The sequence below is a fragment of the Paenibacillus elgii NBRC 100335 genome (assembly GCF_004000865.1).
Classification (GTDB): Bacteria; Bacillota; Bacilli; order Paenibacillales; family NBRC-103111; genus Paenibacillus_G; species Paenibacillus_G elgii.
This window is the reverse complement of the sequence record NZ_BIMB01000003.1, coordinates 57,672-173,014: the sequence shown is the minus strand read 5'-3', so window position 1 is coordinate 173,014 and position 115,343 is coordinate 57,672. Positions and strand designations below refer to the sequence as shown.

Annotated in this window: 94 protein-coding genes and 1 pseudogene (2 of these 95 cut by a window edge); 28 read left to right on the top strand and 67 right to left on the bottom strand. The window is 47.8% G+C overall.

The features are described from left to right. The 11 genes from PEL01S_RS03620 to PEL01S_RS34340 form a co-directional block, all read left to right on the top strand. On the top strand, positions 1-1,088 hold the 3' portion of the coding sequence (locus PEL01S_RS03620; RefSeq protein ID WP_127459307.1) for an acyl-CoA dehydrogenase. It extends 52 nt beyond the left edge of the window; 1,088 of the gene's 1,140 nt are visible here — the last part of the coding sequence; its start codon lies beyond the left edge, outside the window; it ends in the stop codon at positions 1,086-1,088. A gap of 14 nt (positions 1,089-1,102) precedes the next feature. Further along, a complete protein-coding gene (locus tag PEL01S_RS03615) occupies positions 1,103-2,443 on the top strand; it encodes an acetyl-CoA carboxylase biotin carboxylase subunit (RefSeq protein WP_127459306.1) in 1,341 nt (446 codons plus the stop codon). 17 nt (positions 2,444-2,460) lie between these two features. Continuing rightward, a complete protein-coding gene (locus tag PEL01S_RS03610; RefSeq protein ID WP_063183536.1) occupies positions 2,461-2,673 on the top strand; it encodes an acetyl-CoA carboxylase biotin carboxyl carrier protein subunit in 213 nt (70 codons plus the stop codon). Between the two features lie 23 nt (positions 2,674-2,696). After that, positions 2,697-3,605 (top strand): hydroxymethylglutaryl-CoA lyase, encoded by a 909-nt coding sequence (locus tag PEL01S_RS03605; RefSeq protein ID WP_127459305.1) that lies wholly within the window; start codon positions 2,697-2,699, stop codon positions 3,603-3,605. Positions 3,606-3,642: 37 nt separating this feature from the next. Then, positions 3,643-4,425: an enoyl-CoA hydratase gene (locus PEL01S_RS03600; protein WP_127459304.1), complete on the top strand. Its 783-nt coding sequence runs from the start codon at positions 3,643-3,645 to the stop codon at positions 4,423-4,425. Between the two features lie 34 nt (positions 4,426-4,459). Further along, positions 4,460-5,998: an acyl-CoA carboxylase subunit beta gene (locus tag PEL01S_RS03595; RefSeq protein ID WP_127459303.1), complete on the top strand. Its 1,539-nt coding sequence runs from the start codon at positions 4,460-4,462 to the stop codon at positions 5,996-5,998. A 146-nt stretch (positions 5,999-6,144) separates the two neighbouring features. Further along, positions 6,145-7,038: a LysR family transcriptional regulator gene (locus PEL01S_RS03590; RefSeq protein WP_127459302.1), complete on the top strand. Its 894-nt coding sequence runs from the start codon at positions 6,145-6,147 to the stop codon at positions 7,036-7,038. A 78-nt stretch (positions 7,039-7,116) separates the two neighbouring features. Continuing rightward, positions 7,117-8,037, top strand: coding sequence for a sulfite oxidase (locus tag PEL01S_RS03585; RefSeq protein ID WP_239551076.1), 921 nt, complete (start codon positions 7,117-7,119; stop codon positions 8,035-8,037). Positions 8,038-8,321: 284 nt separating this feature from the next. Further along, positions 8,322-9,761, top strand: coding sequence for a flavin monoamine oxidase family protein (locus PEL01S_RS03580; RefSeq protein ID WP_127459351.1), 1,440 nt, complete (start codon positions 8,322-8,324; stop codon positions 9,759-9,761). A gap of 169 nt (positions 9,762-9,930) precedes the next feature. Continuing rightward, positions 9,931-10,503, top strand: coding sequence for a TetR/AcrR family transcriptional regulator (locus PEL01S_RS03575; RefSeq protein WP_127459301.1), 573 nt, complete (start codon positions 9,931-9,933; stop codon positions 10,501-10,503). Between the two features lie 101 nt (positions 10,504-10,604). Further along, positions 10,605-10,766 (top strand): hypothetical protein, encoded by a 162-nt coding sequence (locus tag PEL01S_RS34340; RefSeq protein WP_163767572.1) that lies wholly within the window; start codon positions 10,605-10,607, stop codon positions 10,764-10,766. A gap of 562 nt (positions 10,767-11,328) precedes the next feature. On the opposite strand, the gene PEL01S_RS03570 is transcribed toward PEL01S_RS34340, so the two are convergent. Continuing rightward, entirely contained in the window at positions 11,329-11,619 is a 291-nt protein-coding gene (locus PEL01S_RS03570) for a hypothetical protein (protein WP_127459300.1), read from the bottom strand. 177 nt (positions 11,620-11,796) lie between these two features. Then, complete coding sequence (locus tag PEL01S_RS03565) at positions 11,797-12,390, bottom strand: hypothetical protein (RefSeq protein WP_063183550.1); 594 nt, start codon at positions 12,388-12,390, stop codon at positions 11,797-11,799. Positions 12,391-12,760: 370 nt separating this feature from the next. Here PEL01S_RS03565 and PEL01S_RS35085 point away from each other — a divergent pair, with 370 nt between their 5' ends. The 3 genes from PEL01S_RS35085 (at position 12,761) to PEL01S_RS35075 (ending at position 14,442) form a co-directional block, all read left to right on the top strand. Next, positions 12,761-12,952 (top strand): NAD(P)H-binding protein, encoded by a 192-nt coding sequence (locus PEL01S_RS35085; RefSeq protein ID WP_239551079.1) that lies wholly within the window; start codon positions 12,761-12,763, stop codon positions 12,950-12,952. Positions 12,953-13,028: 76 nt separating this feature from the next. Further along, positions 13,029-13,280 carry a Rossmann-fold NAD(P)-binding domain-containing protein gene (locus PEL01S_RS35080; RefSeq protein WP_255320065.1) on the top strand — a complete coding sequence of 84 codons (252 nt, stop codon included), beginning with the start codon at positions 13,029-13,031 and terminating at the stop codon, positions 13,278-13,280. 532 nt (positions 13,281-13,812) lie between these two features. After that, positions 13,813-14,442, top strand: a complete 630-nt coding sequence (locus PEL01S_RS35075) for a MarR family transcriptional regulator (RefSeq protein ID WP_239551081.1) — start codon at positions 13,813-13,815, stop codon at positions 14,440-14,442. Between the two features lie 289 nt (positions 14,443-14,731). Here the strand turns inward: PEL01S_RS35075 and PEL01S_RS03545 are convergent, their stop codons facing one another. From PEL01S_RS03545 to PEL01S_RS03495, 11 genes are all read right to left on the bottom strand, one after another. Further along, entirely contained in the window at positions 14,732-15,748 is a 1,017-nt protein-coding gene (locus PEL01S_RS03545; RefSeq protein ID WP_127459298.1) for an aldose 1-epimerase, read from the bottom strand. Positions 15,749-15,784: 36 nt separating this feature from the next. Continuing rightward, a complete protein-coding gene (locus PEL01S_RS03540; RefSeq protein ID WP_127459297.1) occupies positions 15,785-17,566 on the bottom strand; it encodes a glycoside hydrolase family 2 protein in 1,782 nt (593 codons plus the stop codon). 91 nt (positions 17,567-17,657) lie between these two features. Next, entirely contained in the window at positions 17,658-19,301 is a 1,644-nt protein-coding gene (locus PEL01S_RS03535; protein WP_127459296.1) for a 3-keto-alpha-glucoside-1,2-lyase-like domain-containing protein, read from the bottom strand. Between the two features lie 147 nt (positions 19,302-19,448). After that, the gene (locus PEL01S_RS03530) at positions 19,449-20,264 is read right to left on the bottom strand and encodes a carbohydrate ABC transporter permease (RefSeq protein WP_127459295.1); all 816 of its coding nucleotides are present in this window, start codon (positions 20,262-20,264) and stop codon (positions 19,449-19,451) included. Then, positions 20,261-21,145: a carbohydrate ABC transporter permease gene (locus tag PEL01S_RS03525; RefSeq protein ID WP_127459294.1), complete on the bottom strand. Its 885-nt coding sequence runs from the start codon at positions 21,143-21,145 to the stop codon at positions 20,261-20,263. The genes PEL01S_RS03530 and PEL01S_RS03525 overlap by 4 nt, the downstream gene beginning before the upstream one ends. A gap of 112 nt (positions 21,146-21,257) precedes the next feature. Beyond that, a complete protein-coding gene (locus PEL01S_RS03520; protein ID WP_127459293.1) occupies positions 21,258-22,601 on the bottom strand; it encodes an ABC transporter substrate-binding protein in 1,344 nt (447 codons plus the stop codon). A gap of 162 nt (positions 22,602-22,763) precedes the next feature. Then, positions 22,764-24,368: a response regulator transcription factor gene (locus tag PEL01S_RS03515; RefSeq protein WP_127459292.1), complete on the bottom strand. Its 1,605-nt coding sequence runs from the start codon at positions 24,366-24,368 to the stop codon at positions 22,764-22,766. 10 nt (positions 24,369-24,378) lie between these two features. Then, entirely contained in the window at positions 24,379-26,262 is a 1,884-nt protein-coding gene (locus PEL01S_RS03510) for a cache domain-containing sensor histidine kinase (RefSeq protein ID WP_163767588.1), read from the bottom strand. A 19-nt stretch (positions 26,263-26,281) separates the two neighbouring features. Continuing rightward, a complete protein-coding gene (locus PEL01S_RS03505; protein ID WP_163767591.1) occupies positions 26,282-27,670 on the bottom strand; it encodes an ABC transporter substrate-binding protein in 1,389 nt (462 codons plus the stop codon). 588 nt (positions 27,671-28,258) lie between these two features. Then, entirely contained in the window at positions 28,259-29,329 is a 1,071-nt protein-coding gene (locus PEL01S_RS03500) for a sensor histidine kinase (RefSeq protein WP_127459289.1), read from the bottom strand. A 3-nt stretch (positions 29,330-29,332) separates the two neighbouring features. Beyond that, positions 29,333-30,043: a response regulator transcription factor gene (locus PEL01S_RS03495; protein ID WP_063915710.1), complete on the bottom strand. Its 711-nt coding sequence runs from the start codon at positions 30,041-30,043 to the stop codon at positions 29,333-29,335. Positions 30,044-30,185: 142 nt separating this feature from the next. Between PEL01S_RS03495 and PEL01S_RS03490 the strand changes: the two genes are divergently transcribed. Continuing rightward, positions 30,186-31,598 carry a stalk domain-containing protein gene (locus PEL01S_RS03490; RefSeq protein WP_127459288.1) on the top strand — a complete coding sequence of 471 codons (1,413 nt, stop codon included), beginning with the start codon at positions 30,186-30,188 and terminating at the stop codon, positions 31,596-31,598. Between the two features lie 71 nt (positions 31,599-31,669). Here the strand turns inward: PEL01S_RS03490 and PEL01S_RS03485 are convergent, their stop codons facing one another. The 6 genes from PEL01S_RS03485 to PEL01S_RS03460 form a co-directional block, all read right to left on the bottom strand. Beyond that, on the bottom strand, positions 31,670-31,900 hold the full coding sequence (locus tag PEL01S_RS03485) for a DDE-type integrase/transposase/recombinase (RefSeq protein WP_163767594.1): 231 nt from the start codon (positions 31,898-31,900) through the stop codon (positions 31,670-31,672). A gap of 351 nt (positions 31,901-32,251) precedes the next feature. Further along, positions 32,252-37,024 (bottom strand): non-ribosomal peptide synthetase, encoded by a 4,773-nt coding sequence (locus PEL01S_RS03480; protein WP_127459286.1) that lies wholly within the window; start codon positions 37,022-37,024, stop codon positions 32,252-32,254. Positions 37,025-37,030: 6 nt separating this feature from the next. Then, positions 37,031-39,790, bottom strand: a complete 2,760-nt coding sequence (locus PEL01S_RS03475; RefSeq protein ID WP_127459285.1) for a type I polyketide synthase — start codon at positions 39,788-39,790, stop codon at positions 37,031-37,033. 30 nt (positions 39,791-39,820) lie between these two features. Continuing rightward, entirely contained in the window at positions 39,821-46,249 is a 6,429-nt protein-coding gene (locus PEL01S_RS03470) for a non-ribosomal peptide synthetase (protein WP_127459284.1), read from the bottom strand. A gap of 586 nt (positions 46,250-46,835) precedes the next feature. After that, a complete protein-coding gene (locus PEL01S_RS03465) occupies positions 46,836-48,116 on the bottom strand; it encodes an ATP-grasp domain-containing protein (RefSeq protein WP_127459283.1) in 1,281 nt (426 codons plus the stop codon). Between the two features lie 14 nt (positions 48,117-48,130). Beyond that, complete coding sequence (locus tag PEL01S_RS03460; RefSeq protein WP_127459282.1) at positions 48,131-49,366, bottom strand: MFS transporter; 1,236 nt, start codon at positions 49,364-49,366, stop codon at positions 48,131-48,133. A gap of 483 nt (positions 49,367-49,849) precedes the next feature. On the opposite strand from PEL01S_RS03460, the gene PEL01S_RS03455 reads away from it, so the two are divergent. Then, positions 49,850-50,548 carry a DUF4386 domain-containing protein gene (locus PEL01S_RS03455; RefSeq protein ID WP_127459281.1) on the top strand — a complete coding sequence of 233 codons (699 nt, stop codon included), beginning with the start codon at positions 49,850-49,852 and terminating at the stop codon, positions 50,546-50,548. Between the two features lie 232 nt (positions 50,549-50,780). Here the strand turns inward: PEL01S_RS03455 and PEL01S_RS03450 are convergent, their stop codons facing one another. From PEL01S_RS03450 to PEL01S_RS03395, 12 genes are all read right to left on the bottom strand, one after another. Then, positions 50,781-52,040, bottom strand: coding sequence for a Gfo/Idh/MocA family protein (locus tag PEL01S_RS03450; RefSeq protein ID WP_164824237.1), 1,260 nt, complete (start codon positions 52,038-52,040; stop codon positions 50,781-50,783). 31 nt (positions 52,041-52,071) lie between these two features. After that, entirely contained in the window at positions 52,072-52,962 is an 891-nt protein-coding gene (locus PEL01S_RS03445; RefSeq protein ID WP_174806894.1) for a carbohydrate ABC transporter permease, read from the bottom strand. A 12-nt stretch (positions 52,963-52,974) separates the two neighbouring features. Beyond that, the gene (locus PEL01S_RS03440) at positions 52,975-53,865 is read right to left on the bottom strand and encodes an ABC transporter permease (RefSeq protein WP_036692347.1); all 891 of its coding nucleotides are present in this window, start codon (positions 53,863-53,865) and stop codon (positions 52,975-52,977) included. An 82-nt stretch (positions 53,866-53,947) separates the two neighbouring features. Next, on the bottom strand, positions 53,948-55,681 hold the full coding sequence (locus tag PEL01S_RS03435) for an extracellular solute-binding protein (RefSeq protein ID WP_127459279.1): 1,734 nt from the start codon (positions 55,679-55,681) through the stop codon (positions 53,948-53,950). 124 nt (positions 55,682-55,805) lie between these two features. After that, positions 55,806-57,143 carry a response regulator transcription factor gene (locus tag PEL01S_RS03430; RefSeq protein WP_127459278.1) on the bottom strand — a complete coding sequence of 446 codons (1,338 nt, stop codon included), beginning with the start codon at positions 57,141-57,143 and terminating at the stop codon, positions 55,806-55,808. Positions 57,144-57,155: 12 nt separating this feature from the next. Further along, a complete protein-coding gene (locus PEL01S_RS03425) occupies positions 57,156-58,895 on the bottom strand; it encodes a sensor histidine kinase (RefSeq protein WP_127459277.1) in 1,740 nt (579 codons plus the stop codon). A gap of 126 nt (positions 58,896-59,021) precedes the next feature. Beyond that, positions 59,022-61,103 carry a right-handed parallel beta-helix repeat-containing protein gene (locus PEL01S_RS03420; RefSeq protein ID WP_174806893.1) on the bottom strand — a complete coding sequence of 694 codons (2,082 nt, stop codon included), beginning with the start codon at positions 61,101-61,103 and terminating at the stop codon, positions 59,022-59,024. Positions 61,104-61,192: 89 nt separating this feature from the next. Beyond that, complete coding sequence (locus tag PEL01S_RS03415) at positions 61,193-62,275, bottom strand: peptidyl-prolyl cis-trans isomerase (protein WP_127459349.1); 1,083 nt, start codon at positions 62,273-62,275, stop codon at positions 61,193-61,195. A gap of 300 nt (positions 62,276-62,575) precedes the next feature. Continuing rightward, positions 62,576-64,132 carry a tetratricopeptide repeat protein gene (locus PEL01S_RS03410; RefSeq protein ID WP_127459276.1) on the bottom strand — a complete coding sequence of 519 codons (1,557 nt, stop codon included), beginning with the start codon at positions 64,130-64,132 and terminating at the stop codon, positions 62,576-62,578. A gap of 38 nt (positions 64,133-64,170) precedes the next feature. Then, a complete protein-coding gene (locus tag PEL01S_RS03405; RefSeq protein WP_108533483.1) occupies positions 64,171-64,527 on the bottom strand; it encodes a nucleotide excision repair endonuclease in 357 nt (118 codons plus the stop codon). Between the two features lie 69 nt (positions 64,528-64,596). Further along, the gene (locus tag PEL01S_RS03400; RefSeq protein WP_127459275.1) at positions 64,597-65,898 is read right to left on the bottom strand and encodes a DEAD/DEAH box helicase; all 1,302 of its coding nucleotides are present in this window, start codon (positions 65,896-65,898) and stop codon (positions 64,597-64,599) included. Positions 65,899-66,217: 319 nt separating this feature from the next. Next, positions 66,218-66,661 (bottom strand): cell wall hydrolase, encoded by a 444-nt coding sequence (locus tag PEL01S_RS03395; RefSeq protein ID WP_063183593.1) that lies wholly within the window; start codon positions 66,659-66,661, stop codon positions 66,218-66,220. Positions 66,662-66,887: 226 nt separating this feature from the next. On the opposite strand from PEL01S_RS03395, the gene PEL01S_RS03390 reads away from it, so the two are divergent. After that, complete coding sequence (locus tag PEL01S_RS03390) at positions 66,888-67,331, top strand: SRPBCC family protein (RefSeq protein WP_127459274.1); 444 nt, start codon at positions 66,888-66,890, stop codon at positions 67,329-67,331. Between the two features lie 127 nt (positions 67,332-67,458). On the opposite strand, the gene PEL01S_RS03385 is transcribed toward PEL01S_RS03390, so the two are convergent. The 8 genes from PEL01S_RS03385 to PEL01S_RS03350 all read right to left on the bottom strand — a co-directional run bounded on the left by PEL01S_RS03385 (position 67,459) and on the right by PEL01S_RS03350 (position 75,198). Beyond that, positions 67,459-68,163: an ABC transporter ATP-binding protein gene (locus tag PEL01S_RS03385; RefSeq protein WP_127459273.1), complete on the bottom strand. Its 705-nt coding sequence runs from the start codon at positions 68,161-68,163 to the stop codon at positions 67,459-67,461. Further along, positions 68,141-68,944, bottom strand: a complete 804-nt coding sequence (locus PEL01S_RS03380) for an ABC transporter ATP-binding protein (protein WP_127459272.1) — start codon at positions 68,942-68,944, stop codon at positions 68,141-68,143. Before PEL01S_RS03380 ends, PEL01S_RS03385 begins: the two co-directional genes overlap by 23 nt. Beyond that, on the bottom strand, positions 68,934-69,884 hold the full coding sequence (locus PEL01S_RS03375; RefSeq protein ID WP_063183601.1) for a branched-chain amino acid ABC transporter permease: 951 nt from the start codon (positions 69,882-69,884) through the stop codon (positions 68,934-68,936). The genes PEL01S_RS03380 and PEL01S_RS03375 overlap by 11 nt, the downstream gene beginning before the upstream one ends. Positions 69,885-69,897: 13 nt before the next feature. Further along, on the bottom strand, positions 69,898-70,773 hold the full coding sequence (locus PEL01S_RS03370) for a branched-chain amino acid ABC transporter permease (protein WP_127459348.1): 876 nt from the start codon (positions 70,771-70,773) through the stop codon (positions 69,898-69,900). A gap of 92 nt (positions 70,774-70,865) precedes the next feature. Continuing rightward, positions 70,866-72,026 carry an ABC transporter substrate-binding protein gene (locus PEL01S_RS03365; protein WP_108533471.1) on the bottom strand — a complete coding sequence of 387 codons (1,161 nt, stop codon included), beginning with the start codon at positions 72,024-72,026 and terminating at the stop codon, positions 70,866-70,868. Positions 72,027-72,270: 244 nt separating this feature from the next. After that, a complete protein-coding gene (locus PEL01S_RS03360; protein ID WP_127459270.1) occupies positions 72,271-73,227 on the bottom strand; it encodes a 3'-5' exoribonuclease YhaM family protein in 957 nt (318 codons plus the stop codon). 108 nt (positions 73,228-73,335) lie between these two features. Further along, positions 73,336-74,568 carry an MFS transporter gene (locus PEL01S_RS03355; protein ID WP_127459269.1) on the bottom strand — a complete coding sequence of 411 codons (1,233 nt, stop codon included), beginning with the start codon at positions 74,566-74,568 and terminating at the stop codon, positions 73,336-73,338. 156 nt (positions 74,569-74,724) lie between these two features. Further along, complete coding sequence (locus PEL01S_RS03350) at positions 74,725-75,198, bottom strand: MarR family transcriptional regulator (protein ID WP_127459268.1); 474 nt, start codon at positions 75,196-75,198, stop codon at positions 74,725-74,727. Positions 75,199-75,677: 479 nt separating this feature from the next. On the opposite strand from PEL01S_RS03350, the gene PEL01S_RS03345 reads away from it, so the two are divergent. Next, positions 75,678-76,196 (top strand): DUF3231 family protein, encoded by a 519-nt coding sequence (locus PEL01S_RS03345; protein WP_127459267.1) that lies wholly within the window; start codon positions 75,678-75,680, stop codon positions 76,194-76,196. Between the two features lie 160 nt (positions 76,197-76,356). Here PEL01S_RS03345 and PEL01S_RS03340 read toward each other — a convergent pair whose 3' ends face one another. The 4 genes from PEL01S_RS03340 to PEL01S_RS03325 all read right to left on the bottom strand — a co-directional run bounded on the left by PEL01S_RS03340 (position 76,357) and on the right by PEL01S_RS03325 (position 80,310). Beyond that, positions 76,357-77,430, bottom strand: a complete 1,074-nt coding sequence (locus PEL01S_RS03340) for a phosphotransferase enzyme family protein (protein WP_174806892.1) — start codon at positions 77,428-77,430, stop codon at positions 76,357-76,359. Positions 77,431-77,620: 190 nt separating this feature from the next. Then, positions 77,621-78,646: a CBM35 domain-containing protein gene (locus PEL01S_RS03335; protein ID WP_127459266.1), complete on the bottom strand. Its 1,026-nt coding sequence runs from the start codon at positions 78,644-78,646 to the stop codon at positions 77,621-77,623. A gap of 558 nt (positions 78,647-79,204) precedes the next feature. Continuing rightward, the gene (locus PEL01S_RS35640; RefSeq protein WP_371860675.1) at positions 79,205-79,384 is read right to left on the bottom strand and encodes an MFS transporter; all 180 of its coding nucleotides are present in this window, start codon (positions 79,382-79,384) and stop codon (positions 79,205-79,207) included. Between the two features lie 146 nt (positions 79,385-79,530). Further along, the gene (locus PEL01S_RS03325; protein WP_127459264.1) at positions 79,531-80,310 is read right to left on the bottom strand and encodes a TrmB family transcriptional regulator; all 780 of its coding nucleotides are present in this window, start codon (positions 80,308-80,310) and stop codon (positions 79,531-79,533) included. A 102-nt stretch (positions 80,311-80,412) separates the two neighbouring features. On the opposite strand from PEL01S_RS03325, the gene PEL01S_RS03320 reads away from it, so the two are divergent. Next, positions 80,413-80,607: an inositol monophosphatase family protein gene (locus PEL01S_RS03320; RefSeq protein WP_127459263.1), complete on the top strand. Its 195-nt coding sequence runs from the start codon at positions 80,413-80,415 to the stop codon at positions 80,605-80,607. Between the two features lie 219 nt (positions 80,608-80,826). Here the strand turns inward: PEL01S_RS03320 and PEL01S_RS03315 are convergent, their stop codons facing one another. The 3 genes from PEL01S_RS03315 to PEL01S_RS03305 all read right to left on the bottom strand — a co-directional run bounded on the left by PEL01S_RS03315 (position 80,827) and on the right by PEL01S_RS03305 (position 85,875). Then, positions 80,827-81,858, bottom strand: a complete 1,032-nt coding sequence (locus tag PEL01S_RS03315) for a Cfr family 23S rRNA (adenine(2503)-C(8))-methyltransferase (protein ID WP_127459262.1) — start codon at positions 81,856-81,858, stop codon at positions 80,827-80,829. A gap of 689 nt (positions 81,859-82,547) precedes the next feature. Next, on the bottom strand, positions 82,548-85,169 hold the full coding sequence (gene ppsA, locus PEL01S_RS03310) for a phosphoenolpyruvate synthase (protein ID WP_127459261.1): 2,622 nt from the start codon (positions 85,167-85,169) through the stop codon (positions 82,548-82,550). A gap of 217 nt (positions 85,170-85,386) precedes the next feature. After that, positions 85,387-85,875 (bottom strand): DinB family protein, encoded by a 489-nt coding sequence (locus PEL01S_RS03305; protein ID WP_127459260.1) that lies wholly within the window; start codon positions 85,873-85,875, stop codon positions 85,387-85,389. 351 nt (positions 85,876-86,226) lie between these two features. Here PEL01S_RS03305 and pdxR point away from each other — a divergent pair, with 351 nt between their 5' ends. Continuing rightward, positions 86,227-87,657, top strand: coding sequence for a MocR-like pyridoxine biosynthesis transcription factor PdxR (gene pdxR / locus PEL01S_RS03300; RefSeq protein ID WP_127459259.1), 1,431 nt, complete (start codon positions 86,227-86,229; stop codon positions 87,655-87,657). Positions 87,658-87,688: 31 nt separating this feature from the next. Here pdxR and PEL01S_RS03295 read toward each other — a convergent pair whose 3' ends face one another. The 8 genes and pseudogenes from PEL01S_RS03295 to PEL01S_RS03255 form a co-directional block, all read right to left on the bottom strand. Next, entirely contained in the window at positions 87,689-88,906 is a 1,218-nt protein-coding gene (locus PEL01S_RS03295; protein WP_164824236.1) for a benzoate/H(+) symporter BenE family transporter, read from the bottom strand. A gap of 167 nt (positions 88,907-89,073) precedes the next feature. Then, positions 89,074-89,610 (bottom strand): pyridoxamine 5'-phosphate oxidase family protein, encoded by a 537-nt coding sequence (locus tag PEL01S_RS03290; protein ID WP_127459258.1) that lies wholly within the window; start codon positions 89,608-89,610, stop codon positions 89,074-89,076. 339 nt (positions 89,611-89,949) lie between these two features. Then, the gene (locus PEL01S_RS03285; RefSeq protein ID WP_127459257.1) at positions 89,950-90,369 is read right to left on the bottom strand and encodes a GNAT family N-acetyltransferase; all 420 of its coding nucleotides are present in this window, start codon (positions 90,367-90,369) and stop codon (positions 89,950-89,952) included. A 118-nt stretch (positions 90,370-90,487) separates the two neighbouring features. Next, complete coding sequence (locus PEL01S_RS03280; RefSeq protein ID WP_127459256.1) at positions 90,488-91,246, bottom strand: class I SAM-dependent methyltransferase; 759 nt, start codon at positions 91,244-91,246, stop codon at positions 90,488-90,490. A gap of 320 nt (positions 91,247-91,566) precedes the next feature. Further along, positions 91,567-93,822, bottom strand: a complete 2,256-nt coding sequence (locus PEL01S_RS03275; RefSeq protein WP_127459255.1) for an ATP-binding cassette domain-containing protein — start codon at positions 93,820-93,822, stop codon at positions 91,567-91,569. Between the two features lie 233 nt (positions 93,823-94,055). After that, positions 94,056-94,166, bottom strand: a pseudogene (locus PEL01S_RS35070) (SRPBCC family protein); the annotation flags it as partial. A 485-nt stretch (positions 94,167-94,651) separates the two neighbouring features. Next, complete coding sequence (locus PEL01S_RS03260) at positions 94,652-95,086, bottom strand: PaaI family thioesterase (protein ID WP_127459254.1); 435 nt, start codon at positions 95,084-95,086, stop codon at positions 94,652-94,654. Beyond that, positions 95,083-96,024, bottom strand: a complete 942-nt coding sequence (locus PEL01S_RS03255) for a DMT family transporter (protein ID WP_127459253.1) — start codon at positions 96,022-96,024, stop codon at positions 95,083-95,085. The genes PEL01S_RS03260 and PEL01S_RS03255 overlap by 4 nt, the downstream gene beginning before the upstream one ends. A gap of 192 nt (positions 96,025-96,216) precedes the next feature. On the opposite strand from PEL01S_RS03255, the gene PEL01S_RS03250 reads away from it, so the two are divergent. Then, positions 96,217-97,662: an aminotransferase-like domain-containing protein gene (locus PEL01S_RS03250; RefSeq protein WP_127459252.1), complete on the top strand. Its 1,446-nt coding sequence runs from the start codon at positions 96,217-96,219 to the stop codon at positions 97,660-97,662. A gap of 166 nt (positions 97,663-97,828) precedes the next feature. Here PEL01S_RS03250 and PEL01S_RS03245 read toward each other — a convergent pair whose 3' ends face one another. The 3 genes from PEL01S_RS03245 to PEL01S_RS03235 all read right to left on the bottom strand — a co-directional run bounded on the left by PEL01S_RS03245 (position 97,829) and on the right by PEL01S_RS03235 (position 100,792). Further along, a complete protein-coding gene (locus tag PEL01S_RS03245; RefSeq protein ID WP_127459251.1) occupies positions 97,829-99,031 on the bottom strand; it encodes an MFS transporter in 1,203 nt (400 codons plus the stop codon). Then, entirely contained in the window at positions 99,028-99,855 is an 828-nt protein-coding gene (locus PEL01S_RS03240) for a MerR family transcriptional regulator (RefSeq protein WP_127459250.1), read from the bottom strand. The genes PEL01S_RS03245 and PEL01S_RS03240 overlap by 4 nt, the downstream gene beginning before the upstream one ends. Before the next feature lie 295 nt (positions 99,856-100,150). Further along, complete coding sequence (locus PEL01S_RS03235; RefSeq protein ID WP_127459249.1) at positions 100,151-100,792, bottom strand: arginase family protein; 642 nt, start codon at positions 100,790-100,792, stop codon at positions 100,151-100,153. A gap of 114 nt (positions 100,793-100,906) precedes the next feature. On the opposite strand from PEL01S_RS03235, the gene PEL01S_RS03230 reads away from it, so the two are divergent. Continuing rightward, entirely contained in the window at positions 100,907-101,248 is a 342-nt protein-coding gene (locus tag PEL01S_RS03230; RefSeq protein ID WP_127459248.1) for a winged helix-turn-helix transcriptional regulator, read from the top strand. A gap of 91 nt (positions 101,249-101,339) precedes the next feature. On the opposite strand, the gene PEL01S_RS03225 is transcribed toward PEL01S_RS03230, so the two are convergent. Beyond that, complete coding sequence (locus PEL01S_RS03225) at positions 101,340-102,329, bottom strand: quinone oxidoreductase family protein (protein WP_127459247.1); 990 nt, start codon at positions 102,327-102,329, stop codon at positions 101,340-101,342. A 205-nt stretch (positions 102,330-102,534) separates the two neighbouring features. On the opposite strand from PEL01S_RS03225, the gene PEL01S_RS03220 reads away from it, so the two are divergent. Then, complete coding sequence (locus PEL01S_RS03220) at positions 102,535-103,374, top strand: helix-turn-helix transcriptional regulator (RefSeq protein WP_127459246.1); 840 nt, start codon at positions 102,535-102,537, stop codon at positions 103,372-103,374. A gap of 21 nt (positions 103,375-103,395) precedes the next feature. Here PEL01S_RS03220 and PEL01S_RS03215 read toward each other — a convergent pair whose 3' ends face one another. From PEL01S_RS03215 to PEL01S_RS03200, 4 genes are all read right to left on the bottom strand, one after another. Beyond that, a complete protein-coding gene (locus PEL01S_RS03215; RefSeq protein ID WP_127459245.1) occupies positions 103,396-104,898 on the bottom strand; it encodes a thiol-activated cytolysin family protein in 1,503 nt (500 codons plus the stop codon). A gap of 211 nt (positions 104,899-105,109) precedes the next feature. After that, a complete protein-coding gene (locus tag PEL01S_RS03210) occupies positions 105,110-105,271 on the bottom strand; it encodes a FeoB-associated Cys-rich membrane protein (protein WP_063187643.1) in 162 nt (53 codons plus the stop codon). 33 nt (positions 105,272-105,304) lie between these two features. Then, positions 105,305-107,305: a ferrous iron transport protein B gene (feoB, locus tag PEL01S_RS03205; protein WP_127459244.1), complete on the bottom strand. Its 2,001-nt coding sequence runs from the start codon at positions 107,303-107,305 to the stop codon at positions 105,305-105,307. Continuing rightward, positions 107,302-107,529, bottom strand: coding sequence for a FeoA family protein (locus PEL01S_RS03200; protein WP_010501988.1), 228 nt, complete (start codon positions 107,527-107,529; stop codon positions 107,302-107,304). The genes feoB and PEL01S_RS03200 overlap by 4 nt, the downstream gene beginning before the upstream one ends. Positions 107,530-107,936: 407 nt before the next feature. On the opposite strand from PEL01S_RS03200, the gene PEL01S_RS03195 reads away from it, so the two are divergent. Then, a complete protein-coding gene (locus tag PEL01S_RS03195) occupies positions 107,937-108,440 on the top strand; it encodes a C40 family peptidase (RefSeq protein ID WP_127459243.1) in 504 nt (167 codons plus the stop codon). A gap of 226 nt (positions 108,441-108,666) precedes the next feature. Continuing rightward, positions 108,667-108,978 carry a hypothetical protein gene (locus PEL01S_RS03190; protein WP_127459242.1) on the top strand — a complete coding sequence of 104 codons (312 nt, stop codon included), beginning with the start codon at positions 108,667-108,669 and terminating at the stop codon, positions 108,976-108,978. 28 nt (positions 108,979-109,006) lie between these two features. Here the strand turns inward: PEL01S_RS03190 and PEL01S_RS03185 are convergent, their stop codons facing one another. Beyond that, positions 109,007-110,362, bottom strand: a complete 1,356-nt coding sequence (locus PEL01S_RS03185; protein WP_127459241.1) for an NRAMP family divalent metal transporter — start codon at positions 110,360-110,362, stop codon at positions 109,007-109,009. Between the two features lie 266 nt (positions 110,363-110,628). Between PEL01S_RS03185 and PEL01S_RS03180 the strand changes: the two genes are divergently transcribed. The 3 genes from PEL01S_RS03180 to PEL01S_RS03170 all read left to right on the top strand — a co-directional run bounded on the left by PEL01S_RS03180 (position 110,629) and on the right by PEL01S_RS03170 (position 112,836). Further along, the gene (locus PEL01S_RS03180; protein WP_082867232.1) at positions 110,629-110,811 is read left to right on the top strand and encodes a DUF3973 domain-containing protein; all 183 of its coding nucleotides are present in this window, start codon (positions 110,629-110,631) and stop codon (positions 110,809-110,811) included. 281 nt (positions 110,812-111,092) lie between these two features. After that, positions 111,093-111,734, top strand: a complete 642-nt coding sequence (locus tag PEL01S_RS03175; RefSeq protein ID WP_239551063.1) for a L,D-transpeptidase family protein — start codon at positions 111,093-111,095, stop codon at positions 111,732-111,734. 79 nt (positions 111,735-111,813) lie between these two features. After that, complete coding sequence (locus PEL01S_RS03170) at positions 111,814-112,836, top strand: FUSC family protein (RefSeq protein WP_127459239.1); 1,023 nt, start codon at positions 111,814-111,816, stop codon at positions 112,834-112,836. On the opposite strand, the gene PEL01S_RS03165 is transcribed toward PEL01S_RS03170, so the two are convergent. The 4 genes in view from PEL01S_RS03165 to PEL01S_RS03150 are tightly spaced (at most 40 nt apart) and all read right to left on the bottom strand, a layout consistent with a single transcriptional unit that may run on beyond the window. Continuing rightward, positions 112,803-113,423: a nucleotidyltransferase family protein gene (locus tag PEL01S_RS03165; RefSeq protein WP_127459238.1), complete on the bottom strand. Its 621-nt coding sequence runs from the start codon at positions 113,421-113,423 to the stop codon at positions 112,803-112,805. The genes PEL01S_RS03170 and PEL01S_RS03165 overlap by 34 nt on opposite strands. Next, positions 113,410-114,453: an XdhC family protein gene (locus PEL01S_RS03160; RefSeq protein ID WP_127459237.1), complete on the bottom strand. Its 1,044-nt coding sequence runs from the start codon at positions 114,451-114,453 to the stop codon at positions 113,410-113,412. The genes PEL01S_RS03165 and PEL01S_RS03160 overlap by 14 nt, the downstream gene beginning before the upstream one ends. Before the next feature lie 40 nt (positions 114,454-114,493). Continuing rightward, positions 114,494-114,967 (bottom strand): (2Fe-2S)-binding protein, encoded by a 474-nt coding sequence (locus PEL01S_RS03155; protein WP_127459236.1) that lies wholly within the window; start codon positions 114,965-114,967, stop codon positions 114,494-114,496. 3 nt (positions 114,968-114,970) lie between these two features. Next, on the bottom strand, positions 114,971-115,343 hold the final stretch of the coding sequence (locus PEL01S_RS03150) for an FAD binding domain-containing protein (RefSeq protein WP_127459235.1). The gene runs 461 nt beyond the window's last position; only the last 373 of its 834 coding nucleotides appear in the window; the start codon falls outside the window, past its right edge; its stop codon occupies positions 114,971-114,973.

Here is a 115,343-nt window from a genome sequence, read left to right as displayed (position 1 = left end):
ATTTTGCGGAAGGCGAGGTGGCTCCGGGTGCAGATGAACGAGATCGTACAAAGCAATTTCCGGAGGTTGTTTTCGATAAATTATCGAAGCTGGGCGTCATGGGTCTGCCTTTTCCCGAACAATACGGCGGCGGGGGAGCGGATACCATAAGCTTTGCTATCGCAGTAGAAGAATTAAGCCGGGTATGCGCCTCCACAGGTATCACCTATTCCGCCCATATTTCGTTAGGCGGGGCGCCCATCCATTTATTCGGAACGCACGAGCAAAAGGAAAAATACTTAACCCCCCTTTGTACAGGAGAATACTTGGGCGCGTTTGGATTGACGGAACCGAACGCAGGTTCGGATGCAGGCGGAACCCAAACGACCGCGAAGCGGCATGAGGATCAGTGGATCATTTCCGGTTCGAAATGCTTTATAACCAATGCAAGCTATGCCAAAAACTTGGCGCTCACGGCCGTAACGGATCGTTCCAAAGGGACGGACGGAATCAGCGCGTTTATCGTGCCTACAGATGCGCCAGGCTTTACGGTCACCAACAATTACGAAAAAATGGGGCTTCACGCCTCGAATACAACGGAGCTGGTGTTGGACAATGTAGCCGTCCCCGAAGAAAATCTCTTGGGGAAAGAAGGAAACGGATTCAAGCAATTTTTGGCGACGCTGGACGGAGGGCGAATCGGGATCGGGGCCATGGCGGTCGGGATCGCCCAAGGGGCGTATGAAAAGTCGCTCCAATATGCCAAAGTAAGAAAACAATTTGGCCAGAGCTTATCCACCTTTCAAGCCATCCAGTTTAAACTGGCTGACATGGCCATGAATATTGAAGTTGCGCGCAACATGGTGTATAAAGCGGCATGGCTGAAGGATCAAGGCAGAGGCTTCAAGAAAGAAGCGGCGATGGCAAAACTATTCGCTTCGGAAATGTGCATGAAGGTGTGCGATCAAGCCGTTCAGATCCATGGCGGGTATGGGTACATGAAGGAATATCAGGTGGAGCGGTTTTTCCGGGACGCCAAGCTTCTGGAGATCGGGGAAGGCACCTCGGAAATCCAACGAATGGTCATTGCGCGCCAGATCGGCTGTTAAAGGGGATGGATTGTATGTTCAAGAAGATTCTAATCGCTAACCGGGGGGAAATTGCCTCCCGGGTGATCCGTACTTGCAAATCGCTGGGTATTGCCACCGCGTGCATCTACTCGGAAGCAGATAAGGAAGCCCCTCATGTCAAGATGGCGGATGAGGCCTACGGGGTAGGAGGTCCCAAAGTAGCGGAAAGCTACTTGAATATCGACAAAATTATGGAAATCGCTCGTTTTTCCAAAGCGGACGCGATTCATCCCGGCTATGGCCTGCTCTCGGAAAATGCCGAATTTGCCCGACGCTGCGAGGAAGCCGGCATCGTGTTCATCGGTCCGTCGGCGGAGGTCATCTCCCGTATGGGCAGTAAAATTGAAGCCCGTAATATCATGGAAAAGGCGGGGGTGCCTGTCGTCCCCGGCATCTCCTATCCGTTAGCGGATGCGGAAGAAGCGGCGCGGGCCGCCGATCGTATCGGCTATCCGGTCATGCTCAAGGCTTCAGCCGGCGGCGGCGGGATCGGCATGCAGATCGTAAGCAGCGAAGCGGAAATTCACAAAGCATTCGAAGGGAACCGGAAACGCGCCTCCGATTTCTTCGGAGACGGGGCCATGTATATCGAGAAGGTTGTGGAAAATCCCCGGCACATCGAAATTCAGATATTGGCCGATTCCTATGGGAATACCGTTTACTTATGGGAACGGGAATGCTCCATTCAACGCCGCCATCAAAAAGTCGTGGAGGAAGCCCCTTCTACCTATTTGGATGAACTCACACGCGGCAAAATGGGAGAAGCGGCGGTAAGGGCGGCTAAATCCATCGGATACCGGAATGCGGGAACCATCGAGTTTTTGGTGGACGAGAACAAAAATTTCTATTTCCTTGAAATGAATACTCGTCTACAGGTTGAGCATACGATTACAGAAGAGATTACCGGCTTGGACTTGGTTGCAGAGCAGCTGCGAATTGCGGCCGGACATTCCTTAAATTTCGGTCAATCCGATGTAAAGCGCGACGGTCACGCGATCGAAGTGCGGATTTATGCGGAAGATCCGAAGACGTTCTTCCCGTCCCCGGGAACGATTACGGAGTTTGCCATACCCGAGGGACCGGGAATCCGCCATGAACTCGCTGTACATGAAGGCTCCGTGGTTACGCCTTTCTATGATCCGATGATTGCCAAGCTTGTTGTCACAGGGAAGGATCGCGACGAGGCGATGGACCGGCTTCAAGCGGCGTTAGCCCATTATCACGTTCAGGGAATCAAAACAAATATCCCGATGCTGCAAGAAGTTATCGCGCATCCCGCATTCCGTTCAGGCGATACGACAACAGGTTTTGTCGCTAAGTATTTACGCTCGTAAAACAGGAGGTGATTCAGGTGAGCAAAATCGTGTCATTTATGGCGGGGAATGTGTATAAAGTATTGGTCAAGCCCGGGGATCAAGTCGAAGCGGGACAAGATGTAGCCATTTTGGAATCGATGAAAATGGAGATTCCGGTCACGATCAGTTCCGGCGGGACGGTAAAAGAAGTAAAAGTGAGCGAAGGCGACTTTGTGGATGAAGGGGATTTATTGATCGAGCTGGATTAAAACGTATGCTGGGGGTCGGGGAGATGAACTGGCCGGCGAGTGTAACGATCAAAGAGGTAGGCCCGCGGGATGGATTGCAGAATGAGAAGGTCTTTGTTTCCACAGAGGATAAAATAGCCTGGATTAACCAATTGTCCGGCACCGGAATGAAGTCTATTGAAATCACTTCGTTTGTGAATCCGAAGTGGATTCCGGCGCTGGCAGATGCGGCTGAAGTTGCGAAAGGAATCGAACGGGTGCCTGGCATCGTTTATACGGCTCTCGTTCCGAATCGTCAAGGCTTGGAGCGGGCGTTGGAAGCCGATGTGGATGAAGCGGCCGTCTTCATGTCTGCCAGCGAAACCCATAATCACAAGAACATAAATAAGTCGATGGACGCTACTTTTCCTGTCTTAAGGGAAGTGGTGCAGGAAGCTCTTTCCGCAGGGAAATCAGTCCGCGGTTATGTGTCCACCGTCTTCGGTTGTCCCTATGAAGGTCCGGTCTCCATCGATGAGGTGATCCGGGTATCGGAAGCTTTGTTCGACATGGGGATAGGCGAGTTATCACTCGGGGATACGATCGGCATTGCCAATCCCAAGCAGGTGCAAGATGTATTGGATATTCTCTTAAAGCGTTTCGATGCCCGGAAACTGGCCCTGCACTTTCACGATACGCGCGGGGCGGCGTTGGCTAATATTTTGGTGTCTATGGACATGGGGATCACGACGTTCGATGCGTCCGTCGGCGGTTTGGGCGGATGCCCGTATGCGCCCGGGGCGTCGGGTAATGTGGCTTCGGAGGATTTGCTTTATATGCTGGATACGATGGGGATTCAAACGGGGGTCAATCCGGAAAAGCTGCTCGCTGCAGCCCGTTTTATACAGGACAAGATCGGAAGAGCTTTACCAAGCCGTAATCTTCAGGTCGGCAGCTCGGACGAAAACGGATAAGCGGGTTCAGGGCTCGGTTCAGGGAAGGAGGGGGACTATGGAAAAAACTGTATTGTCCACCAGCATCGGAAACGGAATTGTGCTCATTACTTTAAACCGGCCGGAAGCGGCCAACGCGCTATCGATCAAGATGCTGGAAGAGTTGCGGGATGCGGTTGTGGCATGCAAATTTGACCGGTCTGTTCGCTGTATCGTCGTCACAGGGGCTGGAGAGAAAGCCTTTTGCGCAGGCGCCGATTTAAAAGAGCGCGCGGGCATGGACATGAACCAGGTGCGCAGGACGGTAGCTTTGATTCGCGAGTGCATCAATGCTCTAGAAGCGCTGCCCCAGCCGGTCATTGCCGCCGTGAACGGAGCCGCTTTAGGCGGGGGAGCGGAATTGGTGCTGGCATGTGACCTTCGGATCGCCTCCGAGACGGCAACCTTCGCCCTTACGGAGACGTCGCTTGGGATTATTCCCGGCGCAGGCGGAACGCAGCGGCTGCCGAGGCTGATCGGGAAAGGGCGCGCTAAAGAGCTCATTTTCACCGCAAGAAAAATCGATGCCGAAGAGGCAAGGGGCATGGGGCTGGTAGAGCATGTAACGCCGCCTGAATCCCTGCTCGATAAAGCGCTGGAAATCGCGGGCCGCATTGCTCGAAATGCTCCCGTCGCTGTGGCGCAGGCCAAGTTCGCCATCGATAAGGGATTTGACGCGGATCTGAGCACCGGGCTTGCGATTGAGCACAATGCCTATGAAGTCACGATTCCGACAAAGGATCGCCTGGAAGGACTGGAGGCATTCAAAAATAAGCGTTCCCCCATATTTAAGGGCGAGTAACAAGCAACTTGGGGATAAGGAGGAGGAATAGGAGATGTCTATGGACATAAAGCCGGAGGAGCTGCAGGAACGTATTTCACGGGTCCTCCAAGGGGGAGCGCAGTCTTATCATCAAAAGAATGCGGCGCAAGGAAAACAATTTGTCCGCGACCGTTTGAAGCTATTGTTTGATCCGGACTTCGAGCTGGAGGACGCATTATTTGCCAATTGCGCGGCGGAAGACCTTCCGGCGGATGGCGTGGTTACGGCGATTGGCAGGATTAACGGGAAAATCGTGTGTGCGATGGCCAACGATTCCACGGTCAAAGCCGGTTCTTGGGGATCGCGTACGGTAGAGAAGATCATTCGCATCCAAGAGACAGCCGACAAAATGAGAGTGCCGTTGATTTACCTCGTCGATTCAGCGGGCGCCCGCATTACGGATCAGGTTGAGATGTTCCCCGGTCGGCGCGGGGCCGGCCGTATTTTTTACAATCAGGTCAAATTATCGGGGAAAATTCCCCAAATCTGTCTGCTCTTCGGTCCTTCGGCTGCAGGCGGGGCCTACATTCCGGCATTTTGCGATATCGTGATTATGGTGGACGGAAATGCATCCATGTATCTCGGTTCCCCGAGGATGGCGGAGATGGTTATCGGAGAAAAGGTTACGTTAGAAGAAATGGGCGGCGCGCGCATGCATTGCTCGGTATCCGGCTGCGGCGATGTGCTGGCCCAAAATGAAGAAGAAGCCATTGCACTGGCGCGGCGATATCTGTCCTATTTTCCCGCTAATTTTTCCGAAAAACCGCCGGTTATGGAAGCAAAGGCACCGCAAGCCTTTGAGAAATCGTTGGAGGAGCTCATCCCGTCCAACCAGAATGCCCCGTTTAATATGTATGAGCTGATTGACCGGATTATTGACGAGGGGTCATTCTTTGAGATCAAGAAGCTGTTTGCCGGCGAACTGATTACGGGATTGGCCCGAATGAACGGAAAACCGGTTGGGATCGTTGCCAATCAACCGCGAATTAAAGGTGGCGTGCTGTTTCACGATTCGGCGGATAAGGCAGCCCGATTCATTACCCTTTGCGATGCGTTTCATATCCCGCTTCTGTTTCTCGCCGACGTCCCCGGTTTTATGATCGGCACGAAGGTGGAGCGGGCAGGAATTATCCGCCATGGCGCGAAAATGATTTCTGCCATGTCCGAAGCGAGCGTCCCTAAAATCTCGGTGATCGTCCGTAAAGCCTACGGAGCGGGCCTCTATGCAATGGCCGGTCCTGCGTTTGAACCGGATTGCTGTCTTGCCTTGCCTACGGCGCAAATTGCGGTGATGGGACCGGAAGCTGCGGTCAACGCCGTGTATGCCAATAAAATTGCTCAACTGCCTGAAAACGAGCGAGCCTCCTTTATCGAACAAAAGCGGGAGGAATATAAGCAGGATATCGATATTTACCGGCTAGCCTCCGAAATGATCATTGACGGGATTATTCCGGCCAATTCGCTGCGCGACGAGTTAGTGAACCGATTCGAGGCTTATTCATCCAAGGTTCTCGTCTTCTCCGAGCGTAAGCACCCAGTATATCCGGTTTAATTCGCCGGCATTTCCGAACAGTACCAAGCGTTTCGAAGCGCTTCGGTGCTGTTTTTTGCGTGCACGGCATATCATAATCTTGTACCGGAGAAGGAATGGTTTGGAGACCGCTTTGCCTAGAGGGGAAGGAGGCAGACCCGGGTCGGATGGATATTAGACAGCTTCACTATTTTGCAGAGGTGGCCAAGCATAAAAATTTTACAAAAGCTTCGCAGGTTCTGTTTGTTTCTCAGCCATCCATCAGCAAGATGATCAAAAGTCTGGAAGACGAGTTGGGCGTTACTTTGCTTGACCGTTCCGAGAGGGAGGTTGTACTCACGGATACAGGAAAGCTGGTTCATGAGAAAGCTTTGAACATTTTACAGCTGCTGGAGGAGCTAACTTCTTCGGTTCATGAGCTGGTTCAAGTGCAAAGAGGAAGCGTGAAAATGGGAATCATGCCTACCATCAGCGCGTTGTTGTTCCCGAACATCATTGCCGGATTCAAGGAAAGATATCCCGGAATTGAGATTCAAATGATAGAATACAGTGCGAAACAGGTAGAACTGCAGATGGAGCAAGGAAATATCGATTTTGGAGTCACGGTGCTGCCGGTGAACACGCGGCGGTATGAAACCGTTTCCTTGTTAGCTGAAGAGCTGGTTGTCATTGTAAGCCGTCAGCACTGGCTTGCCGGAAGAACATCTGTTCGTTTAGCCGAATTGAAGAATGAACCGTTTATTCTGTTCACCAAGGAATTCGCCCTTCATGACGTGGTTTGGCAAGCGTGCCTGCAGGCCGGATTCGAACCCGAGGTGGCTCATATGACCTCCCTATGGGATTTTTGCTGCGAGATGGTGGCGTCTCAATTAGGAATTTCATTGATCCCCCGATCAATGGCGAGCCGTTTGCATCATCTTGCCGTTCATCCCGTTTCGATTTCCCATCCGCAGATGGCTTGGGAGCTGGCGCTTATTTATCCCCGGGATAAATACCTTTCTTATGCATCCCGGGAGTTTATTGCCTATATCCAGGCCAATCCGCCGAATCAGCCGGGATGATGGGCAGTGGCTGTAAGCGGGGTGGCCTTATCATCATTTTTACGGTACCTTCATATACATTGGTTTGGGGTGGTACCATTGCATTCACCTATCCTAAAGCCTTATCCGATTACTCGAAGTCTGATTCCGGAAATTCAGGAACATCCGATCCATTTTGTTTCTGCGGCGATTACGCCGGAAGCCTGCTTTTATTTAAGGAATCATTTTGCTTATCCTCGTATTACCGGGCAATCGTTTGTGCTTTCTGTAGGTGGTGAAGTACAAAAACCTCGAACCTTCCAATATGAAGAACTGCTCCGTATGCCGTCTAAAGAATTGACCGTGCCTTTGGAGTGTGCAGGAAATAACAGAGGACTTTTTCGGCCGAAAGTATTTGGCGAACAATGGGGAGCTGGAGCCATTAGCCAAGGTGTATGGAGAGGAGTCGCGTTAAGAGACCTGCTCCGCTTGACCGGATTGCAAGCGTCCGCAAAGGAAGTCGTATTTGAAGGACACGATTCCGGGAGACGCCCCGACCTGGAAGGAGAGTTCGTATTTGCAAGAAGCCTTCCTTTGGGAAAAGCAATGCATCCGGATACGTTAATTGCTTATGCGTTAAATGGGGAACCGATACCATACAAGCACGGATATCCGTTTCGGTTAATTGTACCCCAATGGTACGCCATGGCTTCCGTCAAATGGCTCCGAAGCATTATCGTCATCCGCAATCATTTTAACGGCCCTTTTCAGGACATCGATTATATGTATTATCCGGAAAAAGACAGCGATACAAGGAAAACCCCCGTGACAACCATCCAGGTGAATTCCATCATTCAGCAACCGTTAAATCGCAGTGTGCTAGACAAAGGGATGCATCAAATTTACGGATTGGCCTGGACAGGAACAGGTTGGATTAAACATGTTGAGATCTCGACGGACGGAGGGGAGAATTGGAGACCCGCCGTTGTTCAACCTGCGTCGCAAAATGCGTACAGCTGGACATTTTGGAACTATACCTGACTCGCGGATCAAAAGGGAGAATATACGATGATGTCGAGAGCGACGGATTCATTCGGATTCGTTCAACCGGCAGCAGCCAAATGGAATCGAAAAGGATACGGATATAACGCTTATATTCCGTCGTACATGTCAAGGTAGAGTAAGAATTGAGCGTCGGGGCCATGCGAAAGCTGTTGCGACAGCGCGGGGAGGACCGCGTTAGCGTGCGCGGAGCGGGAAACGACAGTGTTGGAGGTGCTTCAAACATATCATCCACAATCCCAACTTCACTTTCTCCGAACGAAATGATCGAAATTATCAGGCACGGGCTCCGAAAAACCAGAGTCCCGAAAAACATCGTCGTCGTAGGTGCAGGCTTGGCAGGGCTTGTCGCAGCTTCTCTGCTGAAGGATGCGGGGCATAACGTCAAAATCATAGAGGCGGACAGCCGGGTCGGAGGACGTGTCTACACCTTGCGGGCCCCGTTTACGAATGGATTGTATTTGAACGCAGGAGCCATGCGCATCCCCGAATCTCATTATTTAGTCATGGAGTATATTCGGAAATTCAATCTGCCGCTTGAACCGTTTATTAACGAAACGCCAAATGACATTATCTATGTGAACGGGATTAAAACAAAGCTGTCCAGTTATCTTCATCGGCCGGATGTCCTCCAATACCCGGTCGCCCCTCAAGAAAGGGGAAAAACCGCTCAACAATTGCTCGAAATGGCGGTACAGCCCATCTTTGATTTTATCAATCAAGATCCGGCTCACCATTGGCCTTCGACCGTTAAGAATCTCGATCGCTATTCGCTGTACGCTTTTTTAAAATATGGTCCTCATTCCTTCGGAGTCGGACTATCCGAAGGGGCCATCGAGATGATCGGAGTACTTCTCGGTATGGAAGGATTGATGGAGCGATCTTTTTTGGAAACTTTGCGATTTTTTATGCCATTACTACGGCAACGCTTTTATGAGATTGTGGGAGGCAACGATCTGCTGCCGCGGGCCTTTCTTCCCAAATTGCATGAAGACATTATGTTTCAGCGGAGAATGACCAGGCTTGTTCAACATTCGGCCGGAGTGACAATCGAAGGGGTTGATGAAAAATCATCGGATCGATATTCTATATCAGGTGACATTGCGATAGTGTCCATTCCGTTTACCGTGTTGAAACTCGTCGAAGTAGAACCCCGGCATTCTTTCTCGCACCAGAAATGGAAAGCAATTCGGGAGCTGAACTATTCGAGCGCTACTAAAATCGGGCTGGAATTCAAAAGCAGGTTCTGGGAAAGATCCGGCCAATATGGGGGCAGAACGATAACGGACCTGCCGATCCGATTCGCCTATTATCCGAGCCATGGAATCGGCAAACCGGGGCCGGCTATCCTTTTGGCAAGCTATACCATGGGAAACGATGTTATGCCGTGGGACGGTCAATCGAACGAAGAGCGCATTCGGTATGCCTTAATGAACCTTAAAGCGATCCATGGGGATGTCGTTTATCGAGAATTTGTGAGAGGATTCTCCTATAGTTGGGCCCAAAACCCGTATTCTTGCGGAGATTGGACGATGTTCAGTCCGGGCCAACAAACGGCGCTGCACCCGTTTATCGCAACCCCTGAAGGACGTGTTCATTTCGCCGGGGAACATACAAGCCTTACTCACGGATGGATACAAGGGGCGATAGAATCTGGCATTCGGGTTGCTGTTCAAGTAAGCAACTTGCCAAGAACCCAGTAGAAACGATAGAGACGACTACAGTTGATACGGTATCGAATAATTGTTTACATAATAAATATTATGTAATCTAAAATGTTAATTTTGCTGAAGCTTGACAAAAAAATACAACAACTATGATCTAATATGAATGAATAAAAATAAAATTCATTCAGAAGAGGTTCGTTACCAAATGGATAAAAAAAAGCTCATCTATGATTGCGGTCGGGAATTGTTCCATTCCAAAGGATTCAAAGACACGAATATCTCAGACATTGCGAAAATGGCGGGAATAGCGGTGGGTACTTTTTATAATTACTATTCCTCAAAAGAGAAATTGTTCTTTGAGACCTATATGAAAGAAAACGAGAAGTTTAAAAAGCATATTATCGAATCCCTTGACATGAATCAAGATCCCGTTGCGCTTGTGAGACAAATCGTGGAGCAGAACATCAGTGCTATGACCTCAAATAAAATACTGAAGGAATGGTATAACCGGGATCTTTTCCGGGAACTGGAACACTATTATGAAGAAGTCAAGGGGGATGATGATTCCATCCGCAGCTTATACGCTGGATTATTTAAAAAATGGAAAGCTGAGGGAGCCATCCGGCAGGATATCGATGATGAGCTTTTGTCCGCCTTTTTTGACTCGCTCGCCTATATCGATTCACACAAGGAAGAAATCGGGGTACAATATTTTCCGCAGTTGATACAGTATATGGCGGAGTTTATCATGAAAGGCTTAACGGATTTCAAAAAATAGGATGCATACTCGCAGTCTTTTTTGCTCTGATACGAATGAATTTTAAATTATTCATTCATATGCTTGCAAGGAAAAAACAATATTACAATGGAGGTTCAAACATGAAACGAACAGGGGAAATCGTGTTAAACATTATTGGAACCGTATCGAGTCTCATCATGATTGGGGTCGGCTTAGTTTTCTTATACCGCAAAGATGATGAAGCTTATTTGAACTATTTGCATGCCAATTGGAGTAAAAGCGAAGTAGCTGCTTCACTTTGAAGCCATGAAAAAGTATGCGAGGTCGAGCTGCAAGTTAAAAATTTCCGGATTGTTTGTCACAGCACCAATACGGGCGCTGGATTTTCCAATATACAAATCGATCATGAAGGAAAGCAAATAGTCGGAAACAAGCACTGGAGATAAAATTATAAAAATAGTACTTGTATACATAATAAATATTATGTAATCTTGAGAACTGATCTAAACATTATAGACATATTCACAAAACCCGTATTTTGTACATATGTCTATAAATTAATGAAACCCCTTGTGTGGCAATCACTTTTGAGGATTGTTGTTGTTGACCTCGTTTACCTTATTCCACTGTTGATCGATCAGGAATAAATTCTATATTTTTTTCCCGGCTATATTACGCGAGATACGCCCAGGATCTAACCACTTCGCAGAACCATAGACATTTGACAATTGGAGCTTGTTACCAGAAACAGTGTCCGCCTCTCCTAGATTCGTGCCGTTGATCAGACTTTTCTTGAGACCAGATGATTCCCTTCAGGAATATTTAGATCCACGGTTTTGGAAACAATTCCATCCGGCCCTGAAATCAATCATTACTTTGAATATTGGCATTTTTAGCCTCTTTAAACCATTCATAATATGCGCTTTTCGGATTGCTCATATCAACAACGATTATTTGCGTAATTTCAGCCTTCAAGTTCCCGCCTATTTCCACTGGCATCGGAAGGATTTTCGGCTGAGCGTTGAAAACCGTGCCCAGTTGTTCTCCTTCATTGACCTTCTGATCCGTTCGATAACGGTAACTGCGCTCCCCTTTTGCATGTCCCTGTATGAGCCCCTTCCTGGTGGCATTATACAAGAACGACCGGTCATCCATGCTGACTTCCGACTTTTGTAACTCTATATTGGTTGCGCGAACAATCACACGGGACATTTCTTGCCGTGTGATCGGCTCATCAAAATGCCTAACCATTCATTCATTTTTTAATTGATCCATGCTGAAGCGTCTTTTGCTGATCAGGATTGAGCTGCCGGGTCTCAACGAGGCGTGTCTTTAGCTGGTTGTTCGCTCCCAAAAAGGGGCCAAATTGACCGATATAACCTCAATGACTTCTTCAAACATCGTTTCCACTGAGCGATCTTGAGGGTTCCGGCTCCACTGCAAAGCCGATCCGAATATGCTCCAACTGATAACGAGTGCCATAGCTTCCAATTTTTCTTGTGAAAAGCCCTTTGTATCCACTTCATTTATCCGTTTAAGCAGGAATCGATGAAGATCCTGATGCATGGCATTTTCAAACATCGCTTCAAACTGCTTGTCTCCCGGCGTACTACATTGTTGAAACCGCAAAAGAAAATCGAATATGGTTTGAATAAGGATTCGCAAATTGTCCGCATTGCATTTTGTTTCTTCCGGCAGTCTATCCCTTATAGTCATTTGGAACTTTTCCGTCATCCAATATTCAAGAAAATCATATTTATCCTGAAAATGTGCATAAAACGTTGTTCGATTTATGGTTGCTTGATTCGTGATATCGTGCACAGAAATGGAATAGACGTTTCTCTTTTTCTCAACCAAATCGTTAAAAGCCTGCACGAACAATTGACGGGTTCTTTTAACACGCGGATCCTCGGGATTTACCGACATTTTACCCCCCTCTTTCTCTTGAACTCAAATAACAGACAAAAAGACAAAAATGTTGGGAACACAACAAAAACAGCTTTTTGCAGGTTGTTTGCACAACTCAATCCTTTTATCTTTTACTTAGGAGGTTGGTGCTAGACCGTTGTTCAAAAGTTACTGAAAATCCATTGCACACCTCCGCGTTGTTTTTTAAAATCTTGCTCGCGTACCTGGAAACATACGCTTCGCAGATTTTAAAATAAACGACTGGATCTGTTTGTGTCTGATTCCGCGATTTTTTTGAACATGCACTTATATGAATATGATTGCACAAAGAAAATCGTATGACAAGAAAATCTCTATCTGATTTGCAAACGAAAGGATGAGTGCAGAAATGATTGTTGTTACAGGAGCGAATGGAAAATTAGGTCGGAAGGTCGTAGAGGAACTTCTCAAGCGTGTTCCTGCCGGGGATATTGGTGTAAGTGTCCGTGATGAGAACACGGCACAGGATCTAAAAGAACGCGGAGTTCGTGTTCGGCAAGGAAATTTCGATGATTCCGAAAGTCTTCTGCACGTTGGCTGAAGCCACAGCGGTAATCCTGACAGAGCAGAGATATGACGGTATAACTCCTCACCTTACGGCTTCCGAGGCGATTGACATGGATAGAATCGCATCGATTGCTTCCAAGGTTTTGGAGCGACCGATTCGGCGGATTGTCGTGTCGGATGATGAATATCGGGACCACTTGATGTCCAGAGGACTGCCGGAAGCGATGGTCGGCATGCTTACGGGTATGTTTCAGGCAAGTCGACAGGGAGATTTCTCGCAAACTAATCCCGTTTTGGAAAACCTGATTGGCAGATCCTCAGTGAGTTTTACGGATTTTTTAAAAGACTCGATTTCTCAATAACACTTTAACACTGACTGTTTTGGAACATCGGAAGAATGGTGTCCTCTATGGATGACCTGATCCGTTCTTGACAGAAAGCGAAAAAAGTTATGAAAACCTGGCTACTATAGTAGGGACAATGAACAATAAACAGCCCTCAACTTGATGACAAGGTGGGGGCATTCCCATGATACGTATGATCAAAGATGCGTGATATTTAGCATTGGTGAAGTTGATGCGGAGTTCGAGTATCGATCGTTTCCCCCGAGCTCCAGCACCGCTACGATCCGTTCCTGCGGGCGAATCCCAAATGGCTTACACCGTTCCCGATCATAAATCCATTCGGGTATCATGCGGCGCACGTGCCAAGGTTGGGATTTGGCCAGCAATTGAAAATTCTGGATCAAACAGCATACCGCTGCGTAATCCTCTGCCTGCTTGTGGAGATCATTTTCTTCCTTTGCCACGACCAGAAGGAATGCCAGCGAAATATCCCCATATGAAGTTCCAAGTTTACTGACCGTTTCATTTCTAGTCACATAAATAAAGCGCCATGGTTCTCGTAATCCGTCGTTCGGCGCCCAGACTGCCTCATTCAGAATATCCAAAACGCTTTGCGAAGAAACCCGAAGACTATCCGAATGCGGCCGATCGTCCCCATCGATTGAGACCCATTTCTTTTCAGCAGGCGTTCTTTTCCGCCAACCTCTTGGCATTTTTTCAAAATACCCTATCTGCAATATCCCTGCATATCTCCACAACCGAACTTGAAGAGTTTGCTGATTTTGCGCGGATGCAAGGACTTACTTCATTTCCGAACAATTTGACAGACATACACATTATTGATTGCATTGGCAAAAACGAACCAATAAATAACACGTCTACTGCAGCAAAAATGAATTTGTCTAAGGCGAGTGTTACGAATATCAGCAATAAACTGCATAAGGAAGGCTTCATTAAGCGAAGCCAGATGAACGATAATAAAAAGGAAGTATATTTTAGCCTTTCGTCCAAAGGCAGGCAAGTCTTCGAAGTGCACACTATGATGCATGAAATAATAGAACGCAGATTTTTCGATGGATTGAACTCTTTTTCGGAATCGGAACTGCAGGCGTCGCTGAAGTTTTTCCAAACGATAATCAATCAAAATGAAAACATCGTTAATGGAGATCGAAAAACATGACGAGGACTACAACTCAAAACAGAAACGTCACACGTTTCTGTATTAGGTGCAGTTCCACTCCTGCATATCAGGGGGGCCTATGGTGTCCAGTGTAAACTAAAAATAATGAAACAGCGGCCAGGTGGTGTCAGCTTCGCTGGTACTAGCCCATATAAGACAACTCGTTCAGGAGTTCATCTGCAGACTTTTGAAGATGTATTAGACTGAACCCGATAAAGCGACTATGTGTGTTAGCTGAGGAAAGGGACAAAAAATCCCCACTCTGATTGTAGCGGGGGGATAGCGAAGATTATTCATGCGGTTTAGCAGGAATACAGTACAAAAGACTCGTTTCTTGCCACAATTCTCCTGGAGCCAGAGCGAATAAGCCGATTTCCTCGGATGGCAGTTTTATATTCGGCGCGTTAACCAGGTTGACCTGAGGCTCCGGGCAAAAAAATCCGGGCTTCGCGTTGTTGTTCCAAATCATCCATTGCTTGTAGGAAGCGCCTGCATCGTACACTAAGGAAACCTGCTCGCGAAGATCGGTCAGGACAGCGCGATTCCTGCCATTTTGCGATTCCGCCGTATAATGATTGTCCATTGACTCAAAGAACGGATATGCTCCCTCTCCCTTCATCGCCTCTTCCTGCTCCGTCAGCATTTGGTGCTTTCCTGTCGGGAGCATCCTTTCGTTTAACTCCCACCGCTGCCCCAGCGTTATTTGGAACAAGTAATTCTCCGGACGGCTGGTCTTGCAAAACGGAGCGTTAAGCGAAGTATGGAAGGCCAACAGGCATGGCATCGGCTGGTTCCCGTCATTGCGAATATAAACCTGCTGCTGAAGCCCTTTCTCGCTTAATGTATATTCCAGCCAAAAAATAAACGTATGAGGGAAATAGCGGAACATCTCTCTGGAGCTATCGAAGCTTAGCTTCAGGCGGACATAGGAAGCCTCGGCTCCTTTGTTCCCATGCGATTCGACTTCCCAGGGAATGTTGTATAGAAAACCGTGAAGATGATTGCCCGTATGTTTCTCATTGACAGGCAATGTATAGATTCGGCCGTTCCATGGAAAGCGTCCATCCTCGTACCTATTCGGAGGAAACAGAACCGGAATGCCGTGGATGATAGGTCTTGCCTTAAATGCTTCCATCTCATCCATTTCAGGTTCATGCAGAAAGCGGTATTCCCGTTCTCTGTCGCGAAACGCAATTAAGTTCCCCCCGACCCGCGGCAATATAGCGCACTCATAAGCTCCCGAGTAGAGCCAGATTGCATCTTCGCCATGAAAATGTCCTTGTTTTGCGAATGCCTCTTCCTTCATTTTTCACCTTGCTTTCCATAAGCTAGCGCCACCTGTTTATTTTGTCCAGGCATTACCTTCGACAATGGCCCGTATCTGCTCAAGCGGTACCTTCGGTACACGGTCATAAGTCAGCAGTCCGTTAATTTCCTGCTCCACATCAGTCAGCTGCGTATAGCAAAAGCCTTGTAGTACGGGAGAATGAAGTGCAGGACGAACTACCGCAGTCAGTCGCTTGAGAAAATCTTCTTCGTCTGTCGCACCTGAATACCCCCACCCTTCCCAATCGCTTTTGCGGAAGGAGATGCCTCCGAACTCAGACAGAAGGATAGGTTCGTCTGCATAGCTCATGCCGCCGACATGAATCCTGCGATTTGCTGGCATGGACTGAGCGGCGCTTCGAATTGTGCTGTATCGTTCGGTCAGCACCTCCTCGCGCCACTCGTAATCATGAATGGTGCATAAATCCGATTTCATATGCTCCCAGCCATCATTCGAAATGACAGGGCGATGCTCGTCAATAGATTTGGTCAAGTAATACATTGCCTGCGCATGATGCTGCTGACGGCGATCGATAAGAATATTAGGCACTCCCCAGCTCTCATTCAACGGTACCCAAGCTACGATGCATGGGTGGTTATAGTCCCTTACGACAGCTTCCTGCCATTCTTGCGCAAACCTCTGAGCATACTCCACAGAATAGTCATAGGCATTCGCCATCTCCCCCCATACCAGGAGCCCGAGTTTGTCACACCAATACAAAAACCTCGGATCTTCCACTTTCTGATGCTTTCTTGATCCGTTGAACCCCATCGCTTTCGTCAGCTCCACGTCTTGGCGAAGCGCTTCATCGGTTGGAGCCGTTAAAATACCGTCAGGGAAATACCCTTGGTCAAGCACCATTTTCATGACGATAGGCCGGTTATTCAGGCATATCTTCCCATGCTCAATCGATATTTTACGCATACCGAAATAGCTTTTGACCCGGTCGGTCTCCACGCCGTCGACTAAAACAATAAATTCCACATCATACAGATTCGGGGTTTCCGGACTCCACAGCCTGCCCATTCCATGGTCATGAAAATCGTTCAACCCGATTGAACGGCTCTCGAGGTCATGGTTAATCTGGAACATCTCTGTCGTCACATGTTCGCCTCCAAAGGTAATCACAGCTTTAACACTGACTTCGTTCCTATCTTTTCTGCCTTTAATGCCGATGCGAAGCTGAATCTCATCCCGGTCGATATCCGGCGTTAGCCAGAGCCGATCCAGATGCGTCGTCGCTACCGCTTCCATCCAGACGGTTTGCCAAATGCCTGTCGTTCGCGTGTACCAGATCATTCGGGATTCATCCTCCCAAAATTGCTTGCCTCTTGGCAAACGCTTATCTCGGGAGAAATCCTCCGCTTTGACGACAATACAATTCTCATCCTCCTGAAGCAAGTCGGTAATATCTCCGCCGAAAGGAACATGGCCGCCTTCATGCGTCATTGCAAGCTGTCCGTTGACCCAAACCGATGCACGATAGTCGACCGCTCCGAAATGGAGTAGCACTCTTTTATCCGAGAAAGAGTGTGGAAGTGTAACCTTCTTACGATACCAGACTGTGTCATGAACCGAAGTATCACTAATACAGCTTAATGTGCTTTGGAAGCAAAAAGGCACGGTTATCCTATGGCTAAACACGGTTTCCTCCGAACCGTTGCCAGGTATATACCACTTCTCCCGATCACCGGACCCGGAATCATCGAAAGCAAACTCCCAAGTTCCGTTCAAATTTACCCATTCCTCTCTTACGAATTGCGGGCGCGGATATTCCGGTCTAGGCTGCTGCTGCATAAGTATAATCTCCTCTTTTCCTCTATGTGTTAGAAACTGACGGGAAGCGAACCGAAGCCAATAACGCTCCGGTTCGCATGTCCCCTATCCGTTAATTTAACTTGATATTGTCAAAGCTGACGCTGTTACCAAAACCGCCGCGAACGCCAATCGTCCCGTATGTAAAGCTGGAATCGGCAGCTGTCACCTTCGGCGTCGTCATGTCTCCGACGTAAAATTTCAGATTTCCGTTGTTCACGACAACTTTGACATGATACCAAGTATTTACTGCAATTGGTACATTAGCTTGACCCAACTGCGTATAGCTGTTATTGAACTTCCCCAGCCATACGATACCGCCCGAGTCGATCCCGACGCCGTAACCCTTGAAGTTGTCGGCGCCTGTCGATGGATTCGAAACGTTGAAGATCAGGCTTCCTTGTCCGGCATTGTTCAGCTTGATATCCCCTTCCAGCGTATAAACGGCTTTCGAAGGCCATGGGGTTAAGACCGACTTGTCTGCGTTTGCCGAGGTTACATTATAATTACCGCCCGAGACGCTCCATGTACCACCATAACGAGTCCATCCGTTGTCATTGCTGCTGAAATCATTCAAGTAACTGCCCGTTAACGCGCCGAACCTCACCTGTATGTTGTGTCCGCCCACACTGCGATTCACCGAATTGATCAATGCGATCTCATTCGTTCCGGTCTGGTAAAGCGATGCCCACAAGCTGTTGCCGAACGCAGGCGTATCGTTCGTATACCACGTCGCGCCGAAATCGTTGCTGAGCGAGACGGTATTCGAGTTGGAAGTGAGGACCAGCCTGCCGTCGGCGAGAGATAATATATAGGGCCCTCCCAACTGGTTCGGAATTTGCGTCCCGATGCCGCTGGCCCATGTCTTGCCGTCGCTGGATTTCTTATAAAAGATGTTGCAGTCCTGCGTGCCGCACACCTCATACACGACGATGTACTGACCGTTTGCCATTTTCGTCCATACCGGCATACCCGGCCTGGCGGCCGAATTGTTCGGATCCCATGCCACATAAATCTCATTTCCCCAGTTGGCTCCGCCGTTGGTTGAAATCTTCTGGGAAATAAGTTGGCTGTAGGACGGATTTTCCGTCACATGCTTCTCGTTAGCATACATGACCGCCAGGGAGCCGTCGCTCAGGAAATAAAAGTGCGGCTCATACACGCCTTTATCCGGATTGCCAAGACGGCCGGGGGGGCCGTTATTTTCATCAATCGTGCTCAAATACGACCAGTTGCTTCCTCCATTCGTGCTTTTATATACACGAAGTTGGTAGGATTCCTGCCAACGCACGGAACGCATGGCCAAGAGCAGATCTCCATTCGGGAGCTGGATCATTTGTCCGTTGTCCAGATCGCGGCCATCCTCCCATAGGGTAGCGGACAAAGTCCACGTACGGCAGTTATCCGTGCTTCTGAATACTTGCAAGCGCGTCCCGCCCCACGATACCTTGGTGTAGCCGTTATTGTCGTAGATGGCTGCGACGGCCAGCCAATCCCCGTTGGCAAGCTTCAGCATACGGGGATATTCCGAGCCAAAGGTACCGGGAGATATCCCCCTTGCGTCTTTGCCTGCGTCCGTAAAGGTATTGATATTGGTCACTATAGCCGGGTTTGCGTCCCAAACGATCGGTCCATTTGCCGCAAATGCCGGTAAAGCGCCACAGACAAGCGCCAATAGCATTAGCAAGGTAACCGCGGTTAACCATTTCTTTTTCATGAATGACCAGCCTCCTCGTTTCATCCTCATTCCAGACTCTGACCTAGCGGATCTGCACGTATGCGCTGAAAACAACACCAAGTGGTTTCAATGCTAATGATCGGTTGGCACCACCTCCTTGACAGGATTAGCTCAAGAACAATCCTATTAGCTCTTCATCCCAGTCAATGCCACTCCCTTGACAATATGCTTTTGCAGCAGCAGGAACAGAATCAACACGGGAATCGTTGCGAGAGAGTTCGCCGTCATCGGTGTCGTGTAATCCACCGCGTATGAGCTTTGGAACATCGGAATGCCTACCGGCAGAGTCATGTTCTCCGGCTCGGAGAGGGACAGGAACGGCCAGAAAAAGTTGTTCCACGCCCCCAGGAAGGAAAAGATTCCGACTGCGGTGAGGGATGGAACGGCCATAGGCAGATAAATATGCCACCATATCCGTAAGTACCCGCAGCCATCCAGACGCGCCGCCTCGGAAAATTCCTTATGGATGCCGTCGAAAAACTGCTTCAAAATAATGACCCCCAGGGGCGCCGCCACTGTAGGCAGCACAATGGAAGTGAGCGTGTTAATGAGATGCAGGCTGTCCATCAGCAAGTACATGGGCACAATCATTGCCTCGGTCGGTATCAATAATCCCATGACGATAAGCCAATACAACGTTGTTCTGCCGCGAAAGGGAATCTGCGACAACACGTACGCCGCCAACGAGTGCGTAAGCAGGATAAGCAGTGTGGACATGCCGGAGGTGACGAAGCTGTTCCAGGTCCACCGGAATATCGGAGCCTGCTCGTTCACCTTTGCATAATTGTCCAAGGTATACGGCGGTTTGAACCATTCGATAATGGACAGCAGATCCGTCCCTTCCGGTTTAAAAGAAGTCACGAGCATCCACGCCACAGGCAGCACCCAGACCAAAGCCAGAACGGACAGGAGCAGCCAGGCTATAAAGCGAAGCGCTCTCATGAAGTGCCACCTACCTTCTCTTTTTCATTCATCAACCGGAATTGTAGTATGACGATAAACAGTGTCACGATCATCAGCACGTAGCTCATGGCCGAAGCGAGACCCATATTTTGCTGGCGGAAGCCCGTTTCGTAAATATACTGCACGACCGTTCTCGTAGCATTGCCGGGTCCGCCCTTGGTCATCAGCCATACTTGACCGAATATTTTGAAGGAGGCGATGACCTGAAGCATGGTCACGAGCACCGTTACACGGCGAAGCATCGGGATCGTCACATACCATAGCTGCTGCTTCCGATCCGCTCCGTCCAGACTGGCCGCCTCGTACAGATCTTTCGGAATTTCCTGAAGACCCGCTAGAAACAGGATCATATTAAATCCGACGGTCCACCACGCCGTAGCTGTCAGAATGGAATACCAGGCATAGCCCGGGTCCGTCAGCCAAAAGATTTCATCTTCCATCCCCAAGAAATACAATCCCGCATTAATAAGGCCTGTATAGGGCTGGAACATAATACTCCACACGGCGGTGACTACGGCAATAGATAACAGGTTAGGCAAAAAATAAACCGTCTGAAACAACCAGGAGCCTCTCAGCTTGAGATTCACAAGCAGTGCCAGCAGCAATCCGAGTATGACCAGCGTAGGCGTCGAAATGATAACGAAGTAAAACGTATGCCATAACGAAGCCCAGAAGTCGCTGTCCATGAGCAGGTCCTTGTAGTTGTCCAATGCAACAAACAGCTTGTCGCCTGTGAACGACCAATTGTACAGACTAACGAACAGCCCCAACCCGAGCGGCAGCAGCATAAATAACACATAGAACAACAGGAACGGCAGGAGCAGCGCGTAGGCTGCCGTATGCAAGCGCCATCGGCTCATAATTCCCTACCCCTTTCATGATGAGAAAACCATCTATCGATGTCCATTTTAGCAAACGTAAACATTACTATCGGTGAGGAAAACGGAGGGCGGCGCCCTCCTTCTCTTCCGCTTATTTCGACAGTACTTTATTAGCTGCCGCTTCGGCTTTGGTCAGCACGTCATCCGGATTCAACTTGCCGCTGCTTGCAAATTCATTGAGCACTTTCGTAATTTCATCGCCAACCGGTCCGATTTTCGGCGATTTGGTGAAGAAGCGTACATTGTTCGCCGTGGTGGAAGCATAGTCAGAACGATATTGCTGCTTCTTAAATTCATCGGTAAGAAGTACATCCTTCTTCGCCGGGATATGCCCCGCCTGAGACCACATGGCGCCGTTCGTTGACAACCAATCGGCAAAGGTAACCGCCGCATTCTGTTTCTTCGCATCCGGATTTTTGGCTTTAGGCAGTATGATCGTGTGGGAATCTCCCCAAACCGCAGGCTTATCCAGAATCGTTGGAACCGGCATAACGCCGAAATCCAGATCCTTTACTTTTTCCAGTGCTCCTGTTGCCCAAACGCCCATTACGCCCGTAGCAGCCTTGCCTTGCTCGAATAGCTTCTGGAAATTGTCCGGAGTCAAATTGCCAGGCAGCACTTTGTCTTTGTGAATCATGCGATCCAGTACATTGAGCGCTTTCTTGCCTTGCTCGTTGTTGAAGCCTGCCTTACTGCCGTCGCTTGAGAACAGACTCTCTCCATCCGCTTGCTTATACAGCGTCCACCAGAGCCAGTAAATATCGCTGCCTTGTGCTGTTGGAAGGGTGAGCGGAATCGTTTTTCCGCCGGACTTCTCTTTAACGGCGTTAAGAAACTTCATAAAACCTTCCGTGCCAGGCTCCAGCTTCGGTTTGCCGTCCTCCCCCAGTAACCCATAATCATTGAGCAGCTTCTTATTGTAGAAATACGCCTGCGCGTGTGTATCCAGCGGTATCGCATAATGCTTTCCTTCAAATTCCGTACCGGACAAAATATTTTCATTAAAGCTGCCCCAGTTCACGTTAGCCTGCTTGGCGATGTCCTCAAGCTGCGTTACCGCTTGATTGCCGACCAGCTCGGGCAGACGGGAAGCATGGGATACAGCCACATCTGGCCCGCTTCCGCTGGAGATGGCCGCGCTCAGCTTCGTGTAATACTCTCCCCACTCCAAGCGAACCGACTTGACGCTAATGGAATCTTTATGCGCTTCGTTAAACTTTTTGACCATCGCATCCATAAAATCGCCGTCTCCGCCGCCGAATAAATTCCAGTAGGTGATCTCGACCGCTTTGCCTCCGGCTGCGCTTGGACTATCCACTCCCGAACCCGTTTTTCCCGCTGCATCCTTGGTTGTGCCTGTTCCGGCCGTGCTGCATGCTGCCAAGGATAAGGACAGAATCGTGCTTACGGCCGCTGTAGCCCACTTCTTCTTCATCTACAGTTCCCCCTCAAAGTTGCTGTATTTCCATCTCAACTTCAGTCTAGCACCTTCAATCGGGTCACATAATGGGATAACCTTGCATATCAGGGTGGACTTTCTTGCACAAAAAAACCGCCCGAATAGGATCGAGAGGTTTTCGTTCATATCGTAAATTCATCAGTGGTTCGTTCTAAACTCCGCCGGCGTACAGCCCGTTTGTTTTTTGAACATACGAAAAAAGTATTTGACATCGGAATACCCTGACAAGCCGGCAATCTCCTTTACGGTAAGCTGACTTGTTTTCAGTAATTCCTTGGCTTTCTCCATACGTAAGCGGATAATATACCGTTGGAGATTTTCCTTGTATTCTGATTTAAACAGACGGCAAATTTGATAAGGACTCATATAATACTTTTTGGCCAAGTCACCTAGGGTCAGCTCTTCGGAGGTAATGTTGGCGGTAACGTACTCCTTAAGCATCCGTATGGCCTCTTTAGGTCCTGTAATGCTGAACTTCTTAGCCATATCGATGTGGTACAGCATCGTTCCGAGCAGCCGCGACTCCATCTCATCAAGCGATTCCAGCCGGATCAGCGTACTCATATCCTCATACTGCGAAAGTCGCTGCCCGGCCTCCGGCCGATTCGCGGCCAGCGACTGTTCCGTCATCCGAAGCAGGCTTGCAAGAAGCCGGTACAACTCGCCGCGGGGCACAGTTCGCTCGGCGCGAAGCGTGCGGAACAGGCCGCGGATCGAATCTTCGACGCGTGCCGTGTGGAGCTGTGCAAGATCCAGTTTGAGCCGCTCGACGAACGGCTTTGCACAAGCCGGCTCAGCGCGCAGCGTATCAGTTCGATACGCCTCCACCTTGAAGCCGTCACGCAAGTCCAGCTGGTGCAGCGCCAAGAGCGCTCTATGGAATGACTGGCTAATCTGTGCTGTAGCTGTGACTACACCGCCCAAACCCACGTTTACGACCATTTTGCGGAAGCCGCCGATGACTTTCACGAGTTCTTTGCACTGACGGTTGAACTGTTCCGGATGCGTCCCTTCATCCTCACGTTCATAGCCTCGAATGAGTATAAACTCGCTTGGCATGTCCAGTTTACGGAACAGCAGCGTATCTTTACACATAATTTCAGAGCCGATATTGTCGATCGTGAACCAGACAGACTCCTCATCTCCGGCGTAATGGTCTCTTTTGGCCTGAGTATAATTCTCCACCCTCAGGACGGCCGCTTGGTACGCCGCGTAGCTAAACCAGGGCGCCAGTTCCTCAAACTTCCGCGCATGCAATATATCGTCGTTCCCGAGGACAAATTCGTTAAGAAGCCCGGTGAACAGAAGCTTGCGGCTGCGGTGCAGCGTATAGCGCTGCTCGATTTCCAGACGCTTACGCTCTTCTTCTTCCTGGTGCTCAGCGACAAGCTTGACAGCTATGGAAGCGATCTCCTCCTCGTGAATGGGCTTAATCAAATAGTCGCATAATCCAAGCAGCAGGGCTTGGCGTGTATAAGCATAATCGTCATAACCGCTGACAAGGACAATTTTAGTCTCAGGCAGCTCTTGCAAGATGCGCTCGGCCATTTGAAGGCCGTCCATCCCAGGCATGCGCACGTCGGTAAAAATGATATGAGGCTTGAGCGCAAGCGCAGCTTGTAATCCTTCGTCTCCGTCTTCCGCCTCACCGGCAATGGTGAGACCGTAAGCTTCCCAGTCCAGGGCGGTGCGCAGGCCGGCTCTTATATAATGCTCATCCTCAACGAGCAGTACTTTGTACATGCTTACCCTCCTAAGCAGTCGGTGTAAATAAGGCTTGCGGGGCTTCAGGATGGAGTGGAACGGCAAGCATGACCGTCGTTCCTTCTCCCGGTCTGCTATTTATTTCAAAACGGTGACGCTCCCGGTAATACAGCCGGAGCCGGTCCACGACATTCCAAAGACCAATTCCTTTCCCGCCGTAATCGTATATTTCGAGCTCCTGCTTCATCCGATTTTTCAGTTCCCGAAGCTTTTCTTCCGTCATCCCTAAACCATCATCATCGATTCGCAAAAAGAGCAGTTCATACGCTTCCCATGCTTTGATATGCACCGTCCCGCTTCCCTTCTTCATTTCAATACCGTGCCGAATGGCGTTCTCCACAATCGGCTGCAGGATGAACTTAAGCAGCTTGGCCTCGTACAAGCGGTCGGGTATGCTCAGCTCCAAGCTGATTTTGGAGCCGAACCGCACCTTCAGAATGCTCATATAATTTTCAATATTCTCCAGCTCGGCCCGAAGCGTGACAAAGTCTTGATCACCCTTGATACTATAGCGGAACATCGAGGATAGGGCACGGGTCATTTGGCTGATTTCCTGAATTTGTTTCATTCTGGCGATACTGTTGATGGTTTCAAGTGTATTGTATAAGAAATGGGGATTGATCTGCGCCTTCAAGGCCTGGATCTGGACTTCTTTATTCATCAGCTTCGTACGGTACAACTCATGGATCAGATGATTCAGCCGATCGACCATCCGCTTGAACATCGCGCCGAGCTTCATGACCTCGTCTTTGCCCGAGCTGTCCACGCGGATATGGAAGTCGCCCTTTTCCACCTGCCGGAAAGACCCCATAAGCCCGTGGATTGCGTTCGAAATGCTCGAAGAAACGGTCAGAGCAATATACACTGCGAATAGTAAAAAGACGATAAGAATCGCTATGGTAAATTGTAAAATCAGGTTGGTTTTCTTCATAAGCACGGCATAGGGAACCATGCTGACAATCGCCCAACGGTTCGAATTCAGCTTGGTATACGACACAAGAAACTTGCTGCCGCCGCTTTCATAATCAAAAAAACTACGGGTTCCTTCCGAACCGGTCTCGCCTGATGAAGAACGAAAAATCATTTCCCGAAGCTTATCATCCTCCGCCCTGCCGCCCAGCAGTTGCTCATTGCGGTTATAGATATAGGTGCCGCTGTCATCAAAGATAAAAGCATCGCCGTTCTCAAGAAACTCTTGTTCCTCAAACAGTCTCGCGAGCGCCTGCGGCTTGATCGCAATGGCAATGATACCCAGATCATGGCCGCTCCACCGGTCCTTCAGCAGGGTGGAATACGTAATGACCTTCTCCGAGGTCCGGAACACCCCGGCGACTTCATTATCATGCGGAGCCAGCCATAGCGGCTTCCCAGCCTCGTTCAACGTCTTGGAAAATACCTGCGTCGATTGGTATCGGCCCGGTACCATCCGGTTTCCGACGAACATCCGATACCGGCCATCGATGTGCATAACGGTGATGCCATCAATGTCATATTTGCTGACCATATGAGACGATAGAAGCCGATCCAGCTTATCGTCTACGGCAAAGCGCTCCAGCTCGCTTGCAGAGCCGACGTTTTTGAACTCATTTTGAATGACGTCTGATTTCATAATCGTATTGGCTATTTGATCGTAATCGGCCAGCAGCTGTTCCGCGTTCATCTGCATTTGTTTCGTAAGCTGCACCGAGTAGTAGCCGACCTTCTCCTTGGCGTCGGCATAGGAATACCAAAAGGAGAATAAGGCTACGATGACGAGAGGAACCACAGAAACGAGCAGGAACGAGCTCAGCAGCCGATGCTTGATTTGAAATTTTCGATAAAATGCTTCTTGGGCGGACATGAATTGTTCCCAAACGAGCCGCAGCCGCTTCACTTCAGAGCTCCTCCTTCGCCTATTCATATAACCCGGCTTCACGGACGACTTGTTCAAATTGCTCTGCCATTTGCTCAACGGCTTGCTCCGGACTGGCCTTATGCCGGATAACCGATTGCACGGCGGCCTCCTGCACTGTATTCAGCTTGGAAATCACGAACGGGACGTCGGGGTCAGCCGATACCTTTACTCTCGATAACGATTCGGCTAACACCGGATATATGGGATTAGCTGAAGTCACCTGCGGCCTGCGGTAATTCGAGCTGCGTGTCGGATCGTTTCCTGAGGAGATCTTCAACAGTTCCACATCTTTACCGGTTACGTATTCGGCAAATTTATATGCCAGTTCAGAGCTCTCCTGGCGGAGCGGGTTATTCGCAACCGCCATCGTCCATGCCCCCATGGTCGGCGATTTAACGCCTCCTGCACCGGGAACGACAGCGTAACCAATCTTCCCCTGCACCCGGGAACCGGCTGCCTCAGCCGCCTTGCTTAAGCCCGGCCACTGCTCCATCATGGCCACATCCCCTTCAATGAACCGACGGTTCGCTTCTATCCAGCCGTAATCGGTGTAATCGGGAGGGACGTATTTTTCCAGCTCAACGTAAGTCTTCATTGCCTGAACGCCTGCATCATTATGGAATCCCGGCTTGAAATCCTTATCCACATCCTTGCCGCCGTATGCCCCAAGTCGGTTGGTGAACGTCCAGCGCGACCAATCGGCTTTCCCCATCATGTTAAAGCCATAGAGAACCGGCGATTGAGGATTATATGCCCGGGTGAAGAAACGGGCCGTCTCATAAAGCTCGTCGATCGTGTCCGGCACCTTCAACGGCTTCCCGGTTTGGTTCTGAAACAGCTCACGGTTACGGATATCTTCGAACAAATCTTTACGGTAAAATAAGATCTGTGCATCCGGCTTAAATGGAAGCGCATACAGTTTGCCTTTGTAATAGCCGTAATGATCCAGCAAACTTGGGATGAAATCGTCCAAATCCAAATTCGGACTGACGACTGACTTATCTTGGATGAACGGGGACAGCTCTTTTAAATAACCGCTCTGAGCATAACTGTGTGCGAAAGCTCCCGGAACCAGTACGACATCGAATCGATGCTGCTGGGACAAATCCTTTTCCATTTCGTCAATGAAGGTTTCATCGGGCAGTGCTGTCAGAACCACTTTGGCCCCGGAGAACTCTTCAAAATATGGAATGGCGGCTTCCAGCCCATTGCGCAGCTCCTCAACCTTCGTGCCAACCTGGAGCACTTGCCCTGCATACTGCTTCTTCAGTGTGCCCCCGCCGTCCAAATCTTTAAGCTCTACGCCGAAAACCTGTACTGTCCTATTCTCCTTTTCGTCATGCTTAACAGGCTCTGAATATTCTGCAGCCAGGCTCTTATCCGGCAATCTTGGGCTTGCGCCGCTAACCGACTCCGCGTCTGAACGACCGCAAGCGGATAGTATGGTAAGCATGAGAAGAAGTGACGGGCCAAGGAAAATGTGTTTCCTGTTTAGCCATCTATTCATTTGCAACTGCAATTGCCGCATTACGAGCCGGCTCTCCTTGTATCAGTCTTGGCTTGCGATATCTTTGAGGACTCCATATACAGAAACCCTTCGGATCGCCGCTTCTTTAACTATACAACAATATCATTTTATTTTGCTATAAGTTCTAGTCTCGCTATGTTTTTGTCCTCGGACCTTTTTCTTTATTACTCGCTTACCCCCATTCTTCTTCATTAAAACCTGAGGTACCAGGAGTCAGATTATTTTATAAAAAGCTTCATCACCTTAATATTCTTTGGGGATTTGAGGATTTTGGGATCGCAACAATCCCCCCTTTGTAGATGCCAACGGAGCCGTCGACTTTTTGTGATAACGGGCGATTCCTGATTTCTTATAAGAGTGCCCCCCTTGATGAAACGGGATTTTCACGTTCTGGGGATATTGACGAATGAGTTCGCTGTCGACAAGCAGCCTTTCACGAGCTGCCGTTTATCCGGGAGTTTGTCCGAGCGGCAGTTCCGCATGTATCGTCACGGAACCATTCCCGCTCGTTGCCCAAACGCGTCCGCCTGCCCGTTCCACGATGTCGCGCACGATCGTAAGCCCAATGCCCGCACCACCGTACGCGCGCGAGCGTGAAGGATCAACCCGGTAAAATCGTTCGAACAAAAGCGGCAGATGCTCGGGAGCAATCTCCGCTCCAGTATTCGTAACCTCCACGCGGAGCATTTTAGCGTTCGCTTGCATCGATAAACGAACCGAATGACCATTCGGCGTATAGCGCATCGCGTTGTCGAACAGATTCTCAAATACGCGTACGGCGTGAACTTTGTCGATCATGACGCAGACCGGGGCCGACGGTACATCCTCTTGAAAAACAATTGCTTTTTCCTCCCATTTCGGCATATACCTTGAAGCGGCTTCTTGGGCAACGGACCGGAGATCGACCGGATTTGAGGGAATGGCCGCTTTCAAATCGCTCTCCGCCACAGCCAGACGGTGAATGTCCTCCACCAGAAAAACGAGCCGCTCCACCTCGTGGTAACATTTATCAAGCGTTTCGGGCTTTGCGGAGAGGACGCCGTCTTTCATCGCTTCCATATAGCCGCGTACCGTGGATAGCGGATTTCTGAGCTCGTGGGCTACGTCCGCCACAAGGCTTCGCCGGAGCTGTTCGATCCTCTCGAGCTGTTTGCCCATTTGGTTGAATGAACGAGCCAAATCGCCGATTTCGTCGTTCGATCGAATCTCTGCCCGCACGGTATAATCCCCGCTCGCGACTCGCTCAGTCAGCTTCCGCATCCCGGACAAGGGGCGGACGATCGAACGGGTGAACAGCCAGTTAATCCCAATGGAGAAGGGAACGATGACTAGACTGGTATATAGAAAATAACGCTCCGTAGCCGATCGGAACATGAGGAAATTTTGGTACACCATCAAGCGGTTTTCTTCTATCAGTTGAAGCGTGTACTGACTAAATCCGATGCTGATTCCGGCTGCCAGCAAAATTAAGACTAGCGCGTTAAGCGCCAGGAGCTTGTAAATGAGTTTGATTTTCACCGTTTACCCTTCCTTTAACCGGTAGCCGATGCTCCGGACGGTTTCAATGAGATCGAATCCGGGATCGGTATCACGGATCTTTTGCCGGATATTGCCGATATGCACATCCACGATGCGGTCGACAACATCTTTATCGCCCAGCGGATACAGCACGTTCAGCAAATGCTCGCGGGTACAGACTTTTCCTTGCATTTTGAGCAAGGTGATGACGATTTGCGCTTCCTGGTACGTGAATTGCAGGGGCGCTTTCTTCCAATAAAACCGATGGCTTTCGGAATCGTATGACAAATTCGCGTTATTGTTCAAAATGAGCCCCGAAGCTTTCTGCTCCGACGTACGCATCCGGCGTAGAATTGCCTGCATCCGGGCGACGAGTTCTCTCGGGCTGAACGGTTTGCACAAGTAATCGTCGGCTCCGCGTTCGAAGCCCCGGATTTTGTCCTCTTCCTCGATTTTGGCCGTAAGCATGACTATAGGCGCGCTGCTGATTTTGCGTATTTCCCAGCATGCCGTAGTGCCGTCCATGAAAGGCATCATAATATCCAGAATGATGAAAGATGGAGCCTCAGTTTTCACCAGTTCAACAGCTCGCTGCCCGTCGCTCGCGGCAAGCACTCGGCAGTTCAGTGCCCCAAAGTATTCCTGCAAAAACGAGACCAGCGAAGCATCATCGTCCGCAATCAGAATAGGACCTTCAAGCTGCAGCTTGTCCATCGGAACGTTCACCTCCACGGCTATCATTTTATCATACATGATGCTTTCGTGTTCTTTATATGATCTTTACAATTCTCCGTTACATTGGTCAAGAGCCCCGTCTTACGTTGGCTAAAAACTTTTTCAGAGAGGCGATGAGTGAATGATGGTAAACAAAATGATAAAACCTGTACTTTTTGCCGGAATGGTACTTTCCGCTATTCAACCGGCGATCATTTTTGCTGCTGATCACAATCCGGCTTCGATCCCGGCTGCGGGAAACAACACCGCTGCGGCAATCCACCCCTTTGACGGCGAGATTACCAATAACTCGTTGGCCGTAAGTCCCGACGAGCAAACTGCGGTTGTCTCGGATAGTCGTCAGCCATGGATTCGAGTCTATGATCTTGCCAAAGGAACTTTGCGTAAGGAAATCAGCGGCTTTGTCACACCAAGAAACATTATTTTCATTAACGGCGGTTCGCAGTTTGTCGTTTCGGATAGCACACTGGGCACCCTGCGATTTTACAACACGGAAGACCTGGCATTGAAGGATGAAGTTGCAGTAGGTCAAGGCGCATTTGGAACTGCTGTCACCGCGGACGGAAATACCATGTATGTCAACAATCAAGCCAAAAGTACAGTAACGGTTGTAGATCTCGGGCAGCATAAGACGACCGCTGTCATTCCGGGATTCTCCCAACCTCGTCAAGGGATAAAAGTATCTCCCGACGGTCGTTCTGTGTTTGTTACTAACTTCAAGGGAGACAAGGTATCGGTTGTGGATGTCAAAACCAATGCCATCGTCCATGAGATCTCCGGATTCTCGATGATTCGAGCGATTTCAATATCCGCCGATGGCTCTACCATGTATGCGGCAAACAGCGGGCGTAATAGTATTGCCATCGTGGACATCTCGCAAGGCAAAATCATTGGCGAGGTAAAGGTTGGGCGCGATCCTTACGGCGCATCCCTTTCTCCTGATGGAAAGGTCCTTTTTGCCAGCAACAAGTTGGATAATACCATTAATATAATCAGCACCTCCGACAACAGCATCATCGGGACCATTAAAGGATTTTCAGAGCCCCGGCAAGCGATCAGCTTCAGCAAGGATGGAAACTTTGCTTATGTCCTTAATCGCGATCTCTCCGTTTCTCGGGTGGATGTGAAGGCCGGTATGATTCTCGATACTATAAGCGATAAAGATGATACTTATTATAATGTCAAGGTCAATGTTAAAGGCAATCCGATTCAAAGTGAAGAGTCTCCTTATTATAAATCCAAAGCCGACATCATTTATGTTTCTGTACGTTTCGTTTCAGAGGCTTTGGGTGCAACCGTGGAATGGAACAATGATCTTCAAACCACTCAAATCAACTACAACGGCAAAATCAATTCAGTTAACGTAGGAGGTAAAACCGCATTGGCAGGCGATCAACAGATCCAACTCGATGGTCCGGTTGAAAAAAGCGGGGAACGCACCTTTGTTCCGTTAAGCTTTATTTCGAAAGTCATGGGAGCCAGCGTAAAGTGGGATAATCCAAGCAGAACAGTAAATATTACGCCGGTTAAGTAATGATATAAAACGAAGCGGTTGTGGTGCAAAAATAATAAAACGATTGTCATAATTGTAGTTTGTAAGAAAATTTATGCCCGTTCAACATCAGAAAGAACAGGTGATATTTCAACCTGTTCTTTCCGGAGCATATGAAAAGCTTCAATTCCCATTATTGTTTTCTCGGCTGTACGTAATGATTTAAACCCCATCATCGCATTCGTTATTTTTTTGATGAATTGATGAACCTGTTCCACAATGTTAATGAATTCTCCCCACAGCAAGCTGCGGGGTATCTTATCTTCCCTATTCGCTTCGCTCACTCTCCGAATCTCTGAATTCTTTATTGAAGAAAGCCTTAACAGGAGTTCCTGTTATAGAGCTAGAGTATAAAAGCATCTTTGTATTTAGATACCGTACTCGAAGAGGCTGATATGGCGACATAACGGCGAATCCGGGTTGGTACTCGAGTATCTCCTTTTCAGCTCACAGAGCTCTCTGTGAAAAAACGCTCTATTTACTTTTCTCCATGTAGAGGCCTGCACGGCCCTACCATTCCGTGAGGCTATATTCGATTTTGGCGGCATCTACTGGTACACATATCTACTTTTAAGTAGAATAACACCTCGTTCATGCTGATCTTATAAAGTCGGTCTGAAAAGATCAAGAGCTCCCTAAAGCCACATGCTAACAGGCTGATTCGGGTTTGCGAGGATGTCACGGAATACTTCTTTAAGGTCACACAGCATCTGGCTTACGGATTCATCGCTGAAGCATTCTTTTAGATAGGTCATGTATACTTGATAGCCTGTTGAATCAACACATACATCTATCCGCAGCGGAGTACCCGAGTTGAAGATTGCTAGAGCTTTGTGGTATTCATTTTCGATTGGAAGACTGGTCACCCATTCCACGCCGCTAGTCGTCTCGAAGAAGGAATGCAGATTCTGGAAAATCATATAGGAATCGAATAAGGGCTCTCCATTCGTAAAACTAATCCACTCTCGGATGCTCTTAAGTGGCGTATAATCCCATTGGGCTAGCAGAAGCTGCTTCTCCTGAACCCTTCCAAGGAGCTCGAGCACACTCTCCCCTTCTTCTAGCTGAACCCGTAGAGGCAGCGTATTTATCGCAGGCCCAACCATTTCTTCCGCTCCTTCATACTCCGCCCGCCTACCTGAGGACATGACGCCGAACAGAACATCGCACTCACCAGTATAACGGGCGAGCAGCAGCGTCCATGCCAGTTGGAACAGCACATTTGCTGTCACCCGGTACTGCCCCGCAAACTCCTGCACAGCCTGCGGCCGATCTAGTTCGATAAGGATCGTCTGTTTCGCAAAACCTGCTTCCCGCGGCTCATGATTGCGTGGCGCACACCGCTTGAGCGGCGTCGCGCGACTGAATCCGGCGAGGTCTGTCACCCAATACTCTTTGGCCTTTTGCAAATCTCTACTGCGCAGCCAAGCCGCATATTTTCCGTAATTCTGAACAGGCGGCAGTTCATAGGGAGTTCCTTTTAACAAATGGTAATAGCACTTTAATACATGGATCAGTACGATAAAATGGCTCCAACCATCCATCAAAAGGTAGGAACAGCTCATGACAAACTGATGATCGTTGTTCCCGATTGTTGCGAACATAACTTCATAAGTGGTGGGTCGCCGTATATAAGCAATGTTGCTGGAAATCAGCTGATGTTCCTGATAGTTCTTCAGCGCTTGCTGCTGTCGTTCGGACTCCCAGTCACGCCAATCGAAGAAACGGATTGGAATTTCGACATGCCTCCGTTGTAGCTGGACGGGCTCCTTCAGTCCAAGGTCGGCAATAGCCGTTTTGGTAATCGCGAAATGATTGCCGACAATCTGCCAAGCCTGCGACATGAGCTCGGGCTCGAGCACATCCTTAAACCGCATAACCATGTTAACGAAAAATTGCGCCGGTCCCGGACTCTGATGCAGGGTATCCAACATGTATTCCTGCAGCGGCGTAAGCGGGTAGACATCTTCGATTTCATCCGGATGTACGCCGGGAACCAAAGCTATATCATTACGATTCAGATGTGCCAATGGAAAATCGTAACGCACCATATCGCATTCATAACCAGACTCAGCTCTTTCCTGGTCGGAATCTTGGCTCACGGTTACAATCTGGCTAAGCTCGGCAATAGTTTGATGCTGGAATACATGTTTTGGGGTGAGCTCAATCCCGGCTGATTTGGCTCTTGAGATGAGCAGCATTGTCTTGATGGAATCACCGCCGATTTCAAAGTAATTGTGGTGAATGCTTACCCTGTCTAAGACTAGCAGTTCGGCCCAGATCCGGCACAGCGTCTTCTCAATTTCATTGCGGGGTTCGCCAAAATCTGCATCTGCATACTGAAACAGATCTGGCTTGGGCAGTGCACGGCGGTCAATCTTGCCGTTTGGAGTTAAGGGCAAACGGTCGATCATGACGAATGCGGAAGGGATCATGTAGTCAGGCATCAGCTCCTTTAACCGCAGCCGCAGGATCGCAAAGTCTGGCTGATGTCCCGAGTTTGCAATCAGATACGCAATGATACGCTTATCCCCCGGCATCTCCTCACGGATAACGACCGCAGCTTCTTTAATGCCGTTCTGCGCCAGTAGATTGGCTTGAATTTCGCTCAGTTCAATTCGAAAGCCGCGAATTTTCACCTGATCATCTTTTCTTCCGAGAAATTGGATGTTTCCATCGGGTAAGTAGCGGGCGATATCCCCGCTGCGATAGAGCAGCGATCCTGTCTCCGAATCAAAAGGATTCGGCACGAATTTCTCTCTTGTCAGCTCTTCCCGGTACAGATACCCGTTCCCCACGCCAAGGCCGCCAATCATCATTTCTCCGGGTACACCGATGGGAACCGGATTCCTATGAGAATCCAGAATAAAGATTCGTGCATTGGCAATAGGCCTGCCAATATGCGGTTTAGCTCCATCGCGGTCCGGTTCGATAATCCGACAAGTCGAAGCAATCGTACATTCGGTTGGTCCGTATAGATCAAAGACTTTGAAAGGAAGATCATGAGGCAGCTTTACATTCCATTTGTCGCCGCCTGTGAACAATCGTCGAAGCGGAGCTGCTGCAGGCCAACGAACGGAAACAAGCTGCTCAGCCAAAGGTGTCGGGAGAAAGGCAAACGTGATTCCCTTCTCAAGCATCCAATCCCGGAGCTGCTCGGGATCCATACGGCACTCCTCAGGCGGGATCATAAGCGAAGCTCCCGAGACCAGAGCACCGAAGATTTCAGCTACAGAGAGGTCGAAACCAATGGAGGCGGAAAAGCAGACCCGATCGGCAGGAGACAATGCTGTTTCTACCCGATACCACCGCATGAAATTCACGATGGCTTTATGCGGTATTAACGTTCCTTTCGGCTTCCCCGTGGTCCCGGACGTGTATATCACATAGGCGATCGATGCTTCGGAAGCTTCGGAAGCTTCCGAAGCGCTAGGTGATGGCCATTCGGTGAATGTAGGGCCCAATCCGGGCTCATCTTCTAAACATGCCGTCACATCAAAAGGAATGACTCTCATATCCATCGAAGCAAAGCGATCCATTAGGTTTTTCCGGGTCAGCAGCAAGGATGCCTGTGAGTCGGCCGCTATAAACGAGAGCCTCTCATCGGGCATTGCCGGGTCCAACGGCAAATAAGTTCCTCCAGCCAACAGCACCGCGAGCTGGGAAATAACCAGCTCGGCGGAACGATTCAAACAAACTGCCGTCACGTTGCTCGGCTGCAATCCCATGCCGCGCAGCCGGACAGCCAGTCGCTCTGCCTGCCGGATCAGCTCGCCATATGTAAGGGTACGACCGTTATGGTCCACAACGGCGGGCTGTTCGGGCCGCGCTGCAGCTTGCCCGGCAACCATCCTCTCCAGCCTAACGTCCGCTAAGTTAGTCTCCATCCATGCCTGGGCAGCCTCTGTTCGGGCCCAGACGTTTAACAGCAGTCCCCTCTCCTCACCGGATAGAATCGGGAGCGCATGCAAAGGAGCGTCCGGGGCGTCCGCAATGCTTGTTAGCAGTCGCACGAAGTGAGCAGCCATTCGTTGGATTGTTGCTTCTTCGAAAAGATCAAGATTAAATTCAAGAGAACCCTGCCACGCTTCTGCAACCTCCGCCATTTCAAGCGTAAGATCAAATTTGGAGGAATCGTTCTCAACCACCAAGGGTTCGGCGGAAAGACCTGGCAATGCAAGGGGGACTGAAGGTGTGTTTTGCATGGTGAACATCACCTGAAACAGAGGCGCATAGCTAAGACTGCGCTGAACGGCCAATTCGTCAACCAGCAGTTCAAAGGGAACATCCTGATGGACATATGCGGATAGCGCGCTTTCCTTAACCTGTCGCAGCAGATTCCTGAACGACAGCTCCGGGGTCACCTGCGAGCGGATCACGAGAGTATTGACAAAAAAACCGATTAAGGGCTCGAGCTCCTTGAGATTCCTACCGGAAATCGTCGTTCCGACACAGATATCCTCCTCCCCGCAGTAGCGATGCAGCAGGGTCTGAAACGCCGCCATCAGCAGCATAAACGAAGTCGACCGTTCCTCCCCGGCGAAACGACGAAGGCGGTTGACTAGCGACTTCTCAACCAAAAAGCGCACCTTCCTGCCTTTGAATTGCTGCTCGGGAGGACGCGGAAAGTCCGTCGAAAGCGGCAGCAGCGCTGGAGCTCCGTCCAGCTTGTCTTTCCAGAACCTGATTCCTTGCTGGAAGCCTTCTTCCTGATGCCGCTGTCGCTGCCATCGGGCATAATCGGCATACTGCATCCTTAAAGGGGGCAGCACCTTCTCTTCCCCTTTGGAGAAGGCATGATAGAATTCCAGCAGCTCACGTCCGAACCGGTGATGGGACCATCCATCTGTAATCAAATGATGAAAGGCAAGAAGCAGCAGATGCTCCTCTTCAGTGAAAATCAATAAGGAAAATCGCAGCAGTGGCCCCTGCTCCAGATGAAACGGTCGATTCAAACGACGAATGCTCTTCTGTACTGCCTCCTCTCGTTCCCCTGGCTGCAGTTCCCGAAAGTCTTCCTCTTCCAAGGGGATTGAAAAAGTATCCAGCACCTGCTGGTATGCCTCGCCACCTTCATTCCCGAATACTGTACGCAGTATTTCATGACGCCCCACGATGGCATGCAGGCTTCTCTCCAATGCTTCCTTATGGAGCATCCCGTCAAGCTTTACGCCATAAATCAGATGATATGCGGAAGATTGGGGTTCAAGTGTTGACAAAAACCAGAGCCGCTGCTGAGAAAAGGATAAAGGACTTCTCGTCTGTCTTTGATGAGACTCGGTCTTTGTAATCCCTGCAGTGCCAGATGAAGCAGCGACATGATTACCTTTGAGCAGCTTGTCCAGCTGAGCTTTTTTCTCCTCGGATAATAGGGATTTGCGGACTTCCAATTGATTTCGGTTTCCCATCGCGCTTTACTCCTTTTCCGCTTCTTGTTCCAGCAGATCAAGAATGGATAATTCAATGAAATCGGCCAGTTCATAGATGGTTTGCGCTTCAAACAGTTGTCTTACATTCAGGAGAAAAGGATAAGTATTCTGAATTCGTGAAATGATCCGGGTCATCGAAAGTGAATCGGCCCCTAGCTCGTAGAAAGGAACATCGATAGCGATGTCTTCCTCAGGCAGACCAAGCACCTCTGAATGAAATTGGATCAGCATTTTCAACAGATCCGCTCTAGGGTTATTTTCCGCCTCGCTGTCAGCAAAGATTTGTGATGTAAATTGTTGTTGCGCTTGGCTCAGGGGAGCATGATCTTTCAGGAGGTCTTTCCTTTGGGCCTGGGAAAGGAAGTTGAAATACTGGCGTTCAAATGGATACGTCGGCAGCAGCATCCTCTGCCTTTTCTCAAGCTGATAACGTGCCTGCCAATCCAGATCCGCACCGTCTGTCCACAATGCAGCCAGGGCGGTCGTCCAAGTATGACAATCATAACAGCTTATAACCCTGGGGCTCTCTGTACGATCAACGCTGGCCGGTGATCCGAAACCGATTACGCGAAAAGTTGGATGATGCAATGCTTCATTAACCTTAATACTGCTCATGCGGCTTACTGAATTGTTAGCTGACATTCTGGCGTACAGCAGCGATTGAGACTGCGCCAATTGGCTTGTTCGTCCCGTAACTTCAAGAGATAAATGCGGCTCTTCTCCGGGCATGTTGCTTGTCAAGGTTCCATGAGAATAGGAAGATTTGGTTTCACCCCGTTCGGCTTGTTGCAACACCAGGCAGATTGCTTCTTCCAAGGAACAAAGTTCCGCCAAGCATGCTGCAGCATATTCGCCTTCCTCTTCTCCGCCGATCAGATCGGGCTGCACCCCCATTTGTTGAAGGGTCATCCCCAAACTGTAGGAGGCTGCCAAAGATACGATTGCCCATGTCCGACTGGTATATGCTGACGGCCGTCCGCTCAGTTTGACATGTGCGGGGGTTGATAAAATTTCCTTTAACGCCAAGCCACTGACTCTCTCAGCGATGGTTAGCGTCGCATTCATGTGTTGTCGGTAGACCGGCTCAGTTCGATAAAGCTCATACAGACCTTCCGCATGGAGCTCCCGCCAAGGCAGAAATAGCCATGCAGTTGTACGCAACTCTCTAGAAGCTTTTCCCTGATCTTCCACAGTCGGTTGGCTCAGAAGGCGCACCGCTTCCGCGCCATTCCGGCAGACGATTGCGCAACGCAGAGGATGACCCTTGCGGCCTACCTGCAAGGTGTATGCAATCTCTTCCAAGTCTCCAGGCCCCGGAAGACGTAATATTAGATGCTCTGTAAGCCGCTCTGATGCTGCTCGTAAGGAGTTCTCCGTTACTGCGGATACGAGCAGGACATGCCATGGACGGACGGATGGGTCGCTGCTCAGGGTAGGCGCTTCCTCTAGGATGACGTGTGCGTTGGTCGCACCGATGCCGAAGGAACTGACCCCTGCCCTCCTCGGATGCCCATCGTCCGGCCAGTCGGTCAGTTGTGTATGGACATAAAAAGGGCTATTTGCAAAGCTTATCTGCGGGTTTGGCTTGAGATGGTTCAGTGAAGGCGGCAACTGCTTATAGTACAGCGCCAACACCGTCTTGATCAGACCGGCTACCCCGGCGGCGCAATCGAGATGCCCCAGGTTGCTCTTGACCGAGCCGATGGCACAATACCCGCTGCGTTCGGTCCACTGCCTGTAAGCGCGCGTTAATCCGGTGATTTCGATGGGATCGCCTATTGGAGTTGCCGTACCGTGCGCTTCTACGTATGAAATGGTATCAGGATGTACCCCTGACAAAGCCAATGCATCCGCGATCACCTCCGCCTGACCTTCTGGACTCGGCGCGGTGAAGCCTGCCTTCAATCGGCCGTCGTTGTTGGCTGCCGAACCGCGAATGACTGCAAAAATATGATCTCCGTCCGCAGTTGCCTGCTCCAGCCGTTTCAGCGCTACAATACCAACGCCGTTGCCAGGTACGGTTCCCCTCGCCTCGCTGTCGAAAGCACGGCAGAAGCCGTCCGGCGATAAGATCATGCCTTCTTGATAACGATAACCGGTGACATTTGGGAAAGAAACTGTGCTGCCGCCCGCTAGCGCCATGTCGCACTCCCCGCTGAGCAGCGACTGACACGCCAGATGAATGGCGACAAGTGAAGTAGAACATGCGGTCTGCACGGTAACAGCAGGGCCTTTTAAATTCAGCTTGTAAGCTGTCCTGCTCGTTATAAAGTCTTTATCACACCCAAGGATGAGGGATTCCGCATCCAGAGTAAGCGCGTTTGGCTGATGAGCGATCCGGTTCAGCAGATACGTGCTAATGGAGCAACCTCCGAAAACTCCGATTCGCCCCTTAAACAGATCCGGAACCCAACCTGCGGATTCCAGCGCTTCATACGAGCATTCCAGAAACAAGCGCTGCTGCGGGTCCGTCCATTCCGCTTCGCGGGGCGTCATGCCAAAGAAAGAGGCATCGAACATTTCCGGATCGTCGAGCATCCCCTTGGCCTTCACGTAGAGAGGATCCTTCAGCCGCTCCTCTGCTATCCCGTTCTTGCTTAACTCCTCATCCGTGAAAAACCGAATACCGTGTTTGCCTTCACATAGTAAACTCCAGTAGCTTTCCAGATCGGACGCTCCCGGAAACCTTCCGGACATACCGATGATTGCCACTCCATGCTCCGGCAAGATATCATTATTTGTCATCTTCTATTCTCCTTCAATCAGGCTGTTGGCCTATCGTTCCGTACTCTTTCGGGCCTGTCGTTGTTTGCGCATCAGCGCTTTGCGTTCATCCGCCCGATCTTCCGCAGCTGACACCCGGTCATCGGGGGAAGTCGACCCTGACAGTCGCTTGGCCAAAGCGGCAATCGTTGGGTACATAAAAAAGTCTGTTAAAGACAGATCCGCATGGCTCTCCCTCCGGATCTTCTCAACAAGTTGCGCCGCATGCAGCGAATGGCCACCAAGCTCAAAGAAGTTGTCATGACGGCCAACTTCATTCAGCCCCAGCACATCCTTCCAGAGTCTAAATAAAATGCGCTCGGTTTCACTTCGAGGCACTTTGTCGATCGTGGTTTGAGCAATCGGGGCTGTCGGCGTTGGCAGCGCCCTTTTATCCACCTTGCCATTCGGCGTCATCGGAAGACGATCCAATCTTATAAAATACGAGGGGATCATATAGGCCGGGAGCTGCTGTCCCACATATTCCCTTAATTCTGCCGGCGGGAGATTCGATGCAGATTCGTAATATGCGGCCAAATAAACTCCTTGGCCCGACTTATCCACACCATCGGTCACGACAGCGGCGGAGATCAAAGGATGGCCGCCCAGTACCGCTGAAATCTCACCCGGCTCCACCCGATATCCACGGATTTTGAACTGGTCGTCAAGACGACCCAGATATTCGATGGATCCATCAGCCAGATACCGGGCACGGTCTCCTGTACGATACATTCTTGAGGTTGGCAAGCTATGTGAAGCATCATCTGCCGGTTCTGCAATAAACCTTTGCTCAGTTAACGTCTGACGATTCATGTACCCGCGAGCCACACCTTTACCGGCAATAAAAAGCTCACCCGGCACACCGATCGGCTGCAGTTGGCCTTCCGTATTGAGAATATATACTCGGGTGTTTAGAATCGGGCTGCCGATCGTAATGCGAGCATCTGTCGTGATCTCCTTCACTGTAGACCAGACAGTCGTCTCCGTAGGTCCGTATACATTGAAAAGACGAGCCGGCGTTACCTCTCTTAGTTGTTTCAGCAGCGGTTCGTCGAGCGCCTCCCCTCCGATAAGCACGCACCTCATGGCCGCGAGCGCTTCAGCCATTCGATTGCTGCCAAGCAGCATCCGAAGTCGGGATGGGGTTCCCTGCAGCAGCTCAACCCCCTTTCTCAGACAGAGCTCTGCCAGACGCCCTGTGTCGAGCTGTTCATCTCTTGTGGCAAGAACAACCTTGCTGCCGAGCATCAGCGGAAGCAACGTTTCCAACACAAAAATATCGAAGGAAGCCGTGGTTAATGACAGTACGCTGTTGAGCTCGGCAAGCGGTATCTCCTTCGTCATACCTTGAAGCAGATTGTACACAGACCGGTGCTCGATCATAGCCCCTTTCGGTTTGCCGGTGGAGCCCGAAGTATATATTACATAGGCCAGATCTTGGGGCAGAACCTTCGTTTCTCCTGATTGTGTTCCATAATCGGCGGAATCTATCTGATCTTTCATGTCTTCTTGATCAAGAAGAACGACCTCCATACCTTGAAGTCCTTTCTCCCCATATGCGTATGCGGACTGGGTTACCACGTGACGGCAACGGCTGTCGTCCAGCATCATGCGAATGCGTGCCTTAGGATAATCGGGATCGAGAGGAAGATAAGCTGCCCCCGCCTTATTTACAGCAAGAAGGCCTGCAATCAATCCAATGGAGCGGTCGGCGAGCAGTGCGACAACATCTTCCCGCTGCACACCCTTGGCTCGCAGCCTGGCTGCCAACCGGTCTGCAATGCGGTTCAATTCTCGATAGGTGACCCGCTCCCCCCCGCATTCAATGGCTGTCCTGTCAGGTGTCCGTTCGGCCTGCAGCTCAATAAGTCCGTGAATTGTTTGGATCTCATCGGTCGGGATATGCTCGTCAGCTTTCAGGAACAGCCTGCCCACCTGCTGCCTATCCGCCTCGCTCAACAAATGAAATCGGCGTAATTCAAAACCTGGTTTGCTAACGATTTGATTCAACAATTCGATATAAAAGCCCGCCCACCGTTCAGCTGTTTCGTGAGTGATGAGAGCGGAAGCATATTCCAGATGACATGAAAGTGTGTCCTCTTGCTCCATGACCGTCAGGGTCAAATCAAACTTGGCTGTTGGAAATTCGAAAAGATAGGGAGCCAGATGCGCATCCCCTAAGGCAAGCTTTGGGGTTTCCATATTATGGAGATTGAACATAGCGTCAAACAGCGGGTTTCGACTTATATCCCTTGGCGGCGACACCTTTTCTACCAGCTCTTCGAATGGATAGTCTTGATGCTCCAATGCGCCGAGTACGCACTGTTTTACTTGTCTGAGGTATCCGACAAAGGATTGGCTGCTTGCAGGCTGCAAATGAAGTGGCAGCGTATTAATAAACATGCCAACCATCCGTTGTACATCTGCGTGCCGGCGTCCGGCTACGGGCGTGCCAACCATCACTTCATCTTGCCCGCTCAGTTTGGCTAGCAACAAGCCGTAAGCTGCCAGCAGCAACGTAAACAGCGTGGTTTCCGTGAGCCTGGACAGACGTTTCACTTCCTGTGTCAACCGGCTGTCCATTGCAAAATGCACACGTCCCCCGGTAAAATCGCGAAGTAAAGGCCGCGGACGGTCGAGCGGCAGATCCAACAGCGGCACCGGGGTACGGAACTGCTCCAACCAGAATGCTTCCTGCTCCCTGTATACCGCAGACCGCATAAACTGCTGTTGCCATACTGCATAATCCTTATATTGCAGATGAAGCGGTTCGAGCTGCTCCCCTTTGTAGAGTTGGGACAGTTCGTGCATCAGCACCCCAAGCGACGTACCATCAGTGATCGCATGATGCATGTCGAACAACAATAGATACCGCTCGTTTCCTAGACGTATCAGCATGGTGCGAAGCAACGGCGCCTCTCTTAAATCAAAAGGTCTGATAAAAGAGCGAATGATGTCTCGGATGTCATCTTCGCCCTCTCCCTCCAGATTGCAGCAAGCAAGAGCAAAATTAACCTCGCTTTCGATGAGCTGCACCGGCCCCTCATTCGATAAAGCGAAACGGGTTCGAAGCGGCTCATGCCGGGCAATCAACCGTATCAATGCTTCTTGGAGCCTCTCTGGGGAAAGCGCTCCTTTTACCTCCAATACGGCAGGCATGTTATAGCTTAACTCGGCTCCCTGGAATTGCTGAAGCAGATGCAATCGTTTCTGCCCCGAGGTCAAAGGATAGACACTCAGCTGAGCTGCGGGAACTAGAGCCTCATATTGCTTCCTGCCAGAGGACAACACGAGTGCGGCCAGTTTCTCAATCGTTTTCAGACGGAACAGCTCAGCGAGTGAAATTTCAACGTGGAAAAGCTTATGTATCCGGGAAAGCAGCGTAATTGCTTTGAGAGAATGGCCGCCAAGTTCAAAGAAATTGTCCCGGATTCCGAGTTTTGTCATTCCCAGAATTTCCATCCACAACTCAACAAGCTGGGACTCCGTCTGATTGCGGGGCATGACATAAGCCTGTTGTAGTCCTGATAATTTGTCCGGCTGCGGCAGAGCCTCGCGGTCAACCTTGCCGTTAGGAGTAAGCGGCAGATCCTCCAACTGCATAAAGAATGACGGTACCATGTAGTTGGGAAGCTTCGCCTCCAGATAACTTTTTGCTTCTCCTACTTCCAAAGTTCTTTTGGATGTGTAATAAACGCATAAAGTCCGTTCGCCTGTTCCGTCATCCAGACCAACTGTAACTGCCTGAATAATATCAGGATGATTGACGAGAGCACCATCGATCTCTCCTAGTTCAATGCGAAAGCCACGAATTTTGACCTGATGGTCCTTTCGGCCGAAGAATTCAATCGTTCCATCGTGCTGCCAGCTGCCAAGATCGCCAGTCTTGTATAGCCGCCTACCTTGTTCCGGCACGAACGGATCATCAGTGAACGCCGACGCCGTCCGTTCCGGATCATTCAGGTAGCCGCGGCCTACGCCCACGCCGGATACCCAAATCTCCCCTTTTACCCCAATTGGGCACAACTGACCTGCTTCATCCACAATATAAATATGTAAACCGGATAGCGGACGGCCGATTGGGACGGTCTCCTGCGGTGGCGCTTCACGCAAAATATTCAGAGTTATATCATCCGATGCTTCTGTGGGCCCGTAGGCGTTTACCGCCGGAATATCAGGATAGAGTGCAAACCATCGTTTTAAGGTATCCCGTTTCAACGCTTCCCCGGTTGGAATCAGATAGGACAGATCGGGCAGAGGACGATGGCGGTTCTCCAGCGATTCGAGCAGCACGGAGAGATAAGAAGGGACTAGCTCCAAGATCGTGACTTTGTCGGTAATTAACCGCTCCAGAAATTCTTCAGGCTTCTGGAGCAGGCTGCTACTGTAAATTATCGTTCGACCGCCGGCACATAAGCCTGCAAACATTTGCCATACCGACACATCAAAGCACTGTGAAGCATTCTGCGCTACCGTACTGCAATCGGATAGCCTCAGCTCTTCGGCCATCGCCATGATGTGATTCATCATCCCCTTATGCTCCAGCAATGCTCCCTTCGGCCGTCCTGTTGAGCCCGATGTAAAAATAATGTAGGCTAGAGAATCTAAAGGGGCCGTATCCTTTAAGTTCTCAGTTGAGCAGGAAGCCATCTGGTCATCCAGCTCTTCGAGAACGAGCAGTTCAATGTTGTTCTGAAGATGTTCGGAACTTCTGATCTTCCCGATCTGTTCTTCACTGATGAGCAGCAGCTTCATCTTTGAATCATGGATAATCCCGAGTGAACGCTCGGCAGGAGCTTCGGGGTCAAGCGGTATGTAAGCCCCTCCCGCCTTCCATACAGCCAAGATGGAGGCTATCAGAGAAATGGAACGGTTCATCCAGATCCCGACCTTGTCCTCCGGTTTAAGTCCTTGCTTTAATAGCAACCTGGCCAGTCGGTTAGCCCAATCATTCAATTCCCCATAGCTCCATTGCTCGCCTTCATGGATCACGGCGCTCCGATCCGGACCGTGTGCCGCCAGATCTTCAAAACACTGGACCACGCTCTTGAGTGGAGGTTCTGCCTTACCTTTCCCGATGAATTCCTCCAGAATCAACCGTCTTTCTCCAGCCGGGAGCATATCCAGTCGATTTATCGGAAGTTCCGGCTGAAGCAAGGCGTTTTTTAAAAGGCTCATCATCCGGTCGTGGAAGAAACCCATTTCCTCTCTCGTAAATCGGGTTGCACAATATTGATATTGAACCTGTATTTCCTCTGTAGACAGATAGTCATATACAAATAGGGTAAGCTCATTTGCTTGATGCCATGAGGCTCCCGGTTCAAAATGGTATTTGACTTCGGCTGAAGGATTATGCCAATCTATGGGGAGGTAGTTCATGAAAACTTCAAGTGGTTGATCGGAGATGCCGAACTCCTCCCGGAGCATGGGAACCAAGAGATTATAAGGATATTTTTGATGACGAAACGTCTCATTCTGCCGTCGCTTTACCGACTGAATAAAGGTGCGAAAGGTTTCGGAGCCACCTACTCGCATGCGGAAAGGCATTGTACTGACTAGCATTCCGGCCATCGCCTTTGTTTCACGGGTGGTTCGATTGCTCGAATGTGTACCTAGCAGCACTTCCTTCTCTCCCGTCATGCGTAAAAAAAAGAGACATAAAACAGCCATGAAGAGGACAGCAGGGGACACTTCCTCTTCCTTTGAGAAACGGTAAATCGACTGGCGAAGTTGCGGTTCAAGGGAAAGAGTAAGAATGCCGCCTTCTAGATTAGAGTTCGTAGCTCCCTGAGGTTTTAAGCGGCTTACGGGGGGAATCGTTTTAAACTGCTCCTGCCAGTAAAGGCGGTCTCGCTCGAATCGAGTGCTTTCCAAATAGGCGGATTCATTACGAAGTTGCTCCAGGAACGAAGGGGCGGGGTCCAGATTAGGGATGTTATAACCTAGAGACTGTGTGTACATATGATTGATCTCTTGCCCGATCATTATGAGGGACATGCCGTCGACAATCAGGTGATGAGCGCTGATCAATATACGTGCCTCATCCTCCGCAACGCGAAGGAGAGCAAAGCGGATTAACCAAGGGCTCCTTAGTGGTATCTGCTGCTCCCGCTGGCGAATCTCTTCTTTCCAGACTTCATCTTCCAAGCCTATGAAATCATGAATTGCAACAGGAATCGGCTCTGCGGCAAAAATGCCTAGGGTAGGCTCCTCATCTCCTGCGGTGGGCAAAATTCTGATACGCAGTGCATCATGCCGGTCCACCACGCCTTGAATTGCTTCGGCCAATTTACTCTGGTCGATCAGTCCGCGAAAGACAAGGCAGACTGTTAACAAATGAAGCGTCGTATCAGCATGCATAACCTCTCCATACCATATCCGCTTCTGGGCATGCGTCATAGCAAATACGTGCTCAGCCTTGTTCTGTTCCACTGCTAACATGTACCCTATCATCCCCTTAATATATAATTCAATGACAAGAATACCAGCAAATATCTTTATTCTACCAATATAAGGAACTTTTTGCAAGAATTACTCTTAAATTAATGAAACATGTCGAAACCCCTGAATATGGATTTAAAATTTTCCCAGAACTTCCACAAACGCTCAATTGACACTTTCATTCCTTCCCTACTGAGCCTCGATATAAAAAACCACCAAACGACGTTAGTCGGCTGGTGGTTGAAGCACTTATGAAAACGTTCATACGAGACATAACGTCAGGAAACAGTCAGAACCGCCTTACCCGCTATTTGACGGTTCAAAAGACTCTGAATCACCTTCGCAATTTCGGTCTATTGTTTTACGGATATGTTCACCAGAAATATGATACAGACTGCTGATCTCAGGCACCTTCATTTTCTGGGCAGAGGCAATTTAATGAGGGTACTTTTGTGTCGTTGTACACACCTCCTTGACAAGAAATTGTTCCGATAAATAAATAACAAGAATCTTTCCGGCCCGAGTCTCAAAAATAACAAATTATTAGGATTTTTTCTCGGCTGGAAACTTTTCTTGAACCTTCCTTCTACTTTCCTTTATCAACTCCGCTCTGAATTTTTTTAAAAGAAGGTTTCCATTCTGACAGATCCTGATAAACAAACGTTATATTGTCACATATTTTATTCGCAACTTCGTACATATGTTTTATATCATTAGCCGTAAATAATATATATCCTTTGCGCCCCGTACCGTCTACAATAGTTGGTATGGTGTCGCCCTCTTTTACTAATAGATCAATGAATACGACCTCGGATATGTTAGCTAACCCTTTATACTTGATTTCTTTTAAGCAACCTGGTTTTGGAATCAAGCTTAAAGACATAGCTTGACATTTTGAAGGTACACATCTAAATTCATCTATAGTCTTAGTAGCTAACGCATCATAATAGTATCCAAATTGAGATATGCCGGTTGTTAGTTCTACCATTTTCCAAATATTACCCCCTCCTATCCTGACTTGAGACTCTATGATTATTGGCTTATTTTGTTTGTCTATCTTTACCTCTGTATGAGTAATGCCGTCTTCCAGTTGGATGTCGTCCAAAAATAGCATTACTTTCTCAATGATTAATTTTTTTTGAGATTCATCTATAGGTGCCGGCATCATAGTATAGTTTATTATAAACGTATCTTCTTTAAATATTTCAGCTGATATAGCCAGTATAGAATGTTTTTTGTTATAAGAAACGGCTTCGACCGTATAAACTACGTAACCTTCAACGTACTCTTCCACTAAAATAGGTAGTTGAATACCGTTACTTTTAATAAATACCTCTACGTCATCTCCCCTGTCTAGCTTAGATACTCCTTTACCACCTGCGCCAATCGGGGGTTTTATTATAATACTATCTTTTTTGTTCAAAAATTCATCAATGTCTTTAATGTTGTTGCAAACGATCGAATCTATCGAAAAGTCTTTGCCTGCTAGAATTTCACGCATCATGTCTTTATTGCGGGTTATCATATTAGCGTTGTAAGAAAATCCTTTAACATTAAAAATCCTTGCAATTATGCAAGCCGTATCTAAGGCTGCTTCGTTGAAAGATACAACCACATCAAACGGTTTCTCTTTGTACAATTCTTCAGCATAGTATACACACACGGGGATGTTTGTTGTGTCTATTTCTTTTTTAAAGAAACACTTTTCCAAGATCGTTGCATCGAAATAGATGTGTTTAGTGTAAGACCCTATATACGAAACAGTATACCCCCTGTCTAAAGCATCTTGTATAGGCTTTGTCCATCCCCCTATAAATAAAACGTGTGGTGTAGTTTCTATGTCAGTTTCTTTTAATACCTTATACATCATCATCATCTCCTCTAAATTGAACTCGTATATTCAATGTTGGTTCCTTTTAATATGCCTCGCCTTATCAACATTAGTAAACACAATGTTGTTCCGAAGCCCCCTATAAATAACGTAGTTTGAAGCCCAAATATAGAAACTAAAAATGCACTAGCAAAACTTCCTAATGCCCAAGCTCCCCAATTAAGCGTACGCTGTACAGCGTTTACCCTGCCTAGCATGTGACTTGGTGAGGCAAGTTGTCGTATGGTTGCAGCGTAAGGGGCAAATACACCTTCTCCCATACCATGTATGATACTTACAGCCACTATACCGTAAACGGTTCCCATATATCCCATTATGGGTATAAAGGACAGACCCATAACTGATACAGTAGCGCTATAAATAAGCATTTTTGTATTATTAATTTGTTGACTTTTTTTTACGAGTATCGTATTGCCTATTAAAAATCCCACCGCTGCCGAACCTACAACAAAGCCTATTTCAAGTTCAGATAGACCCATTACCTTATAAAGGAATATGACTAAAATGCTATTTAGTATGTATTTAAAAAAACCGTAAACAGCGCCACAGCTAACAATTGGTTCCAATACAGGGTGGTTTTTAAAATATATCAAACCTTCATATATGTTTTTATATATGGATTTTATATTTACGTTTTTTAAAGAGCCCTCTGTATGCGGTTTAAACCTTGAAATAAATAGCACACACACAAAACAAACAAAATATGTTACTGCATCAATAGTGAATGAGCCTGTTAATCCAACTAGAGTAATAACGATTCCTGCTAGCATAGGACCAATTACTATAGCAAGAGACTCCGAAATGGCTAGCCCCGCGTTTCCTTTTTTTAAGTTGTCTTTATCTGGTAATATTTCCGGTAAGAAAGAAGGAATTGCAATGTTGTAAAACGTGGTAAATATTCCATTTAAAAGCATGAGAAACACCAATAAAGGGAACGTTATTTTATTTGTTACAGCCAGTAGGAATACTGATAAAAATAAAACGCCTTGACATATACTACAAATGAGCAAAACCTTTTTTCTATGAAGGATGTCTATCAAAGCACCGGCTACTAATCCGAAAATTAGGTAGGGTATGAATATAATCCCACGAAGCAAGGCAGCATTCGCCTCACTTGTTTTTAGCACCTCTAATGCAAAAAGAGGCAAAGCTACTACTGTAAACTGGGTACCTAACAAACTTATAGACTGTCCTAGCCAAAGCTTGTAAAAATTAAAATTTTTCATAATACTCCTCCATTAATTCATATTTATAAATTACAAGATGGAAGACAAAAGATCTTTGTTGTTTTTACTACGTGTACGATAGCCCGCCATCTCCCATCAGTAAACATGTAATCACCTCCACGGAAAACTAGTATAATTCAAAATTCATCATTTGTACGGATTTGGGAATATAAGAGCAAGATTACAAAATCAAATAAAAGTAGTTTAATGATAAAAATATATTAGAGTTATGTATGGCAAGACAGGAGGAATTTCATGACAAAGCATACTGCCCTACGATGTCCACTCCGGTAATCGGGTACTTCGGAATAAAGACCGTTTCGTACCAGAGCCGCCCTTTTGCTTTTACGAGCGAATAGCGCGGACCAGTTCAGCCGTTTTCAGGCGATGGCGATAGAGGCCTAACCATACTAAAGTATCTGTTTTATCTTACCTTTTCCTGTCATATTATTATAAAAGGTAGGTATTATAGGGAGGTTAAATATGTTGAGGAAGAGTGCAAATTCAGGTAGAAGGTCTGCAGTAATTACTGGGGTGTTATTAATAACCGGGTTGGTTACAGGTATATTTAGTGTTGTTCCTGTTATAGATGGAGCAGACTACCTTGTCAAGGCTTCTACAAATGAAAATCAGGTACTTGTAGGAGCGTTTTTCCAGTTGTTAATGGTTGTTGCATATGTTGGTATTCCGATTTTGATGTATCCGATTTTAAGTAAGCATAATAACGGTTTAGCTCTTGGATCTGTTGCTTTCGGCATCATTGCGGGTGTGTTCATTATTTTTGGTGTAATCATTCTTCTGTTGCTATTGACATTAAGCCACGAATTTGCAAAAGTTGGAACTCTGAATGTATCGTATTTTCAGACCCTGGGTGGATTGTTACGGGAAGGACGTGATTTGGTGAACCATGTGGCAACGACACTGGCATTTGTTTTGGCTATGCTCTTGTTTAACTGCATATTTTACCAAATAAAATTAGTTCCACGTTGGTTGTCAGCTTTGGGTCTTATTGGGTCTATATTGTCCATATTGGCAAGCTTATTATTTATGATTCGCTTCATCGGTCTGGATGCAACCTACATGATGTTGAACATTCTGATAGCCTTTCAACAATTGGTTTTGGCTATATGGCTAATCATTAAAGGATTCAACCGGGCGGAACAGGATTCTGTATCCAATTAAGATCACAATAAGTCGGTGGCTCAAGTCATCCTGCGTTGGCATTCAAACCCCCGAAGAATAAAAGAAAATAGTGAGAGAATACGGACTATTCTGTTACCTCGTCATCATGTGTTTGCGGGTGGTGTCAGCTATGCTGGTATTACCCCGATTGCTTTTACTTAAAGTAAGAAAAAACGCTAAGCCGGTTACATTCGAAGGCTTAGCGTATATTTTCGTTAAAAATAGAAATCGATTATAACAAGCGCTCAACAAAATCCTGCATACGAACCACACTCTGTTCCACTCGGGCTTGTTCCGCCGCGAACGCCATCATATGGCTTTGCACGGAGCGATGCGCTGATGTCAGCCCTTTGCTGCCGCCGCCTTCGCGCAAGAGCCGGAGGAAATCCCGGACCAAGCCGTAATCTCCGCCGCCGTGTCCGATATGTCCGCCCGCATCGGCCAAATCGATTCGTTCCACTTTGTCGCTGCCGAAGCGGAGAATTTCGATCTCGTTCTTCTCCATCGTGCCGCGAATCTCGCCCGTCGTTCCCATCAGCTTGATCGTCCGGCTAATTTCCTTCGTAAAGGCACTCATATGGAATGCTGCAATAACGCCGTTCGCGAATGTCATATTCACCACTTGATGATCGACGACATCGTTATCGCAATGGTAGACGCATCGGCCATACGGTCCTTCCTGCAGCGCCTTGATTCGACCTTCATAGCTCCAATCATCGCTGATCGCCGAAGTTGGCCAGTCCGTATTTTCGGTCAAATACTGTTTCGGCGCGTAGTAAAGGCATTCTTCTGCGACGGGGCAGCCGTCCAGGCAGCGAAGGGGCGCTCCCTCCGGCGCTTGTGCAGAAGTAAAGTGGGACAAGGAGCCGAATGACGAAATGCTTACACAATCCGATCCGGCCAGCCAGAGCAGGATATCAAGGTCATGGCAGGACTTCGCCAAGATCATCGGGCTCGATTCGTCCTTCCTGCGCCAGTTGCCCCGAACGAAGCTGTGGGCTTGATGCCAGTATCCGACGTTCTCATTGTGCGTGATCGACATCAATTGGCCAATGGCCCCTCCTTCCAGCAATTCCTTGATCGTAGCGAAGAAATTCGTAAACCTCAGAACATGGCATATCGAGAACACACGGTCAAGCTGCGCAGCTCGCGCTCCCATCGCCACGCATTCCTTCGCATCGGGGGACATCGGCTTCTCCAGCAGCACATGATACCCCGCATCCAGCGCTTTCATCGTCGGTTCAAAATGCTGCTGATCCTGAGTGCAGATGAAGACCGCATCCGCCATCTTTGGCTGTGCAAAGAGTTCATCCCAATGGGTAAAGCACTTGTCGTCAGGAAGCCCATGTCTCGCTTGGCAATGCTCTCTCCGCTCCCTGTTCGGCTCTGCTACGGCGACGATTTGCATCTCATCCGGATACTGCTTCGCATATTCCAAATAATTCACGCCCCGAAGTCCCGCCCCAACCAAGGCCACGGTTACTTGCTTCATCATGATTTCCATCTCCCTGTATGCTGATCGTTCATTCCTTCACGCTGCCTACGGTCATCCCTTTGACAAAATATTTCTGCAGGAACGGATAGACGAGCATAATCGGCAGCGCCCCCATGAATATCTGCGCGGTCCGAAGCGTTTTCTCGCTTAAATTCTCCAAAGCCTTCAACTGGTCAAGCGACATGGAACTCATCTGTGAGTTGATAGCCGTTATGAGCGTAGACAAGTACGTTTGCAGCGGATAATGTTCGGGTGAATTCATATACAAGATGCCGTCGAACCAGACATTCCAGTGACCGATAACCGTGAACAAACCGATTGTCGCGATCGACGGAAGCGATACGGGTAAATAGACTTGCCAAAGGACCCGCCAATGACCCGCCCCATCGATGGTGGCCGCCTCGTCCAACTCTTTGGGGATGGCCCGGAAAAAGTTGAGCATGAGCACCATGTTCCACACATTCAATGCGCCGGGCAAGATCAACGCCCAGATCGTATCGATTAACCCGGTATTTTTCACAATCATGTAGGTTGGAATCAAGCCGCCGCTGAAGAACATGGTAACCGCAAAAAACCAAACATAGACCGTTCTGTACTTGAACTTGTCATTAGACTTGGCTAAAGGGAATGCTGTAATAAAGACAAGAAACATATTGACGGCTGTGCCGAGAACGACCCGCTCCAGGGAAACCCGCAAGGAGCGCAGAAACTCTACCTTTTCCCCCAGATAAATATAAGCATCCAGGTTGAAGCCGACAGGCCACAGCTTCACTTCGCCGGCCATTGCGGCTGTATTGGAGCTAAGCGAGATGGCGAGCAAATGAACAAATGGAATAATGGCCAGTACGGTAATCAAGGTCAAAAAGATTGTGTTAAACAACACAAACAGCTGTCGGCTTGCCGATGATTTATGGATCACGTCACTCCCTCCTTAGAAGATTCGATAATTGTTATATTTGTACGCAGCATAGTAGGCGATAGAGACCAGACCCAGGGAAATGACGGACTTAAATAGACCGACTGCCGCAGCGGGGCCGAATTGCTGACTGAACAAGCCGAGCCGGTAGACGAACGTGTCGATAATGTCCGCGCCTTCATACACCGTCGGATTGTACATGATCAGGATTTGCTCAAAGCCTGCGTTGAGAATATTCCCCAGACTCAGGACGCCCAGCAAAATCAGCATCGGCAGCATACCAGGCAAAGTGATATGCAGCATCTGCTTCCATCGGCCCGCGCCGTCCACTTCCGCAGCTTCATACAAAGTGCCGTTAATTCCCGTGATTGCGGCCAACATCACGATCATATTGTAGCCCATGCTTTTCCAGACATCCGAACCGATGATGATGCCACGGAACCAGCCGTTATCCAGCATAAACATGATTTCCTTAAGACCCAAAAAGGATAATAAGCTATTTACCGGTCCATTCAATGAGAAAATTTCAATCACAATCCCTCCAAGAACCGTCCACGACAAGAAGAATGGCAGGAAAATGGTCGATTGCACAAGCCGCGAGAACCATCGCTTCGTCACCTCATTGAGCAATAAAGCGAGAATAAGCGGGACAAGCAGGAACAGCGCGATTTTGAAGATAGAGATCAGGATCGTGTTCCAGAAGACTTGTTTGAAATCCGGCAAATGAAACACATATGTAAAATTGTCCCAACCCACCCACTCCGATTTAAAAAAGCCTGACAGCGGCTCAAAATTTTGAAAAGCCATGACGAGTCCGGCCATTGGACCATACGAATAAATAAGTGTCAGAATCACTCCCGGAATCAGCATGATATGCAGCGGATACTCTTTGCGAAAAGTTCTCATGCTTGGACGGACCTCCTTACACATGGGTAGACAAAACGAGAGGAGCCGCTGGCTCCCGCTCCCCTCGTCACGATACGTTCATTTATTTCACAGCTTGCTCGTTGTACCATGCATTCACTTCTTCAGTCATTTTATCGCCGCCAAGCGTTTTCCAGCTCGTTACGAATTTATCGAAATCGTCAACGGGTGCCCCAAGAATGATTTTGTTAAAAGACTCCAGCATCAGCTTATCAAGCTGACCGCCTTTCTCAACCATGGTAGGGGTCGGTGTTCCGTAGAATTCATTCATCACAAACTGGCCCTTCTCACGAATCTTGCGCGTCAGGCCCCAGCCGCCATCTTCCGCCGCACGACTAAAGTACAGTCCCCAGTTCACGCCCCGCGACGCCGTCTGGGTATCATTCGCCTGCAAATCCAATGTCGCTTTCAGTACATCCTGTATTGTTTTATAATCCGGACTATTCACCGTAATTTTTGTTTGTTTGGCCGCCAGCGCTTTGTTTACTTCCGTGTAAATGGTTTCAATTTGAGCCGGATTTGATATTCTTGGCGCGAACCAATTGTAGACATACCCATTCTCCGGTTTATTCTTATTCATATATTGGGGCTTGCCCATTTCCAAATAGAAATTCAACATTTTCACGATCGCTTCGGGGTTCTTCAATTTTTTGTTGACGGCGTAGACTTTCTCGCTGCGCAGTTTTGGAACAATGGATTTCCCTGGCTGTCCATCCAGCGTAGGAATTTGAACGGCGATCCAATTCGCTTTCGGGTCTTTATCCACACTGAGATTGAGCGGCCAGTTTGGATACCACCATTCCCCATAGGAGATCCCTACTTTACCGGCCGTGATGTCCTCTACCACTTTATTCTCGTCTTTGAGCGCAAACTCTTTGTCCAGAATACCGTTCTTATACCAGGATTGGAGCTTCGCCAGCGCAGGCTTCATCTCAGGCTGAATCAACCCGGGAACAAGCTTGCCGTTGCTGTCTTTAATCCATGCGTTAATATTGTCTCCTACCGAAGGATAAGCGCCATAGGCATTGAAGAACCCGCGCAAATCAAATCCCCAGAAGAAAGGCTTCTTCTCCAGCGCGATGCCGTAGGTATCCTTCTTCCCGTTCCGATCCGGATCGTCATTCACAAAAGCAGTCGCAACCTTTTCCAGTTCATCAATCGTCTTCGGCACTTGAAGGTTCAAGGTATCGAGCCAATCTTTCCGAATCCACAGCAACTGTGTGCCAAGCGCCGGGTCCGTAAAATCTGGAATGGCCATCAGCTTGCCGTCTCTGGTTACCGTTTTCATCGCAAACCCGCCAACGGACTCCATATATTTCTTCAGATCCGGCGAGGCGTATTTATCATAGGCTGCGGTTAAATCCGCCAGCATATCTTGCTTCCGAAGCTTCTCATAATCCTTCGGACTAAGCTCCATAATGTCCGGTAAATCTCCCGATGCCAACGCAAGCGAGAACTTTTGTTCATATTGATCTTTCGGCACCGTCCATTTATATTTCACATCGATATTCAACATATCCTTGAGGTCTTTGAGATAAGCGTTCTGATCAGGCGTAATCCCCTTCGTGGTTCTAGGGTCTTCGGGCGTGCTGAATCCAAGCACTTCCGTAACAACGACAGGCTCCGCATACTTGCCAAGCGGTTCTGGCGCCGCAGTGTCGGCAGAACCTCCGGATGCCACAGGAGTCGCAGAACTCGCTGACTTGTCTCCCCCTTGGCTAGAGCACGCCGACACCATCGATACGCTGGCAGCAAGCAGCAAAATCATTCTCGTTTTTCTAAATTGATCATGCTTCATATTGGAAACGTTCCCCCTAGTAAAAAGTACTGGCCATGCGGGTCGCTTTGCCTATTTATATTGTAAGCCCGGCCAGAAACCGTTTACAATTTCGAATCCTTTACATTGCCTTCACTTTATTGACCTATTGCAGGTTACGGTATTCCTGCGGAGATTTTCCGGTCATCTTTTTAAAGAAGGTAGCGAAGTAAGACGGAGAGTCGAACCCTACGCGAAGCGCAATTTCATTTAGCTTCAAATGGGGATCTGACATCATCGCAATCGCGGATTCGAGCTTAAAGGATTTTATATATTCAATCAGGTTGTGCCCTGAAATTTGCTTATAGTAACGAGACAAGTAGGAAGGGTTAAGATGCACTTCCTCTGCGATCGCCGTCAGCGACAAGTCTCCCGCGAGATGCTCTTCAATATAACGATGAATCTGATCCAGGAGTCCCTTTTTGAAAGCATCCTGCTGAATCCCTGCCAGCTTAATCTGTATACTCGATTTATCCGTTGTACGCTCGTAATCAACAATGACCATTCTCTGACCAAGCTGAACTCTTCGACGGATCAGAGAGCGGATCATTTCTACTTGCTCCCGGGTCTGGCCCCAGCGATTCATCATATTCCCCGAAATGCCAAATGACATCGATACGTCCAGTATCTCTTCGCATTCATTCTGAACCCGTTCCAGCACCCCTCGCAAATAGGCCACAACACGGTGCCCGTTCTCTGCAGCATCCGCTTCATCCCTTAGCCGGTCTACTAATTCGACATTCGGTTGCAGGAACCATACGATAAGGTGTCCGTCATAGAAGGTGTATTCGCATCCGATCGAAGGGGGTAGCAGCTTGCCAAATATCGAGCCTGCCGCCTCCAGCAGCTTCATCGTGATCCCTTCCTGCTGATCGGCATGTCCAATGAGAATAAAGGAGGGACGGTCCAATGCAATGGCAAAATCCAAATCCGCATAGCGCTCTTCTCTCAGTAAAGCAGGTAATTCTTCACCTCGCAGCACCGATTCCAGCAGTTCTTTCTTCAACAAGGATTCAACGATCCGCAGGTGCAATTGCGCCTTTTCCTGTTGAAGCCGATTCCGGTGCTCTTCCTCCAGTTTGACAATGGCCTTTCTTACCGCTTCGAAGATCGGTTCGACCCCTTCGCTCTTCAAGATATAACTATCGACATTCTTGCGAATGGCTTCATACACGTAGTTAAACTCACTATATCCGGTTAAGAAAATCATCCGGCACGAAGGCCAGTAATAGGCGATCTCATCGACTAGCTGCAATCCATTCTTCTTCGGCATCCGAATATCGCTCACGAGAATGTCCAACTTCGTTCGCTGCGCAATCTCGAGCGCCTCATCCGCAGAATACGCCTTGCAGATATCCAATTCAAATTGTTGGCGGTCCTGTAAAAGCTGAACCAGTCCGTTCGCGATCACCGGCTCGTCATCTACAATTAACAATCGATACATGGCAACAGACCCTCACTTTCGTTCATTTTGGGTTCGGATCATCAGTTCGGCACACAATCCGCCAAGTTGGCTGCGAGTGACGAAAAGCCCGCTGCCCGCCCCATACTTCAACTGCAATCGATTATTCACATTTATGAGTCCCGTCTTCTCTTGTTGTCCGGATTCATTACGCAACTGCTCTTGCAAACTTTGCAGCGTCTCGTCTGTCAGGAGGCGGCCGTTATCTTCGACCTTAATCCGTACGACCCCTTCCTGATAATCGGCCGTCATAGACAGAATGCCGTTCATCATGCCGTCTTCGAAGGCATGTTCGAAAACATTTTCAACAATCGGCTGTATGATCAATCGCGGCACCGTAACCGTCTTCGCATAATCCGGTATCTCCTCATGTTCGTATCCGATTCGATTCGAGAAGCGGATGCACTGAATTTCACAATAATCCAAGGCATGCTGATACTCTTTGTACAAGGGCATCTCGTCGGACCCATTCCTCGTTATATATTGATAATAACTGCCAAGCTTTTGCGATAGCTCCGCAGCTCCGTCTGAATCTCCCACCTTGCACATCATATAAATGTTAAAAAAGCTGTTATATAGAAAATGAGGATTGATCTGTGATTGCAGTTGTTTCAATTCCGATTGCTGAATCGCAATCTTGTGCTCATAATTCTCCTCAATCGAACGCTTCAAACGGAACGCCATGCGATTAAAGCTGTGAAATAAATAATGAAACTCGTCCCTCGTCTTCGACTCGATGACGAGATTCAGATTATCGGTCTCCATCATCTTGAACGCCTTGGTGAGCTTGGACAAAGGTCTGTGGATCATAAAATTAAGCGAGTAAGAATAGAGCAGCAACACCACGATTGCAATTACGAATAATGCGTAGAACCAAAAGCTGTACTGCCTAAGCGGGCGCGTAATTTCGTTATGATCCACATACATGACCAGCGACAGATTCAAAGAACCGACCGGACACGTCATTACAAAATAACTGGCTCCAGCGATATCGATAACCCTGGAAGGATTTGCATTCCCCTTATTTCCTTCCTCCAGTTGTGCAAGCAAGGGAATGATGATGTTCTGATCCTTCGCCGTCGATAACACATGGCCGAGTGTTTTGCTCCCCAGAAATACTTCCGATTCTTGATAGAGCGTGGTAATCTGGCGAAGGGCCTCCCGCAAGCGAGACGTAGAAATCTCGATGTAAGAGATGATCCCCGAGTTATTCTCGCTCTCAATAAAGAAGAGTCGGTCATCTTTTTGATAGAAAGACGGTTTCGGCGTTAGCCCGGCTAATGGGACAATGACTTCTGATTCATCATTCGGTGTGTCCGAGATACCGCCTATACTTGAGATGGTCTTGCCAATTTCTTTGACATAAACGCCGGCATCGACGATGAGTTCACTCGAGTATTGAATCGCGGACAACCGGTCTTTCGTCTGATTAATTAATTCAAACAAAGCATACTCATCGAGTGTGCTCCCTTGAAAGCTAAGCTTCTGAAGATCCTTATCATTGACAAATTGCAGTTGCTGGCTCCGAATAAAATATAATTCCTTATCGAGCTGATTGGCATAAAAAGAAGCTCCGGCTACAGCCGAATCCGTGATCGTCTTCTTCGTGAAGGACATCTCTTTGTAATTCACCCAAATGTTCATCGCAACGAGTGGAATCATGAATGCAATGAAGACAACTACAACCTTCTGATATACAAACCAACCCTTCGTTCCTGTTGCCAGAAGTTTCATGATGGTTTCGGCCCGCTTTCTTATCCATATAATCGCATTCATCGTTTACAACAATTTATCATCCCCGAATCTTTTGTTCAATGTTGGAAAAGCCGGCCATCCACAGGATGATCGGCTTCTTTTTCTTTACCTGTACAGTTCCAACTCGTTAATCGCGAAATTGCCCCATTTCAAATTTGCCCCATTAATCTTCAAACGGAACTGCTTCGCCGTGGTAGAGTCAAAATTAAGGGTCTGTGTCTCATTCGTCGTATCGCTATACGCCCATGTCCATTGAATACCTGTCTTCACCGGCACCCAAGCCGTCCCGTTATAAGCTTCAAGATCGAACTTCGTAACGCCTTGCCCCGTTCCAAACCTGGTTACCACTTTCAGCTTGCTCGCTGTTACCGATCTGGAACCAAAATCAAGCGTAATATAATTCGGGAATGTCACGCCTTTATCCACACTCGACCAAGCTTTGTCATAGGAGCTATCCGTCAGGCTTTTAATCGAGCTGTTGGACAAAGTGGCGATGGATGCACTCACAGTTGCAAGCGGCGCCAAATTTCCCGGTGCCGGCTTCGGTTGTTCCGGCATTGGGGTAATGGGCGCGGGTGTGAATACAATTGGCGTTTTGCCCGTAGCCGGCGGTACCGTTCCTTGATACTCGTAGGCGCCGATATCCGGGTCTCCGTTATATAAGGCATTACCGAAATAGTCCCTTCCACCGTTGTCCGCCAGAGGAACGCCTGCCCCAATAAGCGGCGAGTTGGGCCGGAGCTTGTAGCCGTCCAACGTATTCATACCGACGCCGCCACTGCCCGGATTCATGAATTTCGGTTCCGCAGTTATGCGATGCGCATCCGAGTTCACTAACGTTTTGCCGCCGTAATACGCATTCGAGTCAAACGTTTGCCCAGTCAGATTCCATCCCCGATCTCCCACGCTATAGTAGACGTTGTTGTAATTCTTAATATTTTTCGGTGCGCCTGAAGATTTCGTGAAATAATCGCTCATCACGGGATTACCCGATGCCGCTCCGACGTACACCGTGTTGTTATAATTATAGACCGTATCAATAGAACCGCTGTACCGGAACAAGTGATTCTTGTCGTTCTGACTGATATTGTAGCGAACGATCGTATTCGTCGTATAATACGTATCATTGACGAATAACATAAAGCCGCCTGCATTGTCATGACTGTAATTATACTGAACCAGGGAGCCTATGTTTCCCGCATCCACATCAAACCCCTCGCCATCCATTTCCCCGTTGTGGCTTCCAAAAGATTCATTGTATTGAACCACGTTATTATCCGCATAGGCCCACCAGATCGAAGCATTTGTTGCCAAAAACGTGGCTTCTTGAACCGTATTTCGCTCGACAATCGCGCCATCCGTCACATTCCATGCAATCCCGCCCGTCGCAGGCCGAACAATCGTATTATTCGAGATTTTCAAATTCGTCGTTGGCGTCCAAGACCCGTAAGGCTTAGGAACCCACTCCCAAAGATCGCCCATGCCATACCGAATCGTACAGTTTGAACCGATATAAATCCCATATGCATCCACATCCGTTAATGTATTGCCATCGATCAGCACATCATTAAACGCACTTGGCACATAGGAGCCCACAGAATCGAAAATGATCCCGCCGGCCCGGGTCGTATACACCCCATCCACATCATGAATATTCAAATTTTTAATGTAAATGTGATTTAAGATGCCGCTCTCTTCATTCAAAATATAGACGCCACGCCGCTCACCCCGGGCCCCTTTCCAGTCCCTGGAGAAAGGCAGTGTAGAAGGATTAGTAACCTCCAAGTTGTTGATTTCCCAGTACTCCTGATTTTTCAAAAAGACCGTCTGCAGCTCGCTCGTAACTCCCGCAATGAGCGGTTTATTCCCCGTCCCGTATTGGTCGATAACAATGGGACTCCCGTTCACCCCCGAACCTTTTGGCCATAACTGTCCTTGCCAAGCTCCTCCTGCCTTGAATAAAATCTTGTCGCCCGGGGCAAACGTCGTCGCGTTCACTTTCGTTAATGTCTTCCAAGCTGTCCCGGCGCTTGTTCCATTCGAAGCGTCATTCCCATTTACGTTATCTACGTAATAGGTTGCTCCCCCTGCAGCCTTGGCGTCCCGAGGAACGGTTATTGCCAGACTAAGAAGCATAGCGGCCGCAATCGCCAAACAAATGGCGCGTTGCACAGTTCTTCTGTACATCAATGATCATCCCTTCGCCTTTCATTATGTATGCAACGCCTCAACAGCAAGCCATTAAAGCGGTTACAACAAATTGAAGCGCTTCAAAATTACATTTGAAAGGACTGATATAGCTTGTCGTGCCGCACAACTTGCGCTGAGGCCGTTATCTCACGAATCCTTGTCTCATATTCACCGTTGACATAATCCTGAAGCACTTGATCCTTCACCTGCTCATAGGCCAGATAAGCCGAGTCAGGCTCTACCCTCTCGATGCATTTTAAGAGATGGAGACTGCCGTTATCTTCAATAATCTGACTAATCTCTTGAACAGAGAGCTTGGCTGCAGCCTGGGCTACCGGGCTTCTGGCGTTCCGTCGTTCGTCGCCCAGATCAATGTTCAATTCCAATTCCGTACCTGGTGCAGCATAGGCCGCGGCAACGTCTTTAAATGACGCACCAGATAACAGCCTGGCATGCGCCTCTTCCAATAGCCTTTTTACTTTCTGTTCGAGTGCGGGATCGATTTGACGATTAGAGTCCAGGATCGTGCGTGAAATTCGTTGCACCGTGACATAGCCGCGCGTCCTGTATCGCTGATCTTTATGCTCTTCATAGAACAATCTCAGCGATGACTCGCCCTGCTTCAAAGCATTTTGCTGCAAGTGCTGCTTCACAGCAAGGGTTGAATTCGTCAGCAGATACTCCAGATACGTATCCTCGTCATATCGTTCAGGTCCGTATACGACCTGACGGTTCTTGATCGCTTGCGCTCTTCGGTGATTCTCTTGCTGCAATTGCCGGAGAAACCCCGGGTAACTAACGTCTTGCAGGATCCCTAGATCCTTTGCCTGCAGCAGTCGAACCTTCAAACGCACACAATCATCCAATGCTTTCTTCTTCAGCATCTCAATAGGAATCTCGCCATCGAATGAAGTTGTCCAGAACGTCTCGGACTGATCCGCATGATGCTGATCGCGAAAATAGTTCATGATCGCCGATTTGTTCAAACGAATCGCTCGTTGGAATTCTCCCACGTGAATCGGACTGCCATTGACCGTAGCGATCACATCCTCCTCGTTCCCTTGCCACCAAGCTCCGCCCGAAAACGCCGCTGTTACCATGACGGTCAACAAACTAAACATGATAAGGATTCGTCTATGATTCGAATGCAAAATGCGTTCTTTGAACATCAAGACCCGGCCCCCTCGTTAAAGCGCTTTCACTCCTTTAATACAAATTGTAAGCTGATCCTGTGCACTTAACAATTTCGATTCCTTTACACTGACTTCTAAATTTTTTACTTTTGCGATTCCGGAAATGAAATTAGGTTCTGGTCCGCGAAAAGGCTTCGTTCATTTAAAGCTTCAATTAACTGAGGGACTTTGTTCTTTAACCGGGTTTCTCCACACAAAAATCCCCCTAAACTCGAACTTTAGGGGGTACACATAAGCATATCAGATACGGTTCATCGTAACATTGCCATGGCGGAACTATTCTTGCTCAAATTTTTGTAACAACGCCAGGGCCTCTTCATGATCGGGCTCATGTTTTAATAACATTCTAACGTAATTCAAAGCATCTTCTTCTAATTCTAACTCAAAGCAACAAATAGCAAGACAATAATATACAGTGGATACGATGTTCTCTTGATCTTCATCTATTGATATTTCTAAAAACCGTTTGGATTCCCCGTACATTTCCATCTCAAACAGTAACAATCCAGCCTCAAGTGCGATGCCATAACGCTGCTCCATTACGTAGTACGACGACCACATAAGCTGTATACCCCGAAAAATATCCTGCTTTTCCTCATCATTTGCATCTAGTAACAGACTAGAGATCTGCTTCGAGCTCTGAGTGAAGAACTCCGCGTCATATCCACCTAAACGCCAAAAACTTAATATTTGCTGTAGTTCCATGCTATCTAGATTGAGATCTACCCATTCCTTCAAGCTAAAAAATTCGTCCGGACCAAAGCGCTCAATACATCGACGATAAGCTAATCTTGTCTGGAAGTAGTCCATCGGTGTATCCATATGGATAATACACCCAACATTTATATTTTTATAATGATGCGGGGGAAATAACGCGAGGGCTCCGTTCTGTTCCATAACTTGCTGAATCGCATGGTAGTTTGCCGTTAAAGAAAAACTTCCATGTAGGATCAACTCCGGCGGTTCCGCGAATTTCCAGTTTTCAAGTAAATGATCCCCTTTGTCTGCCGTTATTAATAGAAATCCCTCATGCGACAACTGGTTCAAACGTTCTAAACAAGTTAATCCGGCGACTGGAAATAAAATATGCGAATCTTCCAATTGTTCCTGATAGATGGCTATGACATCACGATAAGGATAAGTTTCTTGCTCATATTCCGGCGCCCGCCGATGCTTATAATGTAAAGATATTTGATCAAGTAATTCTGATGGTTTAAGTGAATCCTTAAGTTCAGGATACTCGATGAAAACATCGGCTTCGTAAATTTTGCCTTCAGACACATAAAGCAGCTCTTGCGGAATACTATCAAAAAAGTAGTTAGCCACAATGACAACAGGCTGTTTTAAATCTCCTTTACTAATGGTTGTGTCTGATACAATCAAATTCAGAACCGTGTCATGAACCGCATCAAATCGTGCAAAATCGAGTATTCCCTTGGCAATAAAAGCTTGTAGAGCTGGATGCCCCTTCCACGCCAACACATTGTTCATCGCCAAATCCGTCATGAGATATCGAAACGAAGGTAACGTTATCCCTGCATAGTCAATCAGTTGACATAACTCGTGTAACACATGGAAAGCAAAACGCCCCGCTCCTGCTCCAAGCTCCACAATAAGAACAGGCTCTGAGCTATTTTCCTTAGTCGCCCGGTCTTGAAGAAAGCCGAATATCATTTCTGCATAAGCCGCAGCGATCATTGGATTGCACGTGATATATTGAGGAACTTGGTCGTTGTTCCAAGCCTTCAATCCTTCTTGTTCATAATATTCCCTCTGAATATTCCATATAGGTGCTTCGCTAAAGCGATAACGTTGTTTATTATGAATTGTCATTTAAACGATTTCCTGTCCTCTGGAAGCTATTCGATTCCTTATTTGTAAAACACTTTATCTACATTGTATCTGGCCTTGAGTTCGTTAATAATAAATGTTTCATAAATTTCTCTATGAACGGGGTCCTCGACAATACAAACCTCGATTTTGGCAACTTCGCCCCTGTAATTTTTCATGATGGATACTGTATCTTCAAAATGTTTTTTGATTCGGGGTCTTAGCTTTCGTGCTTTGCCAACGAATAAGAGTTCATCCCGATCATTGTAAAACATAAAAATCCCCGCTTTATCTCTTGAAATCAGGTGAAAATCCGTAAACCCATAAATATTGCTTAACTCAGGGTCTTTCTGTTTGTGTATGGTAACATCCGGTGTTGGAATCGTTATTTGTATCATGTTACATTCACTCCCTTTTTATTATTTAAAACTGCCTATACTCCTACTTGTCGCGGTCGTCATGTTGATTTAGGACCGCCGTTTCCAGGGGCGACCGGAACCTTCGAAGGTTCCTTTTCTGCCGGCGGAGTCGTTTCGATTCGTGCCTTTGCGATGGCCGCGGGTGACACGATCCTCGGAAGATGTGACGCTGGTTCTGGTCTCCCTAACTGCCGTTGGAGTCGACTCGTTCATTGTCATCGGATACGGATGATCCCCGATCACCGGAATTTTCTGCTTGATCAGCTTCTCGATATCTTTCAGATAAGGAATCTCCTCGTACTCGCAAAACGAAATCGCTATTCCGCTTAATCCCGCTCGTCCGGTGCGGCCGATCCGATGTACATACGTCTCCGGGATATTCGGCAAATTGTAGTTAATGACGTGCGACAGCTCCTCGATGTCGATGCCCCGGGCCGCAATATCTGTCGCCACCAGCATGCGAGTCACACCTTGCTTGAAGTTATTCAACGCAGCTTGGCGGGCGTTCTGCGACTTGTCGCCGTGAATCGCCTGCGCGGTAATCTTCGCCTTCGTCAAGCCCCTCACCAGCCGATCCGCACCATGCTTCGTACGGGTGAACACAAGCGCGCTCTCGATCGACTTGTCTTGTAGCAGGTCGATCAACAGCGGCAGCTTATTCGGCTTGTCCACAAAGTAGAGTGCCTGCTTGATCCGCTCCGCGGTCGAGGAAACGGGCGTAATTTCGATTTTCATTGGATTCGTCAGCAGTGAGTCTACCAGAGACTTGATCTCGGGCGGCATCGTCGCCGAAAAGAACAGCGTCTGTCGTTTGGCAGGTAGCTTGGCGATGATCCTTCTCATGTCGTGAATGAAGCCCATATCTAGCATGCGGTCTGCTTCGTCCAGCACGAGAATCTGCACGTGACGCAGATCGGCGAACCCTTGGTTCATCAGGTCGATTAGTCGGCCTGGCGTCGCTATCAGTATATCCATGCCTTGCTCCAGCGCCTGCTCCTGTGCTTTTTGCGAGACGCCGCCTACAATCACGGCACTTCGCAGATTCAAAAAGCGTCCGTAAGATTTAAAGTTGTCAGATATCTGAATGGCCAGCTCTCGCGTAGGCGTCAGGATCAGCGAACGAATGACGCGCTTGCCGCTCGGTCGTCCCTGCTGCGCACTCAGCAGTTGGATAATTGGCAGCAAGAACGCCGCTGTCTTGCCGGTCCCCGTCTGAGCGCAGCCGAACAAATCACGGCCCGCCAGCACCGGCGGAATTGCCTGCTCCTGTATGGGAGTGGGCTGTGTATAATTTTCCTTGGCCAACGCTTTAAGAATGGGGGGAATCAGTTTCAATTGTTCAAATGTCATAAAATCTCCTTCGTTATGCCACCGTCGATGCGGAAGTTTCACTTCTTGTATTATACACCATATACGAGGTGGCGCGCTGCATTCTCTGTAACGGCAATTTTCTACTTGGGCTTCCCTGTTTTATTATAAAAATTTGCGTCATTTGTGATACGGTTCACTGGAATTAATATTCAACAAGCTGTCCGTTACAGTAATGAAAACAGGGAGCAGCTGTCACGCAGCAATCTGCTCCCTAGTTATTACGCTATCGTGCCCGTTAGTTCAACTTCTAACCCGACAACAACTTATTCTCCATCCAGAGCTCTTTTCGTTTATAATATTAAAACGTACTATATACACTTTCACATTCTTTCGCGGTCGGTTCATAAAAACAGTGCTTCTTCCATCGTCCTGCGAGCGGCTGGTTATACCAAGTTGGCGGACATGGCCCGGGATTTTCGAACGTCCCTGGACGGAAATACCATAGAGAAAATTTGGCTGGCCAATTCCGCACCCCATTCACAGCCTGTCTCGCCAGACGGCGTTCCCTCTCTCTTGCATTTTGATAGTACAACCCATGTAGCAACGCTTCGAACGCATGTGGCTGGTTGATCATTTGGGGAATTGTCCGGATTCCTTTAAAATCGGAGCAATTCGCTCTTACTCGGTTAATGCCAACATTTCCAACAAGGAGCATGCCCTGTTCGCCTTCGGTCTCAGCTTCAGCCCGAAGCAACCTTGCCAACATATCAATATCCTGTTTCCTGGCTTTTACGACTGCCATTTGCTCACCTCTTTAGATTTCCTAGACTCATCATATTGTAGGTGAAGCGGATGTGTTACTCTGGCCAATTGCCGAGGGACGTCCGTTATTTTCACAGTAATACGATGCGCACCAGCCACTTGTGAGGCATCGGCCTGGGTCGAGAAACACCGCTGTGAGTGGAACCAACGCATCGACGCACTGGAAGAACACTCAAGACCATGATCAAAAAGGAGGAACAATGAACATGTCCACATCCGCACCGGAGTTCATCATCAACCGCACCCCGAATGTCCGCCGCGAGCTCGTGTGGCGCGCCTGGACCGAGAAGAAGGAACTCGCCGCCTGGTTGCCTTCGACACCTTTGGAGTCCATCTCCTTCGACGTCCGCGAGGGCGGACGCTACCGCTACACAATGGTCAACGTCGAGACCGGAGAGGAGTATCCCACCGGAGGTGTGTTTCTCGATGTCGTACCTTTCGAACGGCTCGTCTTCACCTGGGGTTACCCCGATGATCCCATCGAGAATTCCCCTATCGTAACCCTAACCCTCACCGCACAGGGCGACCGCACCGAGATGATCTTCCACCTGCGCGGATTGGCCGGTCACCCCGGCGATAAATACTTTTACGACGGCTGGTCCAATGCGCTGGACGATCTGACGACGCACCTGCGCGACCAGAAGCAGTAAAGGAGCCTTCATGGCTCCTCTTCTCTCAAAGTCGAACAAGGTCCTCTCCGCAGACGGCTGCTCGCAAGATGCCTACGACGGCATTGGCCAAGTCCCACCGAATATGGCCATCCAACGACAGCAACAGCTAACTGCCAAGATAAGCCATCTTGACCTGCTCACTGGAGGCTAACTCCTCCGGCGTGCCGGAAAGGACGACGCTGCCTGTTTCAATGACATAAACGCGGGTGGCAATGGATAACGCCAGATGGGCATTTTGTTCCACCAGCAGAACAGTCGTGCCGTTGCGATTGATTTCTTCGATAATGGTAAAAATCGTTTTCACAAGCAGCGGCGCAAGCCCCATGGAAGGCTCGTCAAGCAGCAGGAGCTTGGGGCGCGCCATCAGTGCCCGTCCCATAGCTAACATTTGCTGTTCACCTCCGGACAGCGTCCCGGATAGCTGCTTGCGACGCTCATGCAGACGCGGGAAGAGCTCGAATACTTTTTGCAAATCATGCCGAATCCCAATGGTATCTCTTCTGACGAAGGCACCCAATTCCAAATTTTCCAGCACGGACATATTCGCAAACACACGGCGGCCTTCCGGCACATGGGAAATTCCCGCTTTGACAATATCTTGCGCCGTCTTCCCGTTCATCGAAACGCCGGTATAATGGATGGAACCCCGGTTAGGCTTTAGCAGACCGGAAATCGTTTTCAAAAGCGTACTTTTGCCTGCCCCGTTGGCTCCAATCAAGGTAACAATTTCTCCATGACGAACATCCAGCGTGACCCCTTTCAGAGCTTGAATATGCCCGTAGTACACATCAATTTGCTCCACGTTCAACATGGTTACTTGCTACCTCCTCTCCCAAGTAGGCCTCGATCACCTTGACATGGTTGCGGATGTCCTCCGGCGTTCCTTGTGCAATAAGCTGTCCGTGATCCAGTACGTAAATCCGCTCGCAGATGCCCATGACCAGCTTCATATCATGCTCAATCAACAAGATCGTCAAATCCAGTTCATGACGGATAAACGCGATCAATTCCATGAGCTGGTGCGTCTCTTGTTGATTCATGCCCGCCGCAGGTTCGTCCAGCAAGAGTAACTTGGGCCCGGCGGCCAACGCCCTGACGATTTCCAGACGGCGCTGTTGTCCGTAAGGCAAGTTCTTAGCCGTTTCATGCATGCAAGTTTCCAATTGGAACATCCGCAGAAACTGAATCGCCTTCTCTTCCATTTCTTTCTCACCTGCAAAATGGGACGGAAGCCGCAAAATAGAGCTCACCATCGAATGCTTGGCCAAGGAATGATAGGCGATTTTCACGTTGTCCAATACGGAAATCTCATTAAAAAGGCGAATATTTTGGAAAGTCCGGCTAATGCCCATGCGGGTAATCTGATAAGGAGCAAGACCGTTCAGCCGCTTTCCTTCAAGTAAGATTTCTCCTTCTGTCGGTACGTACACACCGGTTAACAAATTAAAACTGGTCGTTTTTCCGGCCCCATTCGGTCCGATAAGCCCTACCAGCTCGCCTTTGCGGATTTCCATATGAAGACCGGAGACGGCTTTCAACCCGCCAAATTGCATACTGACACCGCGAACGTGGAGCAATGGGTTATTTTCCATACGCATCCCTCCGTTTCATCGCCGTCCACTTGCGCAAGTATGAGGTTATTTCCGTGGTTCCCATCAATCCCTGCGGCCGATACAGCATGACAACGATCAGGATGACGCTGTAAATAATCATTCGCGTTTCCGGATAGCCTTGCAGGAAGGTAGACACAATGGTCAGCAATATCGCCGCCAAGACGGCGCCCGACAAACTACCTAGCCCTCCCAGAACGACAAAGATTAAGATGTCAAACGACTTCAAGAACCCGAAATTTGTCGGTTGAATCATATAAAAGTTATGGGCATACAGCCCGCCGGCAATTCCCGCGAAAAAAGAACCGATCGTAAAGGCGACCACTTTGTAGTACGTGGTGTTGATCCCCATCGCATCGGCGGCAATTTCATTTTCACGGATCGATATGCATGCCCGTCCATGTGTTGAATTCGTAAAGTTCATAATGACCAGCATGGTAATAAAGAGACATAAAAACGTCGTTGACCAGGTTGTCAAATGCGCCACCTGCATGCCGGCCGCGCCCCCGACATATTCCATGTTAATGAATACGACCCGAATAATCTCGCCGAAGCCCAGCGTGGCAATCGCCAAATAATCGCCCTTCAGGCGCAAGCTCGGTATGCCGACCAGCAAGCCTGAACATGCAGCCACGGCTCCTCCGGCTAGCAATGCGACAGGAAACGGAAGATGAAATTTCATGGTCGCCATAGCAGCGACATAGGCGCCAACAGCTAAAAACCCGGCATGGCCGATAGAAAACTGCCCCGTTATCCCAATGACCAGATGCAGGCTGACGGCTAAGATTATATTGATCGCGATAAAAATCAAGGCATTCGTATAAAAAGGGGTTAACCATTCCACGCTGATCAGCAATTGAACGCTGCCATAAGTGACTGCGGATAGAATGAGAAATAACCAAAATGCTGCTTTATTTTTCATCACTATGCGTCACCTAAACTTTCTCTCGCATATTTTTCCCCAGCACGCCAGACGGTCTGAAAATCAGGATCAAAATAAGAATAATAAAGGCTGCGGCATCCCTCCACGGAGAATAGCCCAAAGCGCTTACAAACGTTTCTACCGTTCCCAGCACGAGGCCGCCGATGACGGCACCGGGAATAATGCCGATACCGCCCAGAACAGCGGCAACGAAAGCTTTGAGTCCGGGGACGACGCCCATCAACGGTTCTATTTTCGTATAGTACATCCCGAAGATAACGCCTGCTGCTCCTGCCAGTGCAGAACCGATGGCGAAAGTAGCCGATATCGTCCGGTCTACATGGACGCCCATCAAACGTGCTGCTTCCGCGTCATAAGATACGGCGCGCATCGCCTTGCCAATTCGGGTCCGATACACTACCCATTGCAAAATGACCATTAGGACGATAGAAATCAGCAAAATATACAGCGATTGGCTGCTGATCGAGGCGCCAAAAATAGTAAAAAACTGATTCGGGAATGCGTTCGGGTAAGCTTCGGGTTGGGCGCCGCGAAGATAAAGCGTGCCGTATTCAATAAGAAGTGATACGCCGATTGCCGTAATCAACGCAGCGATTCTCGTCGCGTTCCGCAGCCGCTTGTAGGCGACCTTTTCAATCACCACGCCAAGAATTGCGCACACCACCATCGAGAGCAGCAAAGCGGGGACGATGCCCATGCCCCATCCCTTAATTGCATAAAAGCCAACAAACGCACCAATCATGAAGACATCGCCATGCGCGAAATTAATCAGTTTGATAATGCCATAAACCATCGTGTATCCCAGCGCAATTAACGCATAAATGCTCCCGAGCGAAATGCCGTTGACAATTTGCTGTGCCCAGTCCATCACACTCAACCTCCGAACCGCTCAGACTCGAATTGGATTGATCTTCAAAAAGCGCAACGGGAGGAGGTCCCCCCGCGGCCCTGTCGAATGCTTTATGGATTCACTTTCGTTCTAAACGTTTGCTTCCCATCTTTATACTCCAGCACAGTTGCCGTCTTGATCGGATTGTGCTGCTTATCGACCGTAATTTTGCCGGTAACCAACAGCAAATCTTTCGTTTGCGCTAAAGCGTCCTTAATTTTGCTTCCGTCGGTCGAACCCGCGCGTTTGATGCCGTCCGCCAACAAATAGACCGAGTCGTAGCCTAAGGCGCTAAACCCGTCCGGAGATTTGCCGCTGTACTTGCCTTTGAACGCTTGGACAAAATCCTGAATCATCTTATCCGGGTCTTCGGACGAATAATGATTGGCGATATACGTATTATTCAAAGCAGCGGCGCCAGCCAAATCCAATAATTTGGGAGAATCCCATCCGTCAGCTCCGATAAGCGGTACGGTAATTCCCAATTCGCGCGCTTGCTTCACGATCAAGCCTACTTCTTCATAATAGCCGGGGATAAAGATCGAATCCGGGTTCAGCGATTTAATGCGAGTCAAGGTCGCGCGGAAATCGGTGTCCTTCGCGACATACGCTTCTTGGGCAACGATCGTCCCTCCGCCCTTCGTGAACGTTTCTTTGAAAGAAGCCGCCAGCCCTTTCGCATACTCACTGGCGCTGTCTGCGAAGATCGCCGCCGACTTCACCTTCAGTTCGCCGGCCGCAAAGTTGGCGGCAACGCGACCTTGAAACGGATCGATAAAGCAGGTCCGGAACATATAATCGTTGACGCTCCCGTCCGCTTTTGCAGTGATATTCAGACTGGTGCCTGTAGGCGTCAGAAGCACGGTTTTGTTATTGGTTGCGACTTGCGTCTGCGCAACCGTATTGCCGCTAGTGGCTGCGCCGATAATAGCTGCCACCTTATCTTGGCTGGTCAATTTGATCGCCGCATTGGTTGCTTCAGCCGCATCCGACTTATTGTCCACTTTGATGACTGCCAATTTCTTACCGTTAATGCCGCCGCTTTTGTTCAAGTTTTCGACAGCCAGATCGATACCCTCGGCAATCGACTGACCGTATGAAGCTACCGAACCGGAAAGCTCTAAGTTGGCTCCGATTTTAATAACGTCCCCTGCTACCGCATCGCCCGACTTTCCCGTCTCTCCTTGCGTCCCTCCGCATCCCGCTACGAGTCCCGCTAGCGCGAACCCCATTAGCAGATGCAGCCCTTTTTTCCTAGTTCCTTTTCCCCTACGTTGCTGTTTCATGAATACCCTCCTCTAGGCGTTCCATTCCCTATTGGTGTAAGCGCATGTGTAATAACATGCAGTTGTTCTTAATACTATTATTCAGCGGGAGCAACTAGTACTACATCCAATGGTTTATTTCACGAGGTATTTGAAACGCGGAAAAAGCTGCCTGGGGAATCGGCAGCTTTCCAAATAACGCAGTCTGCGTTTATTTTCTCATCCGGTAAATTGGTTTATTCTCAATGATCCGAAGTGGCTGCGTCCATTCCTCCGAATCAGGCGTCGAGTCTAATGCATCCTCAACAGCCTGAAGCTTTGCATCCAGCGTATCGATATAATGCAGCGCTACGGCCTCAGGTATTTGCGGCTGCACCGGGCTGCCCCATTCCCCGAGATTGTGATGAGAAAGAACCAAGTGTTGGAGTATAACGATTTTCTCACTCGAGATATCTAAACCTAAAGCAATAGCAGCTTCAATAATCCAGTTTGCCGCTAACGAAATATGCCCCAGCAACTTCCCTTTAAAGCTATACTCGGTCACAATCCCGAGCTCTGCGTTCATCTCCTCAGGTTTTGCTATGTCGTGCAAGATAATGCCGGCTTTGATTAGGTCGAGATTAAGGAAAGGACGCTGCTTTGCCACAAATTCACCGAGCTCCAGCATCCGACAAATATGATAAGCAAGCCCCGCATAGTAAGCGTGATGCATTCCCTTAGCAGCCGGATAATGCATAAGCCTTTCTTCTACCTTGCAGATACAGAACTCCACCACGCTTCTAACTTCGCTGTCCTGAATGCTTGCAGCAGTTTGCTTGATCATATGTATAAGATCTACCGGCTGAATCGGTGCTGATCTGATAAAATCCGTTAGCGTATACCCATCCTCTTCCGTTGCCTTCCGAATTCGGTTTATCTTCATCTGGGGCTTTTCACGATACATTTGAACAAGACCCTGCACTTTCACGAGCATCATCGGGAAATATGTCTCTTTATCGACAGGAGAAACCTCCCAAAGCTTCGCGGGAATCTCTCCACTAGTATCAGCCAAGACAAAATCAAAATAATCTTTTGGAGGTGTTGAATTCGTTTGCTTGATAACGGCGTTTTTCAGCAAATAAAATCCGATGATTTCGTCACCCTCGGTAAAGGTTTTAATCAAAGTCACTGTATTGTCGCTCCTTACAATGTAGTTTATAAGTTATTCGACAACATACGCTTTATTGCCTTCTTGAATTTTGCCGCTGAAATTGCCGCAAATGGCTCTATTGCATTGTCATTCCATAGGCGTACCCTTATACAAAACTGGTATCGCCGCTGCTATAAGGATCATCCCCATAAAAGCGGGTGCGGCATGACCAAGGGATACATAGATTTGACCTCCAAGGATAGGCCCAATTATTCTTGCTAAAGCCTGAATAGATTGGTTACCTCCTTGAATCCTTCCTTGTTCACGAGAATCGACAGACTTGGAAAGCATCCCGTTGAATGAAGGCCCGAAGATCGAATCACCAAAACCAAATATAAACATTCCAGCGATAAGAAGAGGATAGAATGAGAACAAAGCAGATAGCGCAATAAGACCGTAGCCTATAATCTCCGAAGCCATTCCAAGAATGGCGATCTGTGCATCACTGAGTTTTTTCAAAAGCTTTGGCATGATGAAACCTTGGGAAATGATGTCTTGGACGCCCATAATTGAAAACATAAGCCCGATTAGTGCAGGCGCCCAATTGAAAGTATCTATTGTAAATTGTGAAAAAACGGCTTGTAAAGATCCGTTGGGTATCCAAATTAGGAACGCTGAGATAAGCAGCCTTTTTAAGTTTTTCATGGAAAGTACGTTTACAAGCTGTGTGAATGGATTCAGCCTTACAAAGGTAATCATTTTCAGTCTATTGTTCTTGTCAAGGCTCTCAGACATAAAAAAGAATCCATAAACAACATTTAATAAAGTTATTATGGCACCAAAATACATAGGTGCGGAAAAACCAAACTTGGCAATCACCCCGCCTAGAGCTGGGCCAATGGTGGAGCCTACACCTGCAACCGCACTCACCCACCCAAAGTATTTGGTGCGTTGTTCTCTAGGAGTGATGTCTGCAAAATATGCGAAGAGAGTGCTTATGCTCCCCCCTGCAATACCTTCGATTATGCGCCCAGCAAATAGTACCCATAGAGCTCCTCCCATGCCAAAAACGAGGTAGCCGATTGCGGAACCCAAAAGGCATACTAAGAGTAATGGACGACGCCCATATCTGTCGCTCAAAGCTCCAAGTCCGGGGGCCGCAAAGAATACGCAGACTGCATAAACAGAGGTCAGCAGCGTAACAATGATGGCTTGATCTCCCGGATTGCTTATATAAGGCTGCACTAAGAATGGGACGACAGGTGCTACGATACTGAAGCCTATTCCGCAAAGAAACACAGACATAAGACCGAATATTAACGCCTTTTTATCTACGGCTTGTTCTGTATTCTGCTCATTGTGTGATCTAAATTCGAACACTTAGATTCTCCCCTCAAAATCGATGATTTAGCTTCCAAGGAAGCAAAATCATCGTATCATGGTTTTGCTTCCTTGGCAACAAAATAATTGCCATAAAAATGCAGCTCGTTCTCAATAGAGCCCGGCTGCCTGTGGTTTCATTTTCATTATTCAAATTTATTCCGAATTAAAATCTATACCCTGCTTCTTTATTTCCGCATCCAAATGCCTGCTATACTTTTCCATGAAGCTAAGCATACTGTCAAATTGTTCTTCGGTTACCTGCTCAAATACGGCTTTATCCCGCTCTTCAAACTCTTTGTGCAGTTCCTCGTGGATTTTATCAATTACTTTTCCTTGCTCCGTAAGCCTAAAATAAATTTCTTTCTTGTTATCCGGCTTCTGGTAGCTTTCGATAACGCCTTTTTTTATGAGCTTCTTCGTTATTTTACTTATGGCACCGGTAGTCATGTATAGGGACTCCGCAAGTTTTGTCACGTTGGAATCTACATTTCTTTCAATGTATTCGATGCAATGTACTTCGGAAGGCTTATAACCCCTAAGACGGTCTTCCATCTTAAACTTATTAAGCCAAACCATCTTGTTGAATAAGTCCCTGAACCCCACTATGACCTGTTCTTTTTTGTTCATGGCCTGTCCTCCCACCCGTTGGTGCATTAACAAGAATGTTCGTCTCCATACCTCTACCTTACCAAAAACAAAAACAGAGTGGAAGTCCTGCTCCCACCCCGAAAATTTATAAATTTTATAATGTTAAATAAGGGAGCACAACACGGTGTGTGTTCCCTCTTATTTTAGTTAATATAACGTTATCCGACTCGAACTATCTCGCGATCTTTTTTTATGTGCTTAAATGCATCCTAGCGTTTTCCAAACGTTGCGCCACCAGTAAGCGCTGTCGATCTCCTCGCCGCGAATCTAAGGAAAAATACAGCGGAATGGACTTATGCTTCAAGCTGTAGATCAGCTCACCTTGATCGTCTCCATATACCGGCTGTGAAACGGCACTTACAGCAGGAAATCGAGATCGCCGTTTCGTGCATGCGATAAAATATTAAATTTTGGGCATATTACCATTGAATGCAACTAAACTAAAAGGAGATGTATACGTGGGTATATTAAGCGGCAATCCAAAAGATGAACCTATGCATTATGGTGAAATCAATGCTGCATGGATGGTCTCTACAGCAGCAAAAGGCGCTGTTTCGTGCTATCAAGCATATTTAAACCATTGTGGCGATAAGGATCTAAAAAAAGTTCTGGACGACCTTGTTGATCAAGCTAAACTGGAAATTAAAGAATGTGATACATTATTAACAGATAACGGCATTACACCTGCTCCTGCGATGCCAGAAAGACCTTCAGTAAAACTCGAAGATATTCCCGCTGGTGCGAGATTCTCTGACCCAGAAATTGCTGCAAAGATTGCAGCAGATAATTCAATGGGCTTGGTTGCTTGTAGTCAAATAATGGGCATGTCAATTAGGGAAGACATAGGAGCTTTATTCGCAAAGTACCATGCCACAAAGACTGCCTTAGGTTTAAAAATATTAAGAATGAACAAAGAAAAAGGTTGGTTAATTCCTCCTCCACTACAAGTAAAAAGACCCGAATTGGCTGAAGCATAGTTTCCTTTAATCCTGCGCACTACGCAGGATTCTTTTTTATATAACGTTGGATCAGTTACTCTATTATGATAAGCAAAAACGTCATATGTAGCCGCAATCCTAAAGATTATGCCGTTTTCGTTCTTTTCTATATCTTCATTGCTCCTTTCCCTTTATCAGACTAAATATTTCGTTTCTCATACTCAAAGGGTTCTTCACATGAGTAAATCTCATGGAAAAATCCCATATACGGGATATCGTCTTCCAGGCATTTTATGCGATACGACAACTCCTCATCACACTCAGGTTCTTCGCCGTTGTTCCGCATTACCTCGAATGCATCTACAATACCTTCCATGAGGTTTACTTGGATAAATAAGGGCAATTTTTCTAGCATTGAATCTTCGATCCTGGTCTCAGATCTGTACCCCTCGAGGGCTGTTTTAAAATAATCATCCATAAACTTTTTGCGTTTACCGGCATCTGGTTCAGCTGCTATCCAGCCCATTCCATTTGTCCAGAGACTGGCCAAGTCAAACATATACCAACCGAAACAAGAATTATCGAAATCATAAACGGTTATTTGCCCGGTTTCAAAATCTATCATGTAATTCCCATCATTGTAATCAAAATGGATCATACCGAAAGACTCATGGTTTGTGTCCATTCCTTTTAAGGTTTCAAGGAGTTCTCCCAGCTTCTCCTTAAGCAGAGATAAGGAGTCGGGTATCAGTTTATCGATATATTCGGCATTATATTTGTCAAAAAAACTATACCGGCGATGGGCAGGACTGTACCCTTTCGATATTTGGTGCAGTTTCCCCAGGACTTTACCGCAATTATAATAATATTCAGTAATTGGAGCTCCTTCCCGGTACCGATAATGATTTTCCACAAACAGTTTTCCCTTGGCCTTTTTAAACAGGCAGATAAAAAAGGTATGATTATGATGAGTGATCTCTTCCAGCAGATTCCCCTTCCGGGAGCTGATTACATCCGAGACACTTCCTCCATGCTCGAATAAATACCTAATATACTCAACTTCTCCCAGAAAATCTTCCCGGCTTCTGTCGTTTAAGAAGGCGATTCTGATTATTTTTGCGTCGGCACCCTCTTTCTCACAGGTATAAACGACATTACGTCCTCCGGCATGTGCCTTAACCCGCTTGGTTTTATAACCTTCCAACCCGTACAACTCTGAAACTAACGGAAGTAAATATGTCTCGCCGATTTTAACAACTTCGCTATAATTCATAATATCTCTACATCACTCCTTTCAGCTTTTTCCATTTTACCGAAAAATGCCAATCGAATTCTAGGGGAACTTTCTTTATAACCAATTTCAATGTTCAAGTGTAACCGCTGCGAGCTTGTTCCATCTCTTTTGCATGAAAATGAGCGAATTCTCTGAATCAAGAATCCGCTCATGCAGGTGTGTGTTATTCCTAATTGTCCTTTCGATACATTCGCAAGTTCTTAAAGTGCGCCTCCGAATAATTGCCCTTCGAAATTCCGTTGTTGTACGTTCCGTTCTTGAAGTACCAAGCACGGTCAGTAGTATTGTACTGTCTAGTTTTTACCAAAACATCGTTGATCCAGATGCGTGCTACACCAGTTGCCGGATTAAAGGCACATTTGAGATTAAACCAAGTGCCTGCCATGTTTGTCGCGATGTTAGTAGGATCGCCATTGTTGCGAATGTTGCCATCGGCCGTTGCCTGAATATAGATCGGTTCGCCGCCAGTGTTGCTCTTGATCTGCATAATGGCGGTCTTTTCCGTTCCAGGCTCGAACATGACGTCGGCCTCCCACATATTGTCTTTGTTTTGATCGGTCCAATTATCCCAGCGCATCTCAACCCGCTCCTCACCTGCGTAAACCCGGGTAGTATAAACACCATTTACGATCCAAAATCGTTCGGACATTGGCGCTCCTGTCCTGTTCTGTACATAATAAGAATTTGTGTCCCAAGGTATCTCGGTCCAGCCTGCCGTAACTGTACTTTCAGTTATAACAATACGGTCCAAATCCGGCGAATTCGCCGCATTATTGTAAAATTTAATCGTATTGTTTCCGGCATTCAACTGCACCGTTACAGAAGTTTTTACAGGGGTACCCCAGCTTGAACCACTCAGCTTTTTTTGCGTTCCTGTTCCACCGTTGACACTGATGTATAAGTCTCGCGTACCATTTACTAGGAAATAGATATCCATATTGTACGATCCGTTTCTAATTACATTGACATTCTGTGTCACATAATTCGTCGAGCTGCCACCAATATGCCCAACCTTGAAACCGCCGGAGCAAGCCGTACAAGTAACTGAGTTCGCCGTTCCGCTCATGGTTCCGTTTTCCGCCTCATACGACGTAGAAGCCGCATTTACACGTTCCGGAGACACTGAGCAAACGCTTAACAAGAAGAATACACCCAGACAAAAGACCAAAAACTTGTGGAAAAGCTTCGTTCTCATGAATAAATTACCTCCCCTTAATTATGGTTTTCGCTTTCGTTTAAGCGATTCCATAAAAATATTTTCAATAGACTTCGCCTCTTTAAATCGGATGACTTAGACTTTTACATTTAATGACACTACGATCACTCCTTTATGTTATTGTTTATTAAATGCTCCACCTTCGTTTTCCATCATTTTACTCATATACCTTATTAATGTGTATGTTCATTTCTCACTTCTGTTTGGAATATACTAACATTCCCTCACAGCCGTTCTTGTCATTTCGTTTTGATAAGAACTTGACCCATTCCCTGACCATTGGTTGCTACTAATAATTTCTTTAATTCCCATCCATCACAATATGGGCAACTGAATAAGCTTTTTCCGTAGTACGTTTTAATATCTGGTACAGCCGGTTAGCCGGGACTGTCCATCGTCAAACGTTGCTGATCTATCTCCGCTGCAAGCCGTTTGGGGTCTGACTCGACCCCGATCGCTCGAGACAAGAACAGAGCCGGTGTATTCCCCATTTGAAAAGTTAATATCGTACTTACCCCCAGGGTAAAAGCTCGTTCTTTAAATCAAAAAGACGGAACGCCATCCAAGCCCCCATATAATGCCTTGAATGATCCGCGAGAAAATAAGAAAGATTGCACTGGAAGCAAAGCCGCATAAGGCCGAGCCAAGAATAAAAATAATCTTGCCTACGATAAACATCTTTTTTCTTCCCAGCCGGTCCCCGAGACGCGCACCCATGACCATCGTTTTGGATCCATCGTTTTTTCCGATGCTGAATTATTTGAAATCGTTTTTGAAAGCTTCCTTTCTTTGTACGACTATCAATCGAGATGTATTCTACAATACTACTAATATGCGATCAAAAAAAAGGAAATACTCATCCTTCACAAGTATTTCCGATAGGAGTCAATAATGCGTTCGTAATGGTCCCCGTACTTTTCCGCCAGCTCCTTGCTGAAATCCCGCTCAATCTGTTCCATAACGACGTCGTGATAGAACGTATTTTGCAACAATTCAACTAGCGAGGGATGGTCGGTTTCCAGGACCGTAGGTCTCAGCCCTTGCCCAAAACTGCCAAGCAGGGTCGAACGGGAATCGCAAAGGATGGAGAATTTTCTGGCAACGGCGCTGTTCCAATCGTCGCTTCTTTTATGTACCAGAACATTCTTCAGCCGCGTATGGCATTCGCCGATCGAGATCAGTGTGACGGCGAGGCCGCGCTTTTCCGCTTCTATCAACGGTTCTTCCACCCAGTGAATATCTTCAGACCAAATATCGACGATAATGCTTTTGTCTGCATTCGATAACAAACGCCGAATCGCCGTTTCAATCGCTTTGTCCCCTTGCCAACTATAGAAGGACGGCGAAGTACGCGGGGGCGAGTGCAGCTGTTCCAGAAGCAATCTCGTCGTTTGTTCAAATTCCGTATGCAGCAATCGAACAACCTGCTCAATAGGTACGGCATCATACAGAATCGGTTCGGTTTCGATCACCCGGCACAGGCCCTTGTCGGTCAATGAACGAAGTGCAGCATATACATTTGTGCGGGAAACCGAAACTTTTTTGGCTACCTCATATCCGGATATTTTCGGCTCCTCGTGAAGCACCATATAACATCTTGCCTCCAGATCCGACAAACCGATTTTGCGAAGTTCATCAATCAATGGATTACCTCCCTTCTCTATTTATAAGTATTTCAAAATACTACTACGATTTATTGTAAAAGTCAACATAATGTCAAGGAAATGTAAAATACGCGCCGACATGTGCATGATAGCATCGCCTTTTCTTTCAGCTTCATTATACGGTCTATCTCCCTTCAGTTTGCCTATACCGCCTGCGGACGGCTGGATGGATATTATGAATTTAGAGATGAAATTTACAATTGGATAGCGGGCGCTTTATTGGTGCAAGAAGCCGGCGGAGTTGTTTCCGATCGTCATGGAAACAGCTTTACGTAGGGCACTTCGGGGATTATAGCATCCAATCCTATCCTTCACCAAAATATGAAAGAAGAGCTGGGCGCCATCTTTTCTTGAGAATTCAACAACGATTAAACAAGTTTCATAAAGCTATGTTCGAACGCGAAAAGAAACGGCTACCCTCTTCAAGGCAACCGTTTCTCTTTCCAGTCGCAGACTCGCTGCGTCCGGCGTAACAAATTTAACTTTCAATATCGATTATTCGGCACGGTATAGCTGGCCGCATGCTGCGTTAATGTCCGATCCGAATTGAGTTCGGACCGTGATGCTGATCCCCTTTGACTTCAAGATCCGAACAAACGCTTTAATCTGATCGGGATCAGATTGCCGATAGCTGCCTGGCGTAACTTCGGTCGAATTGAATGGAATCAAGTTAACGTGGTAGAGATGCTCCCCAGGTCCCCTTCCCCTCAACAACTCGGCCACTGCTTCAGCATGCGCCGTCGAGTCGTTGACTCCTCGAAGAAGAATATACGCAATATACACCTTTCTCCCTGTATGCCGGATGTGATGATCCAATGCATTCAGTACGTCGCGGACCGGGAATCGGTCGTTGATCGGCATCAGCTCGCTTCGCTGATCGTCGAACGGCGAATGCAGCGAGAAGGTTAGATTGACCTGCGGAAACTCCCGTGTCAGCTTGTCGATCCCCGGCAACAGGCCGATGGTGGAAACCGTAATTCGTCGATGTCCTAACCCAAAGAGGTGCGGGTCGGTCAAAATCGTTATTGCGTCAAAAATATGCGGATTGGCGAGCGCCTCCCCCATGCCCATGAATGAGACGCTATCCAAGGCGTGGCCGTTCAAGCGAAAGTGCAGCAATTGGTCGGTGATTTCGTCGGCGGTCAGATTTCGTTTCAGGCCGATGGTACCGGTGGCGCAAAACCTGCACCCGAATCCGCAACCGCACTGCGTGGAAATACAGTACGATTTCCACCCCTGTTCATAAGTAAGTCGTACGGCCTCCACGTGTTCGTCGCCTGCAATGGCAAACAGCACCTTGCTGACCTGTTTCGACGTGAGTTCCTTTACCGGAGCAATGCTGCAGACGTTCGGACCAAGCATCCGGGTCAACTCGTCGCGCAAAAATTTGGGCAGTATGGTCATCCGTTCGTATTCGCCGACGTTTTGCTTGAAAATCGCGTTCATAATCTGAGCATACCGATACTCGGGCTGCTTGAAGTCGGACAACATTTGCCGAATCTTTTCATATTTCGAGGTTAGTCTCATGTCTTCTCCTTACCGCCGGAGAAAACGTAAAAAAGCAACCGTCAGTTGGCGCTTTGACACGTCATTAACCAACTATACAGAAAAAGCGCATATGTTTGCAGACGGATCGCTACGTGCACCTGTCGATAGATTGGTAAACCTCCGGCAACCGATTTGTTTTTGTGTGAACCGCTTCGACTAACAGGAACCGGTTCACATAATCATCTACAACCTCAATCTTCATCGCTTTCAACCTCCTAGAAATGGTTATGCTTGCAAAGCTCGCTATCATGCTCCGCAAACAGGATGTTCGGAGAATGCTGACATGTGTCGGCAACCTCCTTTGCCAAAATAAAAAAGAGCTACAAGAAAGTTACCTTTCTTGTAGCTCAAAAAATACGGCACATCCAACCCGGTGCAGGGTACGAAAAGGATATATTTTTTGAGTGAAAAGAATAAGGTAACCTTCTTGCCAATAAAGAATAAAACATATGCTGCTTTATTCCTTAAAAAGTGGCAAGAAATATTACATTATCCTCTTCAACTCCAATCGTTAAGTGTCAGCACGATCTTAACATACCTTCTTCTGTTAAATCAAGTATGCGCCTTGCGACTTTCAAAACGGCCCTGCGCGGTGCCACAGAGCCGTTTCGCTTTTTATAATCTGTGTACGGAAGCACCTGGAAAAGTTCCAGGACTTGGATTGCTGCTTACAATATTTCGATATACCCTTCTGTTCCATTCACCCGAATTCGTTGTCCGTCTTTGATCAGCTTAGTAGCATTCTCCACTCCGACGACTGCCGGCAAGCCATATTCACGTGCGATAACTGCTCCATGGGTCATCAGTCCACCAACTTCGGTGACTAGCCCTTTTATCGATACAAACAATGGTGTCCAGCTAGGGTCAGTAAAGGAGGTGACTAATATATCTCCATCTTCCAGATCGGCATCTTCCATAGTTAAGATGACACGTGCTCGCCCCTCGATCACTCCGGAAGAAACAGCTAGACCTACAATAGCTTCAGCTGGAAGATTTTCTCGTTTGTACTTGCCTGCAATGATTTCACCATCAGACGTGATCACACGGGGCGGAGTTAGTTTTTCATATAGCTTGTACTCGTCTTTTCGTTTGCCGATGATCTTGTAATCCAATTTATTGGTGCGTACGGCTTCGTGAAGCTCTTCAAAAGTGAGGTAATAGATATCTTCTTTTTCACGAACAACGCCCGCTTGTACGAGTTGTTCGGCTTCTTTCAGTAAAGCCTTCTTATAAACGAAGTAGCGATTGATATATCCATATTTCGGATATTCCCGATATCCAATGAGATTCCGGACTAGGTCGATCATTCGTTTTGTCTCTTTGGCTTTTTGTTCGCCATCCGGCAACTGCTTCAATCGATCTAATAACTCTTGTTCTTTTTTTAAAGCTTCCTGTCGCCCTTGCTCAAATTTCCGCTTTCCGGCATTAGGCTCAAAGTTTTTGATATTACTAAGAATCATGGGGACAAGTGTAATTGGTTTTTCGCTCCAACGGGTTCTGGTAATATCGATTTCTCCGGCGCATCGCATTCCGTATTTGTTGAGATAAGCACAGATCGCGTCTTGGGTTTCCTGTCCGCCATTAAATTTAACCAGTTCATCTAAAAAGTGATCATCTTTTACATGTTGTAAATAATTAATGACTTCCGGATAAGGACGTATCACATCTGCGACATCCATTAGAGCCAGACCCATTTCCGAAGTGATATTGTTTGGTACAGATTGAGACAGCGTATCTGCTGCGTTTTTTTCACCCAACCACTCCATCATTTTTTCATTGATCCATGATGAAGCATTCATAGCAGTCATAATCACACCAAAGCTTTGTGGATCAGATATGCTCTTCCTGTTCCTTAATTCCTGGATATCTTCCAAGATAAAATCAAATAGATCCGCTCCTGATTTCGTTTGGATCTTATGTTTTAACTCTTCGATCGATGATTCACTTCGCTTAATCAAATCAGAAACGATTGTCGGATCGTAATCGTTTAGTGTTTGATAATTCGCAGGCGCCGGACCTTGATTGCTTTTACCGTAACTCTGTTCTTTCTTATCATCCGGTATCGATTTTATAAAATCTCCCCGCTCTATGACGGTCGTCAATGCATCTTTTATGAGCGGATCGTTTTTTCCCAGGACATTTATTAAAGTTTCCCTGCCGGAAGGTGAAGCCAGCATAAGTGAAACATCAACAAACAACCTTCCGCCGGCTTTACGCATGGGCGCGGGAGTTAGCAACAGGTAAAAAGACAATCCCAATGGTTTCATGGGATCGGTCATCATTTGTTGGTGACCGACGGATACATAAACGTGATTTTCTTGATCATTCGCCTCAGGGATCGGGTATAAAGTCGTGATTGGCCGGCTCTGGACAATATAAAATGTATCATCGACCAAACACCATTCGATATCTTGTGGGCAGCCAAAATAAGCTTCGATCTGTCTTCCGATGCGTGCCAATTGTAAAATTTGTTGTTCAGTAAGTGCTTGAGTCTTTTGCTGATCAGGATCGATCTGCTGTGTCTCTGTTCCGCCTTCTTTCCGTCCATAGATAGCCAATTTTTTGGTTGCTATCCTCTTATCGACGATTTCCCCTTCCTGTACTTTATAACAATCCGCAGATACCAAGCCGGAGACCAGTGCTTCTCCAAGTCCAAAACCGGCATCGATGGATAGCAGCTTTCGGTTGGAGGTAATTGGATCAGCGGTAAACATTATCCCCGAAGCCTGTGGGAAAACCATCCTTTGAACGACAACGGATAAATAAACTTGACCGTGGTCGAATCCATTTTGCATACGGTAGATTACCGCGCGATCCGTAAATAGGGAAGCCCAACATTTGCTGATATGCTGCAAGATCGCTTCTCTGCCGATGATATTTAAATAGGTGTCTTGTTGACCAGCAAAAGAGGCATGTGGTAAATCTTCGGCAGTCGCACTAGAACGCACTGCATAAGCATGTTCCTCGCCAAACTGGGAGAGATAGTGAGTAACTGCTTTCGCAACATCGGAAGGAATTTCTACTTCCATAATGATTTGTCGAATCTTCCTGCTGATTTCGCCAATTTGATCTCGATCCTCTACTTTTAGCGTGGCTAGTTGCTCCAACAAAGCATGATACGTTTCGTTTTGTTCGATGGCTTTTTGGTATCCCACGGTTGTAACACAAAATCCTTCTGGTACTTGTATGCCTTCAATTTTTGATAATTCCCCTAAATTTAACCCTTTTCCGCCAACGAGCAGAAGCTGTGTTTTCTCCATTTCCTGAAAACCGAGAACCAAAGAACTCATTCGACATCTCTCCTAATCATTAAAATGAGAAAAACATTTGACAAGAGCTTACCCGCATGGTACACTTAAAGTGTAATATGAAATAACTATGACCACATGATGGTAAATAGTCGTGATCTGATTATATCATCATGTTTGTTTATGTGCAATATAAAAGAACCTGAAAACTGTTCAGGTTCTTTTTTGATTTAATTTAGAGTCATTCATTGAATCACCGTTATTGTTCGTCCGCGCTGGGACCGTAGATCCCTGGAACCGGTATTCCGAGCAGTCGGAGATAAATCGTCAACTGTCCCCGATGATGATAAATGTGATTGAACATTAGCGTGCGCACCATGTCGATCCGGGGCGCTTCCAAGACGGTCTCCCCCTTGCTGACGAGCTTCCAGGTATCCCTTAGCCCGTCTTCTCCCCATTCCCGAAGCTTGCTCTCGGCAAGAGACACGCTCCATTCCAGCGCTTCGAGCAATTCTTGCCGGGTGGTCGGCTCCGGCAGTGGAACGACCCGAACTTCGCTGACCGCCTCGTTCAGCAATAGAGCTAGCCCTCCGGGCACTCCCGCAGTGTGTAGGGCGAGCTGTCCTAAAGACATTGATTTCGGGTGCGGTCTCCAAGAGAATTTATCTTCTGGGAGCCTTTCGAGAAGCGTCCGCGTCGATCCGGCCTCCCTTTTCAATTCGCGGCAACAATCCTCAATAACGTTCATGGCGATCTCCTCCTCTGGCCAAGGCATTTATCACCTTAATCCTATCACGCCATGCGCACGAACGTTTCTTACGGATTGCGAAAATGAGCCCCACAAAAAGACTAAATATTTCGTTTCCGGTTCAAATTGTATCCAGCCCACTCCGTTTGGTTTCAAATTCTGTGTCCGTTTCTTGCTGAACTTGCTCTGATTCCCTGATTGGGTACAAAATTCGTTTGTCTAATTGTATCGTATTGCAAAAGCAACTATTGTCATGATAGGATATCAACCAGTGGATTGTTACTTATTATTCATGAATCAGTGATTTGAGCAATCCATAATTCCGGTAGAAACAGCACTGAAGGTGAATGAATGCTAAAAGTAAATCGAGATGACGACCGTCCCATCTGGCAGCAACTTCTTGATCAAGCGATCCATAATATTACAACCGGAAAATGGCCGCCAGGCGAATTGCTGCTCCCGTCCCGTGAACTCGCTCAATTGATTGGCGTTTCCCGTTCAACCATACAGATTGTTTACGAGGAGTTATTCAGCCGTGGGTATACCGTAACCTCTCGTCGCGGCGGGACAAGAGTTAGCGAATGGACCTATGCGACTCGTCCTTCTGAGGATGCTACGCCGCAAGGACCCGACACCCCCGAATTGCCATTATTGAACGCTGCAATCGGCCATTTGCATAGTTGGTTCGGAGATAAAAAGAATAGAACAATAGAAATCGATTTTAGTCCCCATGAGCCTTATTTGGACAAATATTTTCAAAAAAATTGGAGACAATCATTTTTACAGGCCTCCACAGAAACAGACCTGGACAGTTGGGCTTACGGAGACGTCTATGGGTTCCTGCCGCTGCGAGAACAGATTCAACGTTATTTGTCACTTGAACGAGGCGTTCATGTGAGCGTAGATCAAATCCTGTTAACCTCAGGCGCACAACATAGCATCGATTTGATCGCCCAAGCCCTTTTACATGAAGGAGAAACGGTTTCGGTTGAAGATCCCGGCTTCCCTGCTGCTTGGATGGCGATGAAATATCGGCGTATGCAGGTTGTACCCGTCCCGGTCGACGAGTACGGGCTATGCGTAGACCGCATTCACCCTCAGTCCAAACTTGTGTATGTTACGCCATCGCATCAGTGTGCGGTTGGCGTTATTATGTCGGAAACTCGCAGGCAACAATTGTTGCACATGGCTTCCGGGCAGCGGTTCTGGATCGTTGAGGATGATTACGACAGCGAATTTCGATATCGCGGTGACCCGCTTCCAACCTTGTTCAGTCAGCGGCCTCAGAATACGTTGTATATGATGAGTTTTTCCAAAATGGTCGCTCCTGGTATTCGAATATCGGCAATCGTTGGTCCCAAAGAGGCCATTCGTCAGCTCGCTCGAGTCCATGAATTAACCTATCGTCATCTTCCGATTATGGAGCAATTAACGCTCACTCATTTTATCGAGCATGGTCATTTCATGCGCCATATGAGACGAGTTCGAAATGTATATCGGCGCAGACACGAAGCCATGACGAAGGCCATCATCACGACAGGTCTGAACGAACACTTCACGCTAAGCGGCGTAGAAACGGGTTTGCACATGCTTCTTGAAGCAAAACCATCATTTGACGAAGAAGCTGTGACGAACTTTGCGATCGAAAAAGGAATCCGCGTTTATCCGCTAAGCAAGTATTGTTTGGAAAGCGATCGAAAAGGATGGGTACTGGGTTTTGCGAAAGTAGATGAATCCGCTATAGAAGAAGGCATTAAACGTCTGACGGGGATGCTTTTATAATACAAGCATCCCCGCCAGAATTTGCTCTTTCTTACAGTCCATTCGTGTTACCTGTATTCCATTTTTCACGCCGAAATTTCCCATGAATCAATAAATGCGCTGCCAAACCCGCAACAAGTCCCCAGAATGCGCCGCCGACGCCAAGCAAAGTTACATTCGCGGCCGTTGCTAAAAACGTAATCAATGCGGTCTCACGTCCCTTGGGATCTGTTAAAGCGTTGGCAAGACTTCCGCCAATTGTGCCAAGCAATGCCAATCCCGCTAACGTTGCGATAAAGGTAGCGGGAAGAATTAAAAACAGAGCAGCCAACGTCACGCCAAAAATGCCGACAACAATGTAGAACATGCCACAGGCAATGCCTGCAATATACCGTTTTGCCGAATCCTCATGCGCGTCTTTTCCTGTGCAAATCGCTGCTGTAATGGCTGCTACATTAAAAGCATGCGAGCCGAATGGTGCTGCAAGAAGCGAACCCAAACCCGTTATGGCCAAAATCGGATTCGCGCTCGTCTTGAACCCGTCATTCCGCAATACGAGCATTCCAGGCATGTATTGTCCCGTCAAGGTAATAATAAACAACGGTAAGGCAATGCCCAATAAAGCATGTAATGAAAACTCCGGAACGACAAATACCGGTGATGCAATAGCCAATTGGATCGTACTGAAATCCGCTTTCCCCATACAAATCAAATAAATCAATCCGATTGCCAGTATGCCAACAATCGCATAACGGGATGTAAACCGTCTTAGCACGACATAAGCGGCAAACAGTACAACGACAAGCAATGGGTCAACTTTCGCTCCTCCAAAGGCTGAAATGCCAAACTGCAGTAAAATGCCTGCTAGCAATCCGGAAGCGATGCCTGGAGGAATAAGCCGGACGAAACGTTCAAACATGCCCGATAATCCTAAAACAACAAATCCTGCTGCAGAGATCATATAAGCACCAATGGCTTCCGGATAAGGGGTTACCGCTAATGCCGAAACGAGAAAAGCCACGCCTGGTGTTGACCAAGCTGTAATAATCGGTTCCCGGTATCGAAAACTTAGCCATACCCCGGTCACACCCACTCCAATGGAGATCGACCAAATCCATGAAGCGGTCATTTCGGGACTTAAACCCGCGACTTTTGCTGCCTGAAACACGAGAATAAAGGTGCCCCCGTAGTTGACAATGACGGATATTAAAGCGGCTATGGCCGGCGATATCAAATCGCGACCGCGCAGCAAAGATGATGTTGTGTTCATATCCTTTCTCCTGCCTCTCCCCTAATCGTCCTGACGCGCATTTTCGTTCCAGTAATAACTGTCCGTCCGGCGGGTAACGTCGGCCGGAGCTTCTTCCACAATTGAGGGAATAATGCAAATGCTGCCGCACAAGGTACGGCAGCATTCATTTTATAAACCAAAGCAGCTTAAACGGTTTTTCCTGGTTTGAACATTTTTTCTTCTTCAATCGGATTTTCTTTCGCAGTGATATGCTGTGGATCAATCCGGTACACCTGAACCGGACCACCGAATACTGCCGATCGGTATTTATCTACGTGCTGCTGGGGTAACGGCCGATTATAGTAACCAGGCACATACTTATAAATCATTTCTTGCAACATGTGCGTAGCTTCATCCAGATCGACGATAGGCTGTGCCTTGCCAAAAATCATTACACTCATATACGCTGTGTCCGTCTTGGCCGGCACCGGATTAGTAATAGTTCCATATTCTTCACAAACCGTAAAACAGACCTCCGGATTCGCAGCCATAACCTGATTTCGTCTTCCACCGGTGGCTCCATGGAAATAAAGCTTTCCATTTGTCCAAACAAAATTGAGCGGAACAACATACGGCAGATGACCATCGACCATTCCGAGATGTCCAATTCGAGCTTGCTGCAGAAATGTCTCAATCTTGCTCTTGTCCATCACTTCTCTTATCTTGTAACGTACCCTATCCATTTTCATCACTCCTATAGTATTGAAGTATTATGTAAGTTTATCAGCCATTGGAATGAATATAAATGTCCATAATTATAGAATTGAAGCAATCCATATTTCACATTAAGCTGCGCATTCCCTAAGTTAGACCACCGCCCGAATCGCCAGCTTGTCCTTTGATCGGCGTGCTTACTTGTAGCCGGAAAAAAATAAAAAAAAACATCACCTTAGCCGGCGATGTGATAAGCTATTCATTAAATTGTCGGTCAACAATATATTTCTCGTCGAGCCGTTTAGAATGGGGATCAGTCGAAATAATTTCATCAAAGCGAGGCTCGGAACCCGCCCATAGCTCAGATTTTATTCATATATCATTACCCAATATTTTTCTCCAGAATGACCTTCTTCAACGACTTTTTTCCAACCTTTATTCTCATAAAATTTCATCGCTTTTTGATTTTCAGATACACACTTCAATCTTAATGGTTTATTCATTTTTTCTATGGAGGCGTCAAGCAGCAGACCGCCAACACCCTTGCCAAAGAAATCGGGATGAACAAATAAATTATGAATAAAGTTATCTGGCAAGTACAATGAAGCGAATCCGAGAATATGATTATCCTCCTCCGCCAAAATGATATACTCGTCCACAGTATCATTGTCAAAATCTTCCAAAGTCATTTCTTCTATATCCACCCAATGAAAATTTTTGCGACGTGATTCCAAGTATATATTTCTTAATTCAGCGTAATCTGATTCATTTGCTACTCTAATCCTCACATTTTCACTCTCTCTTCCTTTACATAAATGAGTCGATGATGTTTTTCAGCTGGGATGGGGGACGTACATCCCTTGGCCGGTTACAGTCCAGCAACCGTACTTCTGCCCATCGTCATAATTATTTTCGTACAGCTTCGAAAGTAAATATCTGATTCCCGTTTGTCGGTTGCTTACTGTACACATAATCGGTGGAGCATACAATATCTGAGAATCCGATGTTTTGTAATACAAGCTTGAATTCCTCAATACCGTACCAGCGCAGTGCAAAACGCTGCAGCTCGGATTCAATGAGCTTTCCTTTGCGCCACTTCTCATATTTTAGGTAAGAAACCGTATAATGATGAAGCATGTTAAATTCTACAAGCTTATTTTCTACTGTAATGACATCTTCTGAAGGCAAAGTAAAGGTTGACGTAGAGACCTTTCCAACCTCCAGGCTTTCGGGCAAAATTAGGTCAATAATTACCCGTCCTCCAGGAACCAGATGCTCATAAAAACATTGCAGGGCGCTGATCGAGTCTTTACGATTCTCAATCAAACAGAAAGACCCGGTTGGAATAATGATGGCCTCGTATTTATGAGGCAACGAAAAATTTTGCAATTCTCCTTCATACAAAACCGGCTTTAAGTTTCGCTCTTCGCAGCGTTTACGGCAAGAAGCCAACATTTCCGGGGAATAATCAATCCCGTCTACAATGAATCCTGCCTCGAGAAGCGGAATGAGCATGCGACCGGAGCCTACGGCCGCTTCCAGAATTCGACCCCGGCAAGACTTCAGCCTATCGAGGTAATACTCGATATCGCCACCGATCGAGTGCCCCACAGGTTTGTTAAGATCATAAACTTCCGTACACAGATTACTATAGTAGCTGAACATTTGTTTTTTCCTCCGTTTGGTAAGACACGGAAGATTTGTAATAAAGGAATAACCGATATTATACCTTCCGTGTCTCTGATATAGTGGTTAGTTGGAATGAGCAGACTGTCATTAAAATCGCCTACTTTCGTTAGAATTAACATGGATACTACCATAGAAAACTAAAGTATGCAACTTTATACATTAGACGTCCATGTCCTATTCAGCCTTAGTGCGGGAGGCATAATGTTGCGGAGCGAATGCGGTTTGTGTTTTCCCCGTTACTTAAACGAAAGGCTGCCGATTATGCTGGCAGCCCAGGTTAAAGTAGACAGGATGCATTACACCAAGTATTTTCCCGTGATCGACTGCTCCGCATGGATGATCTGCGCCGGAGTGCCCTCGAACACCACCTGGCCGCCCTTGCTGCCTCCGTCCGGTCCCATATCGATGATCCAATCCGCTTGACTGATCACATCGAGGTTGTGCTCAATGACGATCACCGTATTGCCGGCATCCACGAGGCGGTTCATGATCTCCAGAAGGTGACCGATATCTGACATGTGCAGGCCGGTCGTCGGCTCGTCCATCACGTAGATGCTGCCCTTTTTATGCAGCTCACTTGCCAGCTTGATGCGCTGGCATTCCCCGCCCGAGAGCGTGCTGAGCGGCTGGCCGAGTGTGATATAGTTCAGCCCCACATCCCTCATCGCCTGGAGCTTGCGCACAACCTCTTTTAGCTGGAAAAAATCCAATGCCTGCTCCACTGTCATCTCCAGCACTTCTGCAATTGACTTGCCGTTCAGCTTGTACGCGAGCACCTCTTCCTTGAACCGTCTGCCTCCGCATACTTCGCATGGCAGCTTCACGCTGTCGAGGAATGCAAGGTCTGTATACACAACACCCAGCCCTTGGCAGTTCTCACAAGCGCCCTTGGAGTTGAAGCTGAATAAGCCTTGGTTCACCTTGTTTGCGGAAGCAAACGCCTTGCGGACATCATCCATAATGCTCGTGTAGGTCGCCGGATTCGAGCGTGTTGACACGCCTACCGCCGATTGGTCGATGACGATCGCATCCGGATGTTGGCTGAGGAATACTTCGTTAATCAGCGTACTCTTGCCCGAGCCGGCGACACCCGTAACTACTGTCAGCACTCCGGTTGGAATATCTACACTCACGTTCCGCAGGTTGTGCAGTGTGGCATTATTGATGGGCAGCTTGCCGGATGGCTGCCTGTAATCGTGCTTCAGCTGGAGCGGCCGCTTCATATGGGTGCCTGTCAGCGTACCTGCCTCCAGCAGGCCCTGGAAACTTCCCTCATACACGATGGTACCACCGCGGCTGCCGGCGTGAGGCCCGACGTCGACGATATGATCCGCCACCTTGATCACATCGGGATCATGCTCGACGACAATGACGGTATTGCCCTTGTCGCGCAGCTTCTGAAGCAACCCGTTTAACCGGTGTACATCACGGGGATGCAAGCCAACGCTCGGCTCATCGAAGATGTAAGTCACATCCACCAGACTGCCGCTCAGGTGCTTCACCATCTTGACGCGCTGCGACTCGCCGCCGGACAATGTATCCGTCTCGCGATCCAGCGTCAAGTAGTCAAGTCCGATATCCACCAGATGCTGCAGCCGCTCCGTCAGCGACTTGACGATCGGCGCGGCGACAGGATCGTCAATCTCCCGAATGACGCGGATGAGTTGTCCGACTTCCATGGAGGACAGCTCCGCAATGTTGTGTCCATTGATTCTGCAATTGAGCGCGGCCTGACTGAGTCTCGCGCCGTGGCAGCTGGAACAGGTACCCTCGGTGATGTACGGCGCAACAGCTTGTTGTGTGCGCTCAGACATCGTTTTCAAATCCCGCTTGATATACTTGTTGGTGAACTTCTCGATGCAGCCTTCCACCGTAATGTTCACTGTCTTCCCGCCGAACTGCGTCGCCACCTTCCTCGCCTTGCCGTACAGCAGTTGCTCCAGCTCCTCCTCCGAATAATCGCTCAGCTTCTTGTCGGGATCGTAGGACCCCGACTGCACGATCATCGCCCAATCAAAGCTGTTCACCGTATAGCCCGGCAGCATGATTGCCCCTTCATTCAACGACTTTGTCTTGTCCAGCGCCTTGCTCATATCGATGCGCAGGCTGCGACCGATCCCATTGCACTCGGAACACATGCCCTGCGGATCGTTAAACGAGAACATGTGCGCTTGTCCAACATAGGGCTGGCCCACTCGGGAAAAGAGAAGACGAAGAATGGGAGAAATATCGGTAATGGTGCCCATCGTGGAATGGGAACCGCCGCCCAGCCGCTTCTGATCCACAATAACAGCCATGCTCAGGTTCTCGATCGCGTCTGCATCCGGTTGCGGAAAACGCGGCAGAAAGTTGCGGACGAACATGCTGAAGTTTTCGTTAAGCAGACGCTGGGATTCGGTGGCGATGGTATCGAAAACGATCGACGATTTGCCGGAACCGGATACCCCGGTGAAAATCGTAATTTTCCGTTTGGGAATGCGCAAGGATACGTTCTTGAGATTGTTTTCCCTCGCACCCGAGATGACGATATACTCCTGATTAGATTCGCTCATAATTAACATCCTTCCGATCGTGTAATTTCTACTTATATTCACATTGTACCATTTATCGTGGATAGCAAGTCGGACAGCCCGAACTTGCACCTGTTATTGTTCTAACCAGGGAGATGCTGCGATCGCTTTTGTCTGTATCCGTAATTATAAACATAAACCGGCTGCAAACTACATGCAGCCGGTTTATGTTGATTCGGGTCAAGCAGGATGAGATATTTTAGTACCGAATGAGGTTATTGCTCCAACACCTTTTCAAGCTCGCCGCACCATTTGCTCCAGCCATATCTAGCTCCTTCGACTCCTTGAGCATTTGAGAATCCGGTTTGATCGAGATGAAGGTTAACCTATGCTTGGAAACCGCTGTCCGGCCCATTTGAAACTGTGCCGTTAATTCATGAAGCGGTATCTTTTGCCAAGGGACAACCGTTAATTTCACCGTCTCCTCATAATCATTTCCAGCGAAACTTATTCAGATTCCAAACTTTCCGAATGACTAACTCTCTATCGGACACCATTTGGTGTCTTGCCAACATCATTAATATACCAATCGAGGAATACGAAAGATTTTGGCTCAATGTTCGAAGGAAGCCCGTCTTGCGCAAAATCTGTCGCTGCACAAGCTGTGACGTTTTTTAAGATTGATGATAATACAGAAAAGAGCCACTCAGCGTTAGAGTAGCTCTTTCAACCTTAATGAATTACTGTCCGGTTTCCGAAATACGCCCCTGACCGCGATATTCTTCCTACCTATCAGAATCAGGAATATCAGCCGGTATAGGCCCTGGTAAGCACATTCATACCGGAGCACTCCTTGGCAGCTCTTGTAGAACTACCTGCCTTGCGCTTTATCGCCCCTTAATGTCATACAAGTGCTTGAGGCATGAGCGACGAGTTTACCGTTCTCATCTGTAATATTGCATTGGACGAACCCGATAGTCTGTCCACACTTGTACAGCGTAGCATAGGCTATTATTTTGGCGTTCCACACAGGTCTAAAAAAGTTTACTTTCATCTCGATCGTGGTGAAGGTTTCGCCCTGTTGCAAGGTAGAGCCGTAGGCAAGACCCATGGCCATGTCGGCAAGAATGCCGATGATGCCGCCGTTGCATGTGCCTTGCGGATTCGCGTGTTGTTCCGAAGCCTGCATTTCATACGTGGCCTCGCCCTCTTCTATGCTAATTAATTTCAGTCCCATAAGGCGCTCAACGGGGGATTGCTCCAATTCTCCGTTCAGCACTTTCCGATAATACTCAAGAATGGTCATTTCGCATATTCACCTGCTTCTTTCCTCTGTCTTTGAATCAAATTATTCATCACCAGCGCGACGATCACGATGAGAGTCCCTGCCAACTGCAACCTACCGACTTCAACGCCCTGGAGGGCACTGATCGTGACTGTCGTAACAGGGACGATGTTCATAAATAGCATACCGTTCTCCGGCTTCAAAATTTTATTGCCGACGTTCCATGTGAACACGGCAAGTACGCCTGCGATCAGAATCATATACAGCAGTTCCGACCCTGCGCTTCCAATCCTCTCCGCGCTTGGCATCGTCAAGGCTCCGAAAACCGTTGCCAACAGCACGATTAAAATATTCATCAAGGATCCGAAGCATGTTGTCAAAGCGGTGTAGCGAAGTGGCGACCAGCCTGCAAATTGACTAGCACCCATCGTATAAACGACCCAGCATAGAGCACCGAGCATAATCAGCAGACTGGCGCCAATGTGTTCTTTGGCTTGAACGATTAAGGAGGGATCTCCATTCGTAATGACCAACAGTGCGCCTAAAAACGCAATGAAAATTGAAATAAAAGTAGACAGCTTGGGCTTACTTTTATTCAAAGCCCAATTTACGCACGTCGTCATTAGTGGCATTAACGCCATGATAACGGAGGCAATGATTGCGCCTGACGGTCCGCTGAGCTGTTGTCCGACAAAGGTAAGGAAGCCGAAGCCCGAAAACCCTGCAGCGCCAAAAAATAGTAGCTTCCACGATTTCCCCTCCAATCGAAGAGCGCTCTTCCCTTCGAAAACGATCAACATTCCCATAAGAATGAGGCCAGCCCATATGTAGCGAATCGTTGTGAAATAGAACGGATCGAGAACCTTCAAGGCAACTTGCATGACGGGAAACATGCCTCCCCAAGCCAGCACAGGAATCAAACAATAGGTGATACCCACTAATAAAGTGTTTCTGTTCATTCTTAGAACCTTCTTTCATGAGCTACGCGGATTTTCCGACGGACTTGATCAGCCCCCCCTTTTTTTCCATCATAAACGAGGGTGAACAGAACAGATTGAAAGGACTAGAACAGAAGGCAGGAGTTTCCTGTATAATAGAGGCACACGCGTAAGTACTTAATTTGCGGGATAATGGGCCTGGGGGCAAAACCTATGAAAAAAACAGTTGTTTCAAGCGGACATGCAGGCAAACTGTTTGAACAAATCTATGATTATATTCTGGATCGGATCCGTCGCGGAGAATGGAAGCCGCATGACAAGCTTCCCTCCATCCGCTCGCTGGCAACGGAATTCAATGTACATCGACTGACGGTCTTTAAAGCCTATCAGCTGCTGAAGGAGAATCGGATCGTTGAAGTGAAGGACAAATCCGGCTATTATGTGAGACCGGACCACAGTCTTCCTGTTGATTCGCTGCATAATCCGATCATTTCTGCTTATGTGCATGAAAGCCATCTTTCCGAAATCCATCAGGTACAAGCCGAATATGTACTGTCAAAATCGCTGCTCGACCCGAACCTGCTCCCTAATCTTTATTTTTCTGAATATGTGAAGCAAGTGTTCGATTTGTATCCGAAAATGCTTGGCACCTACTTTACCGTGCAGGGAGATCAGGAGCTGCGGGACGCGTTGTGCCGTTACTTTACCGATTGCCACCGGTTTCACTTGTCTGCAGACGAATTGCTGATCACTTGCGGCTCGCAGGAGGCCATGGATTTGGTGGCCAGAGCGCTGGTCAAGCCGAGAGATGCCGTTATGTTGGAGCGTCCTACCTACAGCACGGCGATTGACATTTTCAGAAGACAAGGCGCAGCTATCGTTCCGGTCGAGATCCACCCGTACGGCTACGATCTGGAGCAGGTGGAAAAGCTGATGCAAGCCTACAAGCCGCGACTGTTTTATCTAAATCCCACCTTTCAAAGTCCAACAGGCTATATCGTACCCGCCGAACAAAGGAAAAGGCTCGTTGAGCTTGCCGAGCGGTATCAATGTCTGCTACTAGAGGACGATCCTTATCGCGACATTTATTTTGGCAAAGAGCCTCCACTGCCTCTTTTTGCTTACGATACGGCAGGATGGGTCATTTATCTTCGCAGCTTCAGCAAATATATCGCTCCCGGCCTCGGCATCGCCATCGTTGCATGCCGTTCTTCCATCATGAACTACCTGATAAAAGCCAAATTGTTGTCGGACAGCGGGACGCCCTTGGTGAATCAAAAAATTTTTCTGCATTATTTTTTCTCCGAGCGGCTGCAGCAGCATATGGAGAAGCTTCGCATTGCACTTGCGGTCCGCAAGGATATCGTAGAACAGGAATTGTCCGCTACTGACTGGCAGTGGAACTCCCCTGCAGGCGGATTCAACTTATGGGTGAAGCTGCCGGAAACGGTGGAGATTGAACGTTTGCTCAGTACATGCATCAAGCAATCTATCACTTTTGTGCCCGGAGCGATTTGCGATCCGCTCAAGGAGTACAAATCATGGATACGCCTCAGCTATTCTTATCTGAATGAGCAGTTATTGAGAGAAGGCATCCATAGGCTTGTCAAATTGGCAGACGGAGGTAACGCTTACCGTCATCCGATGTTGAACGATTGAGACAAGCCTTTCCACTCGACCGGGTTTATAGTATGCTAGAATATTAAGGGAGAAGAGGGAATCTATGGTGAAAGAACTGATCGTCGGAGACGCCATGCATGTACTGGCCACTACGCGTCCTGAAGCGAAAAAAACTATCTCGTTAATTCTATTTCGAATATAAGACTTAATCGGTACAGACGTTTGGTTTTTCATAGTCTTCATATACCGTTTCATGTCCTGATTTATTATTGTAAGCGAATAGACGGACAGCTATCAGGAACGCCAGCAAGACCACGACGAATCCGGCCCAACCGAGATTGTCTATGGAGAAACTATTGATCACCTGCCCCCCGATTGCCGATCCGAAAGCAAAACCGAATTGGATAAACGAAGTATTGACGCTTAAAGGAATATCCGGCGAGCGAGGGACCAGAGAAACCAAATACAACTGTTGTGCCGGGGAGGTCATCCATGTGGCCACCATCCATATCATGATCAGCGGGATGAGTGCATAAATCAAGCCATTTGCCCAAGTCAGCAGCAGCAGCATTCCGGCTTGAAGGGAAAGACCGGCATAGATTGCGAACTTCGGCCCTCTCGTATCCGCAATTACTCCTCCCAATTTTGAGCCTGCAAAACTACAAAGGCCAAAGAGCAGCAGAATGCCGGAAAGCACAGCAGCCGACAGTTCGGCATTCGCCTGCAAGAATGGTGCCATGTAAGTAAACAGCGTAGAGTATCCCCCGATATAGAACAATGTAACGGCAAGCGCCAGAACGATCTTTTTGTTCTTCAAAATCGACAACTGCATTTTGATCGTAATGGCCTTCTGCTCGATAATGGACGGGACTCTGGCGAAGACGGCCAGCAGCGGAATCAACGTTAGCAGCCCTATGAGGATAAATAACGTTCTCCAGCCAACGGCTTCGCTTAAAAACGTGCCGACAGGCACGCCGAGAACAAGAGAACTGCTTAACCCCATCAAAATTGTGCCGATGGCCCGGCCTCGATGCTGTACTTCGACCAAACGTGTAGCCACAGCCATTGCAATAACAGTAGCAGCGCCTCCACTGAGACCCTGGATTACTCGTGCCACCAGCATCATCTCAAACGAAGGGCTGGAATAGGCCAAGAAGCAGCTCAGAATAAAAATACCGAGCATGCCCAGCAGTATTTTTTTACGGTCCACCTGGATAGTTGCCGCAATCACTACGGGGGCTCCGATCGCCGCGGACAGGGCGAACGCCGTGACGAGCATTCCTGCAGAAGATGTCGTAATATCAAGATCCGCTGCTACCATATGGAGAATTCCGCTTATAATGTATTCAATGGTCCCGATTAGAAACACGGACAGGGCAAGCAAATATACGACCCATTTATTATTCATAGATGATCCTCTTCAACTTCAATCGGAATTTGGATTTCGATAAGGCAAATACCCGGTTCCCCCGAAAGGGGCACGTAGATTTCCCTTCCGGGCTGGTCGCTTCGAATGCGGTAACCGTTACGCTCGATCCATGCAGCCAGGTCCAAGCATGCCGTCTCCGAAAACGCCGAATCCGAACGAAACAGCAGCGTGGCTACTGTCTCCGAGGGCAGGAGACGGAGATTGAGATGCTCGGGCAACTTGGGAGCATCCGATTTCACGGCATAACCGACCTCGAGCTCAAAGGCATGAACCGCGCTGCCGGGTACGTCCCATAACACCATCTGAGGACCAGATAAGGAAGATTTAGAGCGACTATCGAGGAGTCCATCGAAGATCTCGAAGAGATCTGGGATATCGTCAACCGTACCCATGGAGGCATAAGTGATCATGTGCATGGTTTCGACGCGCTTCATGACAACCTCCTGTTCTTTATCCATCCTTCCTTCGCGCTCTACAAGCTGCATTCGTTCCTTAACCCGGGCAAGCTTGGACCGTTCGATATTAAGTTGCCGCTCGATTTCATTTTCTTTAAGTCTAAGCATACCGCGAATCTGCTCAGCCGATATATCTTCATGAAGAAGATGCGTGATTTGCTGCAGCGTAAAACCCAATTCTTTAAAAATGACGATTCGATTAATCTCCAGCAGCTGTTCCGCGGAGTAGTACCGATACCCTGTAGATTCATCGGTTTTGGCCGGCTTTAGGATTCCGAGCTGATCGTAATAGCGCAGGGTTTGCAGCGGAATTCGGCTTAGCCTGGAAAATTCGCTGATTTTAAACAATGCCTCACCTTCTCTCCTTTTATTTCGATATGATTATACACTCTCTAGTCAGGTATAAAGTCAAGAGCAGAGTTATTTGTTCAAAACCTCGCTTGATCAAATATGGAAGTAAATGGACACCGCAGTAAATGTAGTTCCATTTGGGGCACCGGTTGTAATCGTTCAATAGCCTTTTCGGCAACACCTGTTATTACAGCCCCTCCATAACTATGTCTGAGCGATGCGTTGATAGCGCAAAAATACACCCACAATACGTGAGTGTATTTTAAATTCACCTATAATTCTGTTTATGACCTTAATTATTTAAAATAGGTATCTCCCCAAGGAGATTCTTCAAGTGAATCGAATCCCACGGCAAATGCTCCGTTATACCTAATCCAACCACATCTGTTTCTTCAGATAATTGTTTAATCAGATGAAGTAGTTGAGGCATTTGCATGGTTCCCGCAGCAGAAAAATTATAAGGTGCTTCAGGATTGGCGAATAATAAAGAACGGAATACCTTTGGGTCAAGGACATCCAAATCAAGGTGAATAGCTAGGTGCTTAATCCCACTTTCTTTAATCCACTCTTTTAAAGATTCCGTACTGTTCATTAACTCTTTCGTTCCAGCTGTTTTAATACCTAGTCTTTGAATGATTTCTGAATCTTGTTCTGTAGGAGCTTCGTGAGCATCGATCCAAATTAAACCTAATTCCCCGCCGTATCGTTCGTTTAAATAGGCAAATGGGGCTTGCTCGACTAAGCAGTCACCACCAAACATTACAATGCGATCTGGCTTATGAGCATGAATGATATGCTGAGCAGCCTCTAATTGTTCAAGCAGCTGTTTTCTCCCATTCATACCGTTCTCGTTTTCAAGCGGAGTTCCATCATAAGCTTGAACTGGAACTTTAATAAGGGGTTGATCGTTGTCCGGAGCCAGCCAAGCAAGCAGTTTGGCTCCAAAAGCTCTCCTTTACTTCAAAGTAAGGCTAGTATAAACTGAGCACAAATAAAAAAGTAGTACGCACTTTATTGATAGGTACTACCCGAAAGGATAGTGGTAAACATGAGTATGGCTGAATATATAGGTAAAGTTAAACATATTCAAGATACGCCTTTTGGTTATACAATTTCAGTGATTGGCGGTAAATGGAAAATGGTGATTATTTACCTCCTGGCAGAAAACCAACCGGTTCGTTTTAATGATCTGAAAAGACAAATAGGAACCATTACTTTTAAAACATTGAGTTCACAACTAAAAGAACTCGAAGCGGATGGTCTGGTGAAACGGAAAGAGTATCCGCAAGTCCCCCCTAAAGTTGAATACAGTCTCACACATAAAGCGGAAACTCTATTACCGGTTTTGGAACAGTTATGTGAGTGGGGAGTAAAAAACCAAAATAATTAAATCTAACGTGGAAACGGCAGCCGATCGTTCTGGCCGGCTGCCGCATACAGCGGATGCAATGTCGAGGTTAGAAAATCGACGAGTGTATGAATTACATTTGGAGTAGCAATTTTCCGATAGTATTCCCGGCCTCTAACAGAGCGTGCGCTTCTGAAGCTTTTTCCAACGGGTAGATACCGGAAATTTCCGTATGAATCCCGTGTTTGGCGATTAATTGCAAGCTTTCTCTCGCTGCCTTACCGACTTCATCAGGAGCAAACCGGCTGTATTCCCCCAGCGCAAAGCCTGCCACGGTTTTATTACGAATCCATAACTCATTGGAAGATTGCGCTACATCCGCTTGCCCGCTTGCATTTCCGACAATGACTAATTGACCAAAGGGACGAAGCACATCCAGGCTTTGTTTACGCATTTCCCCGCCAACCGGATCAAACACAACGTGAACGCCCTGCTCCTTCGTTACTTGCTGGATTTGGTTGACGAAATCGGACCTGACAAACAACTCATCATAACCAAATTTTGCCGCATGCCGGATCTTATCCGGATGACCGACCGTTCCAAATACGCTCCCCGCCCCCAGCCATTTGGCAACTTGACCCAAATAACTACCAAGCCCGCCAACCGCTCCATGGATAAGTACCTGATCGCCAGGTTGAACTTTGGCTACTTGTTTGCAGGCTATATAAGCGGTTGTTAAATTCACAAGTACCGCGGCTGCCGTAGCCATATCCATTTCTGCTCCTGCCTGATCCAGCGGAATCGTAAATTCGGGCCTGGACTGCACGATGGAAGCGTAGCCGCCAAAAGTCGACAACGTCATAGCCGCCACCGGCTGACCGATGTAAAACCCCTCAACGCCCTCACCGATTTCACGTACATACCCCGAGACCTCCAAACCGGGAGTTATAGGAAAAGGTACGATTGGACCAAAATCTCCCCGGCGCAGCAGCACATCCACATATCCAACGCCGGCATAGGCAACATCAATCGTAATCATGTCAGGCATCGGTTTTATATCCGGGTACTCCTGTACGCGTAAAGCTTCTAAACCACCAGCTTGTTGAAGAATGATAGATTTCATGAAAATGACCTCCTTGATCGGTATGATTTCATTGTAGCTAGCTTTCGCAGAGGCAAACAGTTTTTGCTGTTACTGGTATTGCTACTACCAGGGAGATAAGCGTTCATCTTCTTTGTGGCATTCGGAACGCGATAAGAGTAAACTTGAGCTATAAATCCAGGCTGCAGGATTTTCGATCGCAACTGGAAAAGGAGTTGATCAAGCGTTGTCTGGCGGAAAAAATATGAAAACACTAGGAAATTTCCTAAAGGCCAAGCGAGCTGAAGTTTCCCCTCGGGACCTGAATATAGCTGTCGGTAGCGGACTTAGAAGAACAACCGGCCTTCGCCGGGAAGAAGTCGCCTATTTGGCCGGCGTCAGCATCACTTGGTATACCTGGCTGGAGCAAGGAAGAGAAATCAACGTCTCCAAAGGAGTGCTTGCCAGCATTGGAAATGTGCTCCAGTTAAATAAGGATGAAATGGTTCACTTACTCACTTTGGGTGGTTTTTCGAGCTCTCCCCTTCCCCTTCCTGAGGAACAACTGCTAACTGCAGAGCTGGAAGCCGTGATTCATTCCTCGCGATTCCCTGCCTTTGTGGTCGATGCCAAAATGAACGTGCTGCTTCATAATGCAATAGGCAATCTAATTTACCCTTTGGAATCAGCGACGAATGGGAAAAATATATTATGGCTCATTTTCATGAATGACGAGCTGAAACAGAGAGTAACGAACTGGGAAGACGCAGCCAAGTACGCAGTAGGTGTATTTCGAGGGAATCATGATTTGCATATGCACGATCCGTGGTTCGGCCAGTTTAGAGATGAGTTGATTGCGAATAGCGCACACTTTAAGCAGTGGTGGAACGATTATCATGTCCAACAAAAAGCGGAAATGATTTTTGAATTTTATCATCAACCGATTGAGACGACGATTCGTTACAAACTCGTATCTTTTTTTCGGGTTAACGGCAGAGACGATACTCATTATTGCAATTATGTGCCCCTTCAGGGCGATATGGAGAAGTACGAAGCATTGTTAGACAAAAAAAATCCCCCCAAATAATTGGGAAGATTTTCAGAAATACTAGTGACTAATAGCGGCTGTCGGGTATAACGTTGTTCCGCCAATCGAAACTTTGATATTGCCGGATAACGGAACGTTCGTTTCGTCTATGATGGTTCTCCACCAGTCCCAAGCAAGACCTGTGCATTCTTTTGCGAAAATTTTGATGTTCTTGGAATTAGGCGGGAGCGGGATCTCTGTCGAGAAATGCGCTGTCTTATCTCGACCGCTTCCTTCCCAAGTTTTATGAGTAATGAGTTCTTGGCCATTGGCATCAAATGTAAATTCGTCCCAAGACACTTCAAATTGAGCTACATAGGCGCCTCGATGATCAAGCGTTATTTTACCTTTAGTGAACTCCGTCGTTTTCGTCTCGATATATTCCGTGTTGTTGCGAACAGCGGCAACTGAATTATCTTTCAAAAAGACGCTTGTATAGGAAATCGGGTACGCCGGATTCTTCGTGCTAAATTGGGCATTGTCCTTAATGATATTTTGGATGACATTGAAGTCTTTCGTGACGATCTGGTTATGCGTCTGTGCATCGCCGCCTAATACAACGGCAGTAAACGAACTGTTTTCATAAATATCTTTATACTGTCCGCTAGCTTGGACGCCGGCATTCTGAAGCAATGCTTTAAAAGCAGCTTGTACATCACTGCTCTTCGAGGTTGTCTCCAATTTCACGTATATCGTTCTGCCATAAGCTACGTTGGATACCATGAGCGGCGGAGCCTCTTTACTTACCCCTTTACGGGCCAATTCGGCAAACGTCACACTATTATCAAAAAGGTCCGATGGATTGTTAGGAAGAGCCGCGCTTACGGTATAAAAAATTTGCTTGTACGCAGCGACCATCACTTTTTTCTCGCCGCTTGCGACCGCATTAAAATCGATTCCGAGCGTATTGTTAAGCACTTGAGCGTTCACATTAAGCGCGCTGGCAATTTGATGTTTGCTATAAACCATAGACTCTGCATATTGTAACCTTGCAGGCAATGTATGAGTGCCCGAATACTTCGCAACCCAAGTCGACACCAACTGATCGACGGCACCGGAAACGCTGCTGTACGTCGGTTTTTGAACCGTAATTGTATTTTCACTCTTCAACCCAGGTAGATCAATACTGATATTCAAAGGTTTTCTTGGGCTCATAATCAGGTCAGGCTGATTATCCGAAAAAGCCCGATTGGCAAGCTGTATTGCGCCTGGATAAGTGCGGCTCGTCATCGAATCAATAATGGATATATCTACCGGCGAGGTTGCGAGTGATTTTTTCTCACGTTCAACTACGATAAATTTACCATTGGTTTGGAGACCTTCTTTGGGAACAAAGCTGCTGATTTGATCGCCTTTTACAGCTAAAACTTCATTACGGTCATAATTTAGGCTTGCGATCCCGGTATCCATATCATGAAGATCGTTGGTCGCAGCGAAGGAAATACTCGAATACGCAAACACATGTAAACTAACGAGCAGACTGACAAGCACTTTTGTTTTTTTGCCATGTTTTGAAATCTTCATACAGGCCCCCTCCTTTTATCTGTAAAATAATAGCACTTCTATTAGCTATATCGGTATTTTGGTCTAAAATTATTATATTTTCAGAAAAAGATATACCCATTCGCGGGCTTGCCCGCCCATAACGCGTTAATAAAAAAAAGCCTCGGCACAATCTACCGAAGCTTGAAGACTATGACACAGCTTGATGCCGAGACCTTCGCATTTATAAGACTTAAAGAGTCCGGTGCTCGGCTGCATCAGAACATCCAGATAAGCACGTCTTGTTCAACGAGCATGCCGCACATTTTCCTTGACGCGTCTTCCGCACGTAACGGACAAGCGACCAAGCCGCATACCCGAAAATAACGACCCCGGCCATGACACTGAACACCATATGCGTTCCTCCTTAACAAGCGCGTCTAACGAATTAATGAAACCCAAGCACCTTCCCGGCATTATAGACAATTAGCGCGATCACGTAAGCTATGGCCAGCGCGTAACCTATGGAAAACCACGTCCAGCGGGCCGACCCCGTTTCTTTTCGAATGACTCCGACGGTCGCAAGACATGGAACATAAAGCAAGATAAAAACCATAAAGCTAAAAGCCTGAAGTGGGGTAAAAAACTGCGAGATCATTTCCGAAAGACCACCGTCAGGAGCAGCATAAATGATACCCATCGTCGAGACGACGACTTCCTTCGCCAGAAATCCTGTGAGCAGCGCGGCACCCGCTTGCCAATTGCCGAAACCGAGCGGGGCAAGAACCGGCGCCACAATGGAACCGATGGCCTGGAGGAAGCTTTCGTTCATCGGCACGTTCCAGCCGCCAGGCCCGGTGTATCCGAGCAGCCATATGACGACCGAGCCGCCGAAAATGAACGTTCCCGCTTTTCGGACGAACCCTTTGCCCTTCTCCCATGTGCTGCGTACCAGCGTTCGCCACTGCGGAATGCGATACGGCGGCAATTCGATGACGAACAGGGATTGTTCGCTCTTCGCGATCGTCAAGGAAAACACCTTCGCCAGCAGGAGCGCTACGACGACCCCCAAGACGTATAACGATAAAACGATAAGCGCCTGATTACTTTTGAAAAACGTTCCGACAAACAAGCTGTAGACCGACAGCCGCGCGGAGCACGACATAAGCGGGGTGAGCAATATAGTCAGCAAGCGCTCTTTGGGCTGCTCAATCGTCCTTGCGGCCATAATGCCGGGAACGTTACAGCCAAAGCCGATAATCATTGGGATGAACGCCTTGCCGTTCAGACCGACACCTTCCATCAGCCGATCCATAACGGCCGCAATGCGGGCCATATAGCCGGAGTCCTCGATGAAGGATATGATGAGAAACAGCATGAAAATTTGGGGTACGAACACCAGCACCCCGCCCACACCGCCAATGATCCCTTCCAGAATGACCGACTTGATGAACTCCGCGGCACCGAACGTATCGAGCAAGGAACCGATTCCGTTCTTAACCGGACCGTTGAGCAAAGCGTCCAGTTGATCGGATAACGGAGTGCCGATCCAATCGAACGTCAGCTTGAACGTCAAATACATGAATGCAAGGAAAATGGGAATGCCGAGAACCTTATTGGTAACGATGTCGTCGATCCGCTCTGACAGCATCCTTCTATCCTTCTTCGTTTCCCGAACGGCGCGTTGCAGCCATCCGTCAATCATAACCGCGCGCTGTGATCGGATGTACTGGCGCGTATCTCTCATGCCCGTACTCTGTCTAACTTCACCCTCAATCCCGTCATAGAATGACTGAAGCCAAGCGGGATCAATGAACTTGCGAAGCTGCTGCAGGACAAGTATGTTGCCTTCCAGAAACTGCAGCGCGAGCCAGCGCTTCGGTTCCATCTGAACCGGCATCTTCGCCTCCAGCTCAGAAATAGCTTTCTCCAGAAGCGGCCCGTAATCGAATCGCCGCGATTCATTCTGCCGGATCTCTGCGGTCATTTCCCGCTCCAGCTCCTTACAGCCTCGGCCTGATCGGGCGACCACGGGTACGACCTTCGCGCCCAGCTGTTCCTCCAGCTCGTGTATATCGATGTGAAGCCCGCGGGCTTCGGCCACGTCAATCATGTTTAGCGCGATAACGACCGGTACACCGTACTCAAGCAACTGCACGGTCAAATGCAGGTTACGCTCCAATTGCGATGCGTCTACGACGTTCAGCAATATCGACGGCGACTCTTCCAGCAAGTAACGCGATGCCACACCCTCATCCTCGGAAAGCGGGCTAAGAGAGTAGATACCCGGCAAATCGATAACTTTTCCTCTCTTACTCGTTAGCGTGCCGACCTTCTTTTCCACCGTTACGCCCGCCCAGTTGCCCACGTATTCGTAAGAGCTTGTCATCGTGTTAAAGAGCGACGTTTTACCCGTATTTGGGTTCCCGGCAAGAGCAACGGTGATCATACTGCTTCCACCTGTATACAAACCGCTTCTTTGCGCCGAATGGCAATCCACTGCCCTTTCGTTTCGATCATGCACGGACCGCCAAACGGCAGTACTTTGCGAAGCGAGACGACGGAGCCTTCCATAATGCCAAAATCGTTCAACCTGTGCAGGACAAGTTCGTTCACGGATGCCAAATCGATTATTTTTACCTTGGTATCTCGGGCAATATCCGTTAACTTCATCGAGATCATCCTAACTGTAAGAATTGGATATTGTTGATAATGATTATCAGTATCTCCGAGATTTATTGTAGGCCTATACAAGGCAAAAGTCTATAACATTTAGCAAAAAAATATATATAAATTGTAACAGAAAAAAACGCTTTTTTTACCCCGATCTGGATTGAAGTCAGTGAACCATTACCTGCTTTGCCCTATGAAAAAATCAAATAGCATCCCAAGGAGGAGTTGTCAAGTATATTTTGCTTATCATTTTCTCATTAATTTCTAATATAAGACGATTTTTCTAGGTGCAGCTTGTTTTAAACTTTCATCTGGTAAATCCCTCCATTCTAATCTGTGGTATAGTAGGCTCACTGGCCGAGCTGGTCAACCAACTATACGAACGAATCCTAAGGAGGATATCCAACATGAAGCACATGAAGAAAAATCGCCTTAGCCAATCATTAGCTGGAATCGCTCTAAGCCTTTCCCTACTGGCCTCGACAAGCTTGATTCTCCCTGCACCATCGGCGCATGCAGCAACGGTGAGCAGCTCAAAGGCAGATCAAATTGTGAAAACGGCACTATCTTATCAGGGAAAAGTGAAATACAGCTTTGGCACCAGAGACCCGCAACACCTCAGATTTGATTGCTCCTCGTTCACCCAATTTGTATTCAGCAAAAACGGGATTTCCATTCCATGGGGCTCTAGCGCCCAGACTCGCGTTGGAACGCCGGTCAAGGACAAAGCTCATCTGCAGAAGGGTGATCTCGTAATGTTCAGCGTGAATACACCGGGCAAAATCAACCACGTCGGTATCTATCTCGGTAACGGTAAATTCGTCGGAAACTCACCGAGCCGAGGCGTTGCCATTTATGATATGAACTCGGGTTATTGGAAGAATCGTTATATTACAGGCCGTCATCTGTAAAATTTAACGAAAATCAACTATCATCGTTTCACTTGAAAATTTCCCCACAACATCCGGTTGTGGGGATTTTAATCATCTATTGACTTACATATCAAAATAGTAGTATTATTCCTCTCGCCTGTAGTATTCTGCACTCCTTGTCTTGTTATCCTTAAGATCCTGACTTTATGCCGATGCTGTCTTTCATACAGCAATCACTACATTCCGAATCGAAGGAGGATTAAGCATGAATCGTGAAGTTGAACAAGCCTTGCAAACAACTTTGCAAAACTGGAACTCTATGGCACTAGCGGAGCACGAGGATTCGGAAGCAGCGGCGAACGCATTTGAATCTTCCTTTTATCGATTCATCGACGCCGTCCGGGAATGGGCTTCCAGCTTAGAGCCGCAGCCTGAGACGTTTGAAGCCTTTTTGGATCTTCCAATGGTACAAGAGATAACTGAGCTGCTCCCAGCGCCGCTCTATCTGAATTTTGAAACTGAAGCTGAACTTATTGTTCAAAAAAAGTTTCGTATCGAAGATGAAAAGTACGATTAACAAAAAATCCGCGATATCCCTTTTTCCTTTATTGGAAGAACGTATTCCAGAAAGAGGCTAACGTTAATCCGACAAGCAGAGTAACCATCGCCCACCCGCATATTTTACCGAACCTCTTGGTTCTATACTCCCCCATCAGCTTCTTATCGCTTGTCATCAAAAGCATAAAAATAAGCAGAGGCAGCATCAGAATACCCCCAATGACTTGTGCGATAACAGAGAAGTAATTTAAAGGCAAGTTCGGTATCAAAATGGCGATCGCTGCGAGAACCAGACTGCCGATATACACCGCATAAAATTTCGGCGCCTGGGATATCTTGTCATTGAGACTTTTCGACCAGCCAAACAATTCTGCAATACTCCAGGAAGACGATAAGGAAACGGTTATGGATGCCAAGAAGCCGGCATTGAACAAGCCGAGACCAAAGAGGATTGCCGGCCAACGCCCCGCAACGTCATTAAATGCGCTGATCATATCAGCCGGGCCTGCGTCATTGATATTTTGTACATGGCCATGAAGCGCCGCGCCGGCGATAATGATGCCTGCTGCGATAATGACTTGAATCACGATGCCTAACGCGGTGTCCATTGGGCCCAAACGCAGTTCTTTTGCCGTAACTCCCTTATCCACCGTACCGCTTCCTTGAAAAAAAACCATCCACGGGGCGACAGCATTTCCGACCGTTGCGATCACGAACCACATGACCCCGTCTTGCAATTCCGCCGGAACATTCCAAGCTGCGAAGGCATGCCCGATGGCCGCCATACTCGGGTGTGTCATGCCGGCAGCCACTAAAAAGATTACGTTGAGCACACCCAAAAATAGAGCAATCCGCTCCTTTGTCCAATACCCCGTAAAGAGAACAAAACCAACGACGAGCAATAAACATAGGACAGAGCTAAGCCATAGAGGAAGGCCTAAAAGGACGAGCCCCGCCGTCATCCCGATGAATTCCGTAATCAATATCAGCAGATTCTCGAAAGCAAGCGTCGAGATGTGATAATATCCCCAAAACTTTCCATAACGCCGCAGGGCCAATCTTGCAAATCCTTCTTGCGTTACGGCGCTAAGGCGCATGCTCATCTCCTGAATCGTAAACGTTAGAGGTGCAAGGCAGAGCACCAAGGGAACAAATAGCCCGATGCCAAATGTCGCCCCGGTTACAGCGTATGAGATCGCCCCGCCTGCATCATTATTAGCAATTGCGGCGATTAAGCCCGGTCCCATTAGAGCCCAAATGAGCCAAAGGATGCGTCTCCAACCCTTCTTGCGATGGGTCACCATTTCACGAAACTTGGATTGCTTCCCGAAATCCGCGCCTGCGGCGCGGCCTTGACTGCCGGCTACTTCCGGAGATGCCAATGCTGATTGTACTTTGCTCATTACGTTTCACATCCCATTGAGAAGTATTGAAATTCTGGAATAATCTATTCCTTGGTGTTGAAACTTGTGCATGACCATGATGAAAAAAGGATTCACATTTCGCTCAATCGTTGCCATTTTCTCAATACGATCTCAATGGACTTGCACACATCTCAACATTTTACGATATGCTGTTTTCAAAGGTGAGGTGGTGGATATAGGGTTTTGTTTCCTATACGCTTGGATTACGAGTTTTGAATTACTTTCATAAGAAGAGGTGAGCTCGCATGTACTATTGTACCGTTTGTTCAAAACTGCACGATGAAAGGCATTCCTACGGAATTATTTTTGAGAAAGGATTTTATATAGAACCAGGAACTGGAGGAAGGTTTCATCTAGGTATGTGTGGTGAAAAAGACGATAGAGGGAGCCAAGATCATAGACAACGAACATTGGTTGTTCCATTATGATAAGCCAATGAGTATATATAGGTAATATGGGCTTTCCCTCAAACCTCTTTACACAGAGTCAAGTTAACTTTGTATAAAGGGGTTGCTTTTGTATGCGTGAAAATAGGACAGAGCCTTTCTAACCGCGTTAAATTATTGTCGGTCAAATTTAACTTCATGAATGAACCTCCACCATATGGATAACCTAAACATGTTAAATATTCACTTCCGGAGACGAAAAAATGCGAAACCTTCATTCCCTTTTACTGCGCACCATCACAATAGCTCTGCTGACTTTGACCATGGCTCATGAAATGGCTCATGCAGCTCCAAACGACGACCCACCCTTGCCGATTGTAGCTGAGCATGGATTGTACACGATTGAGGTTTACCCTCAACGTCATCAACTCGTTGTATGGGCCTATGGACAGCGGTTCAAAACCTATCCCATTGCCGTCGGCAATCCATCCACCCCTACCCCGGTTGGAGAATACCAAATTATATATAAAGGAAAAGATTGGGGGCCTTCCTTTGGCCCGCGTTGGCTTGGTCTGAACGTCCCTTGGGGATATTACGGTATTCACGGGACCAACAAGCCTTACTCCATTGGGCAGCATTTGAGCCACGGCTGCATCCGTATGCGCAATCGTGATGTCATTGAATTATATGACATGATTCCGCTCGGCACCGTAGTAAAAATTTACGGGCATGTCTTGGGAGATCCGAATCATGAACCGAGGGATTTGGCGGAGGGCGACGTCGGAGGTGACGTGCAGCTCATTCAGTCCCGTCTGAAAAGTGCCGGTTACTTCAATGGAATATGCAATGGCAAGTTCCGCTCCAATACAACCGCGGCCGTAAAACAATTTCAACGCGATCACCACTTGGCGCCTAGCGGCGTCGTCTCGGTAAAGATGTATGAAAAGTTGGGATTTCTGGAATAAAAAGACTGCACGGACGCATGATGCAGATGGAGATGATTTTTGCCGAGTCGAACGGCTAAGATGAATGGAGCTTGCCAAAATGACGCATAAAATGATTGATTTTATCAAAACCAAAGGGTTTGTATGGAAAATCCCCTTAGCTTCGGCACTGTCATGGGCGCTCGCGGAGTGGGCCGGATCCAAGCATCCTTACCTTGCTCCCCTGACGGTCATTTTATCTATTCAATTAACCGTCGACAAGTCGATACAATTTGCATGGCAGCGTGTTTTGGGAACGATTGGCGGCGTCCTTTTCACTGTATGGATAGCGCCTTACGTCGGCTTAAGCGGCTGGAGTCTAGGACTTCTCCTTCTTGTGGGGACGATGATCGCCGCGTGGCTGAAATGGGATCATGCGCTCATGGTGCAAGTTTCGCTTAGCATTTTATTGGTCATGTACTTTCAAAGCAAAATGCCGAGCTACCCCCTTGATCGGATACGCGATACCGTGATCGGCGCTATCGTTGCCCTCCTGATCCATGTGATGGTATTCCCTCCCGATTCCGTGAACAAGGCCCGAAAAAAGATGATCCATTTCGCGGATCATCTGTCCAATCATTTTATAACGACAGCACATTGGGTCGAAGAAGGCTGTCCCTCAAGTAACACGCAAATTTTGCAAACAAAATTGCAAACGTTATTCCAGGAGCTTCATCAAGCGACAACCGAGCTGGATAAAGCGGAGCAAAGTTTACGTTACAATCCGTTTGGAACCAAAAAACGCGCAGCCTTGAAGCAGCTGACGCGGCAGATGGAGCATCTTCGATCAGGCTATGCCAATCTTGCCGACATGATACGCGTTTGTGCGAAATGGTCCGAAAGCGGCAATTTTGAGAAAACGAATCAACGCCTATGGGCCGATCATCTAAATACGTTAGCGAAGCTTGTAAAGCAATGGAATCAAGGGTTAAATGATCCTGAACCATTTCGCCCGGTTTCCAAGGAATCCGCCCTGCCAATAAAAACTCCTGTCCAAATGGAGAACTACCTATACCCGCTTGCGTTATATACGAACGCTGAACAAGTTGTTCAAGATTTCCAAGATTCGGATAGAATTTTGTAATCTTCGGCATGATCCACATCTGTGAACAGGTCCGGACTTGCAAAATCGATGCAAATTCCCGAGCTTTCTTTTCGAATAAGCTGTCTCGCCCCCTGGTCGCCCTGCAATAGAAGGAGATCCGCAAACATTCGCCGGGCAAAAATAACCGGCGGTCTTGCCAAGCCGTCATATCTTGAGGCCACGAAACCAATGCCGGCGTTCGCTTGAAAACAATGAAGCAGCTCATGAATCATTTCTTTTGTAACGAGAGGCTGATCTGCTAGCAAAACCATCACGGCTGCCGCTTCCATCGCGAGTGCAGCCTGTACGCCGCACCGCAGGGAATGCCCTTGCCCCAAGTGCGCCTCAGAGCAATGAATGACGGACCATTTCCGACGGATCGGCTCCCGGTAAAATGCGCGATCTATCCAACCAGCAGAAGTATCATTGGATACAACCAAAACATAATCTAGCTCGGAGTTCAACGCCGCAGCCAGCGCATAATTTCCCAAGCACATAGACCCTAAGGAAAGTCGAAGCTTATCCGAGCCCATTCGGGTGCTTTGCCCTGCCGCCAAATAAATGCCGATGATCTTATTTCGCTTCATGGATCACAACTTCCGGCTTTCTGTTTTTTCGGTGGATGAGTTCTGCAAGAATGCTTACGGCGATTTCCTCCGGGCCCTCTGCTCCTATCGCAAGCCCAACGGGAAAATGAACTTTCATCGGAAACGTCACACCTTCTATCAAGCGTTCCGTTCTTCTTTTCGATCCCAAAATACCGAGATAACGAAGCTGCCGCTCAGAAAGCAATCGAGCCAGCTGCTGATCTCTCTGAAAATTATGGGTCATAACAACGGCATAGTCGTATGGCGTACATTCAATCATTCGCATCGTTTCCTCCGGAAATCCCAATAAAATGGATTCAGCATCCGGAAAATAACGTCGGTCGCACAAGACGGGTCTCCAATCGGAGACAACAACGGAAAAGCCGGCTGCTGCTGCAAAGGCGGCAAGCGGCCTCGCGTCCGGTCCCGCTCCGAATATAATCAGACGCGGTTTGGGGTAATAGGTATGAACGAAAACGTCAGATTGCATGGATGAGACAAATCTCATTCCGCTCCTCCGCAGATCGCCGGACGACATCCAATCGAAAAACGCCTGCGGAAATTGTCCCTCCCATTCGCCGAACAAGTGCCGATTCCCGGTCAAGAAACCATAAGCAGCGACAGAACCGTCCGAGGCGAAACTTTTAACGAGCATGACCTCGATGTGCTGATCCAAATAATGCTTCAAAGTACATAAATGATCCGCAAATCGATCATTGACCGGTTCCATCGTTACATGAACAACACCGCCACAGCCCGGTCCTTCCCCCCAGGACAGCGGGTCCGATGATTGCATGTTGAATACGAAGCGCCGAGAAACGCCTGTTTCCAAAATATCCGGCACGCAGGCCGCAAGCTCCGTCTCCAGACAGCCGGCGCTTAAAACACCGATCTGTGAGCCGTCTTCCAGAAACAGCATGGAAGTTCCTTCCTTACGGTAAGCACTCCCTTCCACTCGGGTAATCGTCGCAAGCACGCTTCTTAGGCAAGTACGTTCAATCGTTTCCAAAATACGATGTATTTCTTCCAAATGCACCCCTCCTTAAGCTGACGGAAGGTATCGGTCCCCATCATGATTTCTGATTTATAACGTCCTTCACGGCATTGCGAATTTCCTCGTAGGACATACACCTGCATATGTTGGATTCCAGCCATAGCCTGATTGTTTCTTCATCCGCATGCGGTTGCATATTCCGTAAGCCTTCACAGTTCACAATGAAGCCGGAAGTACAGTAACCGCATTGAAATGCCTGATTTCGAACAAAGGCATGCTGTACCGGCGAGTTGGTCAAGCCTTCGATCGTAGTTATTTGCTTTCCGTCAGCTTCCACAGTAAGCATCAAACACGACTTCATGGGAAAGCCGTCGACCAATATCGTACATGTGCCGCAGTCGCCGTTATCGCAGCCGGATTTGCTCCCCGTTAGTCCGAGATGGTCTCGCAGTGTATATAAGAGTATGTCCGCAGCCCTTACCCGGACCGTTCGCCTTTCTCCGTTCACTTCGATTTCGACCCGATACATAGCGGTATCGCGAGACGTCATGCTTCACCTTCTTTCCAAGGCATGTACCGCTTCAGCCATCGTTTGCTTCAGCACAAATTTCCGATAAAGCGCGGAGCCTTCTGCATTTTGTAATAATGGCGCAGGCAATTGGTCAATCGCCTGTTCAATTCTTGCTTCCAACGGTACGGAGGAGGCGTTCAACGCCCGGTCGATTTCAACGGATCGAAACGGGAAGGAGCAGACACCGCTGTAGGCGGTATGAATCCGATGATCTTTCTTGAGCGCAGCTATGGTTACGAGAGGATAGCCGACGTTGCCAATCTGCCGTTTTTTGTAATGAACGAACGGCAATGATAAATAGCTTCGATCTGTGAAGGTCTGCACAAGAAATTCACCATTTTCCAATCTCAATCGC

Bases quoted from the DNA above. Each gene is read 5' to 3' on its own strand.
- PEL01S_RS03480 (WP_127459286.1), bottom strand. From the start codon at position 37,024: ATGGGAAACCGAAATCAATTGGAAGTCCGCAAATCCCTATTATCCGAG.
- PEL01S_RS03535 (WP_127459296.1), bottom strand. From the start codon at position 19,301: ATGAAAAAGAAATGGTTAACCGCGGTTACCTTGCTAATGCTATTGGCG.
- PEL01S_RS03190 (WP_127459242.1), top strand. From the start codon at position 108,667: ATGAATCGTGAAGTTGAACAAGCCTTGCAAACAACTTTGCAAAACTGG.
- PEL01S_RS03425 (WP_127459277.1), bottom strand. From the start codon at position 58,895: ATGAAACTTCTGGCAACAGGAACGAAGGGTTGGTTTGTATATCAGAAG.
- PEL01S_RS34340 (WP_163767572.1), top strand. From the start codon at position 10,605: ATGAAACGAACAGGGGAAATCGTGTTAAACATTATTGGAACCGTATCG.
- PEL01S_RS03185 (WP_127459241.1), bottom strand. From the start codon at position 110,362: ATGAGCAAAGTACAATCAGCATTGGCATCTCCGGAAGTAGCCGGCAGT.
- PEL01S_RS03495 (WP_063915710.1), bottom strand. From the start codon at position 30,043: ATGGACAAGCTGCAGCTTGAAGGTCCTATTCTGATTGCGGACGATGAT.
- PEL01S_RS03615 (WP_127459306.1), top strand. From the start codon at position 1,103: ATGTTCAAGAAGATTCTAATCGCTAACCGGGGGGAAATTGCCTCCCGG.
- PEL01S_RS03600 (WP_127459304.1), top strand. From the start codon at position 3,643: ATGGAAAAAACTGTATTGTCCACCAGCATCGGAAACGGAATTGTGCTC.
- PEL01S_RS03225 (WP_127459247.1), bottom strand. From the start codon at position 102,329: ATGAAATCTATCATTCTTCAACAAGCTGGTGGTTTAGAAGCTTTACGC.
- pdxR (WP_127459259.1), top strand. From the start codon at position 86,227: ATGCTAAAAGTAAATCGAGATGACGACCGTCCCATCTGGCAGCAACTT.
- PEL01S_RS03215 (WP_127459245.1), bottom strand. From the start codon at position 104,898: ATGAAGATTTCAAAACATGGCAAAAAAACAAAAGTGCTTGTCAGTCTG.
- PEL01S_RS03165 (WP_127459238.1), bottom strand. From the start codon at position 113,423: ATGAAGCGAAATAAGATCATCGGCATTTATTTGGCGGCAGGGCAAAGC.
- PEL01S_RS03520 (WP_127459293.1), bottom strand. From the start codon at position 22,601: ATGAAGAAGAAGTGGGCTACAGCGGCCGTAAGCACGATTCTGTCCTTA.
- PEL01S_RS03260 (WP_127459254.1), bottom strand. From the start codon at position 95,086: ATGACCATTCTTGAGTATTATCGGAAAGTGCTGAACGGAGAATTGGAG.
- PEL01S_RS35640 (WP_371860675.1), bottom strand. From the start codon at position 79,384: ATGGGTGCGCGTCTCGGGGACCGGCTGGGAAGAAAAAAGATGTTTATC.
- PEL01S_RS03605 (WP_127459305.1), top strand. From the start codon at position 2,697: ATGAACTGGCCGGCGAGTGTAACGATCAAAGAGGTAGGCCCGCGGGAT.
- PEL01S_RS03400 (WP_127459275.1), bottom strand. From the start codon at position 65,898: ATGACATTTGAACAATTGAAACTGATTCCCCCCATTCTTAAAGCGTTG.
- PEL01S_RS03420 (WP_174806893.1), bottom strand. From the start codon at position 61,103: ATGTACAGAAGAACTGTGCAACGCGCCATTTGTTTGGCGATTGCGGCC.
- PEL01S_RS03370 (WP_127459348.1), bottom strand. From the start codon at position 70,773: ATGGACTGGGCACAGCAAATTGTCAACGGCATTTCGCTCGGGAGCATT.
- PEL01S_RS03305 (WP_127459260.1), bottom strand. From the start codon at position 85,875: ATGAACGTTATTGAGGATTGTTGCCGCGAATTGAAAAGGGAGGCCGGA.
- PEL01S_RS03405 (WP_108533483.1), bottom strand. From the start codon at position 64,527: ATGATACAAATAACGATTCCAACACCGGATGTTACCATACACAAACAG.
- PEL01S_RS03170 (WP_127459239.1), top strand. From the start codon at position 111,814: ATGACGCATAAAATGATTGATTTTATCAAAACCAAAGGGTTTGTATGG.
- PEL01S_RS03340 (WP_174806892.1), bottom strand. From the start codon at position 77,430: ATGAATTATAGCGAAGTTGTTAAAATCGGCGAGACATATTTACTTCCG.
- PEL01S_RS03395 (WP_063183593.1), bottom strand. From the start codon at position 66,661: ATGGCAGTCGTAAAAGCCAGGAAACAGGATATTGATATGTTGGCAAGG.
- PEL01S_RS03210 (WP_063187643.1), bottom strand. From the start codon at position 105,271: ATGGTGTTCAGTGTCATGGCCGGGGTCGTTATTTTCGGGTATGCGGCT.
- PEL01S_RS35075 (WP_239551081.1), top strand. From the start codon at position 13,813: ATGGTTCTCGTAATCCGTCGTTCGGCGCCCAGACTGCCTCATTCAGAA.
- PEL01S_RS03470 (WP_127459284.1), bottom strand. From the start codon at position 46,249: ATGTTAGCAGTGGAACAGAACAAGGCTGAGCACGTATTTGCTATGACG.
- PEL01S_RS03350 (WP_127459268.1), bottom strand. From the start codon at position 75,198: ATGAACAAAAAAGAACAGGTCATAGTGGGGTTCAGGGACTTATTCAAC.
- PEL01S_RS03465 (WP_127459283.1), bottom strand. From the start codon at position 48,116: ATGTATAAGGTATTAAAAGAAACTGACATAGAAACTACACCACACGTT.
- PEL01S_RS03545 (WP_127459298.1), bottom strand. From the start codon at position 15,748: ATGAAGGAAGAGGCATTCGCAAAACAAGGACATTTTCATGGCGAAGAT.
- PEL01S_RS03385 (WP_127459273.1), bottom strand. From the start codon at position 68,163: ATGTTGAACGTGGAGCAAATTGATGTGTACTACGGGCATATTCAAGCT.
- ppsA (WP_127459261.1), bottom strand. From the start codon at position 85,169: ATGAGTTCTTTGGTTCTCGGTTTTCAGGAAATGGAGAAAACACAGCTT.
- PEL01S_RS03475 (WP_127459285.1), bottom strand. From the start codon at position 39,790: ATGACAAATAATGATATCTTGCCGGAGCATGGAGTGGCAATCATCGGT.
- PEL01S_RS03450 (WP_164824237.1), bottom strand. From the start codon at position 52,040: ATGAAGCAAGTAACCGTGGCCTTGGTTGGGGCGGGACTTCGGGGCGTG.
- PEL01S_RS03490 (WP_127459288.1), top strand. From the start codon at position 30,186: ATGATGGTAAACAAAATGATAAAACCTGTACTTTTTGCCGGAATGGTA.
- PEL01S_RS03570 (WP_127459300.1), bottom strand. From the start codon at position 11,619: ATGGATGACCGGTCGTTCTTGTATAATGCCACCAGGAAGGGGCTCATA.
- PEL01S_RS03200 (WP_010501988.1), bottom strand. From the start codon at position 107,529: ATGAAGTTAACGGATATTGCCCGAGATACCAAGGTAAAAATAATCGAT.
- PEL01S_RS03295 (WP_164824236.1), bottom strand. From the start codon at position 88,906: ATGAACACAACATCATCTTTGCTGCGCGGTCGCGATTTGATATCGCCG.
- PEL01S_RS03245 (WP_127459251.1), bottom strand. From the start codon at position 99,031: ATGAATAATAAATGGGTCGTATATTTGCTTGCCCTGTCCGTGTTTCTA.
- PEL01S_RS03180 (WP_082867232.1), top strand. From the start codon at position 110,629: ATGTACTATTGTACCGTTTGTTCAAAACTGCACGATGAAAGGCATTCC.
- PEL01S_RS03595 (WP_127459303.1), top strand. From the start codon at position 4,460: ATGTCTATGGACATAAAGCCGGAGGAGCTGCAGGAACGTATTTCACGG.
- PEL01S_RS03230 (WP_127459248.1), top strand. From the start codon at position 100,907: ATGAGTATGGCTGAATATATAGGTAAAGTTAAACATATTCAAGATACG.
- PEL01S_RS03515 (WP_127459292.1), bottom strand. From the start codon at position 24,368: ATGTACAAAGTACTGCTCGTTGAGGATGAGCATTATATAAGAGCCGGC.
- PEL01S_RS03565 (WP_063183550.1), bottom strand. From the start codon at position 12,390: ATGTCGGTAAATCCCGAGGATCCGCGTGTTAAAAGAACCCGTCAATTG.
- PEL01S_RS03255 (WP_127459253.1), bottom strand. From the start codon at position 96,024: ATGAACAGAAACACTTTATTAGTGGGTATCACCTATTGTTTGATTCCT.
- PEL01S_RS03435 (WP_127459279.1), bottom strand. From the start codon at position 55,681: ATGAAGCATGATCAATTTAGAAAAACGAGAATGATTTTGCTGCTTGCT.
- PEL01S_RS03390 (WP_127459274.1), top strand. From the start codon at position 66,888: ATGTCCACATCCGCACCGGAGTTCATCATCAACCGCACCCCGAATGTC.
- PEL01S_RS03440 (WP_036692347.1), bottom strand. From the start codon at position 53,865: ATGAGAACTTTTCGCAAAGAGTATCCGCTGCATATCATGCTGATTCCG.
- PEL01S_RS03430 (WP_127459278.1), bottom strand. From the start codon at position 57,143: ATGTATCGATTGTTAATTGTAGATGACGAGCCGGTGATCGCGAACGGA.
- PEL01S_RS35080 (WP_255320065.1), top strand. From the start codon at position 13,029: ATGGATAGAATCGCATCGATTGCTTCCAAGGTTTTGGAGCGACCGATT.
- PEL01S_RS03275 (WP_127459255.1), bottom strand. From the start codon at position 93,822: ATGAGCGAATCTAATCAGGAGTATATCGTCATCTCGGGTGCGAGGGAA.
- PEL01S_RS03195 (WP_127459243.1), top strand. From the start codon at position 107,937: ATGAAGCACATGAAGAAAAATCGCCTTAGCCAATCATTAGCTGGAATC.
- PEL01S_RS03415 (WP_127459349.1), bottom strand. From the start codon at position 62,275: ATGTTCAAAGAACGCATTTTGCATTCGAATCATAGACGAATCCTTATC.
- PEL01S_RS03290 (WP_127459258.1), bottom strand. From the start codon at position 89,610: ATGGATAGGGTACGTTACAAGATAAGAGAAGTGATGGACAAGAGCAAG.
- PEL01S_RS03410 (WP_127459276.1), bottom strand. From the start codon at position 64,132: ATGACAATTCATAATAAACAACGTTATCGCTTTAGCGAAGCACCTATA.
- PEL01S_RS03335 (WP_127459266.1), bottom strand. From the start codon at position 78,646: ATGAGAACGAAGCTTTTCCACAAGTTTTTGGTCTTTTGTCTGGGTGTA.
- PEL01S_RS03375 (WP_063183601.1), bottom strand. From the start codon at position 69,884: ATGAAAAATAAAGCAGCATTTTGGTTATTTCTCATTCTATCCGCAGTC.
- PEL01S_RS03250 (WP_127459252.1), top strand. From the start codon at position 96,217: ATGAAAAAAACAGTTGTTTCAAGCGGACATGCAGGCAAACTGTTTGAA.
- PEL01S_RS03315 (WP_127459262.1), bottom strand. From the start codon at position 81,858: ATGAGACTAACCTCGAAATATGAAAAGATTCGGCAAATGTTGTCCGAC.
- PEL01S_RS03525 (WP_127459294.1), bottom strand. From the start codon at position 21,145: ATGAGCCGATGGCGCTTGCATACGGCAGCCTACGCGCTGCTCCTGCCG.
- PEL01S_RS03460 (WP_127459282.1), bottom strand. From the start codon at position 49,366: ATGAAAAATTTTAATTTTTACAAGCTTTGGCTAGGACAGTCTATAAGT.
- PEL01S_RS03365 (WP_108533471.1), bottom strand. From the start codon at position 72,026: ATGGGGTTCGCGCTAGCGGGACTCGTAGCGGGATGCGGAGGGACGCAA.
- feoB (WP_127459244.1), bottom strand. From the start codon at position 107,305: ATGATCACCGTTGCTCTTGCCGGGAACCCAAATACGGGTAAAACGTCG.
- PEL01S_RS03575 (WP_127459301.1), top strand. From the start codon at position 9,931: ATGGATAAAAAAAAGCTCATCTATGATTGCGGTCGGGAATTGTTCCAT.
- PEL01S_RS03580 (WP_127459351.1), top strand. From the start codon at position 8,322: ATGATCGAAATTATCAGGCACGGGCTCCGAAAAACCAGAGTCCCGAAA.
- PEL01S_RS03455 (WP_127459281.1), top strand. From the start codon at position 49,850: ATGTTGAGGAAGAGTGCAAATTCAGGTAGAAGGTCTGCAGTAATTACT.
- PEL01S_RS03380 (WP_127459272.1), bottom strand. From the start codon at position 68,944: ATGGAAAATAACCCATTGCTCCACGTTCGCGGTGTCAGTATGCAATTT.
- PEL01S_RS03175 (WP_239551063.1), top strand. From the start codon at position 111,093: ATGGCTCATGAAATGGCTCATGCAGCTCCAAACGACGACCCACCCTTG.
- PEL01S_RS03280 (WP_127459256.1), bottom strand. From the start codon at position 91,246: ATGTTCAGCTACTATAGTAATCTGTGTACGGAAGTTTATGATCTTAAC.
- PEL01S_RS03590 (WP_127459302.1), top strand. From the start codon at position 6,145: ATGGATATTAGACAGCTTCACTATTTTGCAGAGGTGGCCAAGCATAAA.
- PEL01S_RS35085 (WP_239551079.1), top strand. From the start codon at position 12,761: ATGATTGTTGTTACAGGAGCGAATGGAAAATTAGGTCGGAAGGTCGTA.
- PEL01S_RS03540 (WP_127459297.1), bottom strand. From the start codon at position 17,566: ATGCAGCAGCAGCCTAGACCGGAATATCCGCGCCCGCAATTCGTAAGA.
- PEL01S_RS03530 (WP_127459295.1), bottom strand. From the start codon at position 20,264: ATGAGAGCGCTTCGCTTTATAGCCTGGCTGCTCCTGTCCGTTCTGGCT.
- PEL01S_RS03155 (WP_127459236.1), bottom strand. From the start codon at position 114,967: ATGACGTCTCGCGATACCGCTATGTATCGGGTCGAAATCGAAGTGAAC.